This window comes from Microbacterium canaveralium (genome assembly GCF_047238045.1).
In the GTDB taxonomy this organism is placed as follows: domain Bacteria; phylum Actinomycetota; class Actinomycetes; order Actinomycetales; family Microbacteriaceae; genus Microbacterium.
Genome location: NZ_JBDFMA010000003.1, coordinates 2716386 through 2831728 on the forward strand (window position 1 = coordinate 2716386; position 115343 = coordinate 2831728).

Sequence of the window (115343 nt, forward strand, 5' to 3'; positions counted from 1 at the left end):
ACTCGCGCAGCACGAGACGCTCGGTGGTCAGCCGGGTCCGCCGCATGGGCAGGTGAGGGATGCCGTCCTCGGCGAACGGCTCACCGGCCACGACGAACCCGAACCGGCCGTACCAGTCGCCGAGCTGCGCCTGCGCGTCGAGGAGGATCGGGATGCCGGGGGCCTCGCGATCGAGCAGTTCGACCGCGGCGCGCATCAGCTCAGCGGCAAGACCGCGCCCACGCGCGTCGGCGGCGGTCGCCACTCGCCCGATGCGCGTGTTCCGGCCTTCGCGCAGGATCCGCAGGGTCGCGAGCACCGCGCCCGAGGCATCCTCGGCCCACATCAGCTCTGCGCCGGGCTCGATGTCACGACCGTCGATCTCGGGGTACGCCGCCTCCTGCTCGACGACGAAGACGCTCACGCGCAGCCAGAGCAACCGGTAGAGAGTGAGCGGGGCGATTTCGGCGACGGGCGCGCGATGAAACGTGACGGCCATTCCTCGACGCTATCGCGCCGTCTCGCTACCCTGACCCCGGGGCACTGCTCGGTCCCCGCACGGCCGTCCCGGCGAGACAGGAGAGACGATGTCGTTCCAGGCCTACCTCGACGCGGTCGAGAAGAAGACCGGTCTCACCCCGCGCCAGCTGGTCGACCTGGCGCAGGAGCGCGGTTTCGGCCCGGGCACCAAGGCGACTCCGATCCTGGAGTGGCTGAAGGCGGACTACGACCTCGGCCGGGGTCACGGTATGGCTCTCGTCCACGTGATCACCAAGGGACCGCAGATCAGCGACACCCACGTCGGCTCGGGCGGCACGCACAGCGACGCGAGCGACACTCTGTGGCTCGACGGTGCCGCCACGAACCCGAACGGCTGACCGCTCAGTCGTGACCGAAGCGGCGTGACGCCGCGATCTGCTCGGCGACCCGTCGGAGAGCCAGGATGAGCGGCTCGACCAGCGCGGTGCCCAGGACGACGTAGCGCAGCGCCGCCTCCGGGGACTCCGTGGGGGTCGCGTCCAGTTCGGCCGCGGCGATCGCGCCGAGGTGCGAGACGTACGCATCCAGCACCGGCTCGGGGACGACGAATCCGGCGCGATCGAGCGCGGCGAGGGCGCGAGCGACCGCGGCCACCTGTGCGGGGAAGCAGTCGTCGGCGGCGCCGCCGAAGCGGCCGAGGAGCGCGAGAGCGGGTCCGAGATCGAGATCGTCGTCGTCGGCGCCAGGCGGGTTGACGGCGGCGCTGGCCGCCCCGAGCAGGTCGTAAGGGTGCTCGGGCGGGCTCTCCAGCACGGCGATGACGTTCCGCACCCCGGCGATTCCGACCCCGGCATCCACGAGCGCACGGATGATACCCAGTCGCCGGACGTGCTCCTGGCCGTAGGCCGCCTGGGTCGCGGACGTGCGCTCCCCCTCGGGCAGGAGGCGCTCGCGCAGGTAGTACTTGATCGTGGCGACGGAGACACCGCTGCGGGCGGACAGTTCCGAGATCCGCATGGATTCCCCCTTGACTCGATAGCTCTACTATCCAACACTAGATAGTGACACTATCGAGTGAGGACGAACCCATGGCATCCATCAATCCGGGTCGCATGACCCACCGGCACGACGGCGAACTCGTCGTCTTCCACATCGGGATGACCATCAACCGCTGGTGGCGGCCCGACGCGTGGCTACCCGTCTTCGGGGAGATGGGACCGATGCTGCGCGAGCTGAGCATGGACCCCGACTCGGGACTGCTCGGGTTCACGATGCTCTTCGGCCCGCGCGGGCCGTACATCGTGCAGTACTGGTCGTCGCTCGAGAAGCTCTACACCTACGCCTCGGCACCCGCACACGCGCACCGCCCCGCGTGGACACGGTTCAACAAGCGCGCGAGGAAGGCGGCGGGCGCCGTCGGGATCTGGCACGAGACGTATCTCGTCGACCGCGCCGAGTCGATCTTCGTCGCGACACCACCTATGGGACTGCCGAAGGCGACCGCGATCGTCCCCGTCGGTTCCCGCCACGACCGTGCCGCGGCACGGGCCGCCGACGGGCGCACCACCGCACGCCCGACGGTCGAACCGGCTCAGTAGGCGCTGTCGGGGTTCAGGATGCTACGCGGGTCGAACACCCGTTTGATGTCGTCGTGCAGGCGCACGACGTCCTCGCCCAGTTCGCGGCGCGCCCACTCGCGCTTGAGACGGCCGACGCCGTGCTCGGCGGTCACCGTCCCGCCGAGCGAGAGGGCCAGCGCGAAGATGTCGTCGGCAGCGCGCACGGCGGCCTCGGGCAGATCGCCGACCTGGTCGTCGACCACGATGATCGGGTGCAGGTTGCCGTCCCCGGCGTGGCCGAAGACGAAGATCGGAACCTCATGCCGCTCGGCGATGAGTTGGATGCCGCGGATCGCCTCCGCGAGCCGGCTGCGCGGTACGGCGATGTCCTCGATCAACGGCCGGCCGATCTGCTCGAGGGCCGGAAGCGCCTGGCGGCGCGCGTGCAGCAGGTCGGCGGCACGATCGGCATCCTCGGTCCACTCGTGGTGGGCCGCGGTCGGAGCGACCGCCTCGATGACGACGCCCATCTCCTCCGCCGCTCCGAAGCCGTCCGTCTGCGCGAGGAGGAGCGCGTCCCCCCGCTCCCGCAGCGCGGTGCCCTCGGCGGCGTCGATCGCCGCGAGCGTCGCGCCGTCGAGGATCTCGAGCACCGCCGGGCGCGCGCCGCTGACCGCGATGGCGGCCACGGCGTGCGCCGCGTCCTCGAGGGACGCGAAGAACGCCGAGGCGGTCGCGAGCCGTCGCGGGACCGGCAGAAGACGCACCCGGGCGGCGACGACGATGCCGAGCGTCCCCTCGGACCCCACGACGAGCCCCGCGAGGTCGTATCCCGTCACCCCCTTGATCGTGGGGCGTCCGAGGCGCACCAGCGAGCCGTCGGACAGGACGACATCGACGGACATCACGGCGTCGCGCGTCACGCCGTACTTCGCTCCCCGCAGGCCCCCGGCATTCGTGGCGATGTTCCCGCCGATCGTCGAGATGCCGACGCTGCCCGGGTCCGGCGCGTAGAAGAGACCGTGGGCCCGGGCCGCGGCATCCAGATCCGCGGTGATGACACCGGCCTCCACCTCGGCCGTACCGTCGACCGCATCGATCGCCCGGATGCGGGTGAGCTGCGAGAGGTCGAGGACGATCGTGCCCTCCCCCGCCACCGCGCCCCCCGCGAGTCCCGAACCGGCGCCCCGCGTGACGAGGGGGAGTCCGGATGCCGCGGCCCGTCGGACCGTTTCCTGGACCTCCGCGACATCCCGCGCCACGACGATCTCGGCGGGAGTGCCCACCGGTCGCAAGCCCGACCGGTCGACGGCACGGTTGATCTCGGTCGCGGTCACGCCACGTTCCGCTGCCCGAACACGACCTCGGGATCGATGCCGCGGCGCGCGACTTCCTCGCGCACCAGCGGGATGACCAGGCGCCCGGCATCCACCGCGTCGTTCAGGTCGCCCAGTGTCGGGAGCGAGACGATGTCGGCACCGAGCTCGACGTACCGCACGATGGCCTCGGCGATCGTCTCGGGCGAACCGACCAGGAGCGACGACGCGCCACCGGATCCGGCGACCCCGCGCGGGGTCCACAGGACACCGCCGTCGTGCTCCTCGGCCTGTTCCGCGATCTCGCGCAGGCGAACCGAGCCGACGTTGGTGCTGTTGATGTCCCGGACCTTCTCGTAGAACGGACGGGCCGCCTCGAGGATGCCGCGGGCCTTCTCGCGGGCGAGGGCGTCGGTCGCGGCGACGACCGGCCGGAAGGTCACCCAGAACCGGAGACGGTCGTTGCGCCCCGCCGCGCGGGCGTGGGCATAGACGCGGTCGATCTGCTCCGCGGTCTGCGCCAGCGGCTCGCCCCACAGTGCGAAGATGTCGGCGTTCGCCCCGCCCGACGCGTAGGCGAACTCGCTCGAGCCGCCGAGCGACACCGGGAGCGCACCGCCGGAGGACGTCGAGTACCCGGGGCCGAAGCCGTCGAAGCGGTAGAACTCGCCGTCGTGGGAGAACGGCTGCTTCTCGGTCCACACGCGCCGGAGCAGCTGGATGAACTCGGACGAGCGACGGTAGCGCTGCTCCTTGTCGAGGTAGTCGCCCTGGCGCGCCTGCTCGTCGTCGCTGCCGCCCGAGATGATGTGCACGAGCGCACGGCCACCTGACAGCTGGTCCAGCGTCGACAGGCCCTGCGCCGCGACCGTCGGGAAGGCGGAGTTCGGTCGTACCGCCACGACGGTCTTGAGCTTCTGCGTCGCGCCGAGAACGGTCGCGGCGAGCGCGTACTGGTCGGCGCTGGCGGAGGCGTACGGGATCAGGGTGTAGTCGAACCCGTACACCTCGATGGTGCGCGCGTAGTGGCGCAGCCAATCCACGTCGATGGGCGTGGTGAAGGTGCTCCCACCGTGGGCGGGGGCTCCGGGCGGACGGCTGCCGACCATGTTGACGAATTCGACGGGCATGGATTTTCCTTTCTCGGGAACCAGAGGGGTCAGACCGTGGCGGGCACGGCGGATCGGATGCCGCGCGGGTCGGGGACCGCGGCGACGAGGGAGCGGGTGTAGGGATGCTGCGGGTTCTCGAGAACCTCCGCGGCGGGGCCGTGCTCGACGATGCGTCCATGGCGGAGCACCGTGACGGTGTCGGCGATCTGGCGCACGAGCGCGAGGTCGTGCGACACGAACAGGTAGGTCAGTCCCCGGTCGACCTGCAGCCGCGCCAGGACGTCGAGGATCTCGGCCTGCACGGTCACGTCGAGGGCGCTCGTCGGCTCGTCGAGGACGAGCACGTCGGGTTCGAGCACGAGGGCGCGCGCGATCGCGACGCGCTGACGCTGACCGCCTGACAGCGCGACCGCGCGGCGGCGCCACAGGTGCTCGCGCAGGCCCACCGCGGCCAGCGCGGCGCGCGCTGCCTCGCGGCGCGCCCGCCGATCGCCGACCCGGTACCGATCGAGCGGCTCCCGCACGAGGCTCTCGACGTGCCACGAGGGGTCCAGCGACGTGAAGGGGTTCTGGTAGACCAACTGCAGGTGACGGCGCACCGACCGCAGCTCGGCGCGGGACCGGCCGCGCACCGATTCGCCCGCGACGCGGAGGTCGCCGGTATCCGGGGTCTCGAGCCCCAGGAGCAGGCGAACGGTCGTCGTCTTGCCCGAGCCCGACTCGCCCACGAGCGCGTGCGTACTGCCGGCGGCGACCTCGAAGGTGACGTCGTCGACCGCGCGCAGCTCCTCCCCGCCGACGCGGAAGGACTTCACGACGTCCGACACCTGCACGGCGGGGCGGGCGGGATCGATGCGGCGTTCGGCGAGCACGGCGCGGTACCGGTCGGGCGACAGCGCGGGCACGTCGGCGCGCAGCGCTGCGGCGTAGTCCGAACGCGGCGCCGTGAACACCTCCCCCACCGGACCGGCCTCCTGGATGACGCCGTCGCGCAGCACGACGAGGTCGTCGGCACGCTCGGCCGCGAGGGCGAGGTCGTGCGTGATCAGCAGCAAGCCGATCCCGAGGGATGTCCGCAGCTCGGTCAAGAGATCGAGGATGCGCTTCTGGATGGTCACATCGAGCGCGCTCGTGGGTTCGTCGGCGACGAGCAGCGCCGGCCGAGGCAGCACGGCGAGGCCGATCAGCACACGCTGGAGCATGCCGCCGGAGAGCTGGTGCGGGTACGAGCGGTACACGCGCTCCGGGTCGGGCAGCCCCACGCGCTCGAAGACGTCGAGGATCGCGGCCCGGCGGCGCGCGGCATCCCGCTCTCCGGTGAGCGCGGCGGCCTCGTGGGCCTGAGAGCCGATGGTGCGGACAGGGTTGAGCGCCGAGGCGGGGTCCTGCGGCACGAATCCCAGACGCCGCCCGCGCAGCGGACGGAACCGCGCGAGGGACAGGGCGAGGAGGTCGTCGCCCTCGAGGAGCACGCGCCCCTCGGCCTGGCCGGAGTCGCGCGGGAGGAGTCGGAGAACGGCCTTGGCGATCGTCGATTTGCCCGAGCCGGACTCGCCGATGAGGGCGAGGCTGCGGCCGCTGTGCAGGTCGAAGGAGACATCGTTCACGACGCGGCGCCCGCCGTACGACACCGACAGGTCGCGGACGGAGAGGAGAGGTTCTGTCATGGCTCAGTCCTTCGCTCGCAGCCAGCGGCTGACGCGGTTGATCGACAGCACGACGACGACGATGACCGCCGACGGGGCGTAGACGAGCCACGGGCTCGACACGAGATAGTCCTTGCCGGCCGACACCAGCAGGCCCCAGTCGGATGCCGGGGGCGGGTCGCCGTAGCCGAGGAAGGCGAGCCCCGCGATGACGAGGATCGACACCCCGAACTGCAAGACCGCGAGCGACAGCACCGACCGAGAGGCATTGGGCAGCACGTGTGTGAGCAGAACCTGCCAGCGCGAACCGCCCTGCAGCTGCGCGGCCTCGACATAAACGGTGTTCCGGACCTTCAGTGCCTCGGATCGCATGACGCGGGCGAAGACGGCCACCGCGGAGACGCCGGTCGCGATCGCCGCGTTGATCGTCTGGAAACCCAGCGAGCTGACGACGACGACGGCCAGCAGGAAGCTCGGGATCGCCAGCAGCACGTCCACGACGCGGGCGGTCACGACATCCACCAGACCGCCGAAGGAGCCGGCGACGAGCCCGAGCAGACCGCCGACGACGACCGCGATCCCCACCGCGACGAGGGCGCTCAGCACCGACGAACGCGTTCCGTAGATGACGCGCGCGAGGAGGTCGCGCCCGAGGTTGTCGGTGCCGAACCAGTGCGCCGCGCTCGGCGCGAGCAGTTTCTCGCTCGTGTCTCCCACGACGGGGTCGTACCCGGTGAAGAGCGAAGGAGCGATGGCCCACGCCGTGGCGACGAGGATCACGAGCACCGACACGACGACGGCGACGGGGATGCCACGGCGCCGACGTCCGGCGGAATCGGCACCGGTGAGGACCGGCGAGAGGACGGCGGTCATCGGACGCTCGCTTTCTCGAGGAGAGGAGTTCGGCGGGGTTCGAGCAGGGACACGCGCGGGTCGAGCACGGGGTAGAGCAGGTCGGCGAGGAGGTTCACAGCCACGAAGATGACGGCGGCGAGCGCCACGACGGCCTGCAGCACCGGCAGGTCCTGCGTGGCGACGGCCGTCTGCACGACGCTGCCGATCCCCGCGCGTCCGAACACCGTTTCGGTGATGAGGGCACCGCCGAGCAGCTCCCCCACCGTCAGCGCGATGATCGTGACGACCGGAAGCGCCGAGGGCTTGAGCAGGTGCGCGAAGAACAACCGGGCGCGGCCCAGCCCCCGGGCGTACGCGACGACGGCGTAGTCCTCGCCGAACTCGTGGTCGAGTCCGGTGATGAGCACCTGCGCGATCTGGGCGGACACCGGGATGCCGAGCGCCACCGCCGCGAAGAAGGTGGCGACCGGGGAATCCGGGTCGATCACCGAGAACAGGCTCAGCTGGAAGGCGAAGACGTTCAGCAGCAGCAGACCGATCACGAAGTTCGGCACCGAGAGGAACAGGGCCGGAACCGATCGCAGCAGCTGTGCCGCCCGGCGCGGGAGCACGTGCGTGCCGTAGGCGATGGCGAACGCGAGGACGAGGGCGACGCCCAGCGCCGACGCCGCCAGGGCGAACGTCGACGGCAGGGCGTCCCCCACGATCGTGGCCAGCGGCTGGCTCGACCTCAGGGAGATCCCGAGGTCGCCGCGGACGAAGCGCCCCACTGCCTCGACCAGCTGCACCCACACCGGACGGCCCAGTCCGTAGAACTCCACCATCTTCTGGATCTGATCCTCGGTGAAGCCGTTCTCGGGGTTGCGCAGCGTGCTCGTGAGCGGATCGCCGGGGAGCACACTGATCACCACGAAGGTCAGCACGTAGGCCAGCAGCACCACGACGACCGCTTGGCCGAGGCGCTTGGCCGCGAAGATCAGGTAGGCGGAGTTCATGTCGGGTCCTACTTCTGCAGGTACGCCGTGGCGTAGTTCGCGATCGCCACGCCGTTGTACGTGACGCCCTGGAGCTTCGGGCTCTGGACGTAGATGCGCTGGACGATCTGCGTGATCGGGACGAACAGTCCCTGCTGGAGCACGTAGGTCTGCAGCTCGTCGACGGCGGCGGCGCGGGTGTCGATGTCGGTCGCGCGGGCGATGCGGTCACGCAGGTCGTTCAGCGTCGGATCGGTCTCACCGACGCCGAACCAGTCCTCGCCCTTGTTCGCGTTCGTGAGGATGCTCGCGACCGTTCCGACGTCGATGAACGAGCGGGTGATCTCGTACAGCGGCGTGGTGGCGTCGTTCTTGACCTTTTCGCCGAAGGTCGCCACGTCGTAGGTCTGCACCGTGACGTCGAAGCCGAGGTCACCCAGCTGCTGTGCGACGAGCTCGTCGATCGAGGCGGAGGTCGCCAGGTAGGGGTTGGCGTACAGGGTCACGGCCAGAGGCTGTCCGTTCTTGGCGCGCTTGCCGTCGGCGCCCTTGACCCAGCCCGCCTCGTCGAGGAGCGAAGCCGAGGTCTGCGGGTCGTACACGAATTCGGCGGAGTGGTCGGTCGCCTCGGGGACACCGCTCTGGATGAATCCCTCCGCGGCCTGCCAGCCGTCGGTGTACACGGTGTCGAGGATCTGCCGGCGGTCGATGCCGTGCTGTAGCGCCTGGCGGACCTTCACGTCGTCGAAGGGCGCGGCCTTCACGTTGACGCGGAATCCGTTGGTGAAGCCGAGGTACCGCGGGACACCGGCGACGAAGCCCTTGTCGGTGAGGCCCGCGATCTCGCTGGGCTGCACGTTGTAGATGACCTGTGCCTGATTCGAGGTCAACGCACCGATGCGGGTGCTGGACTCGGCGACCTGCTTGTACGTGAGCGTGTCGAGGTAGGCCGGCCCGGTGTGTCCGAGAACCTCGGGACCCCAGGTGTAGTCGTCGCGCTTCTCCAGAACGACATCGTCGCCTTCGGCCCAGCTCGTGATGGTGAAGGGGCCCGAACCGGAGAAGTTGTCGAGGTTGCCCTGGTCCTGCTTGCTGAGGGCGAGCGTCTTCGGCGAGACGAGGATCGAGCCGTGGTAGCCGAGCGTCGGGATGAAGCCGAGCGTGGGGGCCGAGAACGTCACCTCGACGGTCTTCGCGTCGACCGCGGTGGCCTTCTGGTAGGTCTTCGGGAACAGGCCGATCGGCGTGATGCCCTTGTCGGGGCTGCCGAAGGCCCAGTAGTCGAGGTTCGTGACGACCGCGGCGGCGTCCAGCGCCGTGCCGTCCGAGAACGTGACCCCGTCCTTCAGATGCAGCGTGAACTCGGTGGCATCCGTGTTCTGATCCCAGCTCTCGGCGATCCACGGCGACACGGCACCCTTGTCATCGACGTAGACGAGCTTGTCGGTGACCTGGCCCCAGATGTTGCCCTGGTAGCTGGAGATCGAGCTCTCGTTGGGCACCCAGCTGGTGCCGAGGGAGTTGATCAGGAAGACGACGTCGCCGCCCTCGGTCGGCGCGGCGTCCGTCGGGGCTACGGAGGTCGTCGCGCCGGCGCAGCCGGCGAGAAGGGCGAGGGACAGGGCGAGGGCCGCGCCGAGGGCGGCTCGGCGTCGGCGTTTCGGGTGTGCAGACATGGGCTGTGGTTCCTTCGTCGGGACCGACCGCCGTACGCGGTCGGAAACTCTTCAGCGAGTCTCAGCGGGCCGCGAGGAAGCGTCCAACGACGACGGCGGATGGGAAACGATCGGCGCGGGTGATGGATGGCGAAACCCCCGGAATCCGCAGAATTCCGGGGGTTTTCGGGGGTAGCGCGCCACGTGCCGGGCGCCGCCCGTGTCTTTGCGGATGACGCCGTGTTGCGTCAGAGGCCGAGGACTTTCCGCCCCGCTCCGATGAGCGCCGAGTCCTCTTGGGGCGGGTGGACGCGCGCGGAGAGGACATCGCGCAAGTGACGCTCCGACGGGTTGGTGCGGCTGAGAGCCGGGTTGCCCAGTGCGGCGACGGCGGCCTCGACGGCGGTGATCGCCGAACGGACGATGAGGACCTTCGCCAACGGCACGCGCGCGACGGCGTCCGCGTCGCCCGCGACCGCCTTCTCGGTCAACCCGTACAGCAGTGTCTCGGCCTGCACGAGCTGCGCCTCGATCTCGCCCGCGATCGTCTGGATGCGCTCCGTCGTCGCGATCGGCCGACCCAGGCCCGCGGGGACGCGGTCGTGGGCGAAACGGAGGAAGAAGTCCTGCGCGGCGCGCGCGACCCCGACGTACAGCGCCGCGTGGGTGAGACCCAGGGCGCTCGCCTGCGCCGCCGGATCGCGATACACCCCCGTGTAGGGGATCTCGAGGAAGTGATCCGCGGGCGCCTCGACGCCGTCGTAGACGACGTCGTGGGTGGAGCTCGCCCGCAGGCCCAGGTGGTCCCACGTCGGGATGATCGTGATGCCCGGCGCATCGCCACGCACGATGAGATGCCCCACGCGTGGTTCGGGGTCGTCCGTCTTCGCCCACACCAGGTGGTAGTCCAGGCCCGTGCTGGCGGTGACGTAGGCCTTGCGTCCCGTGACGGCCCAGCCGTCCGCGGTCCGTCGGACCGTGGTCGCGGGGAGCCCGCCGCGCGCGGGGGCGCCGAGCTCGGGTTCGGCACGCGCGGTGTTGATCGAGACGGGGCGCTCCGCGGTTTCGGCGATGACCTTGTCGTACAGGTGCGCGGGCCACACGTCACGGTCGATCTGCGCGATGTGGGTCGCGAGCGTGTTCGCCACGATGAGAGCGACCGAGGGGTCGCCCCGCCCGATCGCCTGCAGGAACCGGAGCCGCTCCACGGCGTCGACCTGACCGCCGCCGAACCGTTCGCCGATCACGGCCTGGAACACCCCCGCGCGGTGGACGGCGTCGAGACCCTCGGCGGGGAAGTCGCCCGAGCGGTCGTAGCGCTCGGCGGTTTCGGCGACGGCGGCGGTGAGGGCGTCGAGGTCGACGCGCGAAAGGGTCGGGGAAGCAGTCATGCTCCCCATGCTCCGCGCGCGGGAGCGGGCGCGTCCAACAGGGATCCGCGAACCGCATCCATCGGGGTTTCCGATGAGCGGGACGCTCAGGCCGAAACGGCGTGGATGTGCCGACGGACGGCGAAGAACCCGTCGAGGGATGCCAGTGCCGCCTGCTCCACGTCGGGCTCGAGGCCGCGACGGGTGATGAGCCGTACGAAGATCCGGCCGAGATCGGGGAAGTCCCGCCGCACCACGAGTCCGGCGGGCGCGCGCCCCGCGGTGGGGAGCACGGCGACGCCGAGACCCGCGCGCGCCGCGGCGATCACGCCCTCGAGGCTGCCGGACTCCGCGGCGATGTCGACGCGTGCGCCGATGTCGCCGAGCTCCTGCAGCGCGCGCTGCCGCATCCCGCACGGCTCGACATAGGCCACCAGCGGAACGGCCTCGCCGTGAGCGGGCGGTTGCCAGGACGGCGACGCGTACCAGTTGAGCGGTAGCTCCCCCACCTCGACGCCCGCGACGGTCGAACCCGTGTCGAGCACGACGGCGAGGTCGATGGTGCCCTTCGACACGGCATCCGTCATCCGGGTCGACCGGTCGATGTGGAATTGCACCTGGCGGTCGGGGAACGCGCGGCGCAGCGTGCTGAGAAGCTCGGGGAGGATCTGTTCCGCCGCCGTCTCGGTCGAGCCGACCACGATCGTGCGCGCCCGGGTGATGTCGAGGCGTGCGAGAGCCTCGTCGTGGACGGCGAGGATGCGACGGGCCTCGGCGAGGAGCTTCTCGCCCGCGAGCGTGAAGCGCGCGCGCCGCCCGTCGCGCTCGACCAAGGGTTGCTGGAGCCGCTTCTCGAGCGAACGGACGTGCTGACTCACCGTGGGCTGGCTCATGTGGAGAGCCACCGCGGCACGACCGAATCCTCCGCACTCGTCGATGGCGACGAACGTGCGGAGTTGGATGATGTCCAAGGTCTCGGCCATTCCTGGACGATAGACGCGGGGACCTCTCGCGCGCTGGTCGGAGGTCACGCGCGTTCACATGGCATCCATCGCGCACGACGATCGGTGCCCATCACGGACCCGGCATTGCTCGGCAGCGGTCGCGCTTCCTAGGCTCGGACGGGTGCGCGCCCCCCGATCGGCGCGCAGCAGGGAGTGAGAGATGAGCGACTTCTTCGACCGCGAGGGAGACCGCGCCTACACGCGCGACTACAAGGAGACGACGCCGGACGTGCTGGCGGCGTTCACGGCGTTCAACGACAGCGTCTTCGCGCCGGAGGGTCGCGAGATCCCGCTGAAGTTCCGCGAACTCATCGCCCTCGCCGTCGCCATCACGACCCAGTGCACCTACTGCATCGACAGTCACTCGCAGGCGGCCGTGCGTGCGGGGGCCTCGAAGGCCGAACTCGCCGAGGCCGCGTGGGTCGCCACCGCGATCCGGGCGGGCGGCGGGTTCGCCCACGGCCGGCTGGCCTTCAAGCTGTCTGGCATCCACGAGAACGAAGCGGTGCACGCGCATGTCTGACGTGCTGGTCACCGCGACCGAGCTGCGCGACGCGCTCTCGGCCGGCCGCTTCGCCGACGGCGGCCCCGCGCGCGTGCTCGACGTGCGGTGGCGGCTCGACCGCCCGGACGGGCTGCCCGAGTACCGTGCCGGTCACATCCCGGGCGCGCAGTACGTCGACCTCGACCACGAGCTCGCCGCCCACGGCGAGCCGACGGACGGACGGCATCCGCTCCCTCCCGTCGAAGCGCTGCAGGACGCGGCCCGACGGTGGGGCATCGACGACGGCGACACCGTCGTCGTGTACGACGACCTGAAAAACCTCTCGAGCGCGCGCGCCTGGTGGCTGCTGCGGTACGCCGGCGTCGCCGACGTACGCCTCCTCGACGGGTCATTGCGCGCGTGGACCGACGCCGGGTTCGACGTGGAGACGGGGGATGCCGCCCTCCCGACGCCCGGATCGGTGACGCTGGCCTACGGCGCCCTGCCCGTGCTGCCGTTGGAGGACGTGGCCGAGTTCGCCGACGGTGGGCTGCTGCTCGATGCGAGAGCGGGCGAGCGGTACCGCGGCGAGGTCGAGCCCATCGATCCGCGCGCGGGACACGTGCCGGGCGCGGTGAGCGCCCCGACGACGGAGAACGTCGGCGCCGACGGCCGCTTCCACGACGCGGAGGCTCTCCGCACGCGCTTCACCGAGCTCGGCGCCCTGCCAGGGATCGACGTCGGTGTGTACTGCGGCTCCGGCGTCACCGCGGCGCACCAGGCGGTCGCGCTGACCCTGGCCGGGTTCACGCCGCGGGTGTTCCCGGGGTCATGGAGTCAGTGGTCCAACCACCCGGACCTGCCGGTGGCGACGGGTCCCGAGCCGCGCTGAGTCAGGCCCAGAGCTCCTCGATCGGCACCGCGCGGCCGAGCACGTGCTCGGCGGCCCGGTGCCCCGAGAGCAGGGCACCGGGCACGGTCGCGGGGTCGTCGCCCCATGTCGCCTCACCGGCGAGGTGCAGGACGCCGCCGACCGGCTGGGCGAGCTCGTCGTGGTCGGGGCCGACCGACCCGGGCTTCATGTAGCTGTACGACCCGCGCGAGAACGGGTCGTCCTGCCAGCGGGTGACGACGACGCTCTCGGGCTCCGGGATCCCGTCGCCGTACAGGCGGCGCAGCTGCGTCATCGTGGAGGCGGCGATCTCCTCATCGCTCCAGTGCCGCGTCGCGACGGCAGCCGGGCCCGCCGCGAACGTCAGCAGCGCAGCCTCGTCGTGGATGCGGCCCAGGTCGTACCAGGAGTGCCACCACTCGCCCTCGTCACCGAACTGGCGGATGCCGTAGACCCCGGCATCCCAGAACCGTTCGGGGAAACGCAGCACGACCTTCTCGAAAGCATTGGATGCCAGGACTCCCAGCACGCGCTGGTGGGAGTCGGGCAGCGGTGGGGTGATCGCGACATCGCCCGACTGCAGGACGCCGATGGGGAGGGTGACGACGGCCGTGGCTCCGTGGAAGGTGCCGTGGTCGGTGGTCACGGTCACGCCGTCGTCGGCCCAGACGACCGAGGTGACGACGTGCTCCAGCCGCACGTCGAGTCCCTGCGCCAGGTTGGTGGCGAGTTCGTCGTACCCGCGCGGGAACACGACCTCGTCGCCGTTGACCGTGTCGTCGTCGAGGCCGTGCGCCCCGAGCACCGACATGTGGACGCCGTACTGCTCCTCGGCGCGGCGACCGTTGTACTCGCGGACACGCTGCGCGCGCTCGGGCGCCCAGCCCCGGGCGGCGAGGGCTGCCTCCACGACGTCGGCGTAGGTGGCATCCGGGGCGGAATGCGCGATGACGTCGACGAGGTCGGCGTTGAGCGTGCGCACATCGTCGGCGAAACGGCGCACCTCGTCGGGGTCGAGTCGTTCGCCGTCAGCACCGAAGTAGGCCAGTGGCCGGCTGTCGGGCTGGTAGCCCCCGACCGTGAACTCGACCATGGGCATACCCAACGCGCGGGCGGCCGCCTCGACGGGGCTGTCGTCGATGCCGTGGATCCAGGATGCGCCGCGATCGGTGACGTGCTGTCCGTTGCGCTGCGAGTGGACGCGTCCGCCGACTCGGTCGCGCGCCTCGACCACCACCACACGACGACCGGCGCGAGCGAGCAGGCGGGCGGCCGACAGGCCGGCGATGCCCGCTCCCACGACGACGGTGTCGAACTGCTCCTGCATGACGGCTCCCTCGGGTAGACGATCGTGTCACGAGAGTAGTCCGGGCGGCCCTCGCGGCGGCGTTAGTGTGAGCGCATGATCCCGTGGGAGAACCTGGTGGCGTTCACGCTCGCCTCCGTTGTCATCATCGTGATCCCGGGACCCAGGGCGGATTCAATCGGTCGTCGCAACACCTTGACAGCGGAGGTGAGCGGTGGCGACGAAAGACTGGGTTGCGAAGACCGGCGATGCGCCCGAGGGGGTTCGTCGGCAGTGGCGCGCGGATCGGGCTCTCAGGCCGCCGATGCGTTCGCCCGGACGGCCTGCGCCCTCGAAGGCGGTGCAGCGACAGTTCTGGCGGCTGATCGCGACGGGCATCACGTCCGCGGAAGCTGCGATCGCGGTGGGCGTGTCCGTGCCGGTCGGGATGCGCTGGTTTCGCCACGCTGGCGGCATGACGCCGCTGAGTCTGACCGAACCGTCGGGCCGATACCTGTCCTTCGAAGAACGCGAGGAGATCGCACTCATGCGCGCGAAGGGCAAGGGCGTGCGCGAGATCGCGCGTGAGCTGGGCCGGGATCCGGGAACGATCTCCCGGGAGCTGCGGCGGAACGCGGCGACGAGGAGCGGGAAGTCGGAGTATCGGGCGTTGGTGGCGCAGTGGAAGGCGCAGGAGTCGGCGAAGCGACCGAAGGTCGCGAAGCTGGTCGTGAACGACGCGCTGCGTGAGTACGTGCAGGACCGTCTCGCGGGGAAGGTGCGCCGGCCCGACGGCACCGCGGTCGAAGGGCCGACGCCGCCGCCCTGGAAGGGGTTGAACAAGCCGCATCGGGCGGACAGGTGCTGGTCGCTGGCATGGAGCCCGGAGCAGATCTCCCACCGGCTGAAGATCGACTTCCCCGATGATGAGTCCATGCGCATCAGCCCCGAGGCGATCTACCAGTCGCTGTTCATCGAGGGCCGCGGCGCGCTCAAGCGCGAGCTGGTGGCCTGCCTGCGCACCGGGCGAGCGCTGCGTCAGCCGCGGGAACGGTCGCGGAACAAGCCGCAGGGGCATGTCACCGCGGACGTCGTGCTCTCCGAGCGTCCCGCCGAGGCTGCCGACCGCGCGGTTCCCGGGCACTGGGAGGGCGACCTGATCATCGGCACCGGTCGCTCGGCGATCGGGACGCTCATCGAGCGTTCCAGCCGGTCCACGATGCTGGTGCAACTGCCCCGGCTGGAGGGCTGGGGCGAGCAGCCCGTGGTGAAGAACGGGCCCGCGCTCGGTGGTTACGGCGCTCTCGCGATGAACGCCGCACTGGCCGCGTCGCTCACCACGCTGCCCGTCCAGTTGCGCCAGACCCTCACCTGGGATCGTGGGAAGGAACTCTCCGGGCATGCGCAGCTCACCCTCGATACCGGCACGAGAGTGTTCTTCGCCGACCCGCACTCGCCCTGGCAGCGCCCGACGAACGAGAACACCAACGGGCTGCTGCGGCAGTACTTCCCGAAGGGCACCGACCTGTCGCGGTGGTCGGCCGAGGACCTCGAAGCGGTCGCTCTCGCGCTCAACAACCGGCCCCGGAAGATCCTCGGCTGGCGCACCCCGGCGGAGGTGTTCGCCGAGCAGCTATCCTCGCTTCAACAGCCCGGTGTTGCATCGACCGGTTGAACTCGCCCAGTGTGCTGTTCGTGATCGGCCGATCGATCGCGCTGGGGCGCCGGGCGGGAGTGCTCAGCGTGGTCGGCAACTCCCTCGGCACGATCCCCGCGGTCGTCGCCGTGGCCTTCGGCGTGGGGGCGATCGTGGCGTCGTCGGTCGTGGCGTTCACAGTCGTCAAGGTCGTCGGCGCGGTGTACCTCGTGTGGCTCGGCATCCAGGCGATCCGGCACCGCCACGACGTCCGCGCGGACGCGACGGTGCGCCCGCGCTCGTCGTGGACGCTTCTGCGCCAGGGCATGGTCGTCGGGATGACGAACCCGAAGACGATCGCCTTCTTCGTGGCGGTTCTGCCGCAGTTCGTGTCGCCGTCGGCGGGCGCCGTGTGGGCACAGCTGCTCCTGCTGGGGCTGCTGTTCCAGGTCATGGCATTGCTCTGCGACAGCGCCTGGGCACTCGCGGCCGGTACCGCGCGAGCGTGGTTCGGTCGATCGCCGCGACGAATTGCTGGGCTGGCGGGGACCGGCGGGGTCATGATGATCGGCCTGGGCGGAGCGCTGGCGTTGACGGGCGCGAAGGCATAGTCCGCGGCGGGGCGCAAAGGCGCCGTCCACGGACGGACGCGAAGGCACAGTCCGCGACGGGGCGCGAAGGCGTCGTCCGCGGCCGGGGCGCGAGGCCTAGGCCGTGTTGATCAAGTCTGATTTGATCCAGATGAGCGTGGCGGCGAGGCTGACGGCGGCTCGGTAGCTGCGGAGGAGTTTGTCGGAGCGCATCGCGATGCCGCGCCACTGCTTGAGCCGGTTGAAGCAGCGTTCGACGACGTTGCGGCCCTTGTAGCGTTCCTTCTGCTGTTCGCCGAAGTCGATCGGCCGGCCCGGCTTCTTGCGGCGGTGCGCGACCTGGTCATCACGCTCCGGGATGGTCGCGGCGATACCGCGGTCGCGGAGCCAGGCCCGGTTCGCCTTCGACGGGTACCCCTTGTCGGCGAGCACCCGGTCCGGTCGGGTCCGTGGCCTGCCCTTCCCGTCGCGGGGGACGCGGATGTCCTCGAGTACTGCGGTCATCATCGTGGTGTCGTTGATGTTCCCGCCGGTGATCATCATCCCCAGCGGCCGGCCGCGACCGTCGCAGACCAGGTGCAGCTTGGTCGTCAACCCGCCACGGGAGCGTCCGATCCCGTGATCAAGCGGCTCGAACCACGGATTCTTGTGATTCGGCAGAGCCCCCTGTGTCCCGCTTCAGGGTCGCGCCGTGCTGACCTGGAGTCCCGCGGGGTGGTGGTCTTTCGGGCCCGCGGCGTCGTGACCGCGACGGGGTGAGCCATCGTGCGATGGTCAGTGAGAACGACCAAGAACTCACACAGAAAGACGACACCGCACGATGGCTCTTGACCAGTCTGCCCTCCTCGAGCTGCTCGGGGAACTGAAGCTCACCGGCACCACCGACCGCATCCGAGCCGCGACCGAGCGGCTCTACCAGGAGCTGATCGACGCGGAGACAGCCGCATTCATCGGCGCCGCCCCCTACGAGCGCACGAGCGAGCGCACGACTACCCGCAACGGTTCCCGGCCGCGGGTGCTGTCGACCACGGCTGGGGATCTGGAGTTGCGGATCCCGAAGTTGCGGCAGGGGTCGTTCTTCCCGTCGCTGCTGGAGCGGCGCCGCCGGGTCGACCAAGCCTTGTTCGCGGTCGTGATGGAGGCCTACCTCCACGGCGTCTCAACCCGGAAGGTCGATGACCTCGTCAAAGCGCTCGGCGCTGACACTGGCATCTCGAAGTCCGAGGTGTCCCGCATCTGCCAAGGGCTCGACGCCGAGGTCGCATCGTTCCGCGACCGCTCGCTGTCTGACATCGCCTACCCCTACGTGTTCCTCGACGCGACCTACTGCAAGGTCCGCATCGACCACCGTGTCGTGTCCCAGGCGGTCGTCGTCGCGATCGGCGTCGCCGCTGACGGGCGGCGGGTCGTGCTGGGCTTCGATGTCGGAGACAGCGAGACCGAGGAGTTCTGGAAGCAGTTCCTGCGCTCGTTGAAGACACGAGGTCTGGGCGGGGTGAAGCTGGTGATCTCCGACGCCCACGCCGGACTGAAGAAGGCCGCAGCGACCGTGTTGCAGGGCGCCGCCTGGCAGCGCTGCCGCGTCCACTTCATGCGCAACGTCCTGACCGCCCTCCCGAAGGGCCGGCAGGAGATGGTCGCCAGCGTGATCCGCACGATCTTCGCCCAACCCGACGCCGAGCACATCGATGCCCAGTTCGACGAAGTCGTGCGCATGATCGAGCGCGTCCACCCCAAGACCGCCGTGATGCTCACCGACGCCCGTGACGACATCCTCGCGTTCAAAGCGTTCCCCGCCCGGCATTGGCGACAGATCTGGTCCACGAACCCGCTGGAACGCCTCAATCGGGAGATCAAGCGCCGCACCGACGTCGTTGGCGTGTTCCCGAACAACGCCGCCCTGCTCCGCCTGGCCGGCTCCGTCCTCGTCGAGCAACACGACGAATGGGAAGCCGCCGACCGCCGCTACTTCTCCGAAGCCTCCATGACCGAGCTCACCGCGACCACCCCCACCATCGACGAGGCGGTGATACTCCCCGAGATCACCGCCGCCTAAACTAACGACAGCTGATCATCGCAACGAAGCGAAAGACCACCACTCAAACGGACGCGGCCCCGTGCTGATGCACACGAGCGATCGTGGAGTCGATCGAGACGACCCAGTCGATCTTCCCCGCGGCGTCGGCCCGCTTCTGCACCTCGGCCAGCAGCTTCTCCCAGGTGCCGTCCACGGCCCAACGGTTGAACCGCTTGTAGATCGAGTTCCACTTCCCGAACCGCTCCGGCACATCCCGCCACGGAGCCCCGGTGCGGTACTTCCACGCCATCCCCTCGACAGCCAACCGATGATCCGCCCACGGCCTCGACCTCCCGGACACCGTCGGCATCAACGGCTCCATCACGGCCCACACCTCGTCAGAGATCTCCTGTCGCGTCACCGCTCAAGACTCACCCACCGAGGAGCGAAACCTCTTGATCAACACGCCCTAGGCGGCCGGCTCGCATTCCCCCGCCTCCCACGGGGGCGGGTCTTCTTCGAACCGAACGCCTACCACGTCGGTGGCGAGCGGGTACGGCACGGGGTGGTCGGTGTAGACACGGCCGGTAGGAGAAGTCCATTCGAGGAGCCCTCCGTCGAGTTGTCGAACGTTCCAGCGGGTGAACTGCTTCTGGGTGTGATGGCGTTGGCACAGGCAAGCGAGGTTGCTCACGTCGGTGTTCCCGCCGAGCGCCCAATCCGTGGTGTGGTCGATCTCGCAGCGAATCGCGGGTGCTGTGCACCCCGGCCATCGGCAGCCGCGATCGCGGGCCCTGAGATGGCGGTCGATGGCTGCGGTGCGGGCATAGGTGTCGGTGCGCAGCACCGCCCCAGTGACGGGATGCGTAACGACTCGATCCCAGGGAAGGGAAGTGGACTCGGCGAGCGCGCGGGCGGTGTCCGCGTCGATGGGGCCGCGGCCCACCAGGTCCGCCGGGGCGATGTTCTCCCGTGAAGGCCTCAGCACTGTCAGCGCGGGCACGATGACCTGGACCCTCGCGCGGATCTTGCCCAGGGTGCCCGGCCCGTCGCCCGGTCGAGTGGGGTCGAGCGTGGGGTCGCCGGTGAGGAGCATGTCGGCGAAGACGTCCGCACGGATCTGATCCATCGTTCGTGTCTCCGCGGCGTGCGGAACGGGCGCGACGGTGGTGTCACCGTGTGCTGACCCGTCACTCTCCACGCGGTTCCCGTCCCCCGCGCTCACCTCCCGGCCTGCCTCCCAGATGACCCGCGCCTGCTGGGTCATGCGGTCATGGATCGCCTCGGCGATCACCGTCGGTAATGTCGCGATGAGATCGGACATCCCGTCGGAGCCGGGAATCACCCGAATGCACCGCAATCGCCGGCCGGCGCGGTGGCGTTCGGTGATCGTCTGTGGATGCAGACTCTGCGCGGCGACGGCGAGCCGGTTCTTCAATCGGCCCGGGCTGGAAACCTCGGCCGCCGACGCCACGGCGACCCGGTCGAACTCCGCTCGGGCGTCCAGCGGAAGCTCGGCCCCGGCATCCGCAATCACCCGCACGTGTCGTCGCGAGATCGCCCCGGCCTCCCACGCCCCCACGGTCAACGGATAGGACTCCACCAGAATCATCGCCTCGCCAATGTCTCGCTGCACCGTGCGATCCGATACCCGACATGCCGCGCCGATCTCCGAGGCGACCTCCCTCATCGCCATGTCCGACTCGCGAGCAGACGATCGCGCCGGCCCGGTGGCATCCACAGCGAACTGCCCCGCCGCAGCCAGCGCCCGAACCCGGGCGGCTTCGGCCGCCGCCACCGCGGCCTCTGCCGCGACGACCTGCTCAACGAGGCGCGCGAGCATGCGCACATCGCCCGAGAGGCCCGCAGGATCCGGCCCGGAACGCGCAGCAGGCGACCGCGCGGGCCGACCTGCCGCGCGGCGTGCGCCCGAGTCAGGCAGCGATCCCGGTCCGTGATGCCTGCCGGGGTCCGGCTGCGGCTCGGGCGACGTCGGGGCGACATTCGAAGACATGTTCGAAGATTACTCGACCCGACAGATATTTCCCAGGCCTAGGGCCAAATTTGTGGAGAGGTCACGCCATTGGAGGGCTGTGGAGGAACCGTCAGCGAGGGAGATCCGCCACCCACACCACGCCGCGCGCCGGTGCGGGGGCCGTCGCTCTGGGGGCGCTGGGGTGGGTGTGCTCACTCTGAGGGTGCTCGGGGTGCGGCCGCGGGGGGGTGTGCGGCGTGGGGTGCCGCTCCCGGGGGTGTCACTCCGGTGGTGTCACTCCGGTGGTGTCACTCCGGTGGTGTCACTCCGGTGGTGTCACTCCGGTGGTGTCACTCCGGTGGTGTCACTCCGGGCGTGTCGCTGCCGGGGGGGGGTCGCTTCGGGCGCGTTCCGCGATCGGGGGCCGTGATGAGTCCGCAAACAGACGAAGGGCCGGTCGAGGAGTGTCGACCGGCCCTTATCCCTGCACCAGAGTGTCCTGCAATCACATGTCGGTAGCTGCCACAGCAAAACAACTACCGTGCGAGCACTCTATAACGGTGAGATAACGGAGAGGAAGAGGGCGCCGTTATGTTTTCGTGATTCATAACTGGTTCATCAGATCGGCGCGTGGCGCGACGGTGGCGTGCTGGTGGTTCGGCTGCGAATCGACTCGCGGTGCGGCGGTGCGGCTGTGCTGCGGGTGGTGGTGCTTCTGCGCGGCCGCACCCACCCCGGCCACACCAACCACCGAGGCCGCCCCCACCCCGGCCACACCCACCCCGGCCGCCCCCACCCCGACCGCACCCACCGAGGCCGCACCCGTCGCGGACGCGGGAGGATGGGCACGTGAAAGATGAGGATCTGACCGACCCCGACGGGCGCCTCGTGCTCGTGCGTCACGGCGAGACCGAGTGGAGCCGCACCGGTCGCCACACGGGGCTCACCGACATCCCCCTGACCGAGACGGGCGCGTACAAGGCCGAACTCGCGGGGACTCTGCTGGCGACGCGGCACTGGGATCGCGTGCTCACGAGCCCCCTGGAGCGGGCGGTCGAGACCGCGGCGCGTGCCGGGTACCCGCAGGCCGAGATCGAGCCGCGCCTGGTCGAGTGGGACTACGGCGCCTACGAAGGCCTCACGACCCCCGAGATCACCGCGCAGCTGGGGCGCCCCTGGACCATCTGGCAGGCCGGTGCCCCCGCGGGCGCCACGCCCGGCGAGACCGTCGAACAGGTCACGGCCCGCGCCGAGTCCCTCCTCGACGAGCTACGTCCGCGAGTCCGCGCCGGCGAGCAGGTGCTCCTGTTCTCGCACGCCCACTTCCTGAGGGCGCTCGCCGGCGTCTGGCTCGGCCTCACGGCCGCGGGCGGCCGCTACTTCGTGCTCGGGACGTCGGCGGTCAGCGAGCTCGGGTTCGAGCACGGCTCCGAGGTCATCACGCAGTGGAACCACGTGCGCGGGCGCTGATCTCCCGCGGCGGCGCACGTCATACTCCCCCGATGAGCCGACCGTCGTGGATCTCGACGACCCTGTCGGCCGCCTCCGCCACGATCGGGTCGTGCGAGGCGACCAGAGCGGTCATCCCGTCCCGTCGCGCCCGTTCGCGGATCAAACCGACGACGGATGCCGCGGTCGTGCTGTCCAGCTGAGCGGTCGGTTCGTCCGCGAGAACGACTCTCGGGCGGTGGACGAGCGCGCGGGCCACCGCGACCCGTTGCTGCTGGCCGCCGGAGAGCTCGTCCGGGCGCTGTGCCGCGTGGTCGGACAACCCCACGGCCTCGAGGATCTCTGCGACGCGGAAGCGGCGCTCGCGTGCCGACGCACCGCGAGCACGCAGCGGCAGCTCGATGTTCTCGGACGCGGTGAGGAACGCGACGAGCGGGAATTCCTGGTCGACGTATCCCAAGACGGTGCGCCGCAGCTCCGCCACCTCGCTCTCCGGCGCTGCCGTCACCCGACGGCCGCCGATCCACGACTCCCCCGCGTCGGGTTCGTCGAGACCGGCGGCGAGGCGCAGGAGAGTCGTCTTCCCCGAGCCCGACGGGCCGCGGAGGACCACGAACTCACCCGCCCGCGCCGTCACCGTCGCGTCGACGAGAGCCGTCGTCTCCGCGGCGCCTACCCCGTAGCTCCGTGTCAGGCCCGTGAGCCGAATCGTCTCGCTCGCCATCACGTCTCCTCCTGCTCCGCCGGCTCGACCCGGACGTGGTCGGTCTCCAGCTGCAGTCGCACCCGGTCCTGCATACCCAGGCGGTCGATGTGCTCCTTGGGCAGCTGCAGGCGCCCCGCCCGGTCCAGCACCGCGTACTCCCGCGCACCTGCTCCGGCATCCCCTCCGCGCCACACCTCGACCGCTGTCCGACCATCGCGGATGCCGACGGTCCGGCGCACATGATCGGCGACACCGGCGTCGTGCGTGACGATGAGAACCGTCACCCCCGACCGCTCGTTCACCTCGCGCAACGCTTCGAGCACCTGCGCGGAACTCGCATCGTCCAGCTCCCCCGTGGGTTCGTCCGCGAAGAGGACTCGGCATCCATTAGCCAGGCCGAGGGCGATCGCGGCGCGCTGGCGCTCGCTCCCGGTCACCTGCCCGGGGCGTCGATCGACGACGGCGGCGACCCCGAGGAGATCGAGCACCTCCGCCGCCCGCGCCGCGCGCTTCGCGCGGGGGACGCGGCCGACCGACAGTGTCAGGTCGAGGTTCTCGCCGATCGTCAGGTGCGGGAGGAAGTTGCGCCCCGTCTGCTGCCAGACGAAGCCCGCCGTCGTCCGCCGGTACTCGGCGCGCTGGCGTGACGACAGCGCGAGCAGATCGTGCCCCGCGACGCGGGCGCTGCCGGCGCTGGCGGTGTCGAGCGCCGACAGGATCGCGAGGAGCGTGGATTTGCCCGACCCGGACGCACCGACGATCGCGGTCAGCTCGCCGCGCTCGACCCGCAGATTCAGTCCCTGCAACGCCTGCACCTCGACACCCGCACCTCGGTAGATGCGGACGAGGTCGACACATTCGATCTCCGGTGCGGATGGGGCCATCTTCATTCCTGCCTCTCGTCACGTCGTCCTCGTCGCCGCGCGGCCAGCATCGCGGTCCCCACGGTCGCTCCCATCGCCGCGATCGCCACCACGGCCGCCGCTCCCGCCGTCGCCGGTACCGCGATCGCCGGAATGTCCACGGCGATGCCGAGCCTGTCCCCCACCCCGCTCGAACCGACGACGACCGTGATGACCGCCCACCCGACACCCCACCCGACGATCGCGGCCGTCGCGGTGATCGGCACGGCCTCGGCGAGCACGAGTCCTCGCACACGATCCGCCCCGATCATCGACAGGACGGATCGCGTGCGTCCACGGTCCGCGGCCGACCCGACGGAGTCGAACACCGCGAGGGCGAGCGCCGCAAGAAGCGCGACGACCGACGCCCCCGTCAGGACCCCGGCCAGGGCCGACACCGTCGGCTCCGCGGTCCGTCGGGCGCTCTCGGATGCCACATCGACGAGGTCGGCACCCGGACGATCCGCGCGCACGTCAGCCGCCAGTGTCGCCACGTCGGCGCCCGGTCGAGCACGGATGAGGTCGCAGACCGAGTCGGCGGGCGCGTCCAGCGCGTCGGCGAAAGCGTCGCCGACGAGCACCCACGTCCCCTCGTTCGTCGGGAGCGTGGCATCCGGGACCACGGCCGCCGCGGAGACGGGACGGCCGCCCACCTGCAGGTCGCCGTCGAGCAGCTGCGCGGCGGACGCGGACAGCACGAGCGGCTCGGCCGTGCCCGACGCGGCAAGGTCGGGGATCCCCGGCTGAACCAGATGGAGGTCCGTGATGTCGGCCGCGAGCACCGTCACCGCACGCAACCGCCCGTCGTCGGTGACGGGGATGCCGGACAGCGTGCGCAGCTGGGCCACCGCACCCGCCGCGTCGGGTTCCGCGACCCCCGTCGCGCCGCCGCAGGCCCGGACGTCGGCTCCCACGGTCTGCTCCGCCGCGCGTGCGACGCCGGCGCCCGCGACGAACAGAAGACCGACCGCCGAGGTGAGGGTGGCCACCGCGATCACCACGCCGGCGACGGACAGGAACCGGCCTCCACCCCGCGCGATGCGGGCGAGGGCGAGCGACACGCCGATGCGCGGTCCGCGCCATGCCCGACGAGACCACGGAATCAGCACGAGCCCGATGCCCCGCACCAGCACCGCGCTCGCGGCGAGCGCGATCAGCAGCGGCGTCGCGGCCAGGAGCGCATCAGACCCCGTCTCGGGGAGTCCGCGCGTGACGAAGAGGGCGACGGTCACCACGGTGAGGATGAGGAGGACGCCCTCCGCTGCCGTGCGCACGAGTCGGGGGAATCCGCGAGGTTTTGTCGCGACGACCGCGACACCCGCCGACAGCATCGCGCAAGCGGCTGCCGCGACGATGACCATCGGGAGTCCGGAGGGCGGGACATCGGGTACGGCGGCGAGCGCCAGAGCCCACCCCAGCAGCGCGCCCGGAACCGATGCCGTCAGCATCTCCCCGCCCGCCATCCGGGCAATCCGGCCACGACCTGCGCCGCGTGCCGACAGCAGAATCCGCTCGTTCCTCCGCCGCCGCTCCGCGGTGACGACCGCGACGACGCTCACCAGGATGGCCGCGCCCCACGGTGCCGAGATGAGGACGGCCGCGAGCGTGTCGAGCGCCCGCTGCTCCGACTCCAGGTCGTGCAGGAGAGCCGAGAGTCTGCTCGAGACCGTGACCGGGTACCCGTTCGGCAGGCTCGCTCCCTGGGTGGAGGCCTTGTCGGCCGCGCGCTCGAGTCCGGTGACGTCGGAAGCCGTCACGCTTCCGCCCCTGACGGGGAACGCCGCGACCAGCTGCGCACGGGCCAGGGCATCCGCGAGCGCCGGGACGGAGCCGGGATCGACGTAGGCCCCGCCGGTCAGGAGGTCGTCGGTGGCGCTCACCCGCTCCGACGTGGGGTGCGCGAACACCCCCTGAGTGGTGGGGAGGGCGCGGTCGGAGTCGACGATCGCGGTGACCACCGCCGTCGCCTCGGTCGCGACGTAGGTCGTGCCCGTCGTAGCACCCAGCCGATCCGCGACCTCGCGCTCCATCGCCACCTCGACCGGTCCGGTTCCCGTCCAGGCCGTCGGCGCGGTTCCTTCGACGACCCTCCACGATTGCTGCAGCGCGGGGGCGGACCCCCAGCGGAGACGCACGAAGTGCCCGTCCGGAGCCGCGGCCGTCACGTCGGGGAAGGCGAGGATCCACCGCGGCGCCCCCAGCGTCTGCCGCAGCGGCACGCCGACGGTGTCCGGGTAGGCGGCGAGGGCCGAGGCGATGCCGTCCACGGAGTCCGCGCCGAGGAACTCCGCATCCAGGTCCGCGCTCCACACGACCGTGGCGGCCTCGGATCCGTCCGCGAGCGCGAGATCGAGACGGCGGTCCGCGACGACGTCGAGGTACCGGGGGACGACGACGAGGGATGCCACGACGACCGCCACCACGACCGCGACGAGGACCCAGGCGGCCCGGTGCGGGCGGAGCACGTGCCACGCGAGCGTCATTGCATCGCCTCCCGGGCCCGCGCGTCGTCGCGGACCGCGAGGGCGAGCGAGACGGCCAGGGCAGCGACAGAGAAGGCCGCCAGCGGGATGCCGGTCGTCCACGGATCGACGACCACCGCCACCGCAACGGGCTTCGGGAGTGCGCCCGTGACCATGGCCGGCAGGAGGGTCACGGCGGTGACGGCGGCGGCGACCGCCCCGGCGACGACGCCGGCGAGGACGGCTCCGATCTGCTCGCCGATCCGAAGGCGGCGGCGGGCGACGGCATCCATTCCGGCCGCGCGGAGCGAGGCGGCCTCGAGTACCCGAGACCGCCGGACGACCGCGCCGGCAGCAGCGAGCCCGACGAGGGCGAGGACGGCCATTCCCGCCGCCCCCCACCACAACATCGTCACGGCCGCGGCGAGGACTCCTCTCCCGTCGTCGGCCGCGGTGCCGGAGAGCCGCCCGTCGTCGGGCAGGGCTGCGGCGATCTCGTCCGGGGAGGTGCCCGGAACCAGGGCGAGCCACGCGTCGTCGGTGGAGGGCAGGGCGGACTGCGCCGTGAGCCGGTCGGCGACGACGACCGTCGCGTCGAGGAAGACGGCCGAATCGGACGGTGCTCCGGGGATCGCCGTGACCACGACGGCGATCCGGACGGCGGAGGAACGTCCATCGGGAGTGAGCGAGAGCGGGAGGGTGTCGCCCTCGTCGACCCCCGCCGCGTCGGCGAAGGCGCGAGACACCACCGCGGGCGGAACCGGGCCCACCGGCACGAAACGCACGCGCGTCGTCGCGGAGTCGAACACCGCCACCGGTGGGCCCGGATCGGCCTGAAGCGCGAGCGCGTCGGTGCTGACGTCGACGGGCAGGACGAGGGACCCCAGGTCCACGGGCTCGCCGTCGACGGTGACGGAGGTGAGCGAGACCTGCCCGCCCGCGTCGCCCGTGCCCGTCAACGCCAGCTCGACCGCGGCCAGCCGCCACGCACCGCCGACGGCCGCCGAAACGGGCGGGAGAGAGAATCCGCCCTCGGGCCCGGGGGATACCGATACCGTCCGTGCCCACGCGTCCTCCAGGATCAGCGCATCCGCCACGGCTGCGGTGCCGCGGGCGGCGACGTCGACACGGACCGTTCGGGCCGCCGTCGGGAGGATCGGCCCGGGCGCGTCACCGCGGGAGGCGTCGACGAGGCGTCCGAGGTCGCCGACGGCCGGATCCCCCAGGGCGGCGATCGCGGCGGGCGCCGCCATGATTACCGACGCGGGGCGGGCCGCGATCGACGTGTCCTCGCTCCACACGGGCGCGACCCCGGCGATCCCGGGGGATGCGGCGAGCCGCGCGAGGGCGTCCGACGTCAGGTCGGACGCGTCCGTCGCGACACGATAGGCGGTGCCCTCCTGCGCGGCGAGCGCGGACGCGTAGGCGTTCCCCCATGAGCTCTGGTACACCGCCGCGATCCCGAGCTGTCCGATGGCGGCGCCGACGAGCATCGCCGACGCGGTCACGGCGAGCGGACGTCGCGCCACTCGCATCGCCCAGAGCATCCTGCTCGCCCCGCCCCGTCGGGCCAGCCTCTCCCAGCCCCGACGCAGCCCCAGAACCGGTACGACGACGAGGATCCCCACGAGGGCGAGCAGCACCGCGGCCGGCGCGGCGACCGCGATCGGGTCGGGCGTCGCCGTGCCGCGGGCCGGCCCGAGGGGGGATCCGAGCGAGAGCAGGCGCGCAGCCGAGAGCGCGGCGGCGAGCACGAAGACGGATGCCGCAACCCCGACCGCCCACCGGGGCGATCCACCGACCGCGGGGTCCGTGTTATGGAGCGCGCGGACGTCCGCGGAGACGAGCAGGGCCACGAGGAGCCCCGGCGCGAGCGTGCCGGCGAGCAGGATCATCGCCGCGGTGGGAACGAGTGGCCCGGGGTCGGGGGTCGCCGCGAGCACGCCGACGGCACCGACCGCGGCGCCGATCGCGCCGGGCACGACCCAGCGGATCGCCTCCCCCGCCACGATGCGCGGCGCGGGGGCACCCCTGGCCCAGCGAAGGCGCCGTTCCGCCGCCGTCGCCCCGACGACGAGCACCGCGAAGACGACGAGCACCGCGAGCGCGGTGAGGAGAGCCGACGCGAGCGCGAGGGGCTCCGTGGCACCCAGAACCGCGGCCCGCGCGGAGGCGAGCTGCGCGGTCGGCAGCAGACGTCCGGTCGTGGCGACGTCGTCGGTGGCCACCCCGGCCGCAGCGACGGCATCCGGTAAGGACTGTCCCGCACGCACCGAGGCCGTGAGGGTCGCGAGGTCGAGATCGTCGGGGCGGGGGCGCACGGTCCAGTGCACGCGTCGATCCGTTGCCTGATCCTCGGCGACCGCGTCGAGCACATCGGGCGTCACGAGCACGGGCCCGGCACCGCCGCTGCGGGCGAACTCGTCGCGGACGCCGAACCACCGATCCGCCGCCTCGGCGGACGCGCGCCACACACCGGCGATCGTGACGGTGCGCGAGCCGAGAGCGATCGTGTCCCCGACACCCACTCCCCAGGACTCCGCGAGCGAGGCGGGAATCGCAGCCTCCGCGGGGCCGCCGGGCCAGCGCCCGGCGGCGAGCGGCAGCGGGGCCGTCTCGCCGATGTCTGCGGCCAGGTAGGCCCGCCGACCACCCGCGTCGACGAGCCCGGTCGTCTCGACCGCGTCCACGGCGACCGACGCGCGCGTCGGAAAGGTCGCGGCAATGACCTCACGGACCTTGGCATTCTGCGCCTGCGGGTCCGCGTCGCGCGGTAGCGAGAGGTCGATCCCGGTGTCCTCCCCGGACCGCGAGGCCAGCAGACTGCGCGCGCCCGCGTCGGCCGCACCTACGGAGAGCGCCGGCATCGCCATGGCCAGCGCGGTCGCGAGCGCGACGACGGTCGCGATCACGACACCGAGGGTGGCGCGCGGCGAGAGGAGAGGAGAACGCACGAAGCCCCCATCGGCGATCGATGACGCGACACTACTCCCGCCTCGGCATCCGCTCGCCCTCGAGTCCCGGCGCGCCGGGGGAACGATCCGGAGCGACGCGCAGCGCACGCGAGAAAGTCACAAAAAGATCACGGAGACCTCTTCCCCTCCGTTACCTCACCGTTATAGAGTCATCGCACGGTAGCTGTTTTGCTGTGGCGGCTACCGACATGTGATTGCAGGACACTCTGGTGCAGAGGGCCGGTCGGATGCCGCTTCGACCGGCCCTTACCTGTATTCACTGACATGGACGTGGCGCCGCCCCGATGGGCCTGGACGCCTCTACCCTGAGTGCATGACCGATCGTCGCCTCGCCGTCCAGGCCTGGGAGAGCCTGTTCCGCGCGCAGCACGAGGTGTTCGAGGACATCCGCACCGACTTCGAGTGCTCGGAGCTCTCGCAGGCCGAGTACGACGTGCTCCTGACGGTGACGCGCCGCCGCGGCATGACCGCGCGACTGCGCGACGTCACGTCGAACATGCTGATCAGCCAGCCGAGCGTCTCGCGGCTGGTCGACCGGATGGTCGCACGCGGCCTGCTGACGAAGTGCGCCGACCCCGAGGACGGTCGCGGTTCGCTCGTGACCGTGACCGAGGCCGGGGCCGTCGCCTTCCGCCGCCTCGCGACCGCGCACGGCAATACGATCGCCGATCGCATGGCGCGCCTCGACGACGCCGAGCTCGCACAGCTCCAGGCCCTCACGGCGAAGCTGCGCGACGAGCGCTGACCCTTCGCCCTCGGCATCCCGCCGCGCCGCGCACCCGGCGCGGGCTCCGCGCACGCCCGCCGCGCGCCGCACCCGGCGCGCGCCCCCGGCGCAACCAGAGCACACGTTCCGCGCGAGAGCGCACGTTCGGGGCGTCCGCGACGTGTGCTGTCGGCCCGAACGTGCGCTTTCGGCGGAGTCGGGTCTCCCCGCGGACGGGGCCGGGCGTCAGCACTCGATGACGTTGACCGCGAGGCCGCCCTCGCTCGTCTCCTTGTACTTCGTCGACATGTCGATGCCGGTCTGCCGCATCGTCTCGACCACGGTGTCCAGCGACACGTAATGCGTGCCGTCGCCGCGCAGCGCGAGGCGAGCGGCGGTCACGGCCGTCGAGGCGGCGATGGCGTTGCGCTCGATGCACGGGATCTGCACGAGCCCGCCGACCGGGTCGCACGTGAGCCCGAGGTGGTGCTCCATCGCGATCTCGGCGGCGTTCTCGATCTGGCGGTTCGTGCCGCCCATGACCGCCGTCAGTCCCCCCGCGGCCATGGCGCACGCGGAACCGACCTCGGCTTGGCATCCACCCTCGGCTCCCGAGATCGACGCGTTGTTCTTGAACAGCGACCCCAGGGCCGCCGCCGTCAGCAGGAATCTCCGGATGCCTCGGCGTCGGTTCGCCTCGGCAACCTGCGCGTCGTCCCACCCGGCGGCTTCGTCCGGAGTTGCGGCCTGCCCGCGGAAGCCCAGGAGCGCGCTCCCGACCAGCTCGCCGTGCGGGGTGACGGCGTTGCCGACGCCGAGGCCGGAGTCGGCGAGGAACCGCCACCAGTACATCGCCACGGCGGGGAGGATGCCGGCCGCGCCGTTCGTGGGAGCGGTGACGACGCGTCCGCCCGCGGCGTTCTCCTCGTTCACGGCGAGCGCGAACGCACCGAGCCACTCCCCCGGCAGCTCGCGATGCCCCTCGGCCTGGATCTCCTCGAGCTGCGCACGGATGACCGAGGCGCGGCGCTTCACCTTCAGGATGCCGGGCAGCACCCCGTCGTGCCGGAGTCCGGCGTTGACGCAGGAGGCCATGGCATCCCAGATGCGGTCGAGCCCTTCGGCGATCTCCTCGTCGGACCGCAGCGCCTCTTCGTTCCGCCGCGCGGCCTCGGCGATGGTGATGCCGTGCTCGTCGCACAGCGCGAGGAGCGTCGCCGCGTCGGTATAGGGGAACGGCACGGGGGTGGCAGCGACCCGCGGCGGCTCTCCCTCGCGGCGGATGAACCCGCCGCCCACCGAGTAGTACGTCTCTTCCGCGAGGATGGCGCCGTCGGCGTCGCGTGCAAGGAGCGTCATCGCGTTCGGATGCCCCGGCAGTCGAGTACGCGGCGCGAGCACGATGTCCTCTTTCGAGAACGGGATGCCGTGGCTGCCGGCGAGCGCGAGCGTCTGGCCGGCGGGCCAGTCCGACCACGCCCGGCGCACGGCATCCGGATCGACCGTCTCGGGGTGAAGGCCCTGGAGTCCCGCGACGACCGCGTCGGGCGTGCCGTGCCCGATGCCGGTCGCGCCGAGCGATCCGTACAGGGCGCAGGAGACGGCTGCCACGTTCTGGAGCGCTCGGGTGGAGCGCAGCCGCGCGGCGAATTCTGCGGCAGCCCTCATGGGGCCGACCGTGTGGGAGCTCGAGGGTCCTACTCCGATGGAGAACAGCTCGAACGCCGAGACGTAGGCGCTCATCCGTCCAGCGTACGTCGCGTCCGCTTCACTGTCCGGTCACCCGCTCGCCACGCCCGAGATGTGGCGGCTTCCGCGCCGATTAGACCTGCACGCGGTTCCCGTCTATGCTGGACCACGGCCTGCGCGCCGTTTCGCGCGGAGGCCCTGCGCCCGTAGCTCAATGGATAGAGCATCTGACTACGGATCAGAAGGTTAGGGGTTCGAGTCCCTTCGGGCGCACACTGTGTTGAGACAGTGACAAGCCCCGGCCGTGAGGAAACTCCGGCCGGGGCTTTTTTCGTTGCTGCTCGTCTCGGCCGGCTCTGCCGCACTCGCCAGGACCCCCACGGAGGCACCTCGCACCGGCATCCCGGCCTTCGCGCGAGGTGATCCACCGGCGTCGCGCACCGGCCTTTCGTCGCGCTCTTGACCCACGGCTCGTGTTCGCGCTAGTTTGCGCAACAAATCCTCTTTGTTTCTGCGACTGAAGGACTTGATGTGACAGAGCCGTCCGCCCCCTTTCCCCGTCGTGCCTTCTCCCGGCGATCCATGCTCCTCGGATCGCTCGTCGGTGCCGCCGCCGCAGGCGCCGCCCTCGGAGGAGGCCTCACCCGCCCGGCCACGGGCACCGTTCCCCCCGCCACCGGACTGATCGATCCGGCGCTGGCCGGCGTTCACCCGCGCCTCATCCTCGGCACGCGAGTGTCGCTCACCGAACTACAGCGTCGAGCCGCCGCGCCCGCGTACGCGCCGTTCGTCACCAGCCTCATCAACTACGCCAACGGCCGCGCCGCCCTGCCGACGATCACCGGCAACGGCGACGACGGGCAATGGCAGACCGTGTACTGGACCCTTCCCGAACTGGCGATGGCGTACCTCATCACCGGGAACTCCACCTACTCCACGAAGCTGCGGAACTGGACGCTGTACGTCTGCGACCCCGCCACCCGCCCCCAGTGGGGAGGCGAGAACGGCGGGTCGATGGGCAACGCCGCTGGCCTCATCGGCGTCTCGGTCGCGTACGACTGGTGCTACGACCTCTTCTCCCCCGCCGAACGCGCCACCATCCGCGACAAGCTCGCGCTGCAGGCCGACCGCCTCATCGAGCAGTTCGGCAACACCTCGGTCGCGACGGATGCCTACTGGAAGAACGACCCGCAGCCCAACCACCGGCACTTCCGCGTCGACGGCATCACCGCCGCCGCCGCCGCGATCTACGGTGACGGCGCAGCGGACACCGGCGAGAGCGACGACTACCGCCTGGAGTTCGCCCGCTCCCAGTTGCGACACGTGCTGACGTGGATCTCGCCGGACGGGTCGCAGCACGAGAGCATCACGTACGCGGTCTACGGCAACGAGCACATCGTCCGCGCCGTCGACATCTTCGACGGCATCGGCGGGGGCGACCTGTGGGCCGAGCCCGAACTCCCGGGCATGGCCTCGTTCAAGGTCGACATGTCGTTGCCGGGCTTCCCCGCGCAGTTCTCCTACGGCGACACCGACGGCAGCCAGTACTACTTCAACCCGTTCCTGTGGCGGATCGCCGGCAAGTACGGCGACGAGCAGGTCCAGGACTTCCTGCACCGGCTGTACACGTCGAGTACCGCGGGGGCGACATCGTTCTTCTACAACGCGTGGAACCTCCTGTGGTTCGACGACTCGCTCGCCGCCACCGGGCTCGACGACCGTCCGACGACACGGCTGTACAGCGACCTCGGGGTCGTGGCATCCCGCTCCGGCTGGGCCAATACCGACGTCTCACTCCACGTGAAGGCCGGCGTCATGGGCGGCCGTCGCCTCAACCAGTGGCGTGACCGCCTCGGGAACAACGTCACCTACATCAACGTCGGACACGACCACCCCGACGGTGGGCACTTCAGCATGTCGTTCGGCGGGGCCGTGTTCGGGTCGTACGCCCCGTACGGCGCGTATCTGACGAAGCAGACGAACGCGATCGTCGCGGGCAGCGACGTCGGGCAGGCCGGAGAGCGCGCGAGCGGCTTCACCCAGCCCTACGCGGACATGCGGGATCGCGCGTCGATCCCGGCGGTGTGCAGCCTCGGCGACGACACGATCATCGCGGCCGACGTCACGGGCCTCTACGCCGCGCCGAGCACCTCCGGGATCACCCGCGCGCGCCGGACGATCGCGTTCCTCGATCGGGAGGCGGCTGTCATCCTCGACGACGTCACGGCCGGCACCGCGAAGGACCTGCACTCGCTGTTCCACAGCAAGGGCACCGTCACCGACGTCACCGGCGGATCGGACATCGCGCAGACCGTCGGATCCGCCACCGTCACGGCGCGCTACCTGCAGTCCTCGCCCGACTCCGGTGCCACGTTCTCGCACGCGGCGGACGCGTTGGCCGCGCTCGGCACGACGTGGCGGTCGACGGTCCCGGCGACGCAGACGGCCCGCTTCGCCGCGGCGCTCGTACCGCAGCGCTCCGCAGCGGATGCCGCGACCCTGGCCTCGGCGGTGGCGACGGGTCAGCTGAGTGCCGACCTCACCCGCCCGGGGAGGATCGACACGGTCGCTGTCGCGACGACCAGCGACGGACGAGGGACGATCTCGGTCCCGGGAGCACAGGCGGATGCCCGCGCCCTGGTGGTCCGCCGCGCGTCCACCTCGGCCGACCCGGATGTCCTGACCGTCGTGGATGCCGCCTCCGCCGTCGTGGCGGGGCTCAGCGTCGCGGTACAGGGCGGACGGCGCAACCTCCGGTTCGGCGTCGAGTCCGGAGGCATCCGGATCCGCCTCACCGGTGTGCTCCCGGACGATCTGCCCGGCGCCGACCTCGTGCTCGGTCAGCTGACTCCGGGGGCGATCGACGTGACCGTCGACGGCACCGTCCAGCACCTCACCGTCGGCGGCGACGGAAAGGTGACGGTGTCCCTCACGCCGGCCGATCAGCACGAGCTGCTCGTCCCGCACCCGTAGTCCCTGAGCCCGAGGCCCGGGCCTCCCGCCCACCGACACCGCGTCGGTGCGGCGGGGGCCCGGGTCTTTCGTTCGTCGTCGAGAGGGGATGCCGCGGGAAGCGCACAGCGGACATCGAGGGCCGGCCGCGCTCCTCCGCCGACGTGGACACGCGGCGCGTCGACGCGCCGTCGCGGACCCCCCGCCGCTAGGCGAGTGTCGGCAGAAGGCCCGGGTCGACCGCGCCCATCAGGGGCTGCCCGCTCCGGTAGCGCCGTACCTCATCGAGGATGAAGGCCCCCATTTCGCCGATCTCGCTGCCCTGCACCCCCGCCGCGTGCGGCGTGCACACGACGTTCGGAAGGCGCAGCAGGACGTCGTCCGGTGACAGGGGCTCGGGCTCCGTGACATCCAGGACGGCATCCAATCGACCGCTCACGCACTCGGCGCGCAGCGCGTCGTGGTCGACCAGGGCACCGCGAGCGGTGTTGATGAGAGTCGCGCCATCGGGCAGCAAGGCGAGCCGGCGCGCGTCGATCATTCCCCGGGTGCCGGGCAGGCTCGGGGCGTGCAGGGTCAGGATGTCACTGGTCCGGCACAGCTCGTCGAGCTCGAGCTGACGCGCGCCCAGCGACCGCACGACCGCGGGATCGACCACCGGATCGTAGACGGCGACATCCCACCCGTCGGCGACGAGACGCTCGATCACGCCGCGTCCGATCGCGGATGCGCCGACGACCCCGATCCGCAACCCGAAGCGTCCCCGGCGCCCGCGTACCGCGGGGAAGCCGGCGAGGCGATACTCCTGGGCGAGGGGAAGCGCGCGATGGGCGCTCAGCATCACCATCGCGACCGTGAAGTCGATCACCGGGCCCGCCCCCACTCGGACGGCGGAGGTCACGTGCAATCCGGCGCGCCACCCGGCGTCGCCCACGACGCTCTTCACCGAACCGGCGGCGTGGAACACCCCGCGGAGCTTCGGCGCCCGGGAGAGGAGGGCGTCGTCGACGCACACCGCTCCCCAACTCGTGATCAGCAGTTCCGCGCCGGGAAGGTGCGCGGCGACCGCATCGTCGAGGGACTGCAGCGGGCGGTCGTCGAGCAGATGGACCGTGCGGTGCAGCGTCTCCCGCAGCCGCGGCGGGAACACCTCCGACACGACGTCGTCCCACATCGACAGAAGGACGCGAGGACGCGCCCTCATGCCCCGGCACCCGTCACGCCGGCGCCTCGCGACGGCACCCCGACCGGGTGAACCCTCCCGGTCCACCGGACGTCCGTCGCCGAGAAGCTCAGCGACACGGCGAAGGCCCCGTGCTCGGTCATCCACTCCCCGTCGCGCGGGGACCAATGCGCGAACGCTGCCGCCGGGATCTCGAGACGGATCGTGGTGCGGACACCCGCATCGGCCTCGACGGCGGTGAACGCCGCGAGCCAGAGCGGCGGGCGTTCGATGTCCGAGTCGGGCCGGGAGAGGTAGGCCTGGAGGACGTGTCGTCCGCGCCGGGGGCCGGTGTTGGTCAGGTCGGCGACGACGTGGATCCGGCCCCTCGACTGCTCCAGTCTCACCGCTCCCAGCGCCCAGGACGTGTACCCCCGTCCGTGGCCGAACGGATACGCGGGGGTGGCGTCGGCGCCGGCCCAGGCGCGATAGCCGATGTCGAGGCCCTCCTCGTACCGCAGCACGCCGTCGCGCGGCACGACCGCCGACACCGGGGCGTCCGCCAGACGAGCGGGCCACGTGGTGGGGAGACGTCCGCCGGGTTCGGCGCGTCCGAGCAGCATGTCCGCCAGCGCAGAACCGATCTCCTGGCCCCCGAACCACGTCAGCAGCACCGCCGCGACGTCGTGCCGCCACGGCATTTCGACGGGCCCACCCGCGGAGACGACGACGATCGTGCGGGGATTGGCCGCGACGGCGGCCGCGATCAGGGCGTCCTGGTCGGGCGGCAGAGTCAGGTCAGCCCGGTCGTGCCCCTCGGACTCCGCTCCGACGGGCGTGCCCACGCAGACGATCACGACGTCGGCCTCGCGCGCGGCGGCGACGGCGTCCGCGCGCGCGGCGGCGGGGTCTCCCTCGTAGGCGCGACCGAGACGAACGTCGAGGATGCGAAGCGGAAGGTCCTCGGGAGCGTCGGCGGAGACGCTCACCCGCACCGCCCGTCCCGCGACCGCGTCGACGTCGGCCTGGAGCGGATTCGCGTGCTCGATGTGGGCACCCTCGACGCGGGCCCCGCCCTCGGCCGAGGCCACGACGACGCCGTCGATGCGGAGCGTCCCCGCCGCCGGGACGTCGATGCCGATCCGCATCCGCCCCGTCCGGGACGGGAGCACCTCGAACTCGACGTCGAGACGACGAGCGGCGTCGGGCAGATCGCCCAACCAGATCAGACGCGACGTCGACCGCCGCTCGTCGGAGAGGACGCCGCCCTCTCCGTCGCGGAGGACCGCGCGCACGGCGCCGGGCGTCCCGTCCGGCGCGCGGAGCTCGTCGCTTGCGAACGGCTCGACCTGACCGGCGACCGTCCCGTCGACGACGGTCAGATGGATGCCGGGCTCCCCCGCGAGCGCGGCTGCCGGGGTCGTGACGCTCACGGGGAACACCTCGGAGCTGCCCCCGCCCTGCACGCGCGGCCGTGTCGCCCCCGAGCCGAGCAGGGCGACACGCAGCGGCGTCTCCGGCGACGCGGAAAGCGGAAGGATGCCATCGTTCTCCAGGAGCACCGAGCCACCGACCACCACGGCGCGCGCGACGGCGCCCGGATCGCGGTGCGACAGCGGGGGACGCATGCCTCCCCCGAGGGCCCCGGCGCGTTCGGCGAGCCGGAGGATGCGCCGGACCTTCTCGTCGAGCACCTCGAGGGACACCTCGCCGTCCTCCACGGCGGACCGCAGCGCCTCACCCCAGGCTCCCCGCGGACCCGGCATCTCGAGGTGCTGGCCCGCGCGCGCGGCGGCGACCGAGCGCACCGCAGACCAGTCGGAGACGACGACGCCGTCGAACCCCCACGACGTGACGAGCGGGTCCTCCAGAAGGCGATTCTCGGTCATCGTGACGCCGTCGACCGCGTTGTAGGCGCTCATGATCGCGCCGGCTCCCGCCGACACGGCGGAGCGGAACGGCGCGAGGTAGAGCTCGTGCAGCGTCCGCTCGTCGGCCTCGACGGACACCGTCATCCGGTCGGTCTCGGAGTCGCCCAGCACGTAGTGCTTGGGACACGCGGTCACCCCGCCGTCCTGCAGCCCGCGCACGTAGCCCGAGGCGATCGCGCCCGACAGGACCGGGTCTTCGGAGAACGACTCGAACGTGCGCCCGCCGAGCGGGCTGCGGTGCAGGTTGATCGTCGGTCCGAGCACGACATCCACCCCGTGGCGGACCGCCTCGTCGGCGAGCGCCCGACCCGCATCGTGCGCGACAGCCGGATCCCATGTCGCGGCGATCGCGCCCGCCGAGGGGAACACGACGGACGGTTGCCGTTCGTCCATGGTCGGCCCGCGAACCCCGGCGGGGCCGTCCGAGAGCACCAGGGGGCGCAAGCCGATGCGCGGAATCCCGGTGGTCGACCAGAAGTCCCGGCCCGTGACCAGGGCCACCTTCTCGTCGAGGTCGAGCGCGGCGAGGGCTCCTTCGACGTCGGAGACCGGCGTGCGCTCGAGCGCGGGATGCGCGGCGAGCCAGACGGTCGCGGCGGAGAGCGCGTCACGCAGGGGTGGCAGTTCGGGAAACCACCGACGCTCCCATTCCAGGCTGAGGTATCCGTCGTAGGCGCGCGCGTCGAGCTGGAGCAGGATCTCTTCGAGCGGGATGCCACCGTGCCCGGGAAGCACGGGTCGCGCGTCGCCGCGCCCGGCGACGTCTTTCACCTGGACGTGACGCAGCCACGGCGCGAGCAGGGCGGCGGTCGTCGACACCGGCTCCCCCGCCACCCAGGGATGCGCGACGTCCCAGATCGTCCCCACGCGTTCGTCGTCGACCGCGTCGAGCACCCGCGCCACCGACAGGCCGGTGGAGTGGGAGTCGTGCGTCTCGAGCCAGATGTCCACCCCGGTGTCGCGAGACACGGCGACGGCGGCCCGCAGCCGACGCACGAGGACGTCGTCATCCGCACCGCCGGGGAACACACGGATCGCCGGGAAGTCGAGATCGCGCGCGAGGACGGCCTCGGCGCGCACGCGCGCGAGGACGTCGGCGTCCGTGGCGCCGACGTCGGCGACACGCACGTACGTGGCGAGGCACACCCGGTCGACGGCGGCCAGGATCGATCGCGCATCGGCCCGCTGAGCCATCGACAGCGAGATGTTGACCGGCCTGTCGGCAGCGGATCCCACCTCCACGCCCGTCCATCCGCTTTCCGCCGCCACAGCCACCACGTCGGCGAGAGGGGCGTCGGACATCCCGAGCGTGGAGAAGGCGCGTCGTCGCATCATCGAGATCCCCTTAGGCAGCCAGCTCGTGACAGCAACAATGCGTCACTCGCGTAGCAACAATACAGAAACAAAACGCGAACGCAAGCGTGGAGAGGCATTCAAAACGACAACGAGCCCCGCCGTGACGGCGGGGCTCGAAGGTGCGGCGGGGGTGTCAGCGACGCGGAGCGGCGACGGAGTCTCGGACGACGACGTGGGTGCCGAGTTCAACGACCGAACCGGCGTGTCCGGGCATGGGTTTCTGGACGGCGAGGCGCGCGGCCTCCCAGCCCAGGTCGAACACCGGCAGGTGCACCGTCGTCAGCGGAGGATGCAGACGCTGCGCGACACGATCGTCGTCGTAGCCGACGACCGACATGTCCTCGGGCACGGAGAGCCCCGCTTCGGTCAGCGCCCGCACGACGTCGAGCGCGTGGAAATCGCTGTTCGCCACGATCGCGGTGACCTCGGGGTGCTCGCGCAGCAGGTCGACGGTGTGCGCGTACGTGTGGTCGACGACGAGACTGCGACGCGCGCGGCGCGGCGACGGGTCGGTGTAGACGGCCGCGGGTTCCAGACCGTGGGCGGCGAGCGCGGCCCGCATCCCGGCGATACGCCCCTCGGTCGTGGAGTAGTCCTCGATCCCCCCGACCCAGGCCACGCGGGTGTGCCCGCGCGAGAGCAGGTGGCTCGTGATGGCGAAGGCACCGCCGGTGTTGTCGTAGCCGGCCACGAGCGCGCGGTCCGCGGCGATCGGACCCGGGCGGGCGCACATCACCAGACGCGCGTCGATCTCCTCGAGCATCGTCGCGTAGTCGCCCAGGCGGTCGGAGTAGTCGGCCGACGCGTACACGCCGCCGACGAACACGACGGCATCCAGCTCGCGTTGACGCGCGATGAGCCGGACGATGTCGCGTTCGCGATCCACGTCACCCTCGGTCGGGAAGATCATGCTGATGCGCCCGTGCTCGACGGCCGCCGCATCGATCCCGGCCAGCACGCCCGAGACCAGCGACGACCTCACGTCGGGGACGATGACACCGATGGTCCGGGTCGCCTCCCGTCGGCGTGCGCGAGCCTCCGAGTAGCCGAGCTCGCGCATCGCCGCGACGACCCGGCCTCGCGTGGCTTCCGCGATCGGATACGTCCCCGAGAGCACACGCGACGCCGTCGACACCGACACCCCGGCGAGCGCCGCGACCTCGCGGAGGTTCGCCCGGCGCACGCCCGTGTCATCCGGCGCACTCATCGAGTCTCTCCGCGCTCCATACCTCCGAAGATAGCTCAGGGCCGTCTCCGTCAGCCCTTGATGCCGTTGGCCATGCCGACCGAGCGCAGGAACTGCCGCTGGAAGAGCAGGAACAGCGCGATCGGCACGATCATCGACAGGAACAGCGCCGCCATCATGACCGAGTACTCCAGTGCCGGCTCGATGCGCGGCAGCGCGACGGAGATGGGCTGAACACCCGGGTCCTGCAGGACGAGCAGCGGCCACAGGTACTCCTTGTACGCCGCCACGGCGCTCAGGAGCGCGAGGACCGACAGGATCGGCCGTGAGAGCGGGATGACGAGCGACCACAGCACGCGCACCGGACCCGCTCCGTCGATCCGCGCCGCCTCGATGAGTTCGCGCGGGATCGAGTCGAAGAAGCGCTTGGCGAGCACGAGCGAGAAGGCGCTCGCCCCGGCGGGCAGCCAGATCGCCCACATGGTGTTCAGGAGGCTGATGCCGAGACCGGGAAGGTCGAGCACCGTGAGGTAGAGGGGCACGAGCGAGACGATGCCCGGGATGAACAGCGTCGCGAGCACGGCCCAGTAGACGACGTTGCCCCATCGCGGCCGGAGGATCGACAGAGTGTATGCGCCGGTCACGCAGACCACGAGCGTGACCGCGGCGCTTCCGAGCGCCATGAGCAGCGTGTTGAGCAGGTAGCGCCAGATCCCGAGGTCGTTCCACACGGCGGAATAGTTCGACCAGTCGAAGATCGAGGGCAGCAGCCTCAGCGGGTCGCTCACGAGTTCCGTCGTCGTGGACACGGATGCCTTGGCCAACCACAGCAGCGGCAGCACCGCCGCGACGACGAGACCGACGAGCACGAACACCTGGACGAGTCGCAGGGTCCACCTCACCAGGGGCCTGCGACGATCCCCCCACGAGGAGACGGAGCGCACCACCTCTTCGGGGTCGTCCTGACGCCGGAGGCGGCGTCGGGACGGCGGCGCCGTGGGCGGCTGCGTGAGCGTGTAGGTGTCAGTCATTGTCGTTGAGCCTCCGGGTCGCGAACTGATAGACGATCGACACGATCGCGAGGACCGCGGCGAGCATCACGCTCAGAGCGGCAGCCGCACCGTAGTTCGAATTCACGAACCCGTATTGGTAGATGAGCATCAGGATCGAGATGGAGGCGTTGTTCGGGCCGCCCCCGGTGAGGAGCTTCGGCTCGTTGAAGACCTGCATGGTCCCGATGAGCTGCAGGAGAATGAGCACGAGGATGACACCGCGGATCTGCGGCAGCGTCACGTGCCACACGCGGCTCCAGATGCCGGCTCCGTCGAGTTCTGCGGCCTCGTAGAGGTCGGGCCGCACGCCCCCGAGCGCGGCGAGGTAGATGATGACCGAGGTACCGGCGCCCGCCCACGTCGCCGCGAGCACCATCGAGGGGATGACGAGCTGCTCCGAGTTCAGCCAGGCGAACGGCCCGAGACCCACCGTTCCGAGCAGCGAGTTCAGCAACCCGCTCGAGCCCGGCATGTAGAGGACCTTCCACAGCAGGATGGCCACCACCGGGGGGATGACGACGGGGAGATAGGCGAGCGTGCTGTAGAGGCCCTTCCACCGTCGCAACTCCGACATCACCACCGCCAGCGCCAAGGGCAGCGGGGCACCGATCAGGAGACCGATCGCGGTGAAGATGACCGTGTTGAGGATCGCTCGCGGAAGAACGGGGTCGGTGAGCACGAACTCGAAGTTCGTCAGCCCCACCCATTTGCTGGTGAGGAAGTTCGTCTTCTGGAACGACAGCACGAGGCCCCGGACGATCGGCCCCCACGAGAAGTAGGCGAACACGAGCACCAGTGGCGCCCCGAACACGATGGACCAGAGCCCTCCCGCGCGCACCCATCGTCGGACGCGCGGGATGAGGCCCCCGCGCGCCTCGCGCGCGGGGACCCCGATCCGAACCGACATGACTCGAGTCACTGCTTGATGATCCGATCGAGTCGGGATGCGGCGTCCGCGACGAGCGGCTCGATCTCTGCCGAGGGGTCGCTCAGCACCGCCTGCACCGTCGACGCCAGGTCGGCGTAGACCTCCTGTGCCCGGGTGGTGGGCTCGGGGATCAGCGGGATCTTCGTCAGCGAGTCGGTGTAACTGGTGAAGTGCGACGCGTCGACGTTGGTGTCGTCCGCGATCCAGTCGCGGTACTGCTTGTACGCGTCGGCGCTGAGCGGCGACAGACCCGGGAGCCCGACGATGCCGCCGTCGGCGATGAGAGCCTGCGCGTTGGCGACGGCCGTTTCCTTGCTCGTGAACTTGCCGAAGTAGTAGAAGTCCACCCACTTCGCCGCCGCGAGCAGCTGCTCGGGCGTCGACTTCGGGTTGGCCATCTGCACGTTTCCGCCGAGCGGCGTGCCCAACCCCGCGGTGTCGCCCTGCGGGAGGTGGGAGGCGCCGATGACCGACAGATCCATGTCGTACACGTTGTTGAGCCACTCGTACGATGCCACCGGTGCGATGAACATACCCGCCCGCCCTGCGGCGAACTCCTGCATGATCGTCTTCAAGTCCATGATGACCGACTCGCCCATGGTCTTGTCCGTCGAGAACATGTCCCGCAGCCCCTGGAGGGCCGCGATCGACGCCGGGTTGTCGATGGTGACCTCGTCGCCCGCCTCGTTCTCGATGCTGCCGCCGCGCGAGTAGACCTGCGCGGTGTAGATCCACCCCGCCTGACCCTCCGACGTGATCTGGAGGTAGCCCGGGTTGCCGGTCGCCTTGGTGATGGCCTTCGCCGCCGAACGAACGTCATCCCACGTGGCAGGCGGCTTGTCGGGGTCGAGGCCCGCCTTCGTGAAGAGATCACGGTTGTACATGAGGGCGACGGTATCGACCGTTGTCGGGATGCCGTACGTCTTGCCGTCCGCCTGCGCCGGCGTGAGCGTGTCGGGGTTGAGGCGGTCCAGCAGGCCGAGCTGATTCACGACGTCGGTGAGGTCGGCGACCTGACCGTTCGCGATCACCTGCTGCGTGTTGGTGAACGGCACGCTCATGACGGTGGGCATCGTGCCCCCCGCGACGAGCGCGGAGAAGGACCCGTTGTCCCATCGTGTCTCGCTGGGCTCGACGGTGATGTTGGGATTGGCCTTCTGGAACTGGTCGACGGCGTCGAGGAAGTTCTTCCGCGCCGCTTCGGCCTTGGTGCTGGGCAGGTCGCCCACGGTGATCGTGACGCTGGCGCTGGGATCGATGGTCGGTTGCTGTGCGCCGGCGCACCCCGTAGCGGACACGGCGAGCGCGCCCACGACGATCGCGCCGAGACCGACGCGGGTACGGAGATTCATCATTGAAACCTCGAGCTCTCTCTAGTGCTGGATCGGATCTTCGGATCGCGACGCCCTGATGCTAGTTGAAATATTTCAATTCATGCAAGGATGAGAGTGCGGCATCCGTACGAGCACAATGGATCCCAGCCACCAAGGAAGGAGGGCGAGCGATGGCAGACCAGGACTTTCCGTCGATGCATGATGTGGCCCGCGTTGCGGGCGTATCGATCGGAACGGTTTCCAACGTCTTGAACAAGCCTGAAATCGTGGCCGCGCCGACGTTGCGTCGCGTGCGATCCGCCATCGACGAACTCGGGTGGCGACCGACCGGCCGGGGGCGACGCGCCCCCGTGGGTCCCGACCTCGTCGGCGTCGTTCTCGTCGGCACCGAGCCTCACCGCGCCGCCCTGCTGGACGGCATCCGCCGACGGCTGTCCTGGGGTGGTGCGCAGCCGCTGGTCACGTTCCCCGCAGACGAACCCACGGGAGTCGACGACGCCGTCCGCACGCTCGAACGGACCGGCGTCCGCGGCATCCTGCTGGAAATGACCCCCGGCGCCGAGTCGATCGCCGTGCATGCCGCCGAACGCGGGGTGTCGATCGTCGCGATCGGCACCCCCGCGACCTCCGACCTCAGCTCCGTGGCCGCCGACGACGAGTCCGCCGCGGCCCTCGCCGTCTCGTACGCTCTCGAGCGCGGGCGCCGGCGGATCGTCCTCGTCCACCCGCCCCACGATCGGGCGGGAGCGGATCTGCGTCGCACGGCGGCGCGCGGTGCCGCTCGCGCTGCCGGATTCGATCCGGGCGAGGTGCTCATCGAGCACGACGCCCTCGGTCACGACAGCGCCGCCGGACGGGCGGCGGTGGAGTTCCTCGGTGAGCGCCGGATGGGCTTCGACGCCATCCTCCTGCCCGACGATCGCACCGCAGCCGGAGCCTGGCGCCGACTCGAGGAGGACCGCCGTCCGACGACGTCGGAGCGTGCCCTCGTCATCGCCGGACAGGACTCCGAGGTGACCGACGCCATCGGCCTCACCAGCATCCGCACCCCGATGACGGCGATGGGCTACCAGAGCGCCGACATCCTCCTCGCCGAGCGGAAGGACCCCCGCCGCGCCCGTGTGCGGCAGGTCTTCCCCGTCGAGCTCATCGCCCGGGAGACGCGCCCGTGAGCCTCGACGCCGTGATGGCCGACACCCTGCGCGACGTGGTCGACTGGGACGACTACGCGCGTGCCATCGGGGAGCTGGCATCCAGCTATGTCGCTCCGCCGACCGAGGTGTCCGAGCACGCCGCTCCCGGTCCGCGCGGGCCCGTGCGCGTCCGCGTGTACCGCCCCGTGGATGCGGCGACCGACGCCCCCGGGCTGCTGTGGGTGCACGGCGGCGGATTCACGGCCGGCGACATCGACATGGCCGAGTCCGACGTCGTCGCTCGGGAACTGGTCGCCCGGGCGGGAGCCGTCGTCGCGAGCGTCGACTACCGCCTCGCCGGCCCGGAGACGCGGTTCCCGGCCCCGTTGGAGGACGTCGAGGCCGCGTGGACCTGGCTCACCGTCCACGCGCGGGACTTCGGTATCGACCCGTCGCGCCTGTGCCTGGGCGGCTGTTCCGCCGGGGGAAACCTCGCTGCCGCGACGGCCTTGCGCCTGACGGATCGTGAGGGCCGGCGTCCGGCCGCCCTGGTCCTGGGATACCCCCTGCTGCACTTCCCCGTGCCCGCGATCGACATCGACGGAATGGACGACCTCCCCGACATCCTGCGCTTCCGCCCGGCACGCAACGACGAGGTGCTCCGGGATTACGTGGGACGCGTCGACAATCCGCCCGTGGATGCCATGCCGGGAAACCGCGCTCCCTTCGGTCTCCCGCACACGCTTCTCGCACTGAGCGAGATGGACGAACTCCGCGGTTCGGGTGAACTGTTCGCGCGGCAGTTGCGCGAAGCCGGCATCCCCGTCCAGGTCGAGGTCGCGGAGGGCATGCCGCACGGCCATCTCAACATTCCGCCGGTCGACGCGCTCCCGGAAGTCGCTCGGACGCTCGACGCCATCGCAAACGTGCTCGCCGCGACTCGCCGGTAGCGATCCCGGATGCGGCGCGGGATGTGCCGCGCGACTTCGGCCGAAAAGCGCAAAAGGGACGAAAGTACCTCCCCGGGCAGATCGCACGGGCATAGGGTGAGGGCCGCACTCACACGGGCGAGCAAAGGAGCTCCCGATGTTCGGTTTCACGTGCGCCACGTACGACGTCACCTGGAAGTCCATCGAGGGCGACTTCCTCCTCGGGACCTGTTCCCGCCGCATCTTCGGGTTCGCCAGCCGCAGCGCCGACGGTACGTGGTCGGCCTTCGACGACGAATCCCGCTCGCTGGGCGCCTTCGCCACGCTGGATGACGTGAAGTCCCTGCTGTGGCGATCCCACCGCCAGACCCACGACACCGCGTGCGCCGCCCCGATTGAGCGGCACTCGCGGAGTACCCTGGCGGAGCGCCCCTCACCCGCCCCAGAACCGTCGCGGAACGCGAAGGTGCGGCCGCGGTCCTGGTGACACGATCCGCAGCCGAGTGGTCGCGTGACGAGGCCGTCGCGGACGCACGAACGAGCCGGCGACGAGGCGCGGCGTAAGAGCCGTGGGATCGACGGATCACCTCGAGACCCGCGGGCGGACTCAGCTGGTTCGGGCGGTTATCAGCCGTTTCCGAAGGGCCCGGACCGCGTCACGGCCGGCCCGGTTGGCTCCGACCGTGGATTGCGAGGGGCCGAACCCGATGAGGTGGACGCGCGGCTCCTCGGCCACCTGGGTGCCGGTCATGCGGATGCCTCCGCGCGCGTTGCGCAACCCGAGCGGGTCGAGATGGCGGAGGTCGGCTCGGAATCCCGTCGCCCACACGATCGCGTCGATCGGCGTGAACGAGCCGTCGGCCTCCCGCACCCCGTCGGGTTCGATCGCCGTGAACATCGGGCGACGGACGAGCGCGCCGCGTTCCCTCGCAGCCACCGCGTAGGGCAGCCAGGCCAGATCGGTGTAGGAGACGACGCTGCCGGCGGGGTTCCCCGCCTCCACATCGGCGATGACCTTCGCGATGACCTCTCTTCCCGCGGTCTCGGGGGTGAACTCACCGTCGCGGAACACGGGCTCCCGCCGGGTGTACCAGAACACCGTGGCCACTCGGGAGATCTCCTCCAACAACTGCACTGCGGAGATACCTCCCCCGACGATCGCCACGCGAAGACCGGAGAACTCATCGAGCGAGACGTAATCGCGCGTGTGCAGTTGACGACCACGGTAGGTGTCCTGCCCGGGGTAGTGCGGAAGCACCGGGTTGTTCCATGTCCCGGTCGCGTTGATCACCGCGCGTGTCTCCCACACTCCCGCGGTCGACTCCACGATCAGATCTCCGTCGGGGTCGGCGTCCGCGTAGCGCACGGCCGTCACCGTGACGGGCCGCAGGATGGGCGGCTGAAGGTGCTGCTCGTAAGCGGCGAAGTAGGCGGGCACCGCGTCTCGGCTGGCGGCGGTGTCGTCGATCGGCGGTTTCGGGTAGCCGGGCAGGTCGAAGATCCCGTTGACTGTCGCCATCGTCAATGATCGCCAGCGGTGCTGCCAGGCCCCGCCCGCCGCGGTCTCCGCGTCCAACACCACGAACGATGGCGCACCGGCGTCGCTCGAGGCGTCCTTGGCACTGACGAACCCGGCGCGGGCGAGATGGTAGGCCGCCGAAAGCCCCGCTTGACCGGCGCCGATCACCACGACGCTGGCCCAACGTGGGCCGCCCCCAGGAATCGTCACCCTTGATTATTGCGACGCCGTCCGCCTCCGGGGCGACTCAGGCCGAGGTCGACTTCTTCTTCTTGGGCGCGGGAGCATCAACGGCATCGGCGTCTGCGGCCGCAGACTGCTCTTTCGCCCGCTTCTTCGCCTGCGAGGCGAGGCGGGCGAGATCCACCATCCGGAGGGCGTCCATGCGCGCACGCCGCATCGTGGCGTAGTCGGGATCGGCATCCGCGGTCATTCCCTCGACGTCCAGACGCTGCGAGAGGTTCGCCGCGACGTCGCCCCACGCGGCTTCGCGCGCCGCAGCGACCAGGACGTCGACGCGCTCGGGGTCATCCGCGAACTCGCGCAGTTCCTTCGCCACCCCGCGCGACTGACGTGCGCGTCGGCGGAGGTTGCGGGTGTCGCGATCGCGGTAGTCGTGGGTGCCCGACGAATCGGAGAACCGCCCCCACGCGCGCTTGCGCTGCTGGGTCACGCGGTTCGCCGCCTGATCCTGCTCCGCCGCCAGCGCGCGCAACGTCTCGCGGGCGAACTCGGCGAAGACGGCGCCGTCGAACTGCCCGCCCCGCGCGATCGTCTCGACGAGGATCCGGTTGCGCACGGTGAGCCGCGCCGCGGCCGTCGCGATCGACAACCCCTCGGCGATGGCATCCTTCGTCCGGCCCACGCGACCTCCCTCTCCAGGCTATCGGTCGAGCCGGGCGGTCGACGGCGGTCAGGCCAGGGCGGTGACGATCTTCTGGATGCGACGCGCGCGTGTCTCCGGAGCCTTCGCCTCGGCCACGCTGCCCGCGTGTGCCTTACGCGTGCTCGGGGCGAGGGCGTCGAACGCCGCCCGGACACCCGCCGCGTCGAGGGCGGCCCCGAGATCCTCGGGAATCTCAATCGTGCGCTCGGTCGTGTCGAGCGTCAGCTCGACCGTGATCGGATCGCCGCCGGCAAGCCCCGTCGCCTTGCGCTTGTCAGCGGAGAACGGGATGAGCTGGCGCCCACCCATCACCGCCATCGTGCTGGAGTACACGTAGCCGTTGACGTCGACCTGCACTGCGGCACGTTTGCCGCCGCCCAGCGCCTCGACGATCTCGGGCGGGACCTCGATACCGGTGTTGTTTCCCATCTGGAACAGCGTCGTCTCGAACCTCATGCGGCGAGTGTGGCAGAGACGCGCGTAGGTGAACAGCACGGGAATTGCAATCCCCGGATTGTGATCGCGCCCCTCCCGTAGCGTCTCACCCGTTGCGGAGGGCCTCGGAGAGTACTCGGGGGCCTTCTGTCGTATCCGGGGGACGGCGGTCCGCGCGCGGGCGCAACGAGCGGCGCGCGCTCGTCCTACAGCATTGCCCGGGGCGCCGCAAAGGCCAATCCGAAACAACCAGTGTCTCCGAAGATGTGAGGAAGGCGGCCGAGTGGCCGCTGCAAAAACTCTGGGAGGTTCATCATGAGCTCGTCACCGAACCGCATCGTCGCCACCGTCTTCGGCGCCGTCTACCTGCTCGTCGGTCTGCTCGGCTTCGCCGTCACCGGCGGCGTCGGATTCATCGCCAACGAGGGTGGCCTGCTTCTGGGCATCTTCGAGGTCAACCCGCTGCACAACATCGCGCACCTCCTGATCGGTGCCGCGCTGCTGGTCGCCGGCCTCGCCAACGCTCGCGCCGCCAAGGGCGTCAACACCACCGTGGGCGCGGTCTACCTGCTCCTCGGCATCGTCGGCTTCTTCCTCACGGGACCGGCCAACATCCTCGCGCTCAACGTGCCCGACCACTTCCTGCACCTCGCCAGCGCCGTCGTGCTCCTGGGTGTCGGACTGGGCACCGAGCGCAACGTCCCCCGCACCGCGGCGGTCTGAGCGTGAACGCCGCGACCTTCGTCCGGTCGTGGCCCTCCGTGTCCGCATGGGGGGCCGGGCTGATCCTCGCCGCCCTCGGTGCGGGTGCGATCGTGGGACCCAGCTCCGGGGCCGCCTCGCGCGGTCTCGGAGCGGGTCTGGTCGTCCTCGGGGTGGCCGCGCTCGTCTGGGGTGGAGCCGCGCTCGCCCTCGGTCGACTGGTGGCCCCGCGGGCGACGCTGGTGGGAGTCCTCGCAGGGCTCCTCACCTCGTCCGCCCTGATGTTCGTCCTGCCGACGCACACGAGCATCATCGCCATCGCGGCCGCGGCGCTGCTGCTGATCGTCGTGGGAGCGGCCGTCGCAGTGCACGTGCGCCGTCACGGCCGCGATGACACAGACACGACCCCCCGCACAGCTCAGCCGATGAGCGTGCTCGGGCTCCTCCTCGCCGCGTCGATCATCGCCGTCGTCGTCACGCCCGCCCTCGGTGCGACGCAGGACGCGGTCCTGATCCGCGACGACGGGACCGTCCCCGTCATCACCCACGAGGGGCACTGATCCCCCTCCCCCGGGAACATCCCCGACGTCGTACTACCGCCGAGCCCGATCGCTCGGACGGTGGCACGCTGGAGAGGTGACCCCCTCCCCTCCCGTCTCGGCCCGCGTCGCACGATTGCGCGCGAAGCTGCTCACCGCCCTCGCGGGGGACCCGACCGGGATGGCGCCGTACGTCCGGGCGATCGCCGAGGGCGATGACGGCGGCTATTTCGTCGAGAACGGTCCCGCCTGGACCGTCCACGCCGGAATGGGAACGCTGGTCGCGGGCATCCGCGCCCTGCTCCTGCAGGCGCTGCACCCCGGGGCCCTCGCGGGCGTCCACGACTGGTCGCGCTACCGCGAAGACCCGATCGGGCGCCTCACCGGGACCGTGCGCTGGGTCATCACCCTCACCTACGGCTCGAAGGCGCAGGCGGATGCCGAGACCGCCCGGGTCGGCCGGTTCCATCAGCGCGTGCAGGGCACCTACGTCGGCGGCGACGGGGGCGCGCGCACCTACACCGCCGAAGACGGCGACCTCGTGCGCTGGGTGCACCTCGCCTTCACCGACGCCTTCCTCCGGAGCCATCAGGCCTACGGCGGCGCGATCCCCGGCGGCGCCGACGCGTATGTCGCGGACTGGGCCACGGCGGGACGTCTCATGCGCATCCCCGATCCGCCGCGGACCGAAGCCGCGCTTCGCGCCGAGCTGGAGGGCTTCCTGGACCGCGGCGAACTGCGCCGCGACGAGCGGGTCGACGATGTCGTCCGGTTCCTCCGCAAGCCGCCGTTCACCGGGGCGATGGGGCTCGCCTACCGCGTGCTGTTCGCCGCGGCCGTCGCGACCTTCCCCCCGCGCCTCCGGCGCCTCCTCGGGGTGCGCCGGTCGTGGCTGCCGGTGAAGACGGCGACCCGGATCATCCTGCGCGTCACGGAGCGGGCGCTCGGCTCCGGACCGCGGGCGCAGGACATGGCGCGCCTGCGACTGCGCCGACTCGGGCTGTAGGGCGGGGCGGAGGCTGCGCCGCCGGGGGCGTCGCCCTCGGGTGTTCGGCGGCCGAGTGAGCCCGTCCGGGCAGTGGCGGCCCCGGCAGGTCGGCATCCACTCCCCCGCAGGAGGTGTCGGGCTGTCCACGGCGCCATCGCGTCGCCGCCGACGTAGCCTGGAAGGACCCGAGCACACACGCGGAGGCGGAATGAGCGACGACCCCCGAGAGGCGGCCGAGCGCTACCGCCTGGACCGGCGGCTGCGGGAAGCCGGGATCGAACCCGAGTCGGCGGAGGCGACCGCACCGGAGCGCGGATCCACCGCGGCGGAACGCGCCGCGTACGTCGAGACGGCGATCCAGCAGGCGATTCGGCGCGGCGACTTCGACGACCTGCCCGGCGCCGGGAAACCCCTCGTCGGCCTCGGAGACGGCCACGACCCGGACTGGTGGATCCGCCGCAAGATCGAGACCGAGAAGCTGTCGGGGCTCGGGCCGCCCGCCCTCACCCTGCGAGTGGAGCACGCCGAGCTCGCCGATCGCCTGGACGCCCTCTCGCGCGAGCCCGACGTCCGCGAAGCGCTCGAGGATTTCAACCGCCGCGTCATCGAGGCACGTCGGCAGTTGCTCGGCGGCCCGCCCGTCGTGACACCGACGGTCGACGTGGATGCCGAGGTCGCGGGGTGGGCCGAGCGCCGCCGTGCCCGCACCGTCGAGGCTCCGGCGGCCGCGCCCCGACCCCGGCGCGGCTGGTTCCGGAGGCGCTGACGCCCGGGCGCCGAAAGCACACGATCGGGTCGAGTGCTCACGGACGGGACGACCGGAACGTGCGCGCTCGAGCGGAACGTGTGATCTCGCGGCGGCGGGGCGGCGGCGCCGGGGCCGCGCCGGCCGCGCGCGTCAGAGCCGCGCGAGGGCCTCGGCGCGCGACACCAGCGCGCGAGCGCGGGCCAGGGCGGGGGCGTACGAGCCGTCCACCGGGCCGTCGGGCACCGTCGAGAGCAGGGCCTGGGCCTCCGCGACCTCGGACGAGGCCGGCGTGAATCCCGCGTGAGCGCCGGCGATCGCGGCCTCCCGCAACGCCAGTGTCCCCGTGAACCCCATCGCGGCGGCGTGGTCCGCGGCATCCCGCGCCTGCTCCACCGGGCCGCACGGGCCGTCGATGGGCGGGGCGATCCCGGCCGCCGCCGACGCGACGACGAGTTGCGCGCGCGGCCACGACAGGGCGAGGCGGTCGGCCGCCATACCGGTGTCTCGGCGGAAGTCGCCGGTGCCGAACGCCAGACGTCGGGTGGCGGGGTGCGCCGCGATCGCGGGGGCCGAGAGCAGCGCCGCAGCCGACTCGATCATCGCCACGATCGGCACGCCATCGGGGAGGGACGCCGCGACGTGGGCGACGTCGGCGGGTCCAGCGCACATCGCCAACACCACGCCGGCGAGCCCGCCGCTGAGGTCGCGACCGAGCGCGAGGTCGGCCTCGCCGTCGCGCGTTCCCGCGGCGCTGATTCGCAGCCACACCGGGGCTTCCTCGGCGGCGCGACGGGCGCGCTCGCGCCCCTCGGCCTTGCGCGCAGCGGGCAGCCCGTCCTCGAGATCGAGCACGAGGACGTCGGCCGCGGTGTCGCCCCCTGCCGCCAGCGGCGAGCGCAGCAGCCACGTGCGGGCCAGGTCCACGCGCGCGGGGGCGGGGGCGGCCGAAGCCGCCCCCGCCGAGGAGTGCGTCAGGCTCACGAACGGCTCCGGGCCGCCGCCTCCGCCTCCGCCTGGGCGCGGAAGGCGTTCAGCGCCTGCGTGTCGACGGCCGAAGGACCGGTGCCGGCCTCGGTCGACGCCTCTTCCTTGGCATCCGCTGCCGGAGTCGTGGAGTGGTCGTGACCGGTGAGGAGCGTCTCGTCGAAGGGGATCCGGCCCGAGAGCACCTCGCCCACGCGTTCGCGGTCGTACTGCTTGGTCCAGGCTCCGATGAGGAGGGTCGCCACGGCGTTGCCGGTGAAGTTCGTGACGGCGCGGGCCTCGGACATGAACCGGTCGATGCCGACGATGACACCGACGCCGTTGACCAGGTCGGGACGGTAGGCAGAGAGGCCGCCGGCGAGGGTGGCGAGGCCCGCACCGGTGACACCGGCCGCGCCCTTGGAGGCGATGATCATGAAGATCAGGAGGCCGATCTGCTCGGGGATCGACATGGGGGCACCCATCGCCGTCGCGATGAACAGCGACGCCATCGTGAGGTAGATCGCCGTGCCGTCCAGGTTGAACGAGTAGCCGGTCGGGACGGTGATGCCGACGACGGGCTTGGAGACGCCGAGGTGCTCCATCTTCGCGATGAGGCGGGGCAGGGCCGCCTCGGACGAGGACGTGCCGACGATCAGCAGGTACTCGCGACCGAGGTACTTGATGAGCGAGAAGATGTTGACCCGCGTCACGGCGAACAGCAGCACACCCAGCACGACCGTGATGAAGAGGAAGCACGTCAGGTAGAACGAGCCCATCAGGATGCCGAGGCTGATGACGGCGCCGAAGCCGGTCTTGCCGACGACCGCGGCGATGGCGCCGAAGGCACCGATCGGCGCGAGCCACAGGATCATGCCGAGGATGCGGAAGACCAGCACCTGGAAGTTGCGGATGCCCTCGACCAAGCGGGCCCCGCGCTCGCCCATGCCCTGCAGCGCGAAACCCACGAGGAGCGCGATGAACAGCACCTGGAGGATGCTGCCGCCGGTGAACGCCGAGAAGAACGTCGTCGGAATGATGCCCAGGATGAAGTCCTGCGTCGTCGTCGCCTCGGGAACGGCGTCGTACTGCGCACCGGCGATGTTCAGGCCCTCACCGGGGTGGATGATGTTGCCCACGAGCAGGCCGATACCGAGCGCGAACGTCGACATGACGAGGAAGTACAGCAGCGCCAGGCCGCCGATCTTGCCGACCGTGGAGGCCTTGGCGATCGAGCCGATGCCGACGACGATCGTGCAGAAGATGACCGGGGCGATCATCATCTTGATGAGGTTGACGAAGCCCTTGCCGACGGGCTCGAGGCCGACGGCGAACTGCGGGGCGACGAGGCCGACCACGATGCCCGCCACGACGGCGACGATGACGGCGATGTAGAGCCAGTGGTTGCGGTCGATCTTCTTACGCGGCCGACCGTCGCGCGTGGTGCGGAGTGAGAGAGACATTCGCGAGTTCCCCTTTTTCCTAACGTCTTCGTTGAGTCCGGCGGGGCCGCCGGCGATGTCCCGACTCTGGACGAGCGCGGCGTCCGGGGCGATTTGTGGTCGTATTGTTCACGGCAGACCGGAACGAACCGGAAAGGGCACGGCATGCGACTGAGCGTGGGCGGACGGCTGGCGATGGTGTCGCTCGGCGTCGTCGTGCTGGTCGCGGGTGTCCTCGCCGCCCTCATGTCGGTGCAGCTGTCCGACTCCGGCCAGCGTCAGGCGGAACAGGTCACCCGGTCGGTGGCCGAAACGCTCGCGCACGAGCCGGACGTCGCCGCTCTCACCGCGGGGCGCGACTCCGAGACGCTGCAGCCCATGGTGGAGGCGATCCTCTCGGACGCCGACCTGTCGTTCGTCACGATCATGACTCCCGACGGCATCCGGCTGACCCACCGGAACCGGTCCGAGATCGGGCAGCAGTACCTCGGTTCGCGCGAGGAGGCGCTCGCCGGCCGCACCCACACCGAGGTCTACGACGGCACGCTCGGCCCGTCCGTCCGAACCATCACGCCCATCCGCGACGGCGGTGTCGACGACGGCGAGATCGTGGGCCTCGTCTCGGTCGGGGTCACGCTCGGCGCCGTGCAGGCCGACCTCGCCGCCCGTGTCCCGCTGATCGTGGCCGCCGCGGCCGGCATCGTCGGTATCGGCATCCTGGGTGCCCTGTACGTCCGCCGCAGCGCCCGGCGGGTCACCGGGTCGTACACGCCGCGCGAGCTCGCCCGGCTGGTGGAGAGCTACGAGACCGTGCTGCACTCGCTGCGCGAGGGCCTCGTCGTCACCGACAGCGACGGCCGGATCGTGCTCTACAACGACGAAGCCGCCGATCTGCTGGGCCTGCCTCCCGCGTCCGAGGGTCAGGTGAGCCTCGACCCGCGCGCGACCGACATGGATGCCGCGCTCGCCGAGGCCATCGCCACGGGTCGCCGAATGGTGGAGGAGACCGTGGCCACCGGCGACCGCGTCCTGCTGGTCAACCAGGAGGAGGCCCGCGACCTCGCGGGGCGCCGCGCCCCCGAACGCGGGCGCGTCATGACCCTCCGCGACCGTTCCGAATTGCAGGCGCTCCTCGGCGAGCTCGAGGGCGTCCGCACGCTCAGCGAGACGCTGCGCTCGCAGACGCACGAGCACGGCAACCGGCTGCACGCGCTGCTCGCCCTCCTCGAGCTCGGCCGCCTCGATGACGCTCGGCGGCTCATCGAGGCATCCACCGCGGGCCGGCAGGATCTCGCCGACCGCATCGTGTCGGGCAACGACGGCGCCGTGGTCGTGGCGCTGCTGCTCGGGAAACTCGACGAGGCCGCCGAGCACGGCGTCGCCCTCGATCTCGACGTCGAGGAGCCGACCCCCACCCTCCCCCTCGCCCCCGCCGAGGCCGTCACCGTGGTCGGGAATCTCGTCGACAACGCGATGGATGCCGCAGCCGCAGGCGCCGAACCGCACTGGGTCCGGGTGGCCCTGGCGAGCACGGGACCCGACGTCGCGATCGAGGTGAGCGACAGCGGAGCGGGGTTCGACCCCGCCCTCGCCGACCCGTTCGCGTTCGGCGCGTCGACCAAGCCCGCGGCGGTGGCGGGCGGGCGCGGCGTGGGCCTGGCGCTCGTGCGCGACATCGTGGCGGCGCACGGCGGAACGCTGCGTATCACCGACGCACCCACGACGGTGCGCGTGGTGCTGCCGGCTCCGGTCCAGGCGGTGCACGCGTGATCCGCGTGCTCGTCGTCGACGACGATGCTCTCGCGCTGGAGCTTCACGCCGCGTACGTCGGACGCGTCCCGGGGTTCGAGGTCGTGGGTCAGGCGGCGGGGGCACGTGCGGCGCTCACCGCGATCGCCGATCCCGCTCGGCCGATCGACCTCGTGCTGCTGGACATGACCATGCCCGACGGGGGCGGACTCGACGTGGCCCGGCGCGTGCGTGCGATCGGAGCGGGTGTCGACATCATCGCCGTGACGGCGGTCCGGGATGCCGCGACCGTCCGCGCGGCGGTGTCGACCGGTGTGGTGCAGTACCTCATCAAGCCGTTCACGTTCGCGGCGTTCCGCGAACGGCTCGAGGCCTACCGCACGTACGTCGAGGGCCTGGATCGTGCCGCGGGAGACGCGACACAGTCCGAGGTCGACGCCCTGCTCGGTTCGCTGCGCACCGTCGCACCGACGCTGCCGAAAGGCCTGAGCGACGAGACGCTGCAGGCTGTCGCGGAACGGGTGCGGACGGCATCCGGTTCGCTGTCATCGACCGAGGTCGGCGAACACGAGGGCATGTCGCGCGTCACGGCCCGGCGGTACCTCGAGCATCTCGCCGACGCGGGCCGCGTCCGTCGCGAGCCCCGCTACGGCGGCCCCGGCCGCCCCGAGATCACGTACGCCTGGGTCCGTGCCTGACGCGCGAGCGGGCGCGCTCAGAGGTCGAAGGCCGCCCGCACGCCCTCGTTGACCACGACGCCGGCACGCACGTTGAGGCCCTTCGCCAGGGCCGGATCGGCGGATGCCGCGGCCTCCCAGCCCGCGTCGGCGATCCGCGTGATGTAGGGCAGCGTGGCATTTGAGAGGGCGCGCGTCGAGGTGTGGGGCACGGCGCCGGGCATGTTCGCGACGCAGTAGAACAGCGAGTCGTGGACGCGGAAGGTGGGCGCGTCGTGAGTCGTCGGACGCGACCCCTCGAAGCAGCCGCCCTGGTCGATCGCGATGTCGACGAGCACCGAGCCCGGCTTCATCGCCGCGACCATGTCGTCGGTGACGAGCTTGGGCGCCGCGGCACCCGGTATCAGCACCGAGCCGATCACGAGGTCGGCGTCGGCGAGCTGCTCGGCGATCTCGAGGCGGGTGGAGGCTCGCGTCTGGATCGCGCCGCCGAAACGCTCCTCGAGCTGGCGGAGCTTGGGCAGCGAGATGTCGATGACGGTGACGTTCGCACCGAGCCCGAGGGCGTTGGCCGCGGCGTGCTCGCCCGCGACGCCGCCGCCGATCACGACCACCTTCGCCTTGGGCGTGCCCGGAACGCCGCCGGGGAGGAGTCCTCGACCGCCCGAGGCGCGGAGCAGGTGGTGAGCCCCCTCGATGATCGAGAGGCGCCCGGCGACCTCGCTCATCGGCGCGAGGAGCGGCAGGGCGCGGTCCGCGGTCTGGACGGTCTCGTAGGCGACCGCGGTGGTCCCGGCGGCCATCAGAGCGTCGGTGAGCGGGCGGTCGGCGGCGAGGTGCAGGTAGGTGAAGAGCGTGAGGTCCGGACGCAGCCGCGCGTACTCGGGGGCGATGGGTTCCTTCACCTTGACGAGCAGCTCCGCGCGCGCCCACGTCTCGTCCGCGCTCGCCACGATCTCGGCGCCCGCCGCGCGGTACTGGTCGTCGGAGAACCCGCTGCCCTCACCGGCTCCGGCCTGCACGAGAACCTCGTGGCCGCGATGCGCGAGGGCGTCGACGCCCGCCGGCGTCATGGCGACGCGGTTCTCGTTGTTCTTGATCTCGGTGGGCACGGCGACGCGCATCGGTTCCTCCTCTGAGTGGTGGTGGCAGGAAGAATCGCAGAAATCTCTGTTTCCGTTGCGTTAATCCGCAGATTCTTCGAAATGCATGTCACATGCGCCGGTATTCTCGCCAAGAAGCCGCCTCACCCGATCTACGAGCCGAAGGATCTGCGATGACCGATGACGAACTGCACCCGCTCGATGCGCGGATCATCGAGATGCTCTCCGCGGACGCCCGGATGACGAACGCCGCCCTCGCTGACGCGCTCGGGGTCGCGGCATCCACCGCTCACACCCGCGTTCGCGCCCTCGTCGACCGCGGGCTCATCACGGGCTTCCACGCCGCCGTCGACCAGAGCCGTCTCGGCCGGGGCCTCCAGGCCATCGTCGGCGTGACGCTTCGACCCGGGCAGCGTCACGAGAGCATCCGCGCCTTCGCGCAGGAGATCCGTCGGCATCCGGACGTCATCCAGTTGTTCTTCCTCGGCGGGGCCGACGACTTCCTGGTCCACATCGCCGTCGACGACTCGTCAGCGGTGCGTCGCTTCGTCGTCGATCAGCTCTCGGCGCGGCACAGCGTGGCATCCACGCGCACGAGCATCATCTTCGAGTACCACCGCAACGCCCTGGCAGCCGATTTCACCTGATCTCGCGTCGACGTCACGTCATAAAACGGTCGGGTAGCGCGAGAGCCTCCCGCACCGACAGCGGTTCCCTGCCGAGGAGGGTGCCCAGAAGCGGATCCGTCCCGGCGAAGAACCCTCGTTCCGCCGCCTGGAAGATGGTCAGCGAGAACCTCGCCCGCATCTCCGGCTGTCCCGCCTCGACAGCGAGACGGACCCAGTGCTCCGCATCGACGATCTCGACGCCGATCGGCCTTCCCGCCACCTCGGACGCGGGCCCCGTCAGATCGGTGAAGCGCGGCGCAGCGGGAGCCGTCAACGTCACAGGCCCATCGGGGATGACCGCCCCGCCCAACAGCACCGCCGCAGCCTCGGCGACATCGTCGCGCGAGGTCCACGAGACCGGTCCGTCCGCGGGGACCGCGATGCGGTCGTTCGAACGCCACGACCCCAGGAGCCAGTCGAGGCTGTGAGCGTAGAAGCCGTTCCGCAGCGCGGTCCAGCTCGTTCCGGAGCCCGCCAGGATAGCCTCGGTAGCGGCGTGAACACGGGCCGGCGGAAACGGCGAGTCGGTGTGGGCACCCTGGTGGCTGGTGTAGAGAACCCGACCGACTCCGGCCGCCACCGCGGCCTCGATGGCGTTCCGATGGAGAGCCACGGTGTCGCCACCCGGATCGTTGGACGAGACCAGGAGGACCCGGTCCGCTCCCCGGAGCGCCTCACGGAGACCGGCGGGATCCTCGTACCGCCCCGCGCGGACCGTCGCACCCGCACGAGCGAACCGCTCGGCCCGCTCGGGATCGCGCGCGATGATCGTGAGCTCGGAGGGGGGCACGATGCGAAGCAGATGCTCGACGGTGCGGCCGTTGAGGGCTCCCGTTGCCCCGGTGATGGCGATCATTGTTCGACCCTTCTCGATATCGGTGGAAACGCTCAAAACGTATCATTGATATCACTTTGATAGCAACGAATCGTTATCATCGATACATGCCCGTGCCCACCGTTCGTGACGATGTCCGCGAGCGCATCATCGCCGCTGCCGCACAGCTCCTCGAAGACGAGGGGGTGTCCGCGGTCACGACGAGAGCGGTGGCCGAACACGCCAGCACACAGGCCCCCACGATCTACCGCCTCTTCGGCGACAAGGACGGACTGCTCGACGCCGTCGCCGAACACGCGCTGGCGCAGTTCAGCGCCGCGAAGGCCGCCGCCCTGTCGACACCCGCCGACCCCGTCGACCCGGTCGAGGAACTCCGCGCGAGTTGGCGAGAGACCGTCGGTTTCGGGCTCGCCCACCCCGACCTGTTCCTCATCATCAGCGACCCTCGCCGCGGGCGGGACTCCGCTGCCATGGTCACCGGGATCCGCGTGCTGGAAGAGCGGCTGCGCCGTGTCGCCGCGGCGGGGCGCCTGCGGATTCCCGTCCCGGATGCCGTGACCCTCGTCCACGCGGCCGGGACCGGGGCGGTGTTCGCACTTCTCGAACAGGACGTTGCGGCTCGCCGCCTGAACCTCGCCGAAACTCTCATGGAGACCGTCCTCGCGGGCATCCTCGTCGACACCCCGCTCCCCCGAACGGACGCGGTGGATCCCCCCGCCCGCGCCGCGGCCGTCACACTGCGGGCGACGGCCCACGATCTCACCGCCCTCTCCCCCTCCGAACAGGCGCTCCTGTCCGAGTGGCTCGATCGGGTGATCGACACCTCGGAGTGAGGCCGCGAGCCGTGACACCGTCGGGCCATGGTTCCGCACGCGGATCCCGCGGGGAAGAGCACGGCAGCCCCCTCGCGGCGCACCTCGGCGGACGGCGACTCCCGGCCGGTAAGGTGGCGGGACCGTGCACCGCCGCGCGGGAGGGGGAGAGTGATGCTGCTGACGATCGGCCTCGCCGCCATGTGCATCGGCGTCGCCGTCAGCGTGGTGGGGATCGCCCTGCCCCGCGCGTCCGCGCCCGTCCCGTTCACCACTTTCCTGCAGTACGCGACCATGGCCGGCATCTTCTCCATCGGGTCGACCGTGATGTACGTCGTGCACAGATACGACGGCGCACGGCTGGCACTGTCCGTCGGGGACGCCGGCATGGTGCTCGCGGCCGGAACCATGACCGTCGCCGTCGCGGCGCTGTCGACGCGACGCCGTCGTGCCGCTCTCGGCGTCGTCGCGGCCATCGCGATCACCACGGGGATCTGCACCGCGACCACCGGCGAGGACACGTCTCTCGTGATCAAGGCCGGGGTCCTCACGGTGGTGAGCGGCGCCTGCGCGCTGGCCGCCGCTCGTTCCCCGGTGGTTCCGCGAAGGCCCGCACGCCTGCTCGCCCTCGCGATGGGCCTCTACGCCGTGTACTCGGCGGCGCGCGCCGTCGTAGGGGTGACGACCGGATGGGCGGGTCCGGTGGGGGCGGTGTTCCGCTCCTTGGAGATCGGCGCGGCGATCGCCATCGCCACCGTCCTGGTCTGCGGGCTGACCGTCATCCTGTCCCTCGGATCGGCGACACGACTGTCGGACAGCGATCCGCAGGAACTCACGGTCATCGCCATCAGCGACGCGCGCCTCGTGGCGGCCGCGTACGGACCGGATCGTCTGAGGTCGCTCGTGGACGAGCTGCGGGTCGCGGCCCACGCTCTCGACGATCGTGCCGTCGACGTCCGACACGGCGTGGCCACGGCCCTGCCGTCGGCACTGTCGACCCTCGGCGACCAGATGCAGAACGCCTTCGGATGGAACCCCGAGGAGATCGCGCTTCTGGGCGAACGCGGCGGCCGGCGCGGCCGGATCGATCAGCACTGAAGGTGCGGCGCCGGGGCGGTGCTCAGCGCAGAGCAGCAGCGATCGCGGAGATGTCCGCCGGGGTCGAGCGGCAGCATCCGCCCACCAGCCGTGCGCCGGCGGCCACCCACGTCGGGGCGGCGTCGGCCAACGGCACGGCGCCGCCGTGCCAGGTGCGGGTCGCGGCATCCCACCGCTCCCCGGTGTTGGGGTAGGCCACGAGCGGGACGTCGGGCGCTTCGGCGAGGGCGGGGCCCACACTCTCGGGAGCGCAGCAGTTCACCCCGACGGCGATCACCCCGGGGATGGATGCCGCCGTCCGCAGCGCCCCCGCCAGAGCATCGGGAGCGGCGAAGCCGACGCTGTCGGCCGACAGACTCACGAAAGCGGGCACCTGCAGGTCGGCGAGCTCGATCGCGAGCGCCTCCACCTCGAGCGGGGAGGGGACGGTCTCGACCGCGAGCAGGTCGGCCCCGGCATCGGCGAGCACCGCGAGGCGGCGGTGATGCCGCGCGCGCAGCTGTGCAACGTCCAGCCCGTAGGCACCGGTGTACTCGCTGCCATCGGCGCGCAGTGCCCCGATCGGACCGACGGATGCCGCCACCAGAGCGCCCCCGGCCTCGCGCGCGAGCGACACCGAGCGCCGCAGCAGCGTCTCGACGTCGGCATCCGGGATCGGACCGCCGAAGCCCACCTGATACGAGGCTGTGATCAGGACGTCCGCGCCCGCCCCAGCGAACTCGGCGTGGGCGGCACGCACCTCGTCGGGGTCGTCGAGCAGGACGCGCGCCGACCAGAGCGGAGACGACACGTCGTTGCCGCGGCTCTCGAGCAGCGTGCCGAGTCCCCCGTCCAGAACGAGGGGACGCGTGATGAGGTCGATCACGCCTCGTGGGTCTCGCCGGCGGCGAGAACCCGGAGCACCCGCGCGAGCAGCGCCTGGTCGGCACGGCTGACGTCTCGCAAGGCGTCCGCCTCGAGCCGGACGAGCTCGGTCATGGCGGCATCCACCTTCTCGATGCCCTCGGGCGTGATGGCCACGAGGATCGCGCGCCCGTCGGACGGATTGGGGCGACGGTTGACGAGGCCGCGTTCGGCCAGCTTGTCGAGGCGGTTGGTCATGGCCGCGCTGCCGATCATCGTGGCCGAGATCAGGCGTGTCGCGCTGAGCTCCGTGCCGGCGCGGCGGAGGACGGCGAGGACGTCGAACTCCCACACGGCGATGTCGGCGCTCGCGAACGCGCGGGCGCGGAGCTTCGACAGGTGGAAGGCCGCGCGGCGCAGCCGCGACATGACATCCAGGGGCGTCAGATCGACCTCGGGGAGCAACTGCGACCAGGCATCGATGAGGAGATCGACCTCATCGTCCTTGTTGCTGGAGACAGTGGACACACAACGACGGTACCGGAGCCGGGGGAGGATGCGGCGCGCGCGGCGGCGGGTTGCGACGCGAGGGTGCGGGATGACGACGGGCTCGGGGCGGTGTCGGGGCAGTGCTGATGACCCCGGGGCGCCGCGTGTGGCCCCGTGGCCACACGCGACCGGGCGTCAACGCCGAACGTTCAGCCCAGGCGCCGCGCGAGCGACTCACCCGCGACGGCGAGCCATCGCGCGGGCTCCGCGAGCGCCGCTTCGGTCGAGCCGGCGAGCTCGACGAGCGAGACGGCCGCCGCGAACCCCGAGGTGTCGGCATCCGGGGAGATCCGTCCGGCGACGAGGCCGACCGCGCGCCCGCCCGCCCGCGCGAGCGCGGCGACCCTCGCCGGAGCCTTGCCGGTCGCCGAGCTGGCGTCGAACGACCCCTCCCCCGTCACGACGACGTCGGCCTCCCCGACCGCGGTGGCGAGCCCGATGAGATCGGCGATGCGCTCCGCTCCCGGAACGAGCTCGGCACCCCACGCCAGCAGGGCGGCACCGGTTCCGCCCGCCGCCCCGGCACCCGGGTGGGCGGCGTCGATCTCCAGCAGTGCCCCCGCCCGGGCGAGAGCGGTGTCCGCGTCTGCGATGTCGTCGGGCGCGAGGCCCTTCTGCGGGCCGAAGACCGCCGCGGCACCGGCCGGGCCGGTGAGCGGGCTGCGCACATCCGTCAGCACGACCGCCCCGCCGGCCGGCAGGGCGCGCAGCCCCGAACGATCCAGCCCCGCGGCGGCGCGCACGCCCCGCAGACCCGGCGCGACATCGAGGCCCTCGGCATCCGTGACGCGCGCACCGAGGGCGACCAGCATCCCCAATCCCGCGTCGGTCGAAGCGCTCGATCCGATCGCGACGACGAGGCGGGAGACGTCGTGATCCAACGCCGCGGCGATCGCCTCACCGAACCCGCGCGTGTCGGCGTCGAAGGGCCGCAGGTCCCCGTCGAGCAGTTCGATGCCCGACGTCGACGCCAGCTCGACGACCGCGGTTCCGCCGGGTGCTTCCGGCGTCTCGGGAAGGAGGACCCAGGATGCCGCGACCTCGCGCCCGTGCGGACCCGTGACCGTGACCGGCATCCGGCGCGCCCCGGGCACGGCGACGAGGAATGCGTCCAGCGTGCCCTCGCCGCCGTCCGCCATCGGCAGCTCGACGATCACGTCGTCGGCGCGCGCACCACGCCACCCCGCGGCGAGCGCCGCGGCTGCCGCGGCCGCGGAGATCGATCCCTTGAATCCGTCGGGGGCGAGCAGCACACGCGTCACGCGCCGACCCTATCGCGGGGTCTCGCACCGCCGAGCGTCCAAGAAACGCCGTGGCCGGTCGGCGACCGACGGCGTGTCGTGGACACTCACCGGGTGAGCGGCACGAGCGACGCTCATCGCGGCGGCGGCGGTGCGGTGGTTCCGCGGGCGACGAGGCGCGTCGCGAGCTGCAGGTGCGTCTCGGGCAGCTCCTCCCCGGCGAGCAGCGCCAAGACCATGCGTACGGCTTCCGCCCCGAGGATCTTCATCGGCTGGCGCACGGTCGTCAACGGCGGCTGAGCACGAGCGGCCTCGGGCACGTCGTCGAACCCCACGACGGACAGGTCGTCGGGAACACGCAGGCCCCGCTCGGCCGCGACGCGCACGATCGACAGCGCCGAGAGGTCGTTCGCGGCGAACACCGCGGTCGGCGGATCGGGCAGGGCGAGCATGGCCTGCGCCGCCTCGCGGGCGACATCCTGCTCGTAGTGCCCCTGCCCCACCAGCGCCGGATCGAAGGGGATGCCGGCGGCGGACAGGGCCTCGCGATACCCCGAGGCGCGGGCGACCGCCGACCGCAGGTCGGGTCGCCCCGCGATGAAGCCGATGCGGCGGTGGCCGAGCTGCACGAGGTGGTGGACGGCCTGCTGCGCCCCGGTGAAGCTGTCGGACTCGACGGTGGGGAGGTCGGCGCGGCCCGTGTGGGGGTCGATCGCGACGATGGGCACCTCGGCGGCGACGTTGACGACCGTGGGAGTCACGAGGATCGCCGCGTCGATGAGCGTGCCGCTGAGGCGGCTGAGCGAGCGCCGCTCCCACCCCTCGCCGTCGCGCCGCGCTCCGGTGTACGCGAGGAGGTCGTATCCGGTGTCGGACAGCGCTCCCCCGACGCCCTTGAGGATCTCTGCCGAGAACGGCTCGATGTCGGCGACGAGCACCCCGATCACGCCGGTTCGGCGGGACCGCATGCTGCTGGCGACGAGGCTGGACTCGTACCCGAGGTGGCGCACCGCGTCGAGGACGCGACCCACCGTCTCCGGCGACACCCCGTAGCGACCGTTGACGGCCTTGGACACCGTGGCCACCGAGACACCGGCGGCCGCGGCGACGTCGTGGATGGTGACGCGGCGGGTCATGGCATCAGACACTAGCGTGGAAATCATTTTCGAAAACGTTTGACGATGCTGCGCGGCCGGGCGACACTTCTGACACCCCGGGCCGCACACCCGGACGTGAACGACCGGCACCGAAGCCGAAAACCGGAGCATCCCGCGGGATGCACCTCGACGAAGAGAAACGGGAATCACATGAACACGAGGAAACTCCTCGCCGCCTCGGCCCTCGCGGTCGCCGGCACCCTCGCCCTCGGCGGCTGCGCCGGAGGCGGTGGCGGACAGAACGCCGATGGAAGCGTCACCCTGACGTTCTGGCACAACTCCACCACCGGCGACGGCAAGCAGTACTGGGAGGACACCGCCGCAGCCTTCGAAGCGGCCAACCCCGGAGTCACCATCGAGATCCAGTCCCTCCAGAACGAGGAGATGGACGGCAAGCTCCAGACCGCGCTGAACTCCGGCGACGCGCCCGACATCTTCATGGCCCGCGGTGGCGGCAAGCTCGCCGACATCGTGAAGGCCGGACAGGCGATGGACCTGACCGACAAGATCTCGCCCGAGGTCAAGACCGCGCTCGGCGGCTCGCTCGGCGCGTTCGAGGTCGACGGCAAGAACTACGGCATGCCCGTCGCGGTGCTCCCCTCGGGCATCTTCACCTCGCAGGACCTCCTCACCGCCGCGGGCGTCACCGAGGCGCCGGCGACCATCGACGACCTCGAGGCCGCGAACGCGAAGATCAAGGCCACCGGCGTCGCCCCGATCGCCGTGGGTGCCAAGGACGCGTGGCCCGCCGCGCACTGGTACTACAACTTCGCCCTCCGCGCCTGCGCCGAGGACGTGCTCACCGAGGCCGCCGAAAGCCGCAGCTTCGACGACCCGTGCTGGCTGAAGGCCGGCGAAGACCTGGAGTCGTTCCTGCAGACGCAGCCCTTCAACGAGGGATTCCTGACCACCGCCGCCCAGCAGGGCGCGGGTTCGTCGGCCGGTCTGCTCGCCAACCACCAGGCCGCCATGGAGCTCATGGGCGCCTGGAACCCGGGCGTCATCGCCTCGCTGACCCCCGACGAGCAGCCGCTCGCCGACCTCGGCTGGTTCCCCTTCCCGGAGGTCCCCGGTGGTGACGGCGAGCCCGGTGCCATCATGGGCGGCGTCGACGGCTACGCGTGCTGGGTCAACGCCCCCGCGCAGTGCACCGACTTCCTCAACTTCATGGTGACCAAGGAGAACCAGGAGGCCTACGCCGACGCGTTCCAGACCATCCCGGCCTCGAACGAGGCGACGGATGCCGTGACCACCCCCGCTCTGCAGTCGGCTCTGGCCGCTTACACCGACGCCCCGTACGTGTCGGTGTGGCTGGACACCCTCTACGGGCAGAACGTCGGTAACGCCCTGAACGTCGCCGTGGTCGACCTGTTCGCCGGTAAGGGCAGCCCGCAGGGCATCGTCGACGCCGTCAACTCGGCCGCTTCGCGCTCCTGAGGAGGCCTGCCATGACCACCGTGCGCGATCAGCTCGCAGCCGAGAGCGACACCGGGGTCCGCCGCCCGGCCGGGGAAGGCGCATCGCGCGCCTCCTCGGACCGGGCGGCGTCCGGTTGGCGTCGTCGTGAGAACTGGCGTATCCGCGGCGAACTCGCGATCCTCCTGGGCCCCGCCCTCGTGGTGTTCGTGTCGTTCGTCATCCTGCCGGTGGCCCTGGCCGCCTTCTACGGGTTCTACAGCTGGTCGGGATTCGGTGCGCCCACCGACTTCGTCGGCTTCCGGAACTACCTCACGATCCTCACCGACCCCGCCTTCCACGAGGCGCTCGGTCACAACGTCTTCATCGTCATCGGCTCGCTCGTGCTGCAGGGGCCGCTCGCCCTCGGGCTCGCGCTGCTGCTGAACCGCAAGATGCGCGCGCAGTCGCTCATCCGCGTGCTGATCTTCGTGCCCTACGTCATCTCCGAGGTCGTCGTCGGCCTCGGCTGGGGCCTCATGCTGCAGTCCGGCGGGGCGCTCAACGGCGCGCTGGAGAAGATCGGCCTGGGCGCCCTGCGCGCCGACTGGATCTCCGATCCGGCGCTGGCGATCTGGACGCTGCTGATCATCATCACGTGGAAGTACATCGGCTTCGCCGTCATCCTCTTCCTCGCCGGCCTCCAGGGAATCCCGGAGGAGCTGTCGGAGGCCGCCGCCATCGACGGTGCCTCGTTCTGGCAGATCCAGCGCCACATCGTGCTCCCGCTCATGGGACCCACGATCCGCATCTGGGCGTTCCTGTCGATCATCGGCTCCCTCCAGCTGTTCGACCTCGTCTGGATCATCTGGGGCCAGTACGTCGCCTCGACGGCGGGAACCTCGACCATGGCCACCTACATGGTCGCCAACGGCCGCAACGCCGGCAGCTTCGGTTACGGCAGCGCCGTCGCCGTCGTGATGTTCCTCATCTCCCTCGCCGTCGCCCTCATCTACCAGCGCTTCGTGCTCCGTCGTGACACGGCCGGCGCCCTCACGGGAGGCACCAAGTGACCGCCACCGCCACCCTCGTCGCACCGAAGGCGCCGCGCTCGGTCCGCCGCGCCCCCGCGGGCAGGAACCGCTCGAGCTCGGTGATCGTGGGCTTCGTCGCCCTGCTGCTGATCGGCCTGATGCTCGCCCCCGTGGTGTACATCATCCTCGGCGGCTTCCGCTCGAACGCCGAGATCACGGTCGACCCCTCGGGCTTCCCCACCCAGTGGAACTGGCAGAACTACGCCGACGTGCTTGTCAGCGGCATGTTCTGGGGACAGGTCGGAAACTCGGCGATCGCGGCGATCGCCACGACCGTCTTCGTCGTCGCGCTGGGACTCATGGCCGCATACGCGCTGTCGCGCTACCGCTTCCGCGGACGCGGCGCCGTGTACGCCCTGTTCACCGCCGGACTCATGTTCCCGATGACCGTGGCGATCACGCCGCTGTACATCCTCGTGCGCAACCTCGGACTGGCGAACTCCCTCGCGGGCGTCATCATTCCGCAGATCGCGTTCGCGCTGCCGCTGACGATCATCATCCTGTCGCCGTTCCTCGCGGCCATTCCGAAGGAGCTGCAGGAGGCCGCCTCGATCGACGGACTCGGACGTCTCGGGTTCTTCTGGCGCATGGTGCTGCCGCTGGCGGTTCCCGCGGTCGTCACCGTCGGCATCCTGGCCTTCGTCAACAGCTGGAACTCCTACATGCTCCCGCTGTTCATCCTCAACAACGAAGCCGCCTACACGCTGCCGCTGGGCACGCAGGCCTTCGCCTCTCAGTACTCGGTCGACACCGCCCGCGTGCTCGCATTCACCTCGCTGTCCATGATTCCCGCACTGCTGTTCTTCAGCGTCTTCGAGCGGCGGATCGTCGGCGGCCTCACCGGCGCCGTGAAGGGCTGACCCGCATGACCATCCACAAGACCGACGTCGGCGCGCCGCTCACCCCGGGCGTTTCGGTTCGCGTTCAGGCGCTCGTGGCCGAGATGACCCTCGACGAGAAGCTCGCGCAGCTCGTCGGCTACTGGGTCGACCAGGGCGATGAGGTCGTGGCGCCGATGTCCGGCGAGAAGGTCACCTCGACCGACTACGCGGAGGCCACCGTGCACGGTCTGGGCCATCTGACGCGCGTGTACGGGACCCGTCCCGTCGACCCGGCCGAGCGCGCGGCGTGGCTGTGGGGCGAGCAGCGTCGACTCAAGACCGAGACCCGTCTGGGCATCCCCGCGCTGGTGCACGAGGAGTGCCTCACCGGTTTCGCGGCGTGGAAGGCCGCGACCTTCCCGACGCCGCTCGCGTGGGGCGCGTCGTTCGACCCCGAGACCGTCGAGCTCGTGGCATCCGCGATCGGACGCTCGATGCACGAGGTCGGGGTGCATCAGGGCCTGGCCCCGGTGCTCGACGTCATCCGCGACCCGCGGTGGGGGCGGGTCGACGAGTGCATCGCGGAGGATCCGTACGTGGTGGGGACGATCGGGACCGCGTACGTGCGGGGCCTGCAGTCCGCCGGCGTGCACGCGACGCTGAAGCACTTCGTGGGGTACTCGGGCTCGCAGGCGGGCCGCAACCACGCTCCCGTCCACGTCGGGCCTCGTGAGCTGCAGGACGTGTTCCTCCCGCCGTTCGAGATGGCGGTGCGCGACGGCGGTGTGCGCTCGGTGATGAACTCCTACGCCGAGATCGACGGGGCGCCCGTCGCCTCCTCCCCCGAGCTGCTCACAGACCTCCTGCGCCGCCGGTGGGGTTTCGACGGCACCGTCGTGTCCGACTACTTCGCCGTGGAGTTCCTGCGCTCGATGCACGGGGTCGCCGGCTCCCTCGGGGAGGCCGCGCAGCTCGCACTCGAGGCCGGGATCGACGTCGAGCTGCCCGGACCCGACGCGTATCCGCACCTCGCCGAGCGGGTGGCCTCGGGCGCCCTCCCCGAGGCCGTCATCGATCGGGCCGTCGCCCGTGTGCTCGCGGAGAAGGAGGACCTCGGCCTCCTGGATGCCACCTTCGACGACGCCCCGACCTCGATCGACCTCGACGACGCCGAGCACCGCGCGCTGGCCTACCGCCTCGCGGTCGAGAGCGCCGTGCTGCTGCGCAACGACGGCGTGCTCCCGCTGTCCGCACCCGGGCGCATCGCCGTGATCGGACCGAACGGCGACAGCGCCGAGGCCCTCATGGGCTGCTACTCCTTCGCGAACCACGTGCTCGCCCACCACCCCGGCACACCGATGGGGTTCGAGATCCCGACGGTGCGCGAGGCGCTTGCCGCCCGCTTCGGCGACGTGGTCCAGGCCGACGGCGTCGCGGTCGAGGGGACGGACGCCACCGGCATCGCCGCGGCGGTCGATCTCGCGCGTTCCGCGGACGTCGCCGTGGTGGTCGTCGGCGACCGCGCGGGACTGTTCGGCCGCGGCACCGTCGGCGAGGGCAACGACGCGGATTCGCTCGAGCTTCCGGGCCTGCAGCGTCGCCTCGTCGAGGAGATCGTGGCCACCGGCACCCCCGTGGTGATGGTCCTGCTCACCGGCCGCCCCTACGCGATCGGCTGGGCACTGGACGAGGCCTCGGGCCCGGCCGCCGTCATCCAGGCGTTCTTCCCGGGGGAGGAGGGCGGGCCCGCGCTGGCCGCACTCCTGGCCGGGGATGCCACGCCCTCGGGGCGACTCCCCGTCTCCCTCCCCCGCTCCGCCGGCGCACAGCCGTACTCGTACCTTCACCCGATCCTCGGCGGCCCCACCGAGGTCACGAGCACCGACCCGACCCCCGTGCGGCCGTTCGGGTTCGGGCTGTCGTACACGACCTTCCGTCGCGAGGACCTGAGGGGGGATGCGGAGGTGCGGGCCGGAGGCGCCTTCGCCGCGAGCGTCCGCGTGACCAACACGGGCGAACGTCGCGGAGCCGACGTCGTGCAGCTGTACGCCCACCGCGCGGTGGCGAGCATCACGCGGCCCGTCGCGCAACTGGCGGCCTACGCCCGCGTCGACCTGGAGCCCGGCGAGAGCGCCGAGGTGCGGTTCACGATCCCGGCATCCCGCCTGGCGTACAGCGACCGGACGCTCCGCCGCGTCGTCGAGCCCGGGGACGTCGAGCTGCGGGTCGGTCCCTCGTGCGCGTCGGTGGACGAGACCGTGACGCTGCACCTCACCGGCCCGACGTACGAGCTGCGTCCCGACGACGCGCGTGTGGTCGGCGTGGAGGTGCGCCGGGCCTGAGGGCGGCGCCCCCGGCTCGGCCCCTCGTCCTCTCTCCCCCCTGTGTCCGCGAGACTTCATCGCGCCGACGATTCCCTTGAAGACTGCACGGGAGATGTCGGCGCGATGAAGTCTCGCGGGGCATCGCCCCACGAGGCGAGGGCGGCGGGGCGAGGGCGGCGGGGGGGGGCGAGGGCGGCGGGGCGAGGGGCGCCCGACGGGTAGCGTGGACGGATGACGCTCTCCGACGAGCCCACGGCGGCCTCACGCATGCACCACGAGAGTGGGACCGCCGGCGCTGATCCGTGGTCGATCGACCTGGAGCGCATCCAGTTCTCGCCCTACTTCTCGCGCCTGTCGGCCGTGACCCAGGTGGTGTCGCCCTCGATCTCGGGGGCGCCGGTCCACAATCGCCTCACACACTCGCTGAAGGTCAGCGCGATCGCGCGTGTCGTCGCGCTGCAGTTGAACACGCGCGCCGGCGTCGACGTGTGCAACCCGACCGTCGTCGAGGCCGCCGCCTACGCCCACGATCTCGGCCACCCGCCCTTCGGGCACCTCGGCGAGACGACCCTCGACCGGCTGGCCCGCACCGAGCTCGGCCTCACCGACGGGTTCGAGGGCAACGCCCAGACGTATCGCATCCTCGCCGCCCTCGACGTGGTCGAGAACGCCCCGCACGGGCTCAACCTCACCGCCGCGGTGCGTGCGGCCTCGGCGAAGTACCCGTGGTCGCCGGCGGTGTCCGCGGCCGAGATCGAGCGGCTCGGTCCGCCCCGTGGCATCCGTCGCGCTCCCGACGGCGCGTACCGCGTGCACAAGTACTCCGTCTACGACCTCGACGCCGACGACCTCGATCAGGCTCGGGCGGGGGTGGATGCCGAGCCGCTCCGGCAGACGATCGAGGGCGCCGTGATGGACCTCGCCGACGACATCGCGTACTCGGTGCACGACGTCGACGACTTCTACCGCGCGGGCATCCTCGACCACGCCCCGATCGCGGCGGAGTTCCGCGGGTGGCTCGACGACGTGATCGAGTGGCGCTCGCGCGACGACGCCGACGTCCGCGCGGAGCTTGTCCCGGGAGCGGCCCTGGAGCGCCTGCGCCGGAAGATGCGCCGCGACGACCCCTGGATCGCCGACGACGAGGCGTTCCTCGCGGCGGTGAGCGACGTGGATGCCGAGCTGGTCACCGACCTGCTCGCCCGACCGTTCGACGGGTCGTTGACGGCCGAACGGCGTCTGGCCGTGTTCACCGACCGGTGGATCCGCCGCTTCCAGGAGTCCGCCCAGCTTCGTCCCCTCGACACGCCGCGAGCGGGTCCGGTCACGCTGTCTCCGTCGGCGTGGCACCACGTCGAGGTGCTGAAGTTCGTCCACAAACGCTTCGTCCTGAGCCGCCCCGACCTCGCGATCCAGCAGCGCGGCATGAGCCGCATCCTCGCGCGGTCCGTGCGCGCGCTCGGCGAGTGGCTCGACGACGACCTCGACCGCGCGCGCACCCCGCGCCGCCTGCGCGAGCTCATCGCTCTCGCGCGGGAGCAGTACGCGCTCCTCCCGGCGGAACGTCGCCCCTCGGATGCCGAAGCCGAGACGCTCGCGCGCTCCCGCGGAATCGTGGACTACGTGGCATCCCTCACCGACGCCCAGGCCTTCACGCTGTCGGAGGCGATCTCCGGCCGCGCCGACCGCCTCTGGTCGCTGGGGCAGAGGCTGTAGCGCAGCGCCGGGTACCCGGCATCCCTTGTCCCACTTATTGCCAGCTGGAGCCGCCCCAAACAGCACCTATTGGGACACGCACCGCCAGAAGTGGGACGAGGGGTACCGCCGCCCGCACGCACGAATGCCCCGGATCCGCGGGCGTCCCACCACCGACGCGGATCCGGGGCACGGTTCGTGCGCCGGGGTGAACCGGTGCACAGGCGCGCCCCGGCGGGGACGCGCACGTGCCGCACCGCCCCGGGGCACGAAGCAACCCGGGGCGGCGGGGATCAGATGCCCTGGGCCAGGCGGTAGTACGCCTGGTTCCAGCGCAGCTCGCTCTGGAAGCCGCGGACCGTGGTGTCCTCGTCGATGACGACGAGCTCGGTCTTGGCGATCTCGGCGAAGTCGCGGAACACCTCGATGCCCACGGCCGTGGTCATCACGGTGTGGTGCGCGGCGCCGGCGGCGAGCCAGCACGCGGCGGAGGTCGCGAAGTCGGGCGCCGGCTTCCACACGGCGCGGCCGACGGGGAGCTTGGGCAGGTCGGGAGCCTCGACGTTCTCGACGACGTTCGCGGTGAGGCGGAAGCGGTCGCGCATGTCGCTCAGCGCCACGACGAGCGCGGGGCCCGGGTCGGCGGTGAAGACCAGGCGCACCGGGTCCTCCTTGCCGCCGATGCCGAGCTCGTGGATCTCCAGGCGCGGCTTCTTCGTGGTGAGCGACGGCGAGACCTCGAGCATGTGCGCGCCGAGGATGCGCTCGTTGCCGGGGACGAGGTCATAGGTGTAGTCCTCCATGAGCGACGCACCACCGGGGAGGCCCGCGCCCATGACGTTCGCGACGCGCACGAGGATCGCCGTCTTCCAGTCGCCCTCGGCGCCGAAGCCGTAGCCCTCGGCCATGAGGCGCTGGACCGCGAGGCCCGGCAGCTGCTTCAGCGCACCGAGGTCTTCGAACGACGTCGTGAAGGCGCCGAAGCCGCCCTCTTCGAGGAAGGAGCGCAGGCCCAGCTCGATCGCGGCGCCGTCACGCAGCGACTGGTGGCGCGCGCCGCCGGGAAGCAGCTCGTCGACCACGTCGTAGCTGTCGATGTACTCCTGCACGAGCGCGTCGATGTCGGCATCCGCGGCCTTCTCGACGGCCTCGACCAACTCGTTGACGCCCCACGTGTTGACCTGCACGCCGAAACGCAGCTCGGCCTCGGTCTTGTCGCCCTCGGTGACGGCGACGAAGCGCATGTTGTCACCGAAGCGGGCGAGCTTGAGGGTGCGGGCGGCGGTCCAGCCGGCGGCGGCGCGCTCCCAGTCCTCGATCTGCTGACGAACCGCGGGGTTCGACACGTGTCCGACGACGGTCTTGCGCGCGACGCCGAGGCGCGTCTGGATGTACCCGAACTCGCGGTCGCCGTGGGCGGCCTGGTTGAGGTTCATGAAGTCGAAGTCGATGTCGTTCCACGGCAGCTCGACGTTCGCCTGCGTGTGCAGGTGCAGCAGCGGCTTCTGCAGGGCGTCGAGGCCGGCGATCCACATCTTCGCGGGGCTGAAGGTGTGCATCCACGCGATGACGCCGATGACGTCGTCGCGGCCGTTGACCTCGAGGGCCATACGACGGATGCTGTCGGAGTCCTTCAGCACGGGCTTCCAGACGACCTTCACGGGGAGGCCGGCGAGGCCCTCGACGACGGCCTGCGACTGCTCGGCGACCTGCTTCAGGGTCTCCTCGCCGTAGAGGTTCTGGCTGCCGGTGACGAACCAGACCTCGTAGCCGTCGAGGTCGTTCTTGAGCTTCGTGCGGGTCATGACTGTTCCTTTTCGAGTGATCAGAGGGATGCCACGGCGGCCGCCTCGACGGCGAGTCCGGCGCGGTAGCGGTCGAGGTAGGCCGAGAAGCCGGCGACATCTGCCGGCTCGGGGTCGGCGGTGGTGATGGGCGCGTCGGCGAAGACGGCGTCGCGGAGGTACGCGTCGAGGTCGCGGCCCGCGCCCTCGGCGACGTAGGCGGCGAGCACGGCCATGCCCCACGCGCCACCCTCGGAGGCGGTCTCGGCGACCGCGACGGGTGCGTCGAGCGCCGCCGCGAGGAAGCGCTGCGCGACTCCCGCCGTGCGGAACATCCCGCCGTGCGCGTACATCTTGTCGAGGCCGACGCCCTCGGCGTGGAGCACGTCCATGCCGAGCGCGAGCGTGCCGAACACGCCGTACAGCTGCGCCCGCATGAAGTTCGGCAGCGTCAAGCGGCTGTCGGGGGTGCGGACCACGAGCGGACGGCCCTCTTCGAGCCCCGCGATGGGCTCCCCGGCGAGGTGGTTGTACGCCAGCAGTCCGCCGGCGTCGGCCTCGCCTTCCAGCGCCGCGGCGAAGAGCGCCGCGTAGGTGGCATCCGGGGTCACGGGGGTGCCTGCCGCGGCGGCGAACGCGGTGAACATGTTCGCCCACGCCGCGAGCTCGCTCGCTCCGTTGTTGCAGTGCACCATCGCCACGGCGTCGCCCGAGGGCGTCGTGACGAGGTCGAGCTCGTGGTGCACCTCGGTGAGCGGCCGCTCCAGCACCACCATCGCGAAGATGCTCGTCCCGGCGCTGACGTTGCCCGTGCGCGGCGCGACGGCGCCCGTCGCGACCATGCCCGTGCCGGCGTCGCCCTCGGGCGGGGCGAAGGGGATGCCGTGCTGCAACGCGCCGCTCGGGTCGAGGAGCGCGGCGCCCTCGGGCGTGAGACTGCCGGCGTCGGCGCCGGCGACGAGCACCCGGGGCAGCAGGTCGGCGAGCGCCGGGACGCGCCCGGCGGCGAGGGCGTCGTAGCGGGACACGAGCTCGGCGTCGTAGTCGCGGGTCGCCGAGTCGATCGGGAACATGCCCGACGCGTCGCCCACGCCGAGCACCTTCTCGCCCGTGAGCTGCCAGTGGACGTACCCGGCGAGGGTCGTGAGGAAGCGGATCTCGGGCACGTGGGGCTCGGCATCCACGACCGCCTGGTGCAGGTGCGCGATCGACCAGCGGAGCGGAATGTTCACGCCCAGGAGCTCGGTGAGCTCGGCCGCGGCGACTCCGGTGTTGGTGTTGCGCCAGGTGCGGAAGGGGGCGAGCAGCTCACCGTCCGCGTCGAACGCGAGGTAGCCGTGCATCATCGCCGACACGCCCATCGCGGCGTACCGCTCGGGCGTCACGCCGTGGCGCTGCTGCGCGTCGGCGACCAGTTCGGCGTAGGCCGCCTGCAGGCCCGACCACACGGCATCCAGCGAGTACGTCCAGAGCTTGTCGGCGTAGACGTTCTCCCACTCGTGGGAGCCGACCGCGAGCACCTCGGCGTTCGGCCCGATGAGGCACGCCTTGATGCGGGTGGAACCGAGCTCGATGCCGAGCGAGGCGCGGCCTTCGGTGATGTGCGCGTTCATCGGCGGTCGTCCGTGCTCTGTCCGTAGACGTTCTGGTAGCGGTTGTAGAGGGCGTCGATCTTGTCCTGCGGGATCGGGATGAGGGGACCGGCCTCGCGCGCGATGTGCACGGTGCGGGCGACGTCCTCGAGCATGACGGCGGCCTTCACGGCATCCTTGGCGTTCGTGCCGATCGTGAAGGGACCGTGGTTCTGCATGATCACGCCGCGCGAACGGTGACCGCGCAGGGTCTCGACGATGCCGCGGCCGATCGAGTCGTCGCCGATGATCGCGAAGGGACCGACCGGGATCGGTCCGCCGAACTCGTCGGCCATCGCCGTGATGACGCAGGGGATCTCTTCGCCCCGGGCCGCCCACGCGACGCCGTACGTGGAGTGCGTGTGCACGACGCCGCCGACCCCGGGCATGTTCCGGTACACGTAGGCGTGCGCGGCGGTGTCGCTGGAGGGGCTGCGCTCGCTGCCGGGGGTGCCGGGGATCGCGTTGCCGTCGAGGTCGCAGAGGATCATGTTTTCGGGCGCCAGGTCGTCGTACGAGACGCCCGACGGCTTGATGACGAACAGGTCGGCCCCGGGCACGCGGCCCGAGACGTTGCCCCCGGTCCAGACGATGAGGTTGTACCGCACGAGCTCGGCGTGCAGTTTCGCGACGTCGACGCGGACGACGTCGATCGCCTCCTGCAGGTCGGGGGCGAACGGGGGTGCGGCGTCGGACACGCGGGTCTCCTTCGACTCAGTCGGGCGGGCGCCGTCGCTGCGGCACAGGGTTCATGTTACCGGTAACATCCCCGTCTTGGCGACCCCCGGATGCCGTCGCGACCCGGGCGCGCGGTCTCTCGCGCGGTCCTCCGGCGCCGACACCACACACGTTTCGCGAGATGACGCGCGATCCCGGGCGATCGGGGGTCATCTCGTGGGGCGGGAGTGATCTCGGCGAGGGCCACGACATACGATCGGCGGATGCTGTGCGCCACCGACCCGCTCCCTGCGCGGCCCCGACGCGTGGCCATCGCGGGGGTGTCGGGGGTGGGCAAGACGACGCTGGCCGCGCAGATCGCCGAGGTGGCCGGCATCCCGCACATCCAGATCGACGCCCTATTCCACGGTCCGGACTGGACGCCGCGGCCGGAATTCCTCGACGACGTCCGAGCCTTGGCCGCGCGCGACGCCTGGGTGACCGAATGGCAGTACTCGGATGCCAGACCGCTCCTGACCGCGGGCGCCGACCTGATGGTCTGGCTCGATCTGCCGTTCACGACGGTGACGCTGCCGCGCGTCATCGCGCGCACGTTCCGACGGCGCCTCGGTCGCCACCGCCTGTGGAACGGGAACATCGAGCCACCCCTGCACACCTTCTTCACGGATCCGGAGCACATCATCCGCTGGTCGATCTCCACGCGCGGGAAGTACCGGGAGCGCATTCCCGCGGTCGCGACCGCGCGCCCCGAGCTGCCGATCGTGCGGCTACGGTCGACCGGCGAGGTGACACGCTGGGTCGCGGGCCCGCTCACGGCGTCGATGCGCTGAGCGCGCCACCGCCGGTTGCGGCGAACATCGCGGTGCCGAAGTCGGATGCCCCGCTCGGCTCAGCGTGGCCGCACCGTCGATGCCCGCGGAACCAGCACCGGGTCGGCCGGCGGGTCGGCGTTCTCACCGAGCACCCGCGCCACGGCCTCGGCGGCTTCACCTTCGACGTCCAGGCGGACCGTCGTGAGCGCGGGCGCGTAGAAGGCGGCATCCGGGTTGTCGTCGAAACCGGCGACCGAGACGTCTTCCGGCACCGCCAGCCCGCGCGCCGCGAGGCCCGCCATGAGTCCGAGGGCCATCTGGTCGTTGGCGACGGCCACCGCCGTGGCGCCCGCGCGCACGAGGTCGGCGACGACATCGGCGACCGCTGAACCGGACGCGGCGCTCCAGTCCCCCTCGACCCGCCCGTCCCGGACGAGCCCGCGCCGGCCCACGGCGTCGGCGACACCGCCCGTGCGGGCGAGAGCCTCGCGCCAGTCCGCGGGGCCGGCCACCTCGACGATGCGGCGATGTCCGAGGTCGGCAAGATGATCCACGACGAGGGCGGCCGCGGAACGCTGGCGGATCCCCGACTCGCCGTACAGCGGCACGAGCGGCACGTCGTACCCCTCGAGAGGAGTGGACCCGTGCGCGGCGACGAGCACGATGCCGTCGACCCCCTGGTCGAGCAGGCGGCGGACGGCGGCGTCGATGTCGGCCGGGTCGTCCGAGTCGGTGTACGCGGTAGAGATCCACCGGCCCCGCGCCCGCGCCGCTCGCTCGAGCGCCGCGATGCCCGCCGACGGGCCGTGCAGAACGGCGTCGGATGCCACCACCCCGACGGTCCGCGTGAGGCTCGTGCCCAGCGCGCGCGCCGCGTTGTTGACGCGGTAGTCGAGCGCGGCGACGGCCTCGAGGACGCGCTCGCGCGTGGCATCCCGGATGCCGGGATACCCGTTCAGCACGCGGGAGACGGTCTGCGTCGAGACGCCGGCAGCGTCGGCGACGTCGCGCATGCCCGTGCGCTTCGCTCCGCCGTCGCTGCTCATGGTCCCTCACAGTAGCGGCGCGCAACCCCCTCGGCGTGCGCCCGCTCGCGCGGTGCGATGGCGGTATGACCTCGACACCCCGCGTCCCGCGACCGTCGCGCACGCCTGTCTCGGCGACGATCGGGGCTGCCCTCGGACGCGGGTTCGCCGCTGTCCAACGCCTCCGGCATCCGCGTCCGATCCACAGTCGCGGAGTCGTGTTGCGCGGAGAGATCCGGTGGATTCCGGATGCCACACCGGCCGGCCTCTCCTGGATCGACGACGCGCCGACGGAGGCCCGGCCGGTCGTGGCACGTGTCTCGCGGTCGATCGGTCTTCCCGCGCCCCTCCCCGACATCCTCGGGCTGGCGTTGCGCGTCGACGACGCCGACATCGAGTTCGCCTCGACCGGCTGGCTCGTGCCGGGGCGCTTCGCCCTGCTCCCCCGGCGGCGGGTCGAGCGTGCGACGTTCGGCATCCTGCTCCCCTACCGAGGCACACGTGGCCCCGTGCTCCTGGGCGCGCGGACCCTGTGGGGACGACCGCCGGCGACGGATCCGCGAGCACTGCAGGGCCCCGACATGTCGCCGGACGTGTGGAGGCTCGGCCTCTTCCACGCGACTCCGGGCGGGCCCTGGCATCCGTTCGGGCTTCTGGAACTGCGCCTCGCTCCCGATCAGGACGACCGCGCGTTGCGCTTCGACGCGGTCCGGCGACCGCTCCCCGGCGCACGGACGTACGCCTGGGTGCGGTCGATCCGCCAGCCGTCGTATCTCCGCGTGCAGAGCGCAGCCCCGCTCGCGGCGCAGCCAAAGGCCGACGCCGAGGCCGGGGTCGGGGTGGGGGTCGGGGTGCCGTTGGACGCAGAGACTTCATCGCGCTGACAACACGCCGGCAGGCCGCTGCGGTGATGTCAGCGCAATGAAGTCTCGCGGCCCTAAACCCGGCGCGGACGCGGCCCTAACACTGGCGCGAACGCGGGCCGCTACTCGGTCGCGCGGAGCGCGGCGACCTCGTCGTAACGGCGGCGGATCTCAGGGCGGAAGTCGGGATCGACGGCGCGGGCGGTGGCCACGGTCCAGTCGACGGGGCCCCCGGCGAGCACTCCCGCGGCCTGGCGCGCCGCGCCGAGCGCGACGTACTCACCCGCGGCGGGGACGACGATCTCGGCGTCGAACACCTGCGCGGCGATGCGCGCGACGGCCTCGTTCGCGGCGGCACCGCCGATGAGCAGCACACGCCGCACCTCGACGCCCTGCGCCTGGATCGCCTCGAGCCCGACGGCCAGACCGCTGAGCATGCCTTCGATCGCCGCGCGCGCGAAGTTCGCACGGTTGGTGGATGCCAGGGTCAGGCCCGTGAGCGACGCCTGCGCCTGCGGCAGGTTGGGCGTGCGCTCCCCCTCGAACCACGGCACGAGCACGAGCCCGCCGGCGCCCGGCTCGGCCTGCAGGGCGAGGGCGCCGAGCTCGTCGTGCGAGACGGCGAGCAGCCCGGCGAAAGCGTCCAGGACCCGGGCCGCGTTGAGCGTCGCCACGAGCGGGAGGAAGCGACCCGTCGCGTCCGCGAACCCGGCGACGGTGCCGGAGGTATCGCGGACGACGTGGTCGGTGACGGCGAAGACCGTGCCGGAGGTGCCGAGCGAGACCACGACGTCGCCGACGCCCGCGCCGAGACCGAGCGCGGCGCCGGCGTTGTCACCGGCGCCGGGACCGACGAGCGCCCCGCCGGGCAGCGCACCCGCGCTCTCCCACGGCTCGAGCACGCGCGGGAGCACGGCGTCGTGTCCGAGCGCGCGCACGAGCAGCTCGCGGTCGTAGCCGTCCGCGCCCCAGTACGCGGTGCCCGAGGCATCCGAACGGTCGGTCGTGAGCTCGGTGAAGTCGGCGTTGCCCGGGCCGAACCCGCGCAGGCGCCAGGTGAGCCAATCGTGCGGCAGCGCCACGGCCGCGACGCGCGCGGCGTTCTCGGGCTCGGCGTCCCGCAGCCACCGGAGCTTCGTCGCGGTGAACGAGGCCACGGGCACGACGCCCGTCCTCTCCGCGTACACGTCGGCCCCGACCTCGGCGATGAGGTCGGCAGCGGCCTGAGCCGAGCGGGTGTCGTTCCACAGCAGCGCGTCGCGGATGACCCGCCCGCCCTCGTCGAGCGCGACCATGCCGTGCTGCTGCCCCGCGATCGAGATCGCCGCGACGTCGTCGAGGCCCCCCGCCTGGGCGATGGCATCCCCCAGCGCGATCCACCACGCCTCCGGATCCACGGAGGTTCCCGCGGGGTGCGATGCGCGCCCCTCGCGGACCACGCGGCCGGTCTCGGCGTCGACGACGACCACCTTGCACGACTGCGTCGACGAATCGACACCTGCGACGAGCGCCATGCTCACTCCTTCTGTCTTCGCCGCTCCGGTGCGGCATCCCGTTCAGTGTCCAAGACACGCCGTCTCACGGGGAGGCGATGCGGCGTGTCTTGGACACTCGACGGAAGGGAAGGGCCCGGATGCCATGGCATCCGGGCCCCGAGAACTCAGCGCGCGCCGAGCAGGTGCTCGGTTGCGAGCTGCTGCAGACGGACGAAGCCGAAGCCCTTGCCACCCAGGTACGCGTCGGTGTCGAAGTCTTCGTAAGCCGAGCGATCGGCGAGGAGGTCGTCGTACGACTCGCCCTCGTTCAGCGTCGGCTGCGCGAGCTCGAGCACCTTGGCGGCCTCGAGGGCCTCCTGCACCTCGGGGTCGGCGCGGAACGCCGCGGCGCGCTCCTTGAGCAGCAGGTACGTGTTCATGTTGGCCGAGACCGAGTCCCAGACGCCCGACTCGTCCTCGGTGCGCGAGGGCTTGTAGTCGAAGTGGCGGGGGCCGTCGTACGCGGGCACACCACCGGGGCCGCCGTTTTCGAGCAGGTCGACGAGCGCGAAGGCGTTGTGCAGGTCGCCGTGACCGAACACGAGGTCCTGGTCGTACTTGATGCCGCGCTGACCGTTGAGGTCGATGTGGAAGAGCTTGCCGTGGTACAGCGCCTGCGCGATGCCGGCGGCGAAGTTCAGCCCGGCCATCTGCTCGTGGCCGACCTCGGGGTTCAGACCCACCAGTTCGGGACGCTCGAGCGAGTCGATGAACGCGATCGCGTGGCCGAGGGTCGGGAGCAGGATGTCGCCGCGGGGCTCGTTCGGCTTCGGCTCGATGGCGAAGCGGATGTCGTAACCCTTGTCGGTGACGTAGTCGCCGAGGAGGTTGACGGCCTCGCGGTAGCGCTCGAGCGCCTGGCGGATGTCCTTCGCGGAGTCGTACTCGGCGCCCTCGCGGCCGCCCCACATGACGAACGTCTTCGCACCGAGCTCGGCGGCGAGGTCGAGGTTGCGGAGCACCTTGCGGAGAGCGAAACGACGCACCTGACGGTCGTTCGAGGTGAAGCCGCCGTCCTTGAAGACCGGGGCGGAGAAGAGGTTGGTCGTGACCATCGGGGTGATGAGGCCCGTGGCATCCAGGGCGCCCTTCAGACGGTCGATCTGCGTCTGGCGCTCTGCGTCGGTCGAGCCGAACGCGAACAAGTCGTCGTCGTGGAACGTCAGGCCGTAGGCGCCGAGTTCGGCGAGCTTCTCGACGACGTGGACGACATCGAGCGGCTTGCGGGTCGGTCCGCCGAACGGGTCGGTGCCGTTGTATCCGACGGTCCAGAGACCGAACGAGAACTTGTCGTCACGGGTGGGGGTGGGCATTCCTGCTCCTTCGCATGGATGCGCACGGTTGATCGCCGACGCACGGGGTTTTGTTGGTTCTCACAACATATACCCCGGATGCCATCGAGTCCAGCGCCTCGCTAGAGCTCGAGGGCGGCGTCCACCACAGCGAAGACCGCCGGGTCCCACGTGAGTGCGCGTTCCCACGGCAGACCGAACGCGTCGGCGAAGAAGATGCTGTGCACGTGGTCGGGGAACGAGTGCCGCTCGACCCGGGGCAGGACCGCGGCGGGAACCTCGTCGGCGCGTCCGCTCGTGAGCGAGACGAGACCGTCGTGCGGCCACAGCTGCCGGGGCTCGGTCGCCCCGGCGAAGTACCCCGCCCCGACCGCGGTGACCGGGATGCCGTCGAGCACCCCCGCCTGCCGGTCGTTCCACCCGCGGAGGAACCGGCGCGACACCTCAGCGGCCGCGCCCTGGGAGTTGGCGTCGGCGTAGGGCCGCGCCTCCGCGAAGATCTGCAGCGTCGCCGGGTCGCCGTGCGCGTCGTCCTCGGAGATCTCACCGTCGAGGAGGTCGCCGAGCACCGAACCGTCCCACGGCGTGCCGAGCGTCACGAGCCGCTCGACGCGGGGGCTGTCGCCACCCCGCTCCCGGATCGCGGCCCGCGAGAACAGCCCGCCCATCGAGTGACCGACGAGCGCGACGCTCTCCACGCCCTCCTCGGCGGCGAGGTGGCGGAGGAACCCCGCGAGCGCGACCCCCGCGTCGTCGACGCGGCCCACGGCGTTGATCGTGACCTCGGCCGGCAGCACGACCGGCACGTCGGCGAAGCCCTGCCACCCGGCATCCTCTCGCACCTCTCCCGCACCGATGCGCGCCGGAGCGGTGAAGACCCGGATGCCGCGGTCGAGGAAGTGCGCGCGCAGGGCGGTCATCGTGTTGCCCGCCGCAAGCCCGGTCGCGGCCGCGTGTGCGGGGTCGGTGTACGGGGTGACGGCGGCTCCGCCGGAGACGAGGACGACGGCATCGATCATGGGCTCAGGGTACCGATCTGCGCACCCGTATCGAGTGCCGGCCACCCTCGGATCAGTGCGGCAGCGACTCCTCGATCGCGGCGACGACCTCGGGGGCGTCGGGCTGAGTGCGCGGGCTGAAGCGCACGACGCGGCCATCGGGGAAGACGACGAACTTCTCGAAGTTCCACGAGATGCGGCCCGTCTTGCCTTCGGCATCCGGAGTCTGGGTGAGCTCCTTGTACAGCGGGTGGGCGCTCCGCCCGTTCACCTTGACCTTCTCGGACATCGGGAAGGTCACGCCCCACGTGGCCGAGCAGTATTCGGCGATCTTCTCTTCGTCGCTCAGCTCCTGCAGGAACTGATTGCTGGGAAAGCCGATCACCGTGAAACCGCGGTCGGCGTACTTCTTGTGCAGCGCCTCGAGCGCTTCATACTGCGGCGCGAGGCCGCAGCGCGAGGCGACGTTGACGACGAGCGCCGCCTTGCCTTCGGTCAAGGCGCCGAAGGTTGTCTGTTCGCCACGGATGGTGGTGATCGGGATGCCGGAGAGGTCCATGCTCCGATTTTGGCACCGGGTGCTTATGTCTGTGCCTCATCCCGAGAAACGCGTTCTGCACCGGGAAACGCGTTCGGCGAGCGGTTCCCCGTGCAGGGCGCGTTCATCGCGTGGGCACGGAGGCACCAGAGGCACGAGACACGAGGGCGGGCACGCCGCACGGCGCCGGGCACGCACGCATGGCACAGTGGTCGGATGGTCACCGCGAGCAGGGGCGACGGCATGCGCCGCGCCAATCTCGCGCTCGTGCTGCGCACCGTGCACCGTGAGGGTCCCCGCTCGCGCGCCGCGCTGACCGAGGCGACGGGTCTGAACCGCTCGACGATCGCCGACCTGGTCGGTGAGCTCGTGAGCGACGGCCTCGTCGTGGAGCGCGCGCCCGACCCGGTCGGCCGCGTCGGCCGCCCTTCGCCGACGGTCGCCCCGGATCCGCGGGTCGTCGCCATCGGCGTCAACCCCGAGGTCGATGCGCTCGACATCGGCGCCTTCGCGCTGGACGGCACGCCCGTCGCACGCGAGCGCCTCCCCCAGACCCGGCTGCTCACTCCCGAGCGCACCGCCGAACTCGTCGGCGAGCGCCTCGCCGCCTGGGGCCGCAGCCCCCTCCGCGGGCGCCGCGTTGTCGGCGTGGGCGTCGCCGTGCCCGGCCCCGTGCGCGCCGCCGACGGTCTCGTCCGCACCGCCCCGCACCTGGAGTGGACGGATGCCGCGATCGGCGACCTCGTCACGGCGGCGACGGGATTGCCGGCCCGCGTCGGCAACGACGCCGCGCTCGGCGCGCTGGCCGAGTACCTCTTCGGCGCTGCGCGCGGAGCGCACGACGTCGTCTACCTCAACGGCGGCGCGAGCGGCATCGGCGGCGCCGTGATCGTCGGCGGAGTGCCGCTGGGCGGTGCCGGCGGCTACGCGGGGGAATTCGGACAGAACCGCCCGGGAATCGTCGACGCCGCCGATCGCCGCGCGGCCGACGGTGTGCTCGAGGACGAAGTGAGCCGCGCACGGCTCCTGTCCGCCCTGCATCTGGATGCCGTGGACGACACCGTCCTCGCCCGGGCCCTGGCGTCCAGCGACGACCCGGGGGTGCGCGCCGAGGCGGCACGCCAGCGACGGATCCTCGCGACCGCGCTCGCGAACGCCGCGAACGTGCTGAATCCCGCCGTCGTCGTGCTCGGCGGTTTCCTCGCCGCCCTCGCCGCGCTCGACGTGGACGGTCTCGATGCCGCGGTCCGCGCTCAGACCATGCCGGCGTGCGCCGAAGACCTGCGGCTACGCGTCGCCGAGCTGGGCGAGAATCGCCTGCTCGTCGGTGCCGCGGAGGCGGTGTTCGAGACCGAGTTGTTCCCCGCGCCGTGATTCGGGCCCGACACGATCCGCGCGGGAGAGGATGGACCCCATGACGCACACCCGCCCCTCCGGCACGAACTGGTCGGGGAACCATCGCTATGGCGCGACCGAGACGTTGCTGCCCACCGACCTCGCCGAACTCGCCGCCGCGATCTCGGCGGCCGAGTCGATCCGAGTGCAGGCGACCCGGCACACGTTCAACGACATCGGCGACACCGACGGCTCCCTGCTCTCGCTCGAGCGCCTGCCCACCCGGATCACGCTCGACGGCGACCGCGTGCGCGTCGAGGGCCTCGTCACATTCGCGCAGCTCGCACCCGTGCTGGAGGCCGAGGGACGGGCGCTCCACAATCTCGGGTCGCTCCCCCACATCTCGGTCGTCGGCGCGACCGCGACCGGGACCCACGGATCCGGGAGCGCGAACGGCAACCTCTCCAGCGCGGTGACCGCCCTGGAGATCATGGATGCCGACGGTCAGGCGCACCGCATCGACAGCGAGCACGCGTGGTTCCCGGCGGCGGTCGTCGGCCTCGGGGCGTTCGGCGTCGTCACGGCGGTGGAGCTGCGGACGGTCCCGACGTACACGGTGACCGCGCAGGCGTTCACCGGCGTCGCGTGGGATGACATCGTCGCCGACCCGAAGCGGCTCTTCGCGAGCGCCCGCAGCGTCAGCGTCTTCACGACGTGGGGAGATCCCGCACACGACCTCGTCTGGATCAAAGAGACGGATGCCGACGCGGAACCGGACTACGTCACCGCCCTCGGCGGGCGTCCGGTCGGCGACGACCTGCACCTCGGCCGCATCCGCACGGTCGGCAACACCACCGAGCGCGGGACGCCCGGCCCCTGGCACACGCGGCTGCCCCACTTCCGCGCGGAGGCCCTCCCGAGCGACGGCGATGAAATCCAGTCGGAATACTTCGTTCCGCTCGACGCCGCCGCCGACGCCCTCGCGGCGGTGCGGGCCGTGGCATCCGTCATCGATCCCGTTCTTCTGGTGACCGAGCTGCGGACCGTGGCCGCCGACGACCTGTGGCTGAGTCCCGCGTACCGCCGCGACGTCCTCGCGATCCACTTCACCTGGCGCAACGACAACGCCGGCGTGGCGGCGGTCCTGCCGACGATCGAAGCGGCGCTCGCGCCGTTCCAGCCACGACCCCACTGGGGCAAGGCCTTCACGATGCCGGGCGAAACGATCCGCGCCACGCTCCCTCACGCCGACGATTTCGTCGCCGCGGCGCGGGCCGCCGACCCGCGCGGAGTCTTCCGCAACGACTACCTCCGCCGCACGCTCGCGCTCTGACGGCCGGCTGCCCACACGCAGCTTCCACCGTCAATGGGGAGGCGCGATATCCCTGTGCGCGTACAGGGTGGTTCCGCTCTCACCGAGCCGACGGCTACACCCCGACCGTCGACGCCGACCGAAGAGGCTTGCCGTGTCGCACATCGCCAGGGAAGCCGGGGTCTCCGTGCTCGTCGGTCTGCTGGTTGCGCTCGTCCCGATCCTGTTCGGCGTGCCCGAACTCGCACCCCTGCTCGGGTGGGCGGTCGCGTCGGCCGTCTTCCTCACCTGGTCATGGACGAGGGCGTGGCCCGCTGATCCGGACCGGACACGCGACCTCGCGCTGTACGAGGGTCGAGGGCGCCGGCTCGTCGACGGGCTCATCATCGCCGCAACGTTGCTCAGCGTGGTGGGCGTGGTGTTGGCGCTCACGCGGAGTCAGCAGAAGGATGCGATCGGCACGGCGTGCGCGATTCTCGCGGTCGTCGGCGTCGTGGCCTCCTGGGCGGTCGTCAACACGGTGTTCGCGTTCAAGTACGCCCGGATGTACTACCACGACGATCGGCATCGCTTCGAGTTCGACCAGGACGAAGACCCCTCGTACAGCGACTTCGCTTACTCGGCGTTCGGTATCGGGATGTCGTACAGCGCGAGCAACGTGACGCACTCGTCCACGCCTTCACGCCGGATCGCCTTCGGCCATGCGCTGTTGTCGTACTTCTTCGGAACCTTCGTCGTGGCGCTCGCGATCAACCTCGTCACCAGCCTCACACAAGTCCGCTGACCGCCCCGGGCGGAGCCGACGGGGAGAGCCGACGGCTTCCCTGCCGAACACCTAGGCCCGGTCGATCCCTGCACGAGGCCGCCGCCCGTTCGGGGTGATGGCGAAGGTGAACGACCGCGGCGGGAGCGATGCGGGGACCCCGGGGTCGATCCGAACCGATCGTCTCGCGCGCCAGAGTGGCGGCACCCGTTCCGTCCTGAAGAGGCCCCATGACCGCTCTCCCTCCCGCCTCGACCGGCTGGGTCGCGATCGCCGCCGGGGCCCTCGACATCGCCGGGTTCGACACGTTCGGCGCGGATGCCGAGATCCTCGTCCTGCCGGCGGAGCCGGGCGAGCCGTTCTGCCTGACCGGGAGCGGCGCCCGGCTGTGGCGGCGGCTGCTGACGCGCGGCCCGGTCACTCCGTTCGGCGAAGAGGAACGGGAGATGCTGGACGCGATGACCGCCCTGGGTATCGCCTCGCGAGACCCGACCCACGCCGCCCGACTCACGCGAGTGGACCGACCGCGGTTGTCCTCTCCCCTGCATGAACTCGCCTACGCCCTGACGGCGCGGACCGCAGCGGCCCGCGGCATCCCGTGCGTCTTCATCAAAGGGCCCGCCCTGCACCACCAAGGCCTGCGCGAGCGCGAGCACTCCGGTGACGTCGACGTGTGGTGCCCGCCGTCGCGGTGGGACGACCTGGCGGACGCCCTCTCGGCGTGGGGGTGGAGCCGCGAGCCCGACCCGTGGCGGGGGACGTCGATCCATCACACCGCCACGATGATCCCGGGCGAGTGGGGATGCGAGATCGACATCCACCGGCGCGTCCCGGGCCTGACGCTCGCCGACGCCGACGCGTTCGACGCGGTCGTCCGCGGCTCGGAAACCGTCGTGTACGCGGGGGTCGAGGTTCGGATCCCTCGGGTCGAGGTGCACGCCGTCCTCGCCGCGGTGCACACGGTGCGGCCCGAGATCGGTGCGGGACCCCGCTCAGCCGCAGCCTCGACGACCGCGGCCGCCTTGCTGGCCGCCGCGGAGGGCAGCGGCGAGTGGGCGTGCGAACTCGGCGCCGTCCCCGTGCTCGAGCAGGAACTCGCCGGTCTTCTGCCCGAGGAGACGATCGCTCTCCACCGGCACGGCATCCCCCACGACTGGGCGTGGCGCGCCGAACCCGACCGCATCCGCGCGTACTGGAAGGCACTCCTGGGCGAGAGTCTCCCGACGCGCGTTCGTGTGCTGTGGCGATTCGTGTGGCCCCCGGAGGACATGGTCCTGACCTCCGCGCGCCATGCGGGCGACATGGGGGTGTCTCCCGTCGCCGCGCGATGGCGGCGGTTCGTCCGGGGCGTGCGCAACCTCCGCGCCGCGGCGCGCTGACTCGATCAGCTCCAACGGCCGCGACGCGCGGCACGTGTGTCCGGGAGGGCACCGTCCACGGCGGCCTGTTCCTGGTCGAGGCGACGGCGAGTGGCGAAGACGAAGAGGGGGACGAGCGTCGAGGCCGACAGCGGCCCCCAGCCGAGGAGGGGGAAAGGCGTCTCCGTGGCCCCGATGGCGAGAAGCCCCACGACCAGGGCGATCCCCGCGACCGACGACGACCGAACCGGATCGGTGACGGCGCCGAAGAGGGCGAACGCGATGACGGCGAGCCAGAACACGAGCACGACCGCGCCACCCTGAACCAGAGTGGTGAGCACGAGGTTGTGCGCGTGGCTGGCGGCGGAGGAGAGCACCTCGCGCAAGACCGGATAGTTGTCGGCGTACCAGTGGGCACCGAGTCCGAACAGGGAGTGGTCGCCGAGCACGCCGCGGTTGTAGATCCAGATGGCCCCGCGGTAGGTGAATGCCTCCGGGTCGGTTTCGACGAACGGGATCCGGATCACGGCGATGAGCGTCCCCGCGGCCCCGATGACGCTGAGGGACAGGAATCCGGCTCTCGGGAGGATTCGGGAGAGGACCACCACGGCGAGCATGGCGCCCGCCCCGATCAGGGCCGTCCGGGAAGAGGTCAGTACCAGGGCCCAGGCCACGACGACCAGGAGGGGCCACCGCACGAGCGCTCGACGCACCAGGAAGATGCACGGCAGGGAGAACGCGAGGAACATCCCGAAGGTGTTCGAGTGCGAGAAGATGCCGGCGAGCAGGGGGGCACCCGTGAGCGACTTGTCGAACGTCCCCGTCCCGCCGGAGATGATCACCTTCGCGGGTACCAGATACATCGCCACGAGGGACCCCGCTGCGACGAGGCCGCCGACATAGGCGAGAACGACGAGATCCGCCGGTTTCACCCGCACGCTCACCAGGAGTGCGCCCGCCGCTGACGTGAGAAGGAGTCCCCACGTCGGATTCCGCCCGTGAACGAACTCGTTGGCCGCGAGCATCAGACCCGGCAGAACGACCAGGAGAAGACTCGGCCCGGAGATCCGCGCGTAGAGCACGACGAGAAGGACGGTGGCCGCCGCCACCACCGGAACGATGATGCTGCCGACGTCGTCGATGGCCGCAACGGCGGGGTTCGTGGCGGTCGTGCCCTCCTTGTAGTGCGTCCGGTCGGTCAGCACCGTCTCGATGAGCGGCCCCACCAGCGAGAACGCGCTCAGCAGTAGGACCATGACCCGTCGGGCGACGGGCGAGTCCACTAACCCGCCCCGGGGCGCGGACGGCGCGACGGCCAGGTCGCGCGGACTGACTAGCGTGCTCACGGCCGACACCGTACATGTCCAGGGGAGTCCGATGACCACGACCACCGTCGTCACCGGGCGACGCCGCGGCGCGACCCTCCTCCTCGGCGCGCAGTGGGTGCGCTACCTCTCGCAGCTGCTCGGCATGATCGTGCTCGCGCGTCTGGTGGGCCCGGCCGAGTTCGGCGTGGTCGCCCTGGCGGGAGCCCTCGCCGGGTTCGCCGCGGTGCTCGGCGACTTCGGGCTCAGCATGGCGGCCCTTCGCGCCCCGACGCTCACGTCCGCGCAGCGCACCATGCTGTTCTGGGCCAACACGGTGATCGGGACCCTCGCCACGGCTCTCGTCGTCGTCCTGGCACCGCCGTTCGCCGCGGTCTACGGCAATCCGCTCCTCGTCCCCGTGCTCGCGCTGCTCGCCCCGGCCTTCGCGCTCCGCGCGATGAGCGCCCAGTTCCGTGTCGAGCTCAACCGCTCGGGACGACTGGGGCGACTCGCCGCCGCCGAACTCGCGGGCGACCTGACCGGATTGGTGGTCGCCGTCCTGTTCGCCGTGCTCGGCGGCGGGGCGCTCGCCCTCGCCTCACAGGGAACCGTTGCCGCGGCGATCACGCTCCTCGTCGCCGTCGTCCTGACGCCGTGGCACCCCGGGCTCCCCCGCCGAGGTTCCGATATGAAGGGCTTGCTCACTTTCGGGGGGCACACCTTCCTCGTCCACGCACTGAACTACAGTTCGACCGTCGTCGGCACGCTCGCGCTCGGGAAGGTGGCGAACGACCGAACGGTCGGCCTGTTCAATCGGGCGACCCAGTTGGTGAATCTCCCGATCGATCAGCTGATCACTCCGCTCACGCGCGTGGTGATCCCCGCCCTCGCGGACCCCTCGGACCCCACGCCGCTGGATCAGCGCCTGGCGAAGTACCAGACCGTGCTCAGCTACCCCGTGCTGGCGTACCTCAGCCTGTTCGCTGTGACGGCGGAGCCTGCCATCCACCTCGTCTTCGGCGGTCGCTGGGACGACGCGGCCGTCTACGTGCCCGTGCTCGCGATCGGCGCGGTCTTCCAGACCCTCGGTTACCCGCAGTACTGGGCCTTCGTCGCTACGGGCAGGTCCGGCCTTCTGCTGTGGTGCGAGGCGGCCGGACGCGTCCTCATGATCGCGCTGGTGGTCGCGGCTGCGGGCATCGGCCCCCTCGCCATCGCGGCGGCCATGTCGATCGGACAGTTCGCGCTCTGGGTCGCCGCGTTCGTCGTCCTCCCCCGCGCGGGTGTGTCCACGGTCGCGCTGCTGGCGGCCTCGGTGCGCCCGATCGTCGTCTTCTCCGTCGCCGCCGCCGTGGCATCCCTTCTCGACAGGTCGTTCTTCACCCCTCTCGACACGCTCCCCCGCCTGCTCGCGACCGGCGGGTCGTGGGCGATCGTCGTGGGTGTGGCGGTGGCACTCGTGGCCCGCCGCGACCTCTCCTCCCTGTGGGGCGCTGTGCGTCGGCGCTGAGCCGCGAGCCCCCGATCCGTCCGGAAGGCCCCATGCCGCGCAGTGCTCGTTCCTTGGGTGGCCGGTGATGGCGCGGTGCCTCGTCATCGGCGCCAACGGCTTCCTCGGCTCGCGGGTGGTCGACGGCCTCGCGGCGGCAGGACACGACGTCACCGGTTTCGACCGGTACAGCGCCGGCATCCGCGCGTTCGAGACGGCCGATGCCGTCGCCGTGACGGGAGACTTCCTCTCCCCGTCCGACGTGGCGGCCGCGGTCGCGGATGCCGAGTACGTCTTCCACTTCCTCTCGACGACCACTCCGGCCAGCGCTGACCGCGCCCCCACCGTCGACCTGCGCACGAACGTCAGCGCGACCGTCGAGCTGCTGTCGCTGTGCGCGGAGGCCGGAGTGCGACGGGTGTTCTTCGCCTCGAGCGGCGGAGCGATCTACGGCCCGCAACCGCGACGGGTGTTCGCCGAGGACGCTCCTCTGCTGCCCATCTCCCCGTACGGGATCGGCAAGCTCACCATCGAGCGCTACCTCGACTACTACGCCACGACCGCGGGACTGGACTCCGTCGCCCTGCGCATCTCGAACCCCTACGGGCCGCGGGCCACCACGTCGAAGGGGCAGGGCATCATCCCGATCACGCTCGACCGCATCCGGCGAGGTGAGCCGGCGGTGCAGGTGGGCGACGGGTCGATGGTCCGCGACTACCTCCACGTCGACGACCTGGTCTCCCGCATCATGCGCATGGTCGAGCGGGCTCCGCGGCATCGCGCCTACAACCTCGGCAGCGGGCGCGGGCACTCCGTCGCGGAGGTCTTGGCTGCCGTCCGCGACGTGGTCGGGTACGACTTCGACGTGCTCCGCGTGCCCCAGCCGGCCACCTTCGTCGATCACGTCGTCCTCGACGTGAGCCGCTTCCGTGCCGAGTACGGACCCGACCGCGATCTCACCCTCACCGAGGGCATCGCCGACACCTGGACGAGGATGACGACCCCATGACGCGGATCCTGCACGTGACCGAGGCGATGGGCAGCGGCGTCCTCAGCCTCGTGGACAGCATGTCCCGTCGGCAGGCGGAGGCGGGCGCCGAGGTGGAGGTGCTCTTCGCCCCCCGCCCAGAGACACCCGACGACGCAGCGCTGCGCGCGAGGTTCGACGACCGCGTGGCCCTCCGGCGGGTGTCGACGGGACGCCGACTGCGAGACCTCCGAGCCCTCGCCACCGAGGCCGCGCGAGCCGCGGAGCACGTGGATGCCGTTCACGCGCACTCGAGCATCGGCGGCGCCGTCGTGCGCATCGCGCTGTGGCACGGTATCCCCGCCGAACGCGTGTTCTTCTCCCCTCACGGCTTCGCGTTCCTCCGGCTCGATCTGCCCGCCCCGGTCCGGCACGGCATCCGGCTGCTCGAGACCGTCCTCGCGAAGCGATCGACTCTCGTGCTGACCTCGCCGTCGGAATTCACCGTCGCCGAGGAGGCGCTGCGTCCGCCCCGCGCGCATCTGGTGCAGACCGGGGTGCCCGCCGCGTCGGTGGCGCGCACGGCACGCGCCGCCGACCCGAGCCGCCGTCCGGTCGTCGGCATGATCGGCCGGCTCGTGCACCAGAAGGCACCCTGGCGTTTCGCCGCGGTCGCCCGCGTTCTCGGCGAGCGCGCCGACTTCGTCTGGATCGGCGGCGGATCCGCCGATGACGAGCGCCGCTGGTTCGGTGACTCCCCGGTGCGCGTGACCGGGTGGGTGTCCCCGGAGGAGCTGGCCGTGCTCGTCGACGCGATGGACGTTCTGCTCTTCCCCTCGCTCTGGGAGGGGATGTCGCTCTCGCTCATCCAGGCGCAGGCGCGCGGCATCCCGGCGGTCGTCTCGGATGTCGTGGGAAACCGCGACAGCGTCGAGGACGGCGTCACGGGGTTCGTGTGCGCCGACGACGACGCTCTCCTCACCTCGACGGCGCTGCTCCTGGACGACCCGGCGCTCCGGGAGCGGATGTCCGCCGCCGCCCTGGACTGGGCCCGCCGCGCACTGACCGATGATGCGCTGGGTCGCGACTCGCTCGCGCTGTATCGGCTCGCGGCGGTGCGCGAGGGGGTTCGGGCCCGATGATCGTGATCAATGCCCGCTTCCTGACGCAGCACGTCACCGGCATCCAGCGGTTCGCGTCGGAGATCAGCCGTGAGCTCCTCGCTCTGCGCTCCGACGTGGTGCTCGCTGCTCCCCGTGGGCTGACCCCGCGGGAAGGATTCCACGATCGCCGGATCGTCCGGGTCGGGCGGCTGTCCGGCCATGCGTGGGAACAGATCGAGCTCCCGCTCTTTGCCCGTCACCGCCGGGCCGTGCTGCTGGATCTCACGAGCACGGGCCCGGTCTGGTACGCGCCACAGGTCTCGACGCACCACGACATCACCTGGCTGAGGCATCCGGAGAGCTTCGATCGGCGGTTCCGCGCCGTCTACCGGCTGGTCGTGCCCCGCCTCATCGCGCGTAGCGACCGCCTACTCACCGTCAGCGAGTTCTCGAAGGGCGAGATCGCCACCTTCTTCGACGCGTCGACCGAGAAATTCACCGTCGTCCCCAATGCCGCCGACGCGCGCTTCCGCCCGGACGGTGAGGCCGCACCGGGCCGCTACCTGCTCGCCGTGTCCTCCCCCAACGCCCACAAGAACTTCGCCCGCATGCTCGCGGCGTTCGCCCGGTTCTCCGCCACCCACCCCGACGTCGAGTTGCGCGTCGTGGGGAGTCAGACCCACGCGTTCGCCCGGCAGGAGTACGCCGTCCCCGGGGAGCGCGTGCGCTTCCTCGGACGGATCGACGACGACGAGCTCACCGCGCTGTACCGCGGAGCCCTCGCGTTCGTCTTCCCGTCGCTCTACGAGGGTTTCGGCATCCCCCCGCTGGAGGCGCAGCAATGCGGGTGCCCGGTCATCGCCGCACGGGCGGCGTCGCTGCCCGAGGTGCTCGACGATTCGGCGCTCTTCATCGACCCGTACGACGTCGACGACATCGCGAACGCGATGACGCGGGTTGTGGAGGACGCGGCGCTGCGCGAGTACCTCTCCCGAGACGGGCTTCGCAACGCCCAGCGGTACTCGTGGCGAGCCTCGGCGGAGCGGGTGTCGCGGGTTCTCGACGAGGTCGTGGCGGCCCGAGGGTGCACGTCGACGGTGTCGGACGGGTCGCACGGCGTCCGTCAAGGGTGGGCATCGTGACGGGCACCGTGCCTAACGTCGCCCCATGACTTCCGATCGCGACCAGTTCACCTTCGACAACCCCGTGACCCGCTACTCCCGCGTCGAGCCTCCCCTCCAGCACCAGCCCGAGCCGGGCGTGCAGGCCGACATGACGCCGGTTCCCGACCTCGGTGAGAAGACCTACCGCGGGCTCGGACGCCTCACCGGCCGCAAGGCCCTCATCACCGGCGGCGACTCGGGCATCGGCGGCGCCGTCGCGATCGCGTTCGCGCGCGAGGGAGCCGACGTGGCGATCATCCACCTGCCCGACGAGCAGCGCGACGCCGATCACGTGCTCGCGCAGATCCGGGATGCCGGCCGCACCGGCGTCTCGATCGCGACCGACATCACCGATCCCGACGCGTGCCGCGCCCTCGTCGCCGAGGCGGTCGAGGCGCTCGGCGGGCTCGACATCGTCGTCAACAACGCCGGGAAGCAGGTCATGGTCGAGAAGGTCGACGACCTCTCGGACGAGCAGTTCGAGCTGACCTTCCGCACGAACGTGTTCGCCCCGTTCTGGATCACCAAAGCCGCGCTCCCGCACCTGCCCGAGGGCGCGACCATCATCAACACCGCATCGCTCGAGGCCTACGTGCCCGCCCCCGACCGTCTCGACTACGCCGCGACGAAGGCGGCCATCAACAACCTGTCGAAGGGGCTCGCTCAGCAGCTGGCACCCCGAGGCATCCGGGTCAACGTCGTCGCTCCGGGGCCGACGTGGTCGGCGCTGCAGGTGAGCCAGGGCGTCTCGGACGACCAGATGGAGCACTTCGACGACGAGAGCACCTACCAGCGCGCGGGCCAGCCCGCCGAGATCGCGCCGGCATTCGTCTTCCTGGCCTCGGCGGAATCCAGCTACGTCTCGGGCGAGACCCTGAACGTCAACGGCGGCATGGTCACGCCGTAGCCCTCGCGGCGGGCGCGCCGTCGGCGGCCCCCTCGTCCCACTTGCGGCGGACCATGTCCCACTTGTGGCGGACCATGTCCCACTTGTTGCTGCCTGAGGGCCCCGCAACTGACCACAAGTGGGACATGGTCGGCAGAGGTGGAACACAACAAGTGGCACAGGAGGCAGCGGAACGCCGGAGCCGGAGGGGCGCGGCGGCTCCTTGCGCAAAAGGTCCCGGTGCGCAAGCGGCCCATCGCCGACCCCGATGTGCGAAAGCGTGAAGGAATGCCGAGCCCGAACGACGTCCCCACCCTGTACCTGCTGCATGCCCTCGGGGCGAGCGCCGGGTCGTTCCAGCGGCTCGGCGATGCGCTCGCGGGTCGCATCGACGTGCAGGGCATCGATCTCCCGGGCTTCGGTTCGGAGACCGCCGCGTCGGACACCTCGCTCGATGCCACGGTCGCGCACGTCATCGGCATCCTCCATCAGCGGGCGCGCGGCCGATGGATGCTCGGCGGACACAGCATGGGCGGCAAGATCGCGGCGCTCGTGGCATCCCGGGTGCTCGACGGCACGGCGCCCCTGGTGGGCCTCGCGGGCATGGTGCTGCTCGCCCCGTCTCCGCCGCGCCCCGAACCGATGGACGAGGAGCGGCGCACGCTGATGCTGTCGTGGGTCGACGACGGTGCCATCGCGGAACCGGATGCCACGACCTTCATCGACCAGAACACCGCGCTGCCCCTCGACCCCGGCTCCCAGAGCCTCGCGCTCACCGACCTCCGCCGCACCTCGCCGACGGCGTGGCGGGCTTGGCTGGAGACGGGAAGCCGCGTCGACGCGCGCGCCGAGGTCGGGACGCTCGATCTCCCGGTGCTGGTGCTCGCGGGCGAGGACGACGCCGACCTCGGCGCCGCCGCGCAGCCCGGACTCCTCGCCGAGGTCTACCCCCGCGCACGGTTCCACGCCCTCGCCGACACCGGGCACATGATCCCCCTGGAGCGTCCGGCCGAGGCCGCGGAGGTCATCGCCGCGTTCGTCGCCGACGAAGTCCTCACCGGACCCGTCGTCACGGAGGAGTGGGGGCGACTGATCGCCGGAGACCGGGTGGACGACCGGGTGCGTGGCATCCTGAACCGCCGGGCGGTGCCCGACGACCGCGGGTACGCCCCGCGCGTGCTCGATTTCGCGCAGCTCACGCTCTTGCGCGAGATCGCGGACCTCGTCGTGCCGCAGGACGGCCCCGCGATCGACATCGCCGCGCGCGTGGACGCGCAGCTCGCCCGCGGCGAGGGGGACGGGTGGCGCACCGACGGCCTGCCGCCCGACCCCGAGGCCTACCGCGCGGGGCTCGACACACTTGCGCCGATCTGGGCCACCGACCCCGCCGAGCGGGAGACGGTGTTGCGGGCGGCGATCGAGGGCGACGGCCCCACCGACGGATCCCTGGATGCCGCGCTGCTCGCGGCGTGGCTCGAGGACGCCCGCGTCGACCTGGTGCGGCACTGGCTCGCGCACCCCGCCAGCATCGCCCGCACCGGATACGACGGCTTCGCCACGGGCGGTCGGGAACCCATCCGTGGCTACGTGGAGCTGACGCTCGGGCGACGCGAAGACTGGGAGCCCGCCGGGGTCGGCGGCACGATCGCGACGGGAGACGCCGCATGAACCTCGACGGCATGCGGACGCACGGGACCGACGACATCGTCGACGTGGTCGTGGTCGGGACGGGCGCCGGCGGCGCTCCGCTGACGGCCGAACTCGCCCGCCGCGGACTGTCGGTCGTGGCGCTCGAGGCGGGACGCAACTTCGACCTGGACGATCTCACCCCCGATGAGACCGAGGCCGTCGAGATCAACTGGATGTCGGAGCGGCTCAGCGGCGGTGACGACCCCACCGCCTTCGGCCCCAACAACAGCGGCCGCGGCGTCGGCGGGTCGACGCTGCACTGGGGCGCGTTCACCCCGCGTCCGGACGCGCGCGACCTGAGGCTGCGCTCCGAGACCGGCGAGGGCCGCGACTGGCCGCTCGACCCCGCCGAGCTGCTGTCGTACGTCGCTCGGGTCGAGGGCGACATCGGCGTCTCCGGCCCGACGCCGTACCCGTGGGACCCCGACCGCTCGTACGCCTACGCCCCGGCCGGCCGGAACGCCCCCGCGACCCTGGTCGCGCGCGGCTGCGAGGCTCTCGGCATCCGGTACGCCGACGCCCCCGCCGCGGTGCTCACCCGCGCCCGCCTGCAGGACCACCACGGCGAACGCCGCGCGTGCATCAATTGCGGCGCCTGCCACCAGGGATGCCGGGTGGATGCCAAGGCCACCACCGCCAACACCTACCTCCCGGTCGCGGTGGCGCACGGGGCCGAGATCCGCACCGGCGCGATGGTGCACGACATCGAGCTCGACGCGCGCGGGCACGTCGCCGCGGTCGTCTACCGACAGGACGGCGTCGACGTGCGCCAGCGGTGCCGGTCGCTCGTGCTCGCGGCCGGCGGCGTCGAAACGCCGCGCCTGCTGCTGCACACCGGTGTCGCGAACGGCAGCGGGCAGGTCGGCCGCAACTTCCTCGCGCACGGAGCGACGCAGGTGTGGGGCCTGTTCGACGAGCCGGTCCGCGGGCACCGCGGCTACCCGTCGTCGCTCATCACCGAGGACATGCTGCGCCCCGCCGACGCCGACTTCGCCGGTGGTTACCTCGTGCAGAGCCTCGGCGTGATGCCGCTGACCTTCGCGACCACGCTCGCCCGCGGCGGCGGTCTGTGGGGCCGCGACCTCATGCGACGCCTCGACCAGGCGCAGCACATGGCGGGCATCGGCATCAACGGCGACTGTCTGCCGTCGGACGGCAACCGCCTCGAGCTCGCCGACGAGACCGACGAATTCGGCATCCCGCGCGCCCGGGTCACCTACACCGCGGGGCCCAACGAGAAAGCAATGGACCGGCACGCGACCGCATTCCTGCAGCGGGTCATGGAGGCGGCGGGGGCGAGCGAGACTCTCGTGCTCGCCCGCTCCGCGCACACGATCGGCACGGCTCGGATGTCGACCGACCCCGCCGACGGCGTGGTCGACGGCGACGGCCGCTCGCACGAGATCCCGAACCTGTGGATCTGCGACAACAGCATCTTCCCCTCGGCGCTGGCCGCGAACCCGGCGCTGACGATCATGGCGCTGTCGCTGCGCACGGCCGACCGATTCCTCGCGGCCTGACGCCGCGGGCCGGGCGCCCGGCGCCGGGCGCCGCGGGCCGGGCGCCGAGCGCACACAATCGGGTCGAGAGCACACGCTCGGGGCGTCTCGAACGTGTGCGCTCGGCCCGAATGTGTGGCCTCGACCCGTGGGCGGCCTGGGGCGGCCCGGGCGCGGTGGGGGCCGGGGTGGAGGCGGCGGGGGAGAATGGATGCCATGAAGCTCGCGCACCTCGTCCGGTTCGCCGCCCTCGCCGAGGAGCTGCACTTCCCGCGCGCGGCCGAGAAGCTCGGCATCCCGCTCGCCTCGCTGTACACCACGGTCGACAAGCTCGAGGAAGAAGTGGGCCAGCCCCTGGTGTCGCGGACGCCGCCGACACGGCTGACCCCGGCCGGCGCGCTGCTCCTCGACGAAGCGCACGCCCGGATCGCCGATGCGCCTCCGCAGGCCTCCGCGGCGCCGAAGGCCCGGGGCGGCAAGGCCAAGGCATCCAAGGGCACGGGTCGCGCCCCGATCGTCAAGGGCCAACCGAAGCCGTACAAGAAGCGCCAGGGCCGCTGACGCGTCCGCACGTCCGCACGTCCGCGCGTCCGGCATCCGGCATCCGGCATCCGGCAATAAACGCTTGCTGCACTGGGAAACGCTCGCAGCGCGCGTGTCTGAGTGCAGGAAGCGTTTATCGCGGGAGGGGCGGCGCGGCCGACCGCCGCACCGGCGCCGACCGCCGCGTCACAGCTCCGCCACCCGGCCGCTATCCACGCGCCAGTGGCGGTCGGTCTGGACGGCGTCGAGCATGCGGCGGTCGTGCGTGACGAGCAGAAGCGTGCCCGTGTAGGACTCCAGGGCCTGCTCGAGCTGCTCGATCGCGGGCAGATCGAGGTGGTTCGTCGGCTCGTCGAGCACGAGCACGTTCACCCCGCGCGCCTGCAGCAGCGCGAGGCCCGCGCGCGTTCGCTCCCCGGGCGAGAGCCCGTCGACGGGGCGGGTCACGTGGTCGGCCTTCAACCCGAACTTCGCCAGCAGGGTGCGCACCTCGCCCGCGGCCATCTCGGGTACGAGCGCCTCGAACGTCTCGGCCAGCGGCCGCTCCCCCACGAGCAGCGACCGGGCCTGGTCGATCTCGCCGATGGCGACGCTCGACCCGAGCGACGCCGAACCCTCGTCGGGCGTCTGACGACCCAGGATGCCACGCAGCAGCGTCGTCTTCCCGGCACCGTTCGGCCCGGTGATGCCGATGCGCTCGCCCGCGTTCACCTGGAGCGAGACCGGCCCGAGGGTGAAGGTCCCCTGCCGGAACACGGCACCGGAGAGCGTCGAGACGACCGAGCTCGACCGCGGCGCGGCGCCGATCGTGAACTCGAGCTTCCATTCCTTGCGCGGTTCCTCGACCTCGTCGAGCCGCGCGATGCGGCTCTCCATCTGCCGCACCTTCTGCGCCTGCTTCTCGCTGGACTCCGCCGACGCCTTGCGGCGGATCTTGTCGTTGTCGGGCGCCTTCTTCATCGCGTTGCGCACGCCCTGACTCGACCACTCACGCTGCGTCCGCGCGCGGGCGACGAGATCCGCCTTGGTCTCGGCGAACTCCTCGTACTTCTCGCGGGCCTGGCGACGCAGCGTCGCCCGTTCCTCGAGGTACGCGTCGTAGCCGCCTCCGTACACGCGGTGCGAGTTCTGAGCGAGGTCGAGCTCGAGCACGCGCGTCACCGAGCGCGCGAGGAACTCTCGGTCGTGGCTCACGAGCACCACCCCGCCGCGCAGGCCCGTGACGAACGACTCCAGGCGTTCGAGGCCGTCCAGGTCGAGGTCGTTCGTGGGCTCGTCGAGCAGCGCGATGTCGAAGCGCGAGAGGAGCAGTGCCGCCAAGCCGACCCGCGCCGCCTGTCCGCCGGAGAGGCCGGTCATCAGCGCGTCCGGGCCCACGTCGAGGCCCAGGTCGGCGAGCACCACCGGCATCCGCTCGTCGAGGTCGGCCGCGCCGCTGGCGAGCCAGCGCTCCAGCGCCGTCGAGTAGGCGTCGTCGGCTCCTACGGCCTCGGGGTCGCCGAGGGCGGCGGCCGTGGCATCCATCTCTCTCGTCGCCTCGGCGCAGCCGGTGCGCCGCGCGATGTACTGCGCCACCGTCTCGCCCGCGACGCGCTCATGCTCCTGCGGGAGCCAGCCGACGAACGCGTCGGACGGGGCGAGCGCGATCGTGCCCGCGAGCGGCTCGTCGACGCCGGCGAGCAGTCGCAGCAGCGTCGACTTGCCGGCGCCGTTGGCGCCCACGACACCGATCACGTCGCCCGGCGCGACCGTGAGGTCGACGCCCTCGAACAGCGTGCGGTGGCCGTAGCCTCCCGCGAGTCCTTGGGCGACGAGCGTGGCGGTCATGCCTCGATTCTCCCAGGGTCGCGGCTCGGCGACCGCGCGCGCGAGCGGGATGCCGACCGCCTCGCGGTCAGCGCACGCCGCCGGCGCGGAGCGTCCTCGGCCAACCGGCCCCGGGGGCGGCGACGAGCACTTCGGCGTCGCCCGTGAGACGCCAGGCGCCGAAGGCGTACGGCACGGCGTAGGCCTGGCCGCGCTCGATCTCGACGCGCCCGACCTCGGAGACGAGCGCCCCGCCACCCTCGGTGACGAGGACGACCGCGAAGCCCGCCTCCCGAGGGGCGGTCTCGCCGGCGGCGTCGAACAGGCGGAAATACGGATCGGCCGCGGCGGGCAGCAGCGAGCGGAACGCCGCCTCCGCCGGAGTGCTTCCCGCCGTGCTGATGAGGGCGGCGAGCGCGTCGGCATCGAGCTCCTCGGTCGAGACCGCGGGCATGACGGCGTCGAAACCGAGGTCGAGGTGCGATTCCTCGCGGGTGGAGGTCGTCACCGACCACTCCAGCAGGATCGAGAAGTCGGTCGGCTCCTGCACCTCCGCCAGGAAGATTCCGCCGTCGAAGGCGTGGACCGTCCCGGCGGGCACGAGCACCCCCATGCCCGGTCGCACGACGACGCGGTTCATGTGGGCGAGCATCCATTCGCCGTCTTGCGCGTCGCGCCGGCGATCGAGTTCATCCCGGTCGACGGAACGACTCCACCCGACGTGCACCGCGCACTCCCCCTCGGTCTCGAGCACGTACCAGGCCTCGGTCTTGCCGTAGGGGCAGTCGAGGTGGCTCGCGGCGAAGCCGCGGTCGGGGTGGACGTGAACGGGGAGACGCTGACCGGCGTCGATGAGCTTCGTCAGGATGCCGACGTCGCCGGCATCCCGTCCTCCGCGGGCACCCACCCATGCGCCGCGGTCGGCGCGCACGAGATCGCGGAGGAGGGTGCCGTCTTCCGTTGCGGCAAGACCCGCTCCGTCGGAGCCGAACCGCGCCACGGTGGAGCCGATCCACTCCTCGGGCTGGTGGTCGGTCTCGGGCTCGATTCCGCGCAGCGCGGCGAGGCGATGGCCGCCGAGATAGAAATGCTGCACGGGCCGGGGCGGCAACAGGAGGGGATTCACCGGTGACTCCGATCGGTCGGGGGACTCGGCGACGTCGCCGGTCCGTTCCAGAACTACAGCACGGGCGCCGGGCGGGCCCGCGGGCTCTCCGCGTGACGGTCGCTCACGTGAAGCGGTCGAGACCGCCCCACCCGCCCACCCAGGCCTCGAGGTGGGGCTCGTCGCGCACGACGTGGATGCCGGATGCCACGAGCTCGCCCGTGGTGAACCCGACCTCGGCGCCCCACCGCTCCGCGCGACGGCGGGCGCGCCGCGCGACGGCGGTGCCGACCGCGGTGCCGTCGGCAGCCCGGACCCCGAGCCACCCCTCGTCGCCCTGTCCGAGCGCGGCGAGGCGGGATGCCAGCGGCCCGGCGGCGTCGAGGAGGACCGGCCGGTCGAGCTGCCAGACCACCCGGGCGTCGGGGACCGCGCCCGACCGGACGCGGGGATCCGCGGCGAGCGCACGGGCGGAGGGAGGTGTGTCGAGAACGATGACGGCGCGGGGGAAGGCCGCGAGCAGCGAGTCGACGCAGAGGAACGTCGCCGCGTCCGTATGCTCCCCCGCGAGGTGCACGACGAGGTCGGGCGTGGCGGGGAGCAACCCTCGCCCGGCGGAACCGGCGACGGGGATGTCCGCGGCGAGGCGCAGCGTCTGGTCGTTGCCCTCGCGGACGCGGTCCCGGTCGCGACCCGACCAGTCGGGGCCGTCGTGCCACGCCACCGCGTCGGGGACGTGCGCGAGGACGGCACCGGCCTGCCAGGCACGGTTCACCCACTCCCAGTCCTCGCCGCCGTACGACGTGAACGATTCGTCGAAGCCGCCGATCTCGTCGAAGAAGGTACGGGAGCAGGCCATGACCGCTCCGATCACATGGCGGTAGGAGCGGTCGTCGGCGCGCAACAGGTTGTCGGTGCGCGCGTACTCCTCCCGCAGCCACGCGGGCTCGGGGAGCTCTCGATCCGGTCCCGCTTCGGCGACCGCGACATCGGGGCCGAGGCCGGCGAGGTCGGCGTGCCGACGGCGCCCCACCGTGACCGCCTCCGGCACCAGCGCGGGCAGGCGCGTGAGCGCCCGGACGTAGCCGGGTTCGGGGGTCGTATCGGCATCCAGGAAGCACACGACGTCGCCGGTGCTCGCCGTGACGCCGAGGTTGCGTGCGGCCGCCGCGCGGAACCCCCGGTCGGCCTGGCGCACGAGCGTGACGCCGTCCGGCACCACAGGCGCCACGGGCGAACCGTCGTCGGCAACGACGATCTCGAGTCGGTCACGGGGGTGGTCCTGCCGCGCGAGGGCCGCGAGGGTGCGGGCGAGCTCCTCGGGCTGGGCGTAGTGCGTGACGATCACGCTCACCCGCGGTGGCTCGGGCTCCTCTCCCGCGACGAGATCCCACCGGTTCCCGACCACCCAGCCCTGGTCGCCCGGCGACGGGTGTCCGGGACGCTCGTCCGGAGGGGAGGCGGCGGGAGCGGGCAGGGCGGCCCACCACGCCAGATACGCGCGGGCGACATCGGCGGGGCCGACGGGGACGGGATGGATGCCGTGCCACGTGGCATCCGGATCGTCCGCCGCCGTGCGCACCGCGGCGGCGAGCGCGGACGGCTCGACGGGCAGGAGGGTGCCGGGCCGGAGAGCTGCCATCTCGTCGACGTAGCGGTTGCGGACGGCGATCGGGCGGCGGCCCCACCCGATCCACGACGCCAACGACCCCGACGCGGAGACGTGCCGGTGGGCGATGACCGGGACCGAGATCGCGCGAGCCCGCTCCGCCATCGCGTCGTCGTCGAGCCACCCGGTGACCTCGACGGCGACCCCGGCGTCGGCGGCGCGGCGGACGAAGGCCTCGAGGTCGACGGCGTGCCCGTCGGAGGCCCGCCCCAGGATCGTCATCCGGCCGATCCCGGCTTCCACGGCTGCGGCGAGCGCCTCGTCGTGTCCCTTGCCGGGGTAGAAGTACCCGAGGACCCCGACGGTCCCGTCGGGCTGAGGACGCGTCCCCTCGGTGAGAGCGGGCACCGGCAACGGCACGACCTCGACGGGCCCGCGCCAGACGTCCTCCTCGACGAGCAGGTCGCGCTCGTGCGCGCTGTTCACCGCGACGCCGTGGGCGGCCCGCGCGACGGTGGCGTAGAAGGCCCGGCGCCGCGGGCGGTTGCGCTCCCCGTCCGAGGCTTGCGGCACGTCGTGCAGCGTGACGGTGACGGGGTGCCGACGCGCCAACGCCGTGAATCGTGCGGTCGCCTCCTCGGGCGACGCGCCCCACTGCCGGTCGGTGACGTGCACGTGCACCGGCGTTCCGGCCGGAAGCTGCGCGAGGTCGTCGAGGGTCGCGACGTCCCACGTCGGGTCGAGGATGCGCACCTCGGCCGCGACCGCGCGCGCGTAGGCGGCCACACCGTGCGGACCGGGCGGCGCGAGCAGAACCGGACGCACGCTCATGCCGCGCGCCACCGGCGCAGCAGCGGCGCGAGCCGTTCGACCGCGGCCGTGACGAACTCGGGGTGCGCCACGTACCACCGGCGGTGCTCCTCGGCGACGGTGTCGGCGGCGAGCGTCTCCCCCGCGACGATCCAGTCGCGCCGGGGTTCGGCATCCAGGCCCCACGCCTCGACCACCCACGGCTCGAGCGGCGCCTGCACGCCGGCGAGGATCGGGCGTCCGGGGTCCACCGCGGTGCCGGGGGCGCCCAGGGCCGCGACGATCCGCTCGCCGAGCGGCAGGAACACGGCGTTGCCGGGGTGGTTGACGGTGCGGGCGAGATCGGCCACGACCGGGGCGTAGAGATCGGATGCCACGACGTCGACGCCGAGGTCTTCGCGGCGGCGCAGCTCGGCGACGGAATCCTCGGCCACCGCGCGCACGACGGAGGGGGCAAGAGCGGACGCCACCGGCAGACGCGCCGCCTCCGCGAGCAGGCGGACGTCGTGATAGGCCACGAGCGGCGGGTCCTCCTCGACGCCGGGCCCGCGGATCGCGGCCTGGAAGGGCTGCAGCCCGCCGTAGCGGAGCGAGGGGACCACGACGGTGCGGGCGCTCGCGGGCAGCGCCGCGCGCAGCTGCGCGGTGCCGAGGGGAAGCCCGCGGTAGTCGTCGCGGATGGGTTGGACGATGAGGAACGCCGCCCCGGCCAGCAGCCGGTGCAAGCGCTCAGCGTCGGCGGCATCCATCTCGTGCACCGCGGGAACCCGCACCCCGGGATGGGCGTCGTTCGACACGACGAGCCGGATCGATTCGGCCTGGCAGTTGCCGACCACGACGCCGTACCCCTCGGGCGCGGGCGCGTCTCCGAAGAATTCGGCGTAGTGCCGCCGGCGCGCTATCACCGCCGCGGTGTCGTCCGCAACCACTGCTGACCCGTCGTGACCGCCACTCATGATGTGAACGTACGCCGTCGCCGCCGACGCCCGGGAAACCGCCGCCTTCGCTTGCGACTGTCCGGGCGATGCGGTACGCGACACGACCGACGCAGCCAGGAGGAACACCGATCGACGCCGCAGCCCCTCGCCGGATCCGGGTCGCCGCCGTGCCCGCCGGGCACCCGTACACCCGCGCCGTCACGGACGAGCGCTTCGTCGACCTCCGGTCCGACCCGCCCCCGCCCGGCGCCGCCCCGGGTCAGTGGTGGCCGCCGCAGGTGCTGCTTCCGTCGTGGATCGACGCCCACGCCGACGAGATCGACCTCGTCCACGTCCACTTCGGCAGCGAGTCGTACTCGCCGGAGGAGCTTTCGGCGACGGTGGATGCCATCCGGCGGCGGGGCCTCCCCCTCATCTACACGGTCCACGACCTGGAGAACCCGCAGCTGACCGACCAGCGCGCGCACCGCGCCGCCCTGGCCGTCCTCATCGCCGGGGCCGATGAACTGACCACTCTCACCGCCGCGACCGCGGCCGAGGTGGAGCGCGACTACCGCCGTTCGCCCGCCGTCATCCCCCACCCGACCCTCGTCGAGGACGGGACGCCGCCGGCGGGGCGGTCGCATGGCCCGACCCGCGTCGGCGTGCACCTGCGCGACCTCCGGCCCAACATCGACGGCGTGGGCACCACGGCGACCCTGGTCCGCGCTGTCGCCGAGCTCCGTGCGCGCGGCGCGGACGTCGAAGCGGTGGTGCGACTGAACGAGCACGTGCGCGACGTCGAGGCCGCGGCATCCATCGACGCCCTCACCGCCAACGCCGACGGGGTCACGCTGGAGCGGTCCGCTCGGCTCGATGACGACGCGCTCGCGGCGTGGCTCGCCGACCTCGACGCATGCATGCTCCCCTATTCGCACGGCACGCACTCCGGCTGGGTCGAGCTCTGTTACGACCTCGCCGTTCCCGTGATCGGGACACGTGTCGGCCACGTGGCCGCACAGCACCCCCACGATTTCCACCTGTTCCAGGTCGGCGACCCCGTGTCGTTGGAACGGGCGATCCTGGATGCCACGGCACCGGACTGGTCGATCCCGGGCTCCGTCGCGCGCGGAGCCGAGGTCGTCCGCCGGCGTGTCGAACGGCTCGACGAGCGCGAGCGGGTCCGCGCGGCGCACGTGGCGCTGTACCGCCGGTCGCTCCGCACGGAGCACGCGGCATGACCCGGACGATGAACCGCATGCGGGTGCTCGTGGTCGCGCCCTCGCGCTACCCCCTGCGCCAGCCCCACGCGGGAGGCCTCGAGGCGACGGTGTGGGACCGCGTCCGCTGGCTGCGGGACCGCGGACACGAGGTGACCCTGTGCGCCGCGGAGGGCTCGGACTTCCTCGGCGAGGCGCCCGAGTTCGCCCTCCCCGCCCCCGAATGGTCGCGGGTCGAGGACGCCACCGACACCGGCTACCCCGAGGGGTACGCCGCGGCGACGGAGGCGGCGCACGAGGTGCTGCTCCAACGCCTCCGGGCCGACCGGCACCGCTTCGACGTCATCGACAACCACAGCCTGCACCCCGCCCCGATCCGCTGGAGCAGGGATGCCGACATCCCCGTCGTGACGACGCTGCACACGCCCCCGCTCGAACCGCTCCTCGAGGCGGCCGCGTACGCCCGCGGCAGCGCGCACCGCTTCGTCGCGGTCAGCCAGGCCACCGCGCGGGCCTGGTCGGTCGAGGGGGTCGACGCGTTCGTGTTCCCCAACGGCATCGACACCGACCGATGGACCCGCGGGCCCGGCGGCTCGCGCTGGGTGTGGTCGGGGCGGATCGTGCCCGAGAAGGCCCCGCACCTGGCCATCGAGGCGGCGCGCACGGTCGACGCCGAGATCGTCGTCGCCGGGCGGATCGGCGACGTCGACTACTTCCAGCAAGAGGTCGCTCCGCGGCTGGGCGATCACGCCCGCTACGTCGGCGCCCTGCACCAACCCGACCTCTGCCGGCTCGTCGGCGCGTCGGCCGTCGCGCTCGTGACGCCGATGTGGGAGGAGCCGTTCGGGCTCGTCATCGCCGAAGCCCTCATCACCGGCACACCCGTCGCCGCGTTCGACATCGGCGGCGTGTCGGAGGTGCTCGCCGGGATGCCGGGCACGGCTGCCGTCATGCCGGGCGACGTGACTGCTCTCGCGTACGCGGCGCGCGAGCTCGCGCTCGAGGGAGAACGCGAACCCCTCACGCGGGTGTGGACGCGCCGCGCCGCCGTCCGCGAGCACGCCCTGAGCCGCCGGTACCGCGACATCGAACGGGTGCTCGCCCACACCGCACAGCCGGCCGCGGAGCGCCGTATCCCGGCGGTGTCGTGGTGATCGGCTGGTACGTCCACCACCACGGATTCGGGCACGTCGCCCGCTTCCTCGCCGTGCACCCGCACCTGCGGGGACCCGTGCGCGCGTTCTCCTCGCTCCCCCGACCCGCGGGGCTCGGCGACGAGGTCGAATGGGTGGTCCTCCCCGACGACGCCGACATCGTGGACCACGAAGACGGAACGCGGCTCGACCCGCGGACAGCGGATCCCACCGTGCGCGGGGCGCTGCACTGGGCTCCCCACGACCACCCCGGCCACCGCGCCCGCCTCACCCGCATCGCCGAGCGCGCAGCCGACGTCGACGCGATGGTCGTGGACGTCAGCGCCGAGGTCGTCGCCTTCGCGCGACTGCTCGGGCTCCGCACCGTCGCGGTGACGCAGCCCGGCGAGCGGACCGACGCGGCGCACGCCCTCGCCTACGACCTGGCCGACCGGATCCTCGCGCCGTGGGCGCACGGGGCGGTGCCCGCCGGCGCACTGTCCAGTCGCACCGATCGGGTCGTCTGGACCGGCGGGATCTCGCGATACGACGGCCGTCCCGCCGACGATCGGACCGCCGAGGGAGCGGATGCCGAGAGATCGGTGCTCTTCCTCGGTCGGGTGCTCGACGACGACGTGCTCCGAGAGGCCGAGGAGCTTCTGACCGCGGTCGGGTGGCGCACACGCGCCGTCGGACACGACTCCGGCTCGCGCGTCGACGACCCCTGGCCGCTGCTCACCTCGCACACCGTCGTCGTCAGCGCGGCCGGGCAGAACAGCGTCGCCGACCTCGCCGCGGCGGGGGCGCACGCGGTGGTCGTCGCCCAGGACCGCCCCTTCGACGAACAGCGCCACACGGCCTGCGCGCTGCACCGGTGGGGTCTCGCTCGCGTCGCCCCCGAGGACGTCGACGCCGCGGGGATCGTCGCGCTGGTCGAGGACGCGGCGACCGACCACCCCGACTGGTCGCGGTGGCAGGTGGCGGGGGCGGCCGAGCGCGCCGCCGAAGCCGTCGAGGCGATGCTGCCATGAGGACCGCGGTCCTCACCGTCGCCTCCGCCGCCCGCCGCGCCCACCTCGAACGCCAGCGGACGGTGCTCGCCGAGGTGGCGCCCGACGTCGTGCGGGTGGAGGCGTTCCTCGACGAGACGCCGCCGGATGGCATCCGGGATGCCGACACGCGAACCCTGCACGTGCCGCCCGGGCCGCACGGACTGCGCGTGGGGGCGGGGCGCAACGTCGCCGCGGCAGCCGCGATCGCGGAGGGCGCCGAGCTGCTCGTCTTCCTGGACGTGGACTGCCTGCCCGGACCTGAGATGCTCCCCCGGTACACCGAGGCGGCCCTGGCACACCCGGGCGCGCTGCTCGCCGGTCCCGTGACGTACCTCGCGAGCGTGCAGCGGCCCGAAATCGCCGATCTTCCGTCCGTGACGCGCCCGCATCGGGCCCGGCCCGCGCTTCACCCGGGGCAGACCCGGGTCGCCGGCCCCCACGAGTACGACCTGTTCTGGTCGCTGTCGTTCGCCCTCACCCCCGCGACGTGGGAGCGCCTCGGCGGCTTCCACGACGCGTACGAGGGCTACGGCGCCGAAGACACCGACCTCGCGTGGACCGCACGGGCCGCCGGCATTCCCCTGGTGTGGACGGGCGGGGCGGATGCCTATCACCAGTGGCATCCGGTGTCGTCACCGCCGTGGCAGCACCTCGACGACATCCTCCGCAACGGCGCAACGTTCCACCGCCGCTGGGGCGTCTGGCCGATGGGCGGCTGGCTCGAGGCCTTCGCCGCCGCCGGCGCGATCGAGCGCCGCGGCGAGGAGTGGGTGCGGGTCCCGCACGCGTGAGGGGTCATGAATCGTCGCCTCGGTGCGTCCGAAGCGACAGATTCTGACCCCTCACGCGAGAGAGACCGGGTGCGGGAGCTAGGCGCTCCGCAGCCAGGCCGTCGCCTCGCCGGGCAGCGTGCCCTCCGTGGCGGGAGCGCTCGACAGCAGCACCTCGCCCGCGGAGAGCTCCACGGGCTCGGCGCCGAAGTTCGTCACGACCGTCCAGCCGTTCGGCCGCGAGAACGCCACGACGTCCTCACGGCCGAGGTCGAGCCACTCCAGCTCCTCGGCGGTCTGCAGCTCGTGCCGCAGGTCGAGGGCCCGTCGGTAGAGCGACAGCGTCGAGGCCGGGTCGCCGTCCTGGCGGTCGACGGCGTGCGCGGCGAACCACTCCGGCTGCGGCAGGTGCGCCGCGGTACCGCCGAAGCCGAACGCGGGCGCTTCCGCCGCCCACGGCAGGGGCACCCGGCATCCATCGCGCCCGATGTCGACGCCGGGGCTGCGGAAGAACGTCGGGTCCTGCCGCGCGGCGTCGGGGATGTCCGCGACCTCGTGCAGGCCGAGCTCCTCCCCCTGATACAGGTACGCGGAGCCCGGCAGTCCCAGCACGAACAGGGTGGCGGCGCGCGCGCGGCGCTCGCCCCGATCGGCGTCGAGGGTCGGCTCGGTGCCGCCGGAGAGCAGCCACCGGTTGCCGTGCTTGAGCGTCGGACGGCCGTCGGCGGCGCGGTCGGCGTCGGGCAGTCCGTACCGCGTGGCGTGGCGGACGACGTCGTGGTTGGAGAGCACCCACGTCGTCGAGGAGCCCGACTCCGCGGCGAGCGCGAGGTTGTCGGTGACGATCCGGCGGAACTGGGCCGCGTCGAAGTCGGCCTCGAGCAGGTCGAAGTTGAACGACTGACCGAGGCTCTCGATGCTCGCGTACAGCGGCACGCGCGACGGATGCACCCACGCCTCGGCGACGGCGGTGCGCGGCGGGTCGTAGGAGTTGAAGACCGCGCGCCACTCGGCGTACACCTCGTGCACGTCGTCGCGATCGAGGAGGGGGTGATTGCCGTCCTGCGGCATCGCGGCGAGCTCGGCCGCGGAGGGCAGCGGCTCGGTGAGGTCCTTGGTCAGCATGTGGGCGACGTCGATGCGGAACCCGTCGACGCCGCGGTCGCTCCAGAAGCGGAGGGTCTTCACGAAGTCGGCGCGCACCTCGGGGTTCGCCCAGTTCAGGTCGGGCTGCGAGACGTCGAAGTTGTGGAAGTACCACTGCCCGTCGGCGACCCGCTCCCACGCGGAGCCGCCGAACACCGAGTGCCAGTCCGTCGGCGGCTCGGCACCGTCGGGGCCGGTTCCCTCACGGAAGATGTACCGGTCGCGCGCGGCGGAACCGCGGCCGGCGGCGAGCGCCTCCTGGAACCAGGCGTGGTCGTTCGAGGTGTGGTTGGGCACGATGTCCACGACGACCCGGATGCCATGGGCGTGCAGCTGCGCGATGAGCTCGTCCATGTCGGCCAGGGTCCCCAGCCGCGGGTCGACGTCGCGGTAGTCGGCGACGTCGTACCCTCCGTCGGCGAGCGCCGAGGGGTAGAAGGGGCTGAGCCAGATGGCATCCACCCCCAGTTCGGCGAGGTACGGAACGCGCGAGGTGATGCCGGGGATGTCGCCGAGGCCGTCGCCGTTGCTGTCGGCGAAGCTGCGCGGATACACCTGGTACACCACGGCCTGACGCCACCAGTCGGGGGCGTCGGAGAGCTCGCGGGCGTGCACGGAGGGTGCGGCGGTGGTCACGGAGGAGTCCTTTCGAGGGGGTGGCGGGTCAGCCCTTGACGGCGCCCTGCGTGACGCCGGCCATCACCCATCGCTGGGTGAAAAGGTAGGCGACGATCGCGGGGGCCATGGCCATGAGGTACGAGGCGAAGGCGACGTTGTAGTTGTTGCTGAACTGCGTCTGGAACAGGTTCTGACGCACGGGAAGCGTCTGCAAGGCCGGATCGCTGATGATGAGCGAGGGCATCATGAAGTCGTTCCACGCGTACAGGAAGGCGAAGATCCCGACGGTGGCGCTCATCGGGGCGAGCAGCGGGAAGATGAGCCGCCAGAACGTCTGCCAGGTCGTGGCACCGTCGATGCGCGCGCTCTCCTCGAGCTCGAGCGGGATCGAGCGCAGGAACGCGGTGAACAGCAGCACGCTGAAGCTCAGCTGGAACATCGTGGCGAGGATGATCACACCGAACGGGTTGTCGAGCCCGACCCGGCCGGTGAGCTGGATCTGCGGCAGCGCCACGACCGGGAACGGGATGAACATCGCCGCGAGCAGGTAGAAGAACGAGTAGCGGAAGAGCTTGCGGTCCCAGTTGCGGGCGATCGCGTACGACGCGAACGCGGCGAGGACGATCGCCGCCACGACCGTGCCCGCGGTGACGAGCAGCGAGATGGCGAGACCCACGGGGAACCTCGTCAGCGTCCACGCCTGAGCGAACCCGTCGAAGCTGATCGGCGCGGGGAACGAGAAGGCGTTTCCGTCGACGACCTGCGCTCCGCTCTTCAGTGCCATGGTGACGGTGACGTAGAGCGGGAGGAGCACGGTGACGGCGCAGAGCACGAGGATCGTCGTCGTCGACCAACTGATGCGTTCCGCGCCGACGCGGCGGAAGCGGGCGCCCGAGCGGCGGCGGGACGGGACGGAGAGCTCGGCCTGCTCGAAGGCGAGCGCGGGCTGGTTCACGGCGGTCATGACAGGGTGTTCCTTCCCCGCGTCAGCGAGAGCTGCAGGAGCGAGATGACGACGGCGACGAGGAAGAAGAGGGCCGCGTTGGCCATCTGGTAGGCGTAGTCGCCGCCGTTGAATCCCAAGATGATGGACATCGCGACGCTGCGGGTCGCGGTGCCGGGTCCTCCGCCGGTGAGGCCGACGATGATGTCGTAGGCGTTGAGGAAACCCTTGAAGCCGAGGATGACGTTGATGACGACGTATCCGGCGACGAGCGGCAGCGTGATGCGCAGCAGTTGCTGGACCTTGCCGGCCCCGTCGAGTCCGGCCGCCTCGTATACGTCGCCGGGCACCGAGAGGAGGCCGGCGATGTAGATCAACAGCGTCCCCGGGATCGCCTGCCACGCGGTCACGATCACGATCGCGAGCCAGGCGAGGTCGGGGTTGGCGAGCAGGCTCGACTCCAGCCACGGGATGCCGAGAGCAGACCCGGCCTGCGGCACGGAGTTGCTGAAGAGGAAGTTGAAGACGTAGGCGATGATGATGCCCGAGATCACCATCGGGATGACGAAGACCGTGCGCAGCGCTCTCTTGAAGCGGATCTGCGCGGTCAGACCGACGGCCAGGAGGAAGGCCGCGACGTTCACGACGATCACGGTGGCCACCGAGAAACCGAACGTGAAGAGGTAGGCCTGGAGGATCGCCGGGTCGCTGAAGATCGCGATGTAGTTGGTCAGTCCGATGAAGTTCCACTCCCCGATCCCGATCGAGTCGGTGAAGCTGAAGAAGATGCCGATGATGCCCGGCACCGTGATCGCCAGCGTGAACAGGACGAGCGTCGGGATCAGGAAGAAGTAATAGATCGGCTCGACGCGACGGGAGCTGCGGCGCGCGGCCGCCTTCCCGCCGGTGACGATCGTCGTGGTGGTGGTCATCGCTCGTCTCCCTCGGCGGCGGAATCGGTGGTCGACGCGGCGGGCTGCCGGAAGGCCAGGCGCGCCCAGTCCTGGTCCATCGTCCGCAGGGTGGCCTCGGGCGAGGCGCCGAGGATCATCGCCTGGGCGTAGTTGAACGTGGGGATCGTCTTGGGGACGAGCACGGACGCGCCCTGGTAGATGCGGCCCTCGTCGTAGTACGGGATCATTCCCGCGACGCGCGGGTCGGTCGGGGCGGGGGCGTCCTTCGTCGGGGCGAAGCCGAGCTGCGACTCGTTGTACGCCTCGATGATCTCCGGTTGGTAGAGGTACTCGAGGAAGTCGCGGGCGGCATCCTGATGCCGGGAACCCTCGGGGATGATGGCGGCGAGGTCCATGTTGACGCGGACGGCGAGGTCGTTCGGGTCGTTCGTCATCGGGAGCGGGAAGGTACCCACCGGCAGGTCGGGCGCCGTTTTCGCGATCTCGCCCAGCGCCCACGGTCCCTGCAGGTACATGCCCGCCTGGCCCTGGGCGAACGCGAGGTTGCCGTCGCCGTACGCCCGGCTGTCGGCATCCGGATTGGTGTAATTCGTGGCGAGCTCGGTCATGCGGTCCATGGCGCCGGCGAAGTCCTTCTGGAACGACACGCTCGAATCGGGTCCCACCTGGTCGCCCTCGGCCGCGAGCGAGTCGAAGAAGTCGATGACGTCGACCGACCCACCGACGGCGTAGTCGTACCAGCCCTGGCCGACGGTCCAGTCGTCTTTGAACGTGCCGTAGAAGGGAGCGATGCCGTTCGCTTCGAGGGTCTCGGCGGTCTGGATGAGCTCGTCCCACGTGGTGGGCACCGTGAGTCCGAGGCGGTCGAAGATCTCCTGGTTGTAGATCACCGACGAGGCCATGACCGAGTACGGCAGCGCGCTCGTCCGCCCCGCGCAGACGCCGTACTGGTCCATCAGCGGCTGCAGGTCTTCGCGGACGGTCGCGGCCGCAGCCGTGCCCGAGAGGTCGGTCAGCGCGCAGCGCTGCACGAAGCGGGCGACCTCGTAGTTGTAGTTCGCGAGCATGATGTCCGGCGGGTTGCCGCGGACGAAGCTCGCCGAGACGACGTCGACGCCCGAGGCATCCATCTCGACGCGGACCGTGTCCTGCGAGGCGTTGTAGTCCGCCACCACCTGGTTCATGAACGCGAGGGCTTCGCGCTTGCTGAAGGTGAAGCGGATGGTCTCGCGACCATCGGCCGAGCACCCGGCGAGCATCGCTGCCCCCAGCGCCGCCACCGTCAGCGCTGCGACCCCTCGTCGCACCGTTGCCGTCTTTCTCGACACGTGTCCTCCTCGCATCCTTGCGATCTTGAATCAGTGATTAAATCTACTCGCCAAATCAATGTGTTGACGGCAGTATTGCATCGGGGTCGAAGGGAGTCAAGATTCGATGACGGATGCCACACCCTCGGTGCCTTCGCTCCGACGCCACAGCCTCGACGCCGTGCTCGCTTACGCGTGGGACGCCGAGGCGTTCACCGCGAGCGACGTGATGGCCGCGGTCGCCCTGACCCGCTCGACGACGATCGACGTGCTCGACGAACTCGTCGCGCGCGGGCTGCTGAGCGAGATGCCGAACGCCCGCGCCGTCGGTGAGTACTCCAAGGGGCGCCCCGCCCGGCGCTTCGCGCTGCGCGCCGACGCCGGACTCGTCGTCGGGGTGGATGCCGGCCGCGGACACGTCACGGCGACGGTCGCCGACCTGCGCGGCGTCCCGGTCGCGACCTCGCGTCTGTCGATCGACCCGGAGCGCGACTCCCCCGAGCGCCGTCGCCGCGCCGCCGAGAAGGTCGTGGATGCGACCCTCACCCGGGCACGCGCCTCGCGGGGCGACCTCGTCGCAGTGTGCGTGGGCGTGCCCGCCCCCGTCGATCGCGCGGGCCGCTCGCCCGCCCACCACGACGGCTTCTGGCAGCGGATGAACCCCGACTTCATCGACACCTTCGCCGCGTGGGCACCGGTGGTCCGGGTCGAGAACGACGCGTCGCTCGCGGCCGTCGCCGAGCACGCGCAGGGTGCCGCCGTCGGGTACGACGACTTCGTGGCGCTGCTCGCCGGCGAGCGCTTCGGCGCCGGGTTGTGGCTCGACGGTCGCCTGCTCCGCGGCGCGCACGGCGGCGCCGGCGAGACCGTCGCGTTCGACCGAGTCGAGGGTGTCGGCAGCGCCTTCGGCCTCGCTCCCCGCACGGTCGACGCCGCGCGGGCGGCGATCGCGGCGGGCACCCTCCCCGCCGGGAGCGCGTTGGCGGACGAGTCCCCGGACGACCTGGATGCCAAGCGCGTGCTCGACCTCGCCGCCGCCGGCGACCCGGGGGCCCGCGCCGTCGCGGCCGAGGTCGGCGGCCAGCTCGCGATCGTGACAGGCCTCCTCGGCAGCCTTTTCGACGTCCGCCGGGTCGTGATCTCGGGCGCGATCGCCGCCGGGGCCGCCCCGATCATCGCCGCGGCGACCGAATCCCTCCCCGGCGCGCTGCACCTGCCGCCGCCCGAGATCGTGGCATCCCCGCTCGGCGCCGACATCGTCTCGATCGGTGCTGTCGCCGCGGCGATCGAGTCGACCCGCCTGCGCGCGATCGATCTCGGGGCGTTCTCCCTCCCGGCCGAACGCCGAGGCGCGTGAGGGGTCGGGCGCAACCCGTCGCCCCGAGCCGACCCCGGCAGATAACCTCACCCCATGCCCGACTGGCCCGAACACGTTCTCTGGTGGCACCTGTACCCGCTG

100 protein-coding genes and 1 tRNA gene (2 of these 101 cut by a window edge) are annotated in these 115343 nt (G+C 71.6%); 48 read left to right on the plus strand and 53 right to left on the minus strand.

Annotated features, from left to right (window positions below; genetic code table 11):
• Positions 1–478 carry the 5' portion of a GNAT family N-acetyltransferase gene (locus ABC271_RS14075; RefSeq protein ID WP_412925459.1) on the minus strand. It extends 494 nt beyond the left edge of the window, so 478 of the gene's 972 nt are visible here — the first part of the coding sequence; it begins with the start codon at positions 476–478; its stop codon lies off the left edge, out of view.
• An 88-nt stretch (positions 479–566) separates the two neighbouring features.
• Here ABC271_RS14075 and ABC271_RS14080 point away from each other — a divergent pair, with 88 nt between their 5' ends.
• Positions 567–857 carry a DUF4287 domain-containing protein gene (locus ABC271_RS14080; RefSeq protein WP_412925460.1) on the plus strand — a complete coding sequence of 97 codons (291 nt, stop codon included), beginning with the start codon at positions 567–569 and terminating at the stop codon, positions 855–857.
• A gap of 4 nt (positions 858–861) precedes the next feature.
• On the opposite strand, the gene ABC271_RS14085 is transcribed toward ABC271_RS14080, so the two are convergent.
• A complete protein-coding gene (locus ABC271_RS14085; protein WP_412925462.1) occupies positions 862–1476 on the minus strand; it encodes a MerR family transcriptional regulator in 615 nt (204 codons plus the stop codon).
• 71 nt (positions 1477–1547) lie between these two features.
• Here ABC271_RS14085 and ABC271_RS14090 point away from each other — a divergent pair, with 71 nt between their 5' ends.
• A complete protein-coding gene (locus tag ABC271_RS14090; protein WP_412925463.1) occupies positions 1548–2057 on the plus strand; it encodes a DUF4188 domain-containing protein in 510 nt (169 codons plus the stop codon).
• On the opposite strand, the gene ABC271_RS14095 is transcribed toward ABC271_RS14090, so the two are convergent.
• The 8 genes from ABC271_RS14095 to ABC271_RS14130 form a co-directional block, all read right to left on the minus strand.
• Positions 2051–3355 (minus strand): FAD-binding oxidoreductase, encoded by a 1305-nt coding sequence (locus tag ABC271_RS14095; RefSeq protein ID WP_412925464.1) that lies wholly within the window; start codon positions 3353–3355, stop codon positions 2051–2053. The two genes, ABC271_RS14090 and ABC271_RS14095, sit on opposite strands and share 7 nt — an antisense overlap.
• A complete protein-coding gene (locus ABC271_RS14100; protein WP_412925465.1) occupies positions 3352–4464 on the minus strand; it encodes an LLM class flavin-dependent oxidoreductase in 1113 nt (370 codons plus the stop codon). Before ABC271_RS14100 ends, ABC271_RS14095 begins: the two co-directional genes overlap by 4 nt.
• A 29-nt stretch (positions 4465–4493) precedes the next feature.
• Positions 4494–6113, minus strand: coding sequence for a dipeptide ABC transporter ATP-binding protein (locus tag ABC271_RS14105; protein ID WP_412925466.1), 1620 nt, complete (start codon positions 6111–6113; stop codon positions 4494–4496).
• Positions 6114–6116: 3 nt separating this feature from the next.
• Positions 6117–6965 carry an ABC transporter permease gene (locus ABC271_RS14110; protein ID WP_412925467.1) on the minus strand — a complete coding sequence of 283 codons (849 nt, stop codon included), beginning with the start codon at positions 6963–6965 and terminating at the stop codon, positions 6117–6119.
• Positions 6962–7942, minus strand: coding sequence for an ABC transporter permease (locus ABC271_RS14115; protein WP_412925468.1), 981 nt, complete (start codon positions 7940–7942; stop codon positions 6962–6964). The genes ABC271_RS14110 and ABC271_RS14115 overlap by 4 nt, the downstream gene beginning before the upstream one ends.
• A gap of 8 nt (positions 7943–7950) precedes the next feature.
• Entirely contained in the window at positions 7951–9597 is a 1647-nt protein-coding gene (locus tag ABC271_RS14120; RefSeq protein ID WP_412925469.1) for an ABC transporter substrate-binding protein, read from the minus strand.
• A 227-nt stretch (positions 9598–9824) separates the two neighbouring features.
• Positions 9825–10967 (minus strand): acyl-CoA dehydrogenase family protein, encoded by a 1143-nt coding sequence (locus ABC271_RS14125; protein WP_412925470.1) that lies wholly within the window; start codon positions 10965–10967, stop codon positions 9825–9827.
• An 86-nt stretch (positions 10968–11053) separates the two neighbouring features.
• On the minus strand, positions 11054–11929 hold the full coding sequence (locus ABC271_RS14130) for a LysR family transcriptional regulator (protein WP_412925471.1): 876 nt from the start codon (positions 11927–11929) through the stop codon (positions 11054–11056).
• A 181-nt stretch (positions 11930–12110) separates the two neighbouring features.
• Between ABC271_RS14130 and ABC271_RS14135 the strand changes: the two genes are divergently transcribed.
• On the plus strand, positions 12111–12473 hold the full coding sequence (locus ABC271_RS14135; RefSeq protein WP_412925472.1) for a carboxymuconolactone decarboxylase family protein: 363 nt from the start codon (positions 12111–12113) through the stop codon (positions 12471–12473).
• Positions 12466–13326, plus strand: a complete 861-nt coding sequence (locus tag ABC271_RS14140) for a sulfurtransferase (RefSeq protein ID WP_412925473.1) — start codon at positions 12466–12468, stop codon at positions 13324–13326. Before ABC271_RS14135 ends, ABC271_RS14140 begins: the two co-directional genes overlap by 8 nt.
• A gap of 1 nt (position 13327) precedes the next feature.
• Here the strand turns inward: ABC271_RS14140 and ABC271_RS14145 are convergent, their stop codons facing one another.
• Complete coding sequence (locus tag ABC271_RS14145) at positions 13328–14653, minus strand: flavin monoamine oxidase family protein (RefSeq protein WP_412925474.1); 1326 nt, start codon at positions 14651–14653, stop codon at positions 13328–13330.
• Positions 14654–14936: 283 nt separating this feature from the next.
• Between ABC271_RS14145 and ABC271_RS14150 the strand changes: the two genes are divergently transcribed.
• Together ABC271_RS14150 and ABC271_RS14155 are read left to right on the plus strand one after the other, a co-directional pair.
• Entirely contained in the window at positions 14937–16286 is a 1350-nt protein-coding gene (locus tag ABC271_RS14150; protein WP_459564428.1) for an IS30 family transposase, read from the plus strand.
• Positions 16283–16858, plus strand: a complete 576-nt coding sequence (locus ABC271_RS14155; protein ID WP_412925475.1) for a LysE family translocator — start codon at positions 16283–16285, stop codon at positions 16856–16858. Before ABC271_RS14150 ends, ABC271_RS14155 begins: the two co-directional genes overlap by 4 nt.
• A gap of 96 nt (positions 16859–16954) precedes the next feature.
• Here the strand turns inward: ABC271_RS14155 and ABC271_RS14160 are convergent, their stop codons facing one another.
• Complete coding sequence (locus ABC271_RS14160; protein ID WP_412926173.1) at positions 16955–17497, minus strand: IS5 family transposase; 543 nt, start codon at positions 17495–17497, stop codon at positions 16955–16957.
• A 160-nt stretch (positions 17498–17657) separates the two neighbouring features.
• On the opposite strand from ABC271_RS14160, the gene ABC271_RS14165 reads away from it, so the two are divergent.
• Positions 17658–18893, plus strand: coding sequence for an IS256 family transposase (locus ABC271_RS14165; protein ID WP_046746337.1), 1236 nt, complete (start codon positions 17658–17660; stop codon positions 18891–18893).
• A 43-nt stretch (positions 18894–18936) separates the two neighbouring features.
• Here the strand turns inward: ABC271_RS14165 and ABC271_RS14170 are convergent, their stop codons facing one another.
• Positions 18937–19275 (minus strand): IS5 family transposase, encoded by a 339-nt coding sequence (locus ABC271_RS14170; RefSeq protein ID WP_412925476.1) that lies wholly within the window; start codon positions 19273–19275, stop codon positions 18937–18939.
• Positions 19276–19323: 48 nt separating this feature from the next.
• Positions 19324–20697: an HNH endonuclease signature motif containing protein gene (locus ABC271_RS14175; protein ID WP_412925477.1), complete on the minus strand. Its 1374-nt coding sequence runs from the start codon at positions 20695–20697 to the stop codon at positions 19324–19326.
• A gap of 981 nt (positions 20698–21678) precedes the next feature.
• Between ABC271_RS14175 and ABC271_RS14180 the strand changes: the two genes are divergently transcribed.
• Positions 21679–22299 (plus strand): histidine phosphatase family protein, encoded by a 621-nt coding sequence (locus ABC271_RS14180; protein ID WP_412925478.1) that lies wholly within the window; start codon positions 21679–21681, stop codon positions 22297–22299.
• A 19-nt stretch (positions 22300–22318) separates the two neighbouring features.
• Here ABC271_RS14180 and ABC271_RS14185 read toward each other — a convergent pair whose 3' ends face one another.
• The 4 genes from ABC271_RS14185 to ABC271_RS14200 are packed head-to-tail and all read right to left on the minus strand — an operon-like array spanning position 22319 to position 29302.
• Positions 22319–23002 (minus strand): ABC transporter ATP-binding protein, encoded by a 684-nt coding sequence (locus tag ABC271_RS14185; protein ID WP_412925479.1) that lies wholly within the window; start codon positions 23000–23002, stop codon positions 22319–22321.
• Complete coding sequence (locus ABC271_RS14190) at positions 23002–23868, minus strand: ABC transporter ATP-binding protein (RefSeq protein WP_412925480.1); 867 nt, start codon at positions 23866–23868, stop codon at positions 23002–23004. Before ABC271_RS14190 ends, ABC271_RS14185 begins: the two co-directional genes overlap by 1 nt.
• A 2-nt stretch (positions 23869–23870) precedes the next feature.
• Positions 23871–26369, minus strand: a complete 2499-nt coding sequence (locus ABC271_RS14195) for a hypothetical protein (RefSeq protein WP_412925481.1) — start codon at positions 26367–26369, stop codon at positions 23871–23873.
• Positions 26366–29302 (minus strand): hypothetical protein, encoded by a 2937-nt coding sequence (locus ABC271_RS14200; RefSeq protein ID WP_412925482.1) that lies wholly within the window; start codon positions 29300–29302, stop codon positions 26366–26368. Before ABC271_RS14200 ends, ABC271_RS14195 begins: the two co-directional genes overlap by 4 nt.
• Positions 29303–29636: 334 nt before the next feature.
• On the opposite strand from ABC271_RS14200, the gene ABC271_RS14205 reads away from it, so the two are divergent.
• Positions 29637–30068, plus strand: coding sequence for a MarR family winged helix-turn-helix transcriptional regulator (locus ABC271_RS14205; RefSeq protein WP_412925483.1), 432 nt, complete (start codon positions 29637–29639; stop codon positions 30066–30068).
• A gap of 207 nt (positions 30069–30275) precedes the next feature.
• On the opposite strand, the gene ABC271_RS14210 is transcribed toward ABC271_RS14205, so the two are convergent.
• On the minus strand, positions 30276–31772 hold the full coding sequence (locus tag ABC271_RS14210; protein WP_412925484.1) for an L-serine ammonia-lyase, iron-sulfur-dependent, subunit alpha: 1497 nt from the start codon (positions 31770–31772) through the stop codon (positions 30276–30278).
• A 146-nt stretch (positions 31773–31918) separates the two neighbouring features.
• On the opposite strand from ABC271_RS14210, the gene ABC271_RS14215 reads away from it, so the two are divergent.
• Positions 31919–31991: transfer RNA gene (locus ABC271_RS14215), tRNA-Arg, on the plus strand.
• Positions 31992–32249: 258 nt separating this feature from the next.
• Positions 32250–34691: a DUF4962 domain-containing protein gene (locus ABC271_RS14220; protein ID WP_412925485.1), complete on the plus strand. Its 2442-nt coding sequence runs from the start codon at positions 32250–32252 to the stop codon at positions 34689–34691.
• Positions 34692–34878: 187 nt separating this feature from the next.
• On the opposite strand, the gene ABC271_RS14225 is transcribed toward ABC271_RS14220, so the two are convergent.
• The 6 genes from ABC271_RS14225 to ABC271_RS14250 form a co-directional block, all read right to left on the minus strand.
• On the minus strand, positions 34879–35874 hold the full coding sequence (locus ABC271_RS14225) for a hydroxyacid dehydrogenase (protein ID WP_412925486.1): 996 nt from the start codon (positions 35872–35874) through the stop codon (positions 34879–34881).
• On the minus strand, positions 35871–39098 hold the full coding sequence (locus tag ABC271_RS14230) for a glycoside hydrolase family 3 C-terminal domain-containing protein (RefSeq protein ID WP_412925487.1): 3228 nt from the start codon (positions 39096–39098) through the stop codon (positions 35871–35873). Before ABC271_RS14230 ends, ABC271_RS14225 begins: the two co-directional genes overlap by 4 nt.
• A gap of 154 nt (positions 39099–39252) precedes the next feature.
• Positions 39253–40326, minus strand: coding sequence for a LacI family DNA-binding transcriptional regulator (locus ABC271_RS14235; RefSeq protein ID WP_412925488.1), 1074 nt, complete (start codon positions 40324–40326; stop codon positions 39253–39255).
• 50 nt (positions 40327–40376) lie between these two features.
• The gene (locus ABC271_RS14240) at positions 40377–41336 is read right to left on the minus strand and encodes a carbohydrate ABC transporter permease (protein WP_412925489.1); all 960 of its coding nucleotides are present in this window, start codon (positions 41334–41336) and stop codon (positions 40377–40379) included.
• On the minus strand, positions 41329–42264 hold the full coding sequence (locus tag ABC271_RS14245) for a carbohydrate ABC transporter permease (protein ID WP_412925490.1): 936 nt from the start codon (positions 42262–42264) through the stop codon (positions 41329–41331). The genes ABC271_RS14240 and ABC271_RS14245 overlap by 8 nt, the downstream gene beginning before the upstream one ends.
• An 8-nt stretch (positions 42265–42272) precedes the next feature.
• Positions 42273–43637 carry an ABC transporter substrate-binding protein gene (locus tag ABC271_RS14250; protein ID WP_412925491.1) on the minus strand — a complete coding sequence of 455 codons (1365 nt, stop codon included), beginning with the start codon at positions 43635–43637 and terminating at the stop codon, positions 42273–42275.
• A 176-nt stretch (positions 43638–43813) separates the two neighbouring features.
• Between ABC271_RS14250 and ABC271_RS14255 the strand changes: the two genes are divergently transcribed.
• The 3 genes from ABC271_RS14255 (at position 43814) to ABC271_RS14265 (ending at position 46168) form a co-directional block, all read left to right on the plus strand.
• Complete coding sequence (locus ABC271_RS14255; RefSeq protein WP_412926174.1) at positions 43814–44791, plus strand: LacI family DNA-binding transcriptional regulator; 978 nt, start codon at positions 43814–43816, stop codon at positions 44789–44791.
• Positions 44788–45702, plus strand: coding sequence for an alpha/beta hydrolase (locus ABC271_RS14260; RefSeq protein ID WP_412925492.1), 915 nt, complete (start codon positions 44788–44790; stop codon positions 45700–45702). Before ABC271_RS14255 ends, ABC271_RS14260 begins: the two co-directional genes overlap by 4 nt.
• A 136-nt stretch (positions 45703–45838) precedes the next feature.
• Positions 45839–46168 (plus strand): hypothetical protein, encoded by a 330-nt coding sequence (locus tag ABC271_RS14265; protein ID WP_412925493.1) that lies wholly within the window; start codon positions 45839–45841, stop codon positions 46166–46168.
• A 120-nt stretch (positions 46169–46288) separates the two neighbouring features.
• Here ABC271_RS14265 and ABC271_RS14270 read toward each other — a convergent pair whose 3' ends face one another.
• Genes ABC271_RS14270 through ABC271_RS14280 form a run of 3 tightly spaced genes read right to left on the minus strand, consistent with a single transcriptional unit; the run spans position 46289 to position 48542 of the window.
• Positions 46289–47410, minus strand: a complete 1122-nt coding sequence (locus tag ABC271_RS14270) for an NAD(P)-binding domain-containing protein (protein WP_412925494.1) — start codon at positions 47408–47410, stop codon at positions 46289–46291.
• Positions 47411–47447: 37 nt separating this feature from the next.
• Positions 47448–48065 (minus strand): asparagine synthase, encoded by a 618-nt coding sequence (locus ABC271_RS14275; protein WP_412925495.1) that lies wholly within the window; start codon positions 48063–48065, stop codon positions 47448–47450.
• A gap of 48 nt (positions 48066–48113) precedes the next feature.
• Positions 48114–48542, minus strand: coding sequence for a YdeI/OmpD-associated family protein (locus ABC271_RS14280; RefSeq protein ID WP_412925496.1), 429 nt, complete (start codon positions 48540–48542; stop codon positions 48114–48116).
• 294 nt (positions 48543–48836) lie between these two features.
• Between ABC271_RS14280 and ABC271_RS14285 the strand changes: the two genes are divergently transcribed.
• From ABC271_RS14285 to ABC271_RS14300, 4 genes are all read left to right on the plus strand, one after another.
• On the plus strand, positions 48837–49244 hold the full coding sequence (locus ABC271_RS14285; protein ID WP_412925497.1) for a DUF4383 domain-containing protein: 408 nt from the start codon (positions 48837–48839) through the stop codon (positions 49242–49244).
• A 2-nt stretch (positions 49245–49246) separates the two neighbouring features.
• Positions 49247–49783, plus strand: coding sequence for a hypothetical protein (locus tag ABC271_RS14290; protein ID WP_412925498.1), 537 nt, complete (start codon positions 49247–49249; stop codon positions 49781–49783).
• 160 nt (positions 49784–49943) lie between these two features.
• Positions 49944–50768: an oxygenase MpaB family protein gene (locus tag ABC271_RS14295; protein ID WP_412926175.1), complete on the plus strand. Its 825-nt coding sequence runs from the start codon at positions 49944–49946 to the stop codon at positions 50766–50768.
• Positions 50769–50958: 190 nt separating this feature from the next.
• Positions 50959–51516: a DnaJ family domain-containing protein gene (locus ABC271_RS14300; protein ID WP_412925499.1), complete on the plus strand. Its 558-nt coding sequence runs from the start codon at positions 50959–50961 to the stop codon at positions 51514–51516.
• Between the two features lie 132 nt (positions 51517–51648).
• Here ABC271_RS14300 and ABC271_RS14305 read toward each other — a convergent pair whose 3' ends face one another.
• A complete protein-coding gene (locus tag ABC271_RS14305) occupies positions 51649–52479 on the minus strand; it encodes an aldolase/citrate lyase family protein (protein WP_412925500.1) in 831 nt (276 codons plus the stop codon).
• Positions 52476–53924, minus strand: a complete 1449-nt coding sequence (locus ABC271_RS14310; protein ID WP_412925501.1) for a cation:dicarboxylate symporter family transporter — start codon at positions 53922–53924, stop codon at positions 52476–52478. Before ABC271_RS14310 ends, ABC271_RS14305 begins: the two co-directional genes overlap by 4 nt.
• A 144-nt stretch (positions 53925–54068) precedes the next feature.
• Here ABC271_RS14310 and ABC271_RS14315 point away from each other — a divergent pair, with 144 nt between their 5' ends.
• Positions 54069–55673 carry a sensor histidine kinase gene (locus tag ABC271_RS14315; RefSeq protein WP_412925502.1) on the plus strand — a complete coding sequence of 535 codons (1605 nt, stop codon included), beginning with the start codon at positions 54069–54071 and terminating at the stop codon, positions 55671–55673.
• Complete coding sequence (locus ABC271_RS14320) at positions 55670–56350, plus strand: response regulator (RefSeq protein ID WP_412925503.1); 681 nt, start codon at positions 55670–55672, stop codon at positions 56348–56350. The genes ABC271_RS14315 and ABC271_RS14320 overlap by 4 nt, the downstream gene beginning before the upstream one ends.
• Before the next feature lie 17 nt (positions 56351–56367).
• Here the strand turns inward: ABC271_RS14320 and ald are convergent, their stop codons facing one another.
• Positions 56368–57453 (minus strand): alanine dehydrogenase, encoded by a 1086-nt coding sequence (ald, locus tag ABC271_RS14325; protein WP_412925504.1) that lies wholly within the window; start codon positions 57451–57453, stop codon positions 56368–56370.
• Between the two features lie 152 nt (positions 57454–57605).
• Between ald and ABC271_RS14330 the strand changes: the two genes are divergently transcribed.
• Complete coding sequence (locus ABC271_RS14330) at positions 57606–58079, plus strand: Lrp/AsnC family transcriptional regulator (RefSeq protein ID WP_412925505.1); 474 nt, start codon at positions 57606–57608, stop codon at positions 58077–58079.
• 13 nt (positions 58080–58092) lie between these two features.
• On the opposite strand, the gene ABC271_RS14335 is transcribed toward ABC271_RS14330, so the two are convergent.
• The gene (locus tag ABC271_RS14335) at positions 58093–58956 is read right to left on the minus strand and encodes an NAD(P)H-binding protein (protein WP_412925506.1); all 864 of its coding nucleotides are present in this window, start codon (positions 58954–58956) and stop codon (positions 58093–58095) included.
• 86 nt (positions 58957–59042) lie between these two features.
• Here ABC271_RS14335 and ABC271_RS14340 point away from each other — a divergent pair, with 86 nt between their 5' ends.
• Both ABC271_RS14340 and ABC271_RS14345 read left to right on the plus strand, forming a co-directional pair.
• A complete protein-coding gene (locus ABC271_RS14340) occupies positions 59043–59768 on the plus strand; it encodes a TetR/AcrR family transcriptional regulator (protein ID WP_412925507.1) in 726 nt (241 codons plus the stop codon).
• Between the two features lie 153 nt (positions 59769–59921).
• Positions 59922–60845, plus strand: a complete 924-nt coding sequence (locus ABC271_RS14345) for a hypothetical protein (protein WP_412925508.1) — start codon at positions 59922–59924, stop codon at positions 60843–60845.
• A gap of 22 nt (positions 60846–60867) precedes the next feature.
• Here the strand turns inward: ABC271_RS14345 and mmuM are convergent, their stop codons facing one another.
• The 4 genes from mmuM to ABC271_RS14365 all read right to left on the minus strand — a co-directional run bounded on the left by mmuM (position 60868) and on the right by ABC271_RS14365 (position 64614).
• Positions 60868–61710 (minus strand): homocysteine S-methyltransferase, encoded by an 843-nt coding sequence (gene mmuM, locus ABC271_RS14350; protein ID WP_412925510.1) that lies wholly within the window; start codon positions 61708–61710, stop codon positions 60868–60870.
• Positions 61707–62216, minus strand: a complete 510-nt coding sequence (locus ABC271_RS14355) for a MarR family winged helix-turn-helix transcriptional regulator (RefSeq protein WP_412925511.1) — start codon at positions 62214–62216, stop codon at positions 61707–61709. The genes mmuM and ABC271_RS14355 overlap by 4 nt, the downstream gene beginning before the upstream one ends.
• A gap of 170 nt (positions 62217–62386) precedes the next feature.
• Positions 62387–63499 carry a glycerate kinase gene (locus ABC271_RS14360; protein ID WP_412925512.1) on the minus strand — a complete coding sequence of 371 codons (1113 nt, stop codon included), beginning with the start codon at positions 63497–63499 and terminating at the stop codon, positions 62387–62389.
• A 113-nt stretch (positions 63500–63612) separates the two neighbouring features.
• The gene (locus ABC271_RS14365) at positions 63613–64614 is read right to left on the minus strand and encodes a LacI family DNA-binding transcriptional regulator (RefSeq protein WP_412925513.1); all 1002 of its coding nucleotides are present in this window, start codon (positions 64612–64614) and stop codon (positions 63613–63615) included.
• 171 nt (positions 64615–64785) lie between these two features.
• Here ABC271_RS14365 and ABC271_RS14370 point away from each other — a divergent pair, with 171 nt between their 5' ends.
• The 5 genes from ABC271_RS14370 to ABC271_RS14390 all read left to right on the plus strand — a co-directional run bounded on the left by ABC271_RS14370 (position 64786) and on the right by ABC271_RS14390 (position 71985).
• Complete coding sequence (locus ABC271_RS14370) at positions 64786–66072, plus strand: extracellular solute-binding protein (protein WP_412925514.1); 1287 nt, start codon at positions 64786–64788, stop codon at positions 66070–66072.
• 11 nt (positions 66073–66083) lie between these two features.
• On the plus strand, positions 66084–67103 hold the full coding sequence (locus ABC271_RS14375; RefSeq protein ID WP_412925515.1) for a carbohydrate ABC transporter permease: 1020 nt from the start codon (positions 66084–66086) through the stop codon (positions 67101–67103).
• A complete protein-coding gene (locus ABC271_RS14380) occupies positions 67100–67984 on the plus strand; it encodes a carbohydrate ABC transporter permease (RefSeq protein WP_412925516.1) in 885 nt (294 codons plus the stop codon). The genes ABC271_RS14375 and ABC271_RS14380 overlap by 4 nt, the downstream gene beginning before the upstream one ends.
• A 5-nt stretch (positions 67985–67989) precedes the next feature.
• Complete coding sequence (locus ABC271_RS14385; protein WP_412925517.1) at positions 67990–70287, plus strand: beta-xylosidase/alpha-l-arabinosidase; 2298 nt, start codon at positions 67990–67992, stop codon at positions 70285–70287.
• Between the two features lie 213 nt (positions 70288–70500).
• Positions 70501–71985 (plus strand): deoxyguanosinetriphosphate triphosphohydrolase family protein, encoded by a 1485-nt coding sequence (locus ABC271_RS14390; protein ID WP_412925518.1) that lies wholly within the window; start codon positions 70501–70503, stop codon positions 71983–71985.
• Between the two features lie 272 nt (positions 71986–72257).
• Here ABC271_RS14390 and araA read toward each other — a convergent pair whose 3' ends face one another.
• The 3 genes from araA to ABC271_RS14405 are packed head-to-tail and all read right to left on the minus strand — an operon-like array spanning position 72258 to position 76077.
• Positions 72258–73769 carry an L-arabinose isomerase gene (gene araA, locus ABC271_RS14395; protein ID WP_412925519.1) on the minus strand — a complete coding sequence of 504 codons (1512 nt, stop codon included), beginning with the start codon at positions 73767–73769 and terminating at the stop codon, positions 72258–72260.
• A gap of 20 nt (positions 73770–73789) precedes the next feature.
• Complete coding sequence (locus ABC271_RS14400; protein WP_412925520.1) at positions 73790–75361, minus strand: xylulokinase; 1572 nt, start codon at positions 75359–75361, stop codon at positions 73790–73792.
• The gene (locus ABC271_RS14405; protein ID WP_412925521.1) at positions 75358–76077 is read right to left on the minus strand and encodes an L-ribulose-5-phosphate 4-epimerase; all 720 of its coding nucleotides are present in this window, start codon (positions 76075–76077) and stop codon (positions 75358–75360) included. Before ABC271_RS14405 ends, ABC271_RS14400 begins: the two co-directional genes overlap by 4 nt.
• A 243-nt stretch (positions 76078–76320) precedes the next feature.
• Here ABC271_RS14405 and ABC271_RS14410 point away from each other — a divergent pair, with 243 nt between their 5' ends.
• A complete protein-coding gene (locus tag ABC271_RS14410; RefSeq protein WP_412925522.1) occupies positions 76321–76887 on the plus strand; it encodes a P-loop NTPase family protein in 567 nt (188 codons plus the stop codon).
• A 59-nt stretch (positions 76888–76946) separates the two neighbouring features.
• Here ABC271_RS14410 and ABC271_RS14415 read toward each other — a convergent pair whose 3' ends face one another.
• Complete coding sequence (locus ABC271_RS14415) at positions 76947–77915, minus strand: LacI family DNA-binding transcriptional regulator (RefSeq protein WP_412925523.1); 969 nt, start codon at positions 77913–77915, stop codon at positions 76947–76949.
• 65 nt (positions 77916–77980) lie between these two features.
• On the opposite strand from ABC271_RS14415, the gene ABC271_RS14420 reads away from it, so the two are divergent.
• Entirely contained in the window at positions 77981–78778 is a 798-nt protein-coding gene (locus tag ABC271_RS14420) for a hypothetical protein (RefSeq protein ID WP_412925524.1), read from the plus strand.
• 101 nt (positions 78779–78879) lie between these two features.
• Here ABC271_RS14420 and xylB read toward each other — a convergent pair whose 3' ends face one another.
• The 4 genes from xylB to ABC271_RS14440 all read right to left on the minus strand — a co-directional run bounded on the left by xylB (position 78880) and on the right by ABC271_RS14440 (position 83141).
• The gene (gene xylB / locus ABC271_RS14425) at positions 78880–80271 is read right to left on the minus strand and encodes a xylulokinase (protein ID WP_412925525.1); all 1392 of its coding nucleotides are present in this window, start codon (positions 80269–80271) and stop codon (positions 78880–78882) included.
• A 146-nt stretch (positions 80272–80417) separates the two neighbouring features.
• Positions 80418–81605 carry a xylose isomerase gene (xylA, locus tag ABC271_RS14430; RefSeq protein WP_022879019.1) on the minus strand — a complete coding sequence of 396 codons (1188 nt, stop codon included), beginning with the start codon at positions 81603–81605 and terminating at the stop codon, positions 80418–80420.
• Positions 81606–81706: 101 nt separating this feature from the next.
• Entirely contained in the window at positions 81707–82603 is an 897-nt protein-coding gene (locus ABC271_RS14435) for an esterase/lipase family protein (RefSeq protein ID WP_412925526.1), read from the minus strand.
• A gap of 52 nt (positions 82604–82655) precedes the next feature.
• Positions 82656–83141 carry a glutathione peroxidase gene (locus ABC271_RS14440; RefSeq protein ID WP_412925527.1) on the minus strand — a complete coding sequence of 162 codons (486 nt, stop codon included), beginning with the start codon at positions 83139–83141 and terminating at the stop codon, positions 82656–82658.
• A 195-nt stretch (positions 83142–83336) separates the two neighbouring features.
• On the opposite strand from ABC271_RS14440, the gene ABC271_RS14445 reads away from it, so the two are divergent.
• The 4 genes from ABC271_RS14445 (at position 83337) to ABC271_RS14460 (ending at position 87909) form a co-directional block, all read left to right on the plus strand.
• Positions 83337–84494, plus strand: coding sequence for an ROK family transcriptional regulator (locus ABC271_RS14445; protein ID WP_412925528.1), 1158 nt, complete (start codon positions 83337–83339; stop codon positions 84492–84494).
• A gap of 40 nt (positions 84495–84534) precedes the next feature.
• Positions 84535–85788 carry a D-arabinono-1,4-lactone oxidase gene (locus ABC271_RS14450; protein ID WP_412925529.1) on the plus strand — a complete coding sequence of 418 codons (1254 nt, stop codon included), beginning with the start codon at positions 84535–84537 and terminating at the stop codon, positions 85786–85788.
• 133 nt (positions 85789–85921) lie between these two features.
• A complete protein-coding gene (locus tag ABC271_RS14455; RefSeq protein WP_412925530.1) occupies positions 85922–86551 on the plus strand; it encodes a DUF1345 domain-containing protein in 630 nt (209 codons plus the stop codon).
• A gap of 209 nt (positions 86552–86760) precedes the next feature.
• Positions 86761–87909 (plus strand): nucleotidyltransferase family protein, encoded by a 1149-nt coding sequence (locus ABC271_RS14460; RefSeq protein ID WP_412925531.1) that lies wholly within the window; start codon positions 86761–86763, stop codon positions 87907–87909.
• A 5-nt stretch (positions 87910–87914) separates the two neighbouring features.
• On the opposite strand, the gene ABC271_RS14465 is transcribed toward ABC271_RS14460, so the two are convergent.
• Entirely contained in the window at positions 87915–89234 is a 1320-nt protein-coding gene (locus ABC271_RS14465) for an O-antigen ligase family protein (RefSeq protein ID WP_412925532.1), read from the minus strand.
• Between the two features lie 31 nt (positions 89235–89265).
• Between ABC271_RS14465 and ABC271_RS14470 the strand changes: the two genes are divergently transcribed.
• The 8 genes from ABC271_RS14470 to ABC271_RS14505 all read left to right on the plus strand — a co-directional run bounded on the left by ABC271_RS14470 (position 89266) and on the right by ABC271_RS14505 (position 98552).
• A complete protein-coding gene (locus ABC271_RS14470; protein ID WP_412925533.1) occupies positions 89266–90705 on the plus strand; it encodes an oligosaccharide flippase family protein in 1440 nt (479 codons plus the stop codon).
• 67 nt (positions 90706–90772) lie between these two features.
• Entirely contained in the window at positions 90773–91693 is a 921-nt protein-coding gene (locus ABC271_RS14475) for an NAD-dependent epimerase/dehydratase family protein (protein WP_412925534.1), read from the plus strand.
• Positions 91690–92793 carry a glycosyltransferase gene (locus ABC271_RS14480; protein WP_412925535.1) on the plus strand — a complete coding sequence of 368 codons (1104 nt, stop codon included), beginning with the start codon at positions 91690–91692 and terminating at the stop codon, positions 92791–92793. The genes ABC271_RS14475 and ABC271_RS14480 overlap by 4 nt, the downstream gene beginning before the upstream one ends.
• The gene (locus ABC271_RS14485) at positions 92790–93896 is read left to right on the plus strand and encodes a glycosyltransferase family 4 protein (RefSeq protein ID WP_412925536.1); all 1107 of its coding nucleotides are present in this window, start codon (positions 92790–92792) and stop codon (positions 93894–93896) included. The genes ABC271_RS14480 and ABC271_RS14485 overlap by 4 nt, the downstream gene beginning before the upstream one ends.
• A 25-nt stretch (positions 93897–93921) precedes the next feature.
• Complete coding sequence (locus ABC271_RS14490; protein ID WP_412925537.1) at positions 93922–94824, plus strand: SDR family oxidoreductase; 903 nt, start codon at positions 93922–93924, stop codon at positions 94822–94824.
• Between the two features lie 267 nt (positions 94825–95091).
• Positions 95092–96471 carry an alpha/beta hydrolase gene (locus tag ABC271_RS14495; RefSeq protein ID WP_412925538.1) on the plus strand — a complete coding sequence of 460 codons (1380 nt, stop codon included), beginning with the start codon at positions 95092–95094 and terminating at the stop codon, positions 96469–96471.
• A complete protein-coding gene (locus tag ABC271_RS14500) occupies positions 96468–98012 on the plus strand; it encodes a GMC family oxidoreductase (RefSeq protein WP_412925539.1) in 1545 nt (514 codons plus the stop codon). The genes ABC271_RS14495 and ABC271_RS14500 overlap by 4 nt, the downstream gene beginning before the upstream one ends.
• A 195-nt stretch (positions 98013–98207) precedes the next feature.
• Complete coding sequence (locus ABC271_RS14505; RefSeq protein ID WP_412925540.1) at positions 98208–98552, plus strand: LysR family transcriptional regulator; 345 nt, start codon at positions 98208–98210, stop codon at positions 98550–98552.
• 168 nt (positions 98553–98720) lie between these two features.
• Here the strand turns inward: ABC271_RS14505 and ABC271_RS14510 are convergent, their stop codons facing one another.
• From ABC271_RS14510 to ABC271_RS14525, 4 genes are all read right to left on the minus strand, one after another.
• Positions 98721–100361 (minus strand): ABC-F family ATP-binding cassette domain-containing protein, encoded by a 1641-nt coding sequence (locus ABC271_RS14510; protein WP_412925541.1) that lies wholly within the window; start codon positions 100359–100361, stop codon positions 98721–98723.
• A 67-nt stretch (positions 100362–100428) separates the two neighbouring features.
• Positions 100429–101466 carry a hypothetical protein gene (locus tag ABC271_RS14515; RefSeq protein ID WP_412925542.1) on the minus strand — a complete coding sequence of 346 codons (1038 nt, stop codon included), beginning with the start codon at positions 101464–101466 and terminating at the stop codon, positions 100429–100431.
• A gap of 103 nt (positions 101467–101569) precedes the next feature.
• The gene (locus ABC271_RS14520) at positions 101570–103885 is read right to left on the minus strand and encodes a glycosyltransferase (RefSeq protein WP_412925543.1); all 2316 of its coding nucleotides are present in this window, start codon (positions 103883–103885) and stop codon (positions 101570–101572) included.
• Positions 103882–104820: a WcbI family polysaccharide biosynthesis putative acetyltransferase gene (locus ABC271_RS14525; RefSeq protein ID WP_412925544.1), complete on the minus strand. Its 939-nt coding sequence runs from the start codon at positions 104818–104820 to the stop codon at positions 103882–103884. The genes ABC271_RS14520 and ABC271_RS14525 overlap by 4 nt, the downstream gene beginning before the upstream one ends.
• Positions 104821–104888: 68 nt before the next feature.
• Between ABC271_RS14525 and ABC271_RS14530 the strand changes: the two genes are divergently transcribed.
• Genes ABC271_RS14530 through ABC271_RS14545 form a run of 4 tightly spaced genes read left to right on the plus strand, consistent with a single transcriptional unit; the run spans position 104889 to position 108977 of the window.
• The gene (locus tag ABC271_RS14530; protein WP_412925545.1) at positions 104889–106022 is read left to right on the plus strand and encodes a glycosyltransferase; all 1134 of its coding nucleotides are present in this window, start codon (positions 104889–104891) and stop codon (positions 106020–106022) included.
• Positions 106019–107155 (plus strand): glycosyltransferase, encoded by a 1137-nt coding sequence (locus ABC271_RS14535; protein ID WP_412925546.1) that lies wholly within the window; start codon positions 106019–106021, stop codon positions 107153–107155. Before ABC271_RS14530 ends, ABC271_RS14535 begins: the two co-directional genes overlap by 4 nt.
• Complete coding sequence (locus tag ABC271_RS14540) at positions 107149–108165, plus strand: hypothetical protein (RefSeq protein ID WP_412925547.1); 1017 nt, start codon at positions 107149–107151, stop codon at positions 108163–108165. Before ABC271_RS14535 ends, ABC271_RS14540 begins: the two co-directional genes overlap by 7 nt.
• Positions 108162–108977 (plus strand): glycosyltransferase family 2 protein, encoded by an 816-nt coding sequence (locus ABC271_RS14545; RefSeq protein ID WP_412925548.1) that lies wholly within the window; start codon positions 108162–108164, stop codon positions 108975–108977. The genes ABC271_RS14540 and ABC271_RS14545 overlap by 4 nt, the downstream gene beginning before the upstream one ends.
• 78 nt (positions 108978–109055) lie before the next feature.
• Here the strand turns inward: ABC271_RS14545 and ABC271_RS14550 are convergent, their stop codons facing one another.
• From ABC271_RS14550 to ABC271_RS14565, 4 genes are read right to left on the minus strand one after another with little or no spacing between them, the layout of a single operon-like run.
• On the minus strand, positions 109056–110738 hold the full coding sequence (locus ABC271_RS14550) for a glycoside hydrolase family 13 protein (protein ID WP_412925549.1): 1683 nt from the start codon (positions 110736–110738) through the stop codon (positions 109056–109058).
• 28 nt (positions 110739–110766) lie between these two features.
• Entirely contained in the window at positions 110767–111684 is a 918-nt protein-coding gene (locus ABC271_RS14555) for a carbohydrate ABC transporter permease (protein ID WP_412925550.1), read from the minus strand.
• On the minus strand, positions 111681–112595 hold the full coding sequence (locus ABC271_RS14560; RefSeq protein ID WP_412925551.1) for a carbohydrate ABC transporter permease: 915 nt from the start codon (positions 112593–112595) through the stop codon (positions 111681–111683). Before ABC271_RS14560 ends, ABC271_RS14555 begins: the two co-directional genes overlap by 4 nt.
• Complete coding sequence (locus ABC271_RS14565; protein ID WP_412926176.1) at positions 112592–113836, minus strand: ABC transporter substrate-binding protein; 1245 nt, start codon at positions 113834–113836, stop codon at positions 112592–112594. Before ABC271_RS14565 ends, ABC271_RS14560 begins: the two co-directional genes overlap by 4 nt.
• A 175-nt stretch (positions 113837–114011) precedes the next feature.
• Between ABC271_RS14565 and ABC271_RS14570 the strand changes: the two genes are divergently transcribed.
• Both ABC271_RS14570 and ABC271_RS14575 read left to right on the plus strand, forming a co-directional pair.
• Positions 114012–115241, plus strand: coding sequence for an ROK family protein (locus tag ABC271_RS14570; RefSeq protein WP_412925552.1), 1230 nt, complete (start codon positions 114012–114014; stop codon positions 115239–115241).
• A gap of 54 nt (positions 115242–115295) precedes the next feature.
• Positions 115296–115343 carry the start of an alpha-amylase family glycosyl hydrolase gene (locus ABC271_RS14575; protein ID WP_412925553.1) on the plus strand. Its footprint extends 1242 nt past the window's final position, so only the first 48 of its 1290 coding nucleotides appear in the window; it begins with the start codon at positions 115296–115298; the stop codon falls past the right edge of the window.

Coding starts and splice junctions, on each gene's coding strand:
- ABC271_RS14080 (WP_412925460.1), top strand. CDS start 567: ATGTCGTTCCAGGCCTACCTCGACGCGGTCGAGAAGAAGACCGGTCTC.
- ABC271_RS14085 (WP_412925462.1), bottom strand. CDS start 1,476: ATGCGGATCTCGGAACTGTCCGCCCGCAGCGGTGTCTCCGTCGCCACG.
- ABC271_RS14090 (WP_412925463.1), top strand. CDS start 1,548: ATGGCATCCATCAATCCGGGTCGCATGACCCACCGGCACGACGGCGAA.
- ABC271_RS14100 (WP_412925465.1), bottom strand. CDS start 4,464: ATGCCCGTCGAATTCGTCAACATGGTCGGCAGCCGTCCGCCCGGAGCC.
- ABC271_RS14105 (WP_412925466.1), bottom strand. CDS start 6,113: ATGACAGAACCTCTCCTCTCCGTCCGCGACCTGTCGGTGTCGTACGGC.
- ABC271_RS14110 (WP_412925467.1), bottom strand. CDS start 6,965: ATGACCGCCGTCCTCTCGCCGGTCCTCACCGGTGCCGATTCCGCCGGA.
- ABC271_RS14115 (WP_412925468.1), bottom strand. CDS start 7,942: ATGAACTCCGCCTACCTGATCTTCGCGGCCAAGCGCCTCGGCCAAGCG.
- ABC271_RS14120 (WP_412925469.1), bottom strand. CDS start 9,597: ATGTCTGCACACCCGAAACGCCGACGCCGAGCCGCCCTCGGCGCGGCC.
- ABC271_RS14125 (WP_412925470.1), bottom strand. CDS start 10,967: ATGACTGCTTCCCCGACCCTTTCGCGCGTCGACCTCGACGCCCTCACC.
- ABC271_RS14130 (WP_412925471.1), bottom strand. CDS start 11,929: ATGGCCGAGACCTTGGACATCATCCAACTCCGCACGTTCGTCGCCATC.
- ABC271_RS14135 (WP_412925472.1), top strand. CDS start 12,111: ATGAGCGACTTCTTCGACCGCGAGGGAGACCGCGCCTACACGCGCGAC.
- ABC271_RS14140 (WP_412925473.1), top strand. CDS start 12,466: ATGTCTGACGTGCTGGTCACCGCGACCGAGCTGCGCGACGCGCTCTCG.
- ABC271_RS14145 (WP_412925474.1), bottom strand. CDS start 14,653: ATGCAGGAGCAGTTCGACACCGTCGTCGTGGGAGCGGGCATCGCCGGC.
- ABC271_RS14150 (WP_459564428.1), top strand. CDS start 14,937: ATGCGTTCGCCCGGACGGCCTGCGCCCTCGAAGGCGGTGCAGCGACAG.
- ABC271_RS14165 (WP_046746337.1), top strand. CDS start 17,658: ATGGCTCTTGACCAGTCTGCCCTCCTCGAGCTGCTCGGGGAACTGAAG.
- ABC271_RS14175 (WP_412925477.1), bottom strand. CDS start 20,697: ATGCTCGCGCGCCTCGTTGAGCAGGTCGTCGCGGCAGAGGCCGCGGTG.
- ABC271_RS14185 (WP_412925479.1), bottom strand. CDS start 23,002: ATGGCGAGCGAGACGATTCGGCTCACGGGCCTGACACGGAGCTACGGG.
- ABC271_RS14190 (WP_412925480.1), bottom strand. CDS start 23,868: ATGGCCCCATCCGCACCGGAGATCGAATGTGTCGACCTCGTCCGCATC.
- ABC271_RS14195 (WP_412925481.1), bottom strand. CDS start 26,369: ATGACGCTCGCGTGGCACGTGCTCCGCCCGCACCGGGCCGCCTGGGTC.
- ABC271_RS14205 (WP_412925483.1), top strand. CDS start 29,637: ATGACCGATCGTCGCCTCGCCGTCCAGGCCTGGGAGAGCCTGTTCCGC.
- ABC271_RS14210 (WP_412925484.1), bottom strand. CDS start 31,772: ATGAGCGCCTACGTCTCGGCGTTCGAGCTGTTCTCCATCGGAGTAGGA.
- ABC271_RS14225 (WP_412925486.1), bottom strand. CDS start 35,874: ATGAGGGCGCGTCCTCGCGTCCTTCTGTCGATGTGGGACGACGTCGTG.
- ABC271_RS14230 (WP_412925487.1), bottom strand. CDS start 39,098: ATGATGCGACGACGCGCCTTCTCCACGCTCGGGATGTCCGACGCCCCT.
- ABC271_RS14235 (WP_412925488.1), bottom strand. CDS start 40,326: ATGAGTGCGCCGGATGACACGGGCGTGCGCCGGGCGAACCTCCGCGAG.
- ABC271_RS14240 (WP_412925489.1), bottom strand. CDS start 41,336: ATGACTGACACCTACACGCTCACGCAGCCGCCCACGGCGCCGCCGTCC.
- ABC271_RS14245 (WP_412925490.1), bottom strand. CDS start 42,264: ATGTCGGTTCGGATCGGGGTCCCCGCGCGCGAGGCGCGCGGGGGCCTC.
- ABC271_RS14250 (WP_412925491.1), bottom strand. CDS start 43,637: ATGAATCTCCGTACCCGCGTCGGTCTCGGCGCGATCGTCGTGGGCGCG.
- ABC271_RS14255 (WP_412926174.1), top strand. CDS start 43,814: ATGCATGATGTGGCCCGCGTTGCGGGCGTATCGATCGGAACGGTTTCC.
- ABC271_RS14265 (WP_412925493.1), top strand. CDS start 45,839: ATGTTCGGTTTCACGTGCGCCACGTACGACGTCACCTGGAAGTCCATC.
- ABC271_RS14280 (WP_412925496.1), bottom strand. CDS start 48,542: ATGAGGTTCGAGACGACGCTGTTCCAGATGGGAAACAACACCGGTATC.
- ABC271_RS14285 (WP_412925497.1), top strand. CDS start 48,837: ATGAGCTCGTCACCGAACCGCATCGTCGCCACCGTCTTCGGCGCCGTC.
- ABC271_RS14295 (WP_412926175.1), top strand. CDS start 49,944: ATGGCGCCGTACGTCCGGGCGATCGCCGAGGGCGATGACGGCGGCTAT.
- ABC271_RS14300 (WP_412925499.1), top strand. CDS start 50,959: ATGAGCGACGACCCCCGAGAGGCGGCCGAGCGCTACCGCCTGGACCGG.
- ABC271_RS14310 (WP_412925501.1), bottom strand. CDS start 53,924: ATGTCTCTCTCACTCCGCACCACGCGCGACGGTCGGCCGCGTAAGAAG.
- ABC271_RS14315 (WP_412925502.1), top strand. CDS start 54,069: ATGCGACTGAGCGTGGGCGGACGGCTGGCGATGGTGTCGCTCGGCGTC.
- ald (WP_412925504.1), bottom strand. CDS start 57,453: ATGCGCGTCGCCGTGCCCACCGAGATCAAGAACAACGAGAACCGCGTC.
- ABC271_RS14330 (WP_412925505.1), top strand. CDS start 57,606: ATGACCGATGACGAACTGCACCCGCTCGATGCGCGGATCATCGAGATG.
- ABC271_RS14335 (WP_412925506.1), bottom strand. CDS start 58,956: ATGATCGCCATCACCGGGGCAACGGGAGCCCTCAACGGCCGCACCGTC.
- ABC271_RS14340 (WP_412925507.1), top strand. CDS start 59,043: ATGCCCGTGCCCACCGTTCGTGACGATGTCCGCGAGCGCATCATCGCC.
- ABC271_RS14345 (WP_412925508.1), top strand. CDS start 59,922: ATGCTGCTGACGATCGGCCTCGCCGCCATGTGCATCGGCGTCGCCGTC.
- ABC271_RS14365 (WP_412925513.1), bottom strand. CDS start 64,614: ATGACCCGCCGCGTCACCATCCACGACGTCGCCGCGGCCGCCGGTGTC.
- ABC271_RS14370 (WP_412925514.1), top strand. CDS start 64,786: ATGAACACGAGGAAACTCCTCGCCGCCTCGGCCCTCGCGGTCGCCGGC.
- ABC271_RS14375 (WP_412925515.1), top strand. CDS start 66,084: ATGACCACCGTGCGCGATCAGCTCGCAGCCGAGAGCGACACCGGGGTC.
- ABC271_RS14385 (WP_412925517.1), top strand. CDS start 67,990: ATGACCATCCACAAGACCGACGTCGGCGCGCCGCTCACCCCGGGCGTT.
- ABC271_RS14390 (WP_412925518.1), top strand. CDS start 70,501: ATGACGCTCTCCGACGAGCCCACGGCGGCCTCACGCATGCACCACGAG.
- araA (WP_412925519.1), bottom strand. CDS start 73,769: ATGACCCGCACGAAGCTCAAGAACGACCTCGACGGCTACGAGGTCTGG.
- ABC271_RS14400 (WP_412925520.1), bottom strand. CDS start 75,361: ATGAACGCGCACATCACCGAAGGCCGCGCCTCGCTCGGCATCGAGCTC.
- ABC271_RS14410 (WP_412925522.1), top strand. CDS start 76,321: ATGCTGTGCGCCACCGACCCGCTCCCTGCGCGGCCCCGACGCGTGGCC.
- ABC271_RS14415 (WP_412925523.1), bottom strand. CDS start 77,915: ATGAGCAGCGACGGCGGAGCGAAGCGCACGGGCATGCGCGACGTCGCC.
- ABC271_RS14420 (WP_412925524.1), top strand. CDS start 77,981: ATGACCTCGACACCCCGCGTCCCGCGACCGTCGCGCACGCCTGTCTCG.
- xylB (WP_412925525.1), bottom strand. CDS start 80,271: ATGGCGCTCGTCGCAGGTGTCGATTCGTCGACGCAGTCGTGCAAGGTG.
- xylA (WP_022879019.1), bottom strand. CDS start 81,605: ATGCCCACCCCCACCCGTGACGACAAGTTCTCGTTCGGTCTCTGGACC.
- ABC271_RS14435 (WP_412925526.1), bottom strand. CDS start 82,603: ATGATCGATGCCGTCGTCCTCGTCTCCGGCGGAGCCGCCGTCACCCCG.
- ABC271_RS14440 (WP_412925527.1), bottom strand. CDS start 83,141: ATGGACCTCTCCGGCATCCCGATCACCACCATCCGTGGCGAACAGACA.
- ABC271_RS14445 (WP_412925528.1), top strand. CDS start 83,337: ATGGTCACCGCGAGCAGGGGCGACGGCATGCGCCGCGCCAATCTCGCG.
- ABC271_RS14450 (WP_412925529.1), top strand. CDS start 84,535: ATGACGCACACCCGCCCCTCCGGCACGAACTGGTCGGGGAACCATCGC.
- ABC271_RS14460 (WP_412925531.1), top strand. CDS start 86,761: ATGACCGCTCTCCCTCCCGCCTCGACCGGCTGGGTCGCGATCGCCGCC.
- ABC271_RS14470 (WP_412925533.1), top strand. CDS start 89,266: ATGACCACGACCACCGTCGTCACCGGGCGACGCCGCGGCGCGACCCTC.
- ABC271_RS14475 (WP_412925534.1), top strand. CDS start 90,773: ATGGCGCGGTGCCTCGTCATCGGCGCCAACGGCTTCCTCGGCTCGCGG.
- ABC271_RS14480 (WP_412925535.1), top strand. CDS start 91,690: ATGACGCGGATCCTGCACGTGACCGAGGCGATGGGCAGCGGCGTCCTC.
- ABC271_RS14485 (WP_412925536.1), top strand. CDS start 92,790: ATGATCGTGATCAATGCCCGCTTCCTGACGCAGCACGTCACCGGCATC.
- ABC271_RS14490 (WP_412925537.1), top strand. CDS start 93,922: ATGACTTCCGATCGCGACCAGTTCACCTTCGACAACCCCGTGACCCGC.
- ABC271_RS14495 (WP_412925538.1), top strand. CDS start 95,092: ATGCCGAGCCCGAACGACGTCCCCACCCTGTACCTGCTGCATGCCCTC.
- ABC271_RS14500 (WP_412925539.1), top strand. CDS start 96,468: ATGAACCTCGACGGCATGCGGACGCACGGGACCGACGACATCGTCGAC.
- ABC271_RS14505 (WP_412925540.1), top strand. CDS start 98,208: ATGAAGCTCGCGCACCTCGTCCGGTTCGCCGCCCTCGCCGAGGAGCTG.
- ABC271_RS14510 (WP_412925541.1), bottom strand. CDS start 100,361: ATGACCGCCACGCTCGTCGCCCAAGGACTCGCGGGAGGCTACGGCCAC.
- ABC271_RS14520 (WP_412925543.1), bottom strand. CDS start 103,885: ATGAGCGTGCGTCCGGTTCTGCTCGCGCCGCCCGGTCCGCACGGTGTG.
- ABC271_RS14525 (WP_412925544.1), bottom strand. CDS start 104,820: ATGAGTGGCGGTCACGACGGGTCAGCAGTGGTTGCGGACGACACCGCG.
- ABC271_RS14530 (WP_412925545.1), top strand. CDS start 104,889: ATGCGGTACGCGACACGACCGACGCAGCCAGGAGGAACACCGATCGAC.
- ABC271_RS14535 (WP_412925546.1), top strand. CDS start 106,019: ATGACCCGGACGATGAACCGCATGCGGGTGCTCGTGGTCGCGCCCTCG.
- ABC271_RS14545 (WP_412925548.1), top strand. CDS start 108,162: ATGAGGACCGCGGTCCTCACCGTCGCCTCCGCCGCCCGCCGCGCCCAC.
- ABC271_RS14555 (WP_412925550.1), bottom strand. CDS start 111,684: ATGACCGCCGTGAACCAGCCCGCGCTCGCCTTCGAGCAGGCCGAGCTC.
- ABC271_RS14560 (WP_412925551.1), bottom strand. CDS start 112,595: ATGACCACCACCACGACGATCGTCACCGGCGGGAAGGCGGCCGCGCGC.
- ABC271_RS14565 (WP_412926176.1), bottom strand. CDS start 113,836: ATGCTCGCCGGGTGCTCGGCCGATGGTCGCGAGACCATCCGCTTCACC.
- ABC271_RS14570 (WP_412925552.1), top strand. CDS start 114,012: ATGACGGATGCCACACCCTCGGTGCCTTCGCTCCGACGCCACAGCCTC.